This is a genomic window from Motiliproteus coralliicola (genome assembly GCF_003345655.1).
In the GTDB taxonomy this organism is placed as follows: domain Bacteria; phylum Pseudomonadota; class Gammaproteobacteria; order Pseudomonadales; family Balneatricaceae; genus Motiliproteus; species Motiliproteus coralliicola.
Map to the genome: position 1 here is coordinate 286,521 of NZ_QQOH01000003.1, position 113,911 is coordinate 400,431.

120 protein-coding genes and 1 tRNA gene (2 of these 121 only partly in view) are annotated in these 113,911 nt (G+C 56.8%); 54 read left to right on the top strand and 67 right to left on the bottom strand.

Features of this window, described 5'->3' with window-relative positions:
• From iscU to trmJ, 5 genes are all read right to left on the bottom strand, one after another.
• Nucleotides 1–61, bottom strand: partial view of a Fe-S cluster assembly scaffold IscU gene (gene iscU, locus DV711_RS12085; protein WP_114695962.1) — the beginning only. It extends 320 nt beyond the left edge of the window; 61 of the gene's 381 nt are visible here — the first part of the coding sequence; it begins with the start codon at nt 59–61; its stop codon lies beyond the left edge, outside the window.
• Between the two features lie 32 nt (nt 62–93).
• The gene (locus DV711_RS12090) at nt 94–1,308 is read right to left on the bottom strand and encodes an IscS subfamily cysteine desulfurase (protein ID WP_114695963.1); all 1,215 of its coding nucleotides are present in this window, start codon (nt 1,306–1,308) and stop codon (nt 94–96) included.
• Nucleotides 1,309–1,336: 28 nt separating this feature from the next.
• A complete protein-coding gene (iscR, locus tag DV711_RS12095) occupies nt 1,337–1,816 on the bottom strand; it encodes a Fe-S cluster assembly transcriptional regulator IscR (RefSeq protein WP_114695964.1) in 480 nt (159 codons plus the stop codon).
• 275 nt (nt 1,817–2,091) lie between these two features.
• Nucleotides 2,092–2,904, bottom strand: a complete 813-nt coding sequence (gene cysE / locus DV711_RS12100) for a serine O-acetyltransferase (protein ID WP_114695965.1) — start codon at nt 2,902–2,904, stop codon at nt 2,092–2,094.
• Complete coding sequence (gene trmJ / locus DV711_RS12105) at nt 2,897–3,670, bottom strand: tRNA (cytosine(32)/uridine(32)-2'-O)-methyltransferase TrmJ (RefSeq protein WP_114695966.1); 774 nt, start codon at nt 3,668–3,670, stop codon at nt 2,897–2,899. The genes cysE and trmJ overlap by 8 nt, the downstream gene beginning before the upstream one ends.
• Before the next feature lie 170 nt (nt 3,671–3,840).
• Here trmJ and DV711_RS12110 point away from each other — a divergent pair, with 170 nt between their 5' ends.
• Entirely contained in the window at nt 3,841–4,620 is a 780-nt protein-coding gene (locus tag DV711_RS12110) for an inositol monophosphatase family protein (protein WP_114695967.1), read from the top strand.
• Between the two features lie 142 nt (nt 4,621–4,762).
• Here DV711_RS12110 and DV711_RS12115 read toward each other — a convergent pair whose 3' ends face one another.
• The 13 genes from DV711_RS12115 to DV711_RS12175 all read right to left on the bottom strand — a co-directional run bounded on the left by DV711_RS12115 (nt 4,763) and on the right by DV711_RS12175 (nt 20,470).
• Complete coding sequence (locus tag DV711_RS12115) at nt 4,763–6,721, bottom strand: putative bifunctional diguanylate cyclase/phosphodiesterase (protein ID WP_165840103.1); 1,959 nt, start codon at nt 6,719–6,721, stop codon at nt 4,763–4,765.
• A 165-nt stretch (nt 6,722–6,886) separates the two neighbouring features.
• Nucleotides 6,887–8,182: an adenylosuccinate synthase gene (locus tag DV711_RS12120; RefSeq protein ID WP_114695969.1), complete on the bottom strand. Its 1,296-nt coding sequence runs from the start codon at nt 8,180–8,182 to the stop codon at nt 6,887–6,889.
• Between the two features lie 29 nt (nt 8,183–8,211).
• Nucleotides 8,212–9,399, bottom strand: coding sequence for an ATP phosphoribosyltransferase regulatory subunit (locus DV711_RS12125; RefSeq protein WP_114695970.1), 1,188 nt, complete (start codon nt 9,397–9,399; stop codon nt 8,212–8,214).
• A gap of 45 nt (nt 9,400–9,444) precedes the next feature.
• Nucleotides 9,445–9,636 carry a DUF2065 domain-containing protein gene (locus tag DV711_RS12130; protein WP_114695971.1) on the bottom strand — a complete coding sequence of 64 codons (192 nt, stop codon included), beginning with the start codon at nt 9,634–9,636 and terminating at the stop codon, nt 9,445–9,447.
• A 196-nt stretch (nt 9,637–9,832) separates the two neighbouring features.
• Nucleotides 9,833–10,720: a protease modulator HflC gene (gene hflC, locus DV711_RS12135; protein WP_114695972.1), complete on the bottom strand. Its 888-nt coding sequence runs from the start codon at nt 10,718–10,720 to the stop codon at nt 9,833–9,835.
• A gap of 1 nt (nt 10,721) precedes the next feature.
• Nucleotides 10,722–11,915 carry an FtsH protease activity modulator HflK gene (hflK, locus tag DV711_RS12140; protein WP_114695973.1) on the bottom strand — a complete coding sequence of 398 codons (1,194 nt, stop codon included), beginning with the start codon at nt 11,913–11,915 and terminating at the stop codon, nt 10,722–10,724.
• A 112-nt stretch (nt 11,916–12,027) separates the two neighbouring features.
• The gene (hflX, locus tag DV711_RS12145; protein ID WP_114695974.1) at nt 12,028–13,335 is read right to left on the bottom strand and encodes a ribosome rescue GTPase HflX; all 1,308 of its coding nucleotides are present in this window, start codon (nt 13,333–13,335) and stop codon (nt 12,028–12,030) included.
• A 40-nt stretch (nt 13,336–13,375) separates the two neighbouring features.
• Nucleotides 13,376–13,618, bottom strand: coding sequence for an RNA chaperone Hfq (hfq, locus tag DV711_RS12150; protein WP_114695975.1), 243 nt, complete (start codon nt 13,616–13,618; stop codon nt 13,376–13,378).
• A gap of 129 nt (nt 13,619–13,747) precedes the next feature.
• A complete protein-coding gene (gene miaA / locus DV711_RS12155) occupies nt 13,748–14,704 on the bottom strand; it encodes a tRNA (adenosine(37)-N6)-dimethylallyltransferase MiaA (protein WP_114695976.1) in 957 nt (318 codons plus the stop codon).
• A 1-nt stretch (nt 14,705) separates the two neighbouring features.
• Nucleotides 14,706–16,595, bottom strand: a complete 1,890-nt coding sequence (gene mutL / locus DV711_RS12160; protein WP_114695977.1) for a DNA mismatch repair endonuclease MutL — start codon at nt 16,593–16,595, stop codon at nt 14,706–14,708.
• 409 nt (nt 16,596–17,004) lie between these two features.
• Complete coding sequence (locus tag DV711_RS12165; RefSeq protein WP_424398990.1) at nt 17,005–18,348, bottom strand: N-acetylmuramoyl-L-alanine amidase; 1,344 nt, start codon at nt 18,346–18,348, stop codon at nt 17,005–17,007.
• An 81-nt stretch (nt 18,349–18,429) separates the two neighbouring features.
• Nucleotides 18,430–18,906: a tRNA (adenosine(37)-N6)-threonylcarbamoyltransferase complex ATPase subunit type 1 TsaE gene (tsaE, locus tag DV711_RS12170; protein WP_114695978.1), complete on the bottom strand. Its 477-nt coding sequence runs from the start codon at nt 18,904–18,906 to the stop codon at nt 18,430–18,432.
• Nucleotides 18,899–20,470, bottom strand: a complete 1,572-nt coding sequence (locus DV711_RS12175; protein ID WP_114695979.1) for an NAD(P)H-hydrate dehydratase — start codon at nt 20,468–20,470, stop codon at nt 18,899–18,901. Before DV711_RS12175 ends, tsaE begins: the two co-directional genes overlap by 8 nt.
• Before the next feature lie 119 nt (nt 20,471–20,589).
• On the opposite strand from DV711_RS12175, the gene queG reads away from it, so the two are divergent.
• A complete protein-coding gene (gene queG, locus DV711_RS12180; protein WP_114695980.1) occupies nt 20,590–21,744 on the top strand; it encodes a tRNA epoxyqueuosine(34) reductase QueG in 1,155 nt (384 codons plus the stop codon).
• Between the two features lie 33 nt (nt 21,745–21,777).
• Here the strand turns inward: queG and DV711_RS12185 are convergent, their stop codons facing one another.
• Complete coding sequence (locus DV711_RS12185; protein WP_114695981.1) at nt 21,778–22,143, bottom strand: glutathione S-transferase N-terminal domain-containing protein; 366 nt, start codon at nt 22,141–22,143, stop codon at nt 21,778–21,780.
• A gap of 186 nt (nt 22,144–22,329) precedes the next feature.
• On the bottom strand, nt 22,330–22,890 hold the full coding sequence (orn, locus tag DV711_RS12190) for an oligoribonuclease (RefSeq protein ID WP_424398991.1): 561 nt from the start codon (nt 22,888–22,890) through the stop codon (nt 22,330–22,332).
• Between the two features lie 178 nt (nt 22,891–23,068).
• Here orn and rsgA point away from each other — a divergent pair, with 178 nt between their 5' ends.
• From rsgA to ygfZ, 5 genes are all read left to right on the top strand, one after another.
• A complete protein-coding gene (rsgA, locus tag DV711_RS12195; RefSeq protein ID WP_114695983.1) occupies nt 23,069–24,106 on the top strand; it encodes a small ribosomal subunit biogenesis GTPase RsgA in 1,038 nt (345 codons plus the stop codon).
• A 133-nt stretch (nt 24,107–24,239) separates the two neighbouring features.
• Complete coding sequence (locus DV711_RS12200; RefSeq protein WP_165840104.1) at nt 24,240–25,883, top strand: HDOD domain-containing protein; 1,644 nt, start codon at nt 24,240–24,242, stop codon at nt 25,881–25,883.
• A gap of 67 nt (nt 25,884–25,950) precedes the next feature.
• The gene (locus DV711_RS12205) at nt 25,951–26,841 is read left to right on the top strand and encodes a sulfurtransferase (RefSeq protein ID WP_243633809.1); all 891 of its coding nucleotides are present in this window, start codon (nt 25,951–25,953) and stop codon (nt 26,839–26,841) included.
• Nucleotides 26,842–26,894: 53 nt separating this feature from the next.
• A complete protein-coding gene (gene asd, locus DV711_RS12210) occupies nt 26,895–27,788 on the top strand; it encodes an archaetidylserine decarboxylase (RefSeq protein ID WP_114695986.1) in 894 nt (297 codons plus the stop codon).
• A 22-nt stretch (nt 27,789–27,810) separates the two neighbouring features.
• Nucleotides 27,811–28,818: a CAF17-like 4Fe-4S cluster assembly/insertion protein YgfZ gene (gene ygfZ, locus DV711_RS12215; protein ID WP_114695987.1), complete on the top strand. Its 1,008-nt coding sequence runs from the start codon at nt 27,811–27,813 to the stop codon at nt 28,816–28,818.
• Nucleotides 28,819–28,827: 9 nt separating this feature from the next.
• On the opposite strand, the gene DV711_RS12220 is transcribed toward ygfZ, so the two are convergent.
• The 3 genes from DV711_RS12220 to DV711_RS12230 form a co-directional block, all read right to left on the bottom strand.
• The gene (locus tag DV711_RS12220; protein WP_114695988.1) at nt 28,828–29,718 is read right to left on the bottom strand and encodes a DMT family transporter; all 891 of its coding nucleotides are present in this window, start codon (nt 29,716–29,718) and stop codon (nt 28,828–28,830) included.
• A gap of 198 nt (nt 29,719–29,916) precedes the next feature.
• On the bottom strand, nt 29,917–30,411 hold the full coding sequence (locus DV711_RS12225; RefSeq protein WP_114695989.1) for a DUF411 domain-containing protein: 495 nt from the start codon (nt 30,409–30,411) through the stop codon (nt 29,917–29,919).
• Between the two features lie 29 nt (nt 30,412–30,440).
• Complete coding sequence (locus tag DV711_RS12230) at nt 30,441–30,848, bottom strand: c-type cytochrome (RefSeq protein WP_243633810.1); 408 nt, start codon at nt 30,846–30,848, stop codon at nt 30,441–30,443.
• Between the two features lie 777 nt (nt 30,849–31,625).
• Between DV711_RS12230 and DV711_RS12240 the strand changes: the two genes are divergently transcribed.
• On the top strand, nt 31,626–32,024 hold the full coding sequence (locus DV711_RS12240; RefSeq protein ID WP_114695992.1) for a hypothetical protein: 399 nt from the start codon (nt 31,626–31,628) through the stop codon (nt 32,022–32,024).
• Nucleotides 32,025–32,158: 134 nt separating this feature from the next.
• Here DV711_RS12240 and DV711_RS12245 read toward each other — a convergent pair whose 3' ends face one another.
• Nucleotides 32,159–32,959, bottom strand: a complete 801-nt coding sequence (locus DV711_RS12245; protein ID WP_114695993.1) for an enoyl-CoA hydratase-related protein — start codon at nt 32,957–32,959, stop codon at nt 32,159–32,161.
• 80 nt (nt 32,960–33,039) lie between these two features.
• On the bottom strand, nt 33,040–33,819 hold the full coding sequence (locus DV711_RS12250; protein WP_114695994.1) for a DUF2189 domain-containing protein: 780 nt from the start codon (nt 33,817–33,819) through the stop codon (nt 33,040–33,042).
• Between the two features lie 331 nt (nt 33,820–34,150).
• On the opposite strand from DV711_RS12250, the gene DV711_RS12255 reads away from it, so the two are divergent.
• Complete coding sequence (locus DV711_RS12255) at nt 34,151–35,680, top strand: SulP family inorganic anion transporter (protein ID WP_114695995.1); 1,530 nt, start codon at nt 34,151–34,153, stop codon at nt 35,678–35,680.
• A gap of 61 nt (nt 35,681–35,741) precedes the next feature.
• Here the strand turns inward: DV711_RS12255 and rimI are convergent, their stop codons facing one another.
• Genes rimI through DV711_RS12270 form a run of 3 tightly spaced genes read right to left on the bottom strand, consistent with a single transcriptional unit; the run spans nt 35,742 to nt 38,769 of the window.
• On the bottom strand, nt 35,742–36,239 hold the full coding sequence (gene rimI, locus DV711_RS12260; protein WP_133297455.1) for a ribosomal protein S18-alanine N-acetyltransferase: 498 nt from the start codon (nt 36,237–36,239) through the stop codon (nt 35,742–35,744).
• A gap of 4 nt (nt 36,240–36,243) precedes the next feature.
• Nucleotides 36,244–37,209: a hypothetical protein gene (locus DV711_RS19370; protein ID WP_133297456.1), complete on the bottom strand. Its 966-nt coding sequence runs from the start codon at nt 37,207–37,209 to the stop codon at nt 36,244–36,246.
• Between the two features lie 21 nt (nt 37,210–37,230).
• Entirely contained in the window at nt 37,231–38,769 is a 1,539-nt protein-coding gene (locus DV711_RS12270; protein WP_114695998.1) for a 2-isopropylmalate synthase, read from the bottom strand.
• A 367-nt stretch (nt 38,770–39,136) separates the two neighbouring features.
• Here DV711_RS12270 and DV711_RS12275 point away from each other — a divergent pair, with 367 nt between their 5' ends.
• Together DV711_RS12275 and DV711_RS12280 are read left to right on the top strand one after the other, a co-directional pair.
• On the top strand, nt 39,137–40,321 hold the full coding sequence (locus DV711_RS12275) for a MalY/PatB family protein (RefSeq protein ID WP_114695999.1): 1,185 nt from the start codon (nt 39,137–39,139) through the stop codon (nt 40,319–40,321).
• A 140-nt stretch (nt 40,322–40,461) separates the two neighbouring features.
• Nucleotides 40,462–40,824, top strand: a complete 363-nt coding sequence (locus tag DV711_RS12280; protein WP_114696000.1) for a hypothetical protein — start codon at nt 40,462–40,464, stop codon at nt 40,822–40,824.
• Between the two features lie 15 nt (nt 40,825–40,839).
• On the opposite strand, the gene epmA is transcribed toward DV711_RS12280, so the two are convergent.
• The 3 genes from epmA to efp form a co-directional block, all read right to left on the bottom strand.
• Nucleotides 40,840–41,799 carry an EF-P lysine aminoacylase EpmA gene (epmA, locus tag DV711_RS12285; protein ID WP_114696001.1) on the bottom strand — a complete coding sequence of 320 codons (960 nt, stop codon included), beginning with the start codon at nt 41,797–41,799 and terminating at the stop codon, nt 40,840–40,842.
• Between the two features lie 45 nt (nt 41,800–41,844).
• Nucleotides 41,845–42,069 carry a hypothetical protein gene (locus DV711_RS12290; RefSeq protein ID WP_114696002.1) on the bottom strand — a complete coding sequence of 75 codons (225 nt, stop codon included), beginning with the start codon at nt 42,067–42,069 and terminating at the stop codon, nt 41,845–41,847.
• A 433-nt stretch (nt 42,070–42,502) separates the two neighbouring features.
• Nucleotides 42,503–43,072 (bottom strand): elongation factor P, encoded by a 570-nt coding sequence (efp, locus tag DV711_RS12295; RefSeq protein WP_114696003.1) that lies wholly within the window; start codon nt 43,070–43,072, stop codon nt 42,503–42,505.
• A gap of 91 nt (nt 43,073–43,163) precedes the next feature.
• Here efp and epmB point away from each other — a divergent pair, with 91 nt between their 5' ends.
• The 5 genes from epmB to DV711_RS12320 all read left to right on the top strand — a co-directional run bounded on the left by epmB (nt 43,164) and on the right by DV711_RS12320 (nt 46,393).
• A complete protein-coding gene (epmB, locus tag DV711_RS12300) occupies nt 43,164–44,198 on the top strand; it encodes an EF-P beta-lysylation protein EpmB (protein WP_243633811.1) in 1,035 nt (344 codons plus the stop codon).
• A 73-nt stretch (nt 44,199–44,271) separates the two neighbouring features.
• The gene (locus DV711_RS12305; RefSeq protein ID WP_114696005.1) at nt 44,272–44,907 is read left to right on the top strand and encodes a glutathione S-transferase family protein; all 636 of its coding nucleotides are present in this window, start codon (nt 44,272–44,274) and stop codon (nt 44,905–44,907) included.
• An 83-nt stretch (nt 44,908–44,990) separates the two neighbouring features.
• Nucleotides 44,991–45,329 carry a lipoprotein gene (locus DV711_RS12310; protein ID WP_114696006.1) on the top strand — a complete coding sequence of 113 codons (339 nt, stop codon included), beginning with the start codon at nt 44,991–44,993 and terminating at the stop codon, nt 45,327–45,329.
• Nucleotides 45,326–45,763, top strand: coding sequence for a DMT family transporter (locus DV711_RS12315; protein WP_114696007.1), 438 nt, complete (start codon nt 45,326–45,328; stop codon nt 45,761–45,763). The genes DV711_RS12310 and DV711_RS12315 overlap by 4 nt, the downstream gene beginning before the upstream one ends.
• A 36-nt stretch (nt 45,764–45,799) precedes the next feature.
• The gene (locus tag DV711_RS12320) at nt 45,800–46,393 is read left to right on the top strand and encodes a lysophospholipid acyltransferase family protein (RefSeq protein ID WP_114696008.1); all 594 of its coding nucleotides are present in this window, start codon (nt 45,800–45,802) and stop codon (nt 46,391–46,393) included.
• 7 nt (nt 46,394–46,400) lie between these two features.
• Here DV711_RS12320 and pepQ read toward each other — a convergent pair whose 3' ends face one another.
• The 7 genes from pepQ to DV711_RS12355 all read right to left on the bottom strand — a co-directional run bounded on the left by pepQ (nt 46,401) and on the right by DV711_RS12355 (nt 54,572).
• Complete coding sequence (gene pepQ / locus DV711_RS12325) at nt 46,401–47,774, bottom strand: Xaa-Pro dipeptidase (RefSeq protein ID WP_114696009.1); 1,374 nt, start codon at nt 47,772–47,774, stop codon at nt 46,401–46,403.
• A gap of 59 nt (nt 47,775–47,833) precedes the next feature.
• Nucleotides 47,834–48,769: a LysR family transcriptional regulator gene (locus DV711_RS12330; RefSeq protein ID WP_114696010.1), complete on the bottom strand. Its 936-nt coding sequence runs from the start codon at nt 48,767–48,769 to the stop codon at nt 47,834–47,836.
• Nucleotides 48,770–48,851: 82 nt separating this feature from the next.
• Entirely contained in the window at nt 48,852–49,868 is a 1,017-nt protein-coding gene (locus DV711_RS12335) for an ABC transporter ATP-binding protein (RefSeq protein ID WP_114696011.1), read from the bottom strand.
• On the bottom strand, nt 49,865–50,878 hold the full coding sequence (locus DV711_RS12340) for an ABC transporter ATP-binding protein (protein WP_114696012.1): 1,014 nt from the start codon (nt 50,876–50,878) through the stop codon (nt 49,865–49,867). Before DV711_RS12340 ends, DV711_RS12335 begins: the two co-directional genes overlap by 4 nt.
• A 6-nt stretch (nt 50,879–50,884) precedes the next feature.
• On the bottom strand, nt 50,885–51,835 hold the full coding sequence (locus DV711_RS12345; protein ID WP_114696013.1) for an ABC transporter permease: 951 nt from the start codon (nt 51,833–51,835) through the stop codon (nt 50,885–50,887).
• Nucleotides 51,832–52,812 carry an ABC transporter permease gene (locus DV711_RS12350; protein WP_114696014.1) on the bottom strand — a complete coding sequence of 327 codons (981 nt, stop codon included), beginning with the start codon at nt 52,810–52,812 and terminating at the stop codon, nt 51,832–51,834. Before DV711_RS12350 ends, DV711_RS12345 begins: the two co-directional genes overlap by 4 nt.
• Before the next feature lie 206 nt (nt 52,813–53,018).
• The gene (locus DV711_RS12355) at nt 53,019–54,572 is read right to left on the bottom strand and encodes an ABC transporter substrate-binding protein (RefSeq protein ID WP_114696015.1); all 1,554 of its coding nucleotides are present in this window, start codon (nt 54,570–54,572) and stop codon (nt 53,019–53,021) included.
• A 345-nt stretch (nt 54,573–54,917) separates the two neighbouring features.
• Here DV711_RS12355 and DV711_RS12360 point away from each other — a divergent pair, with 345 nt between their 5' ends.
• The 13 genes from DV711_RS12360 to DV711_RS12420 all read left to right on the top strand — a co-directional run bounded on the left by DV711_RS12360 (nt 54,918) and on the right by DV711_RS12420 (nt 63,373).
• Nucleotides 54,918–55,322 (top strand): hypothetical protein, encoded by a 405-nt coding sequence (locus DV711_RS12360; protein ID WP_114696016.1) that lies wholly within the window; start codon nt 54,918–54,920, stop codon nt 55,320–55,322.
• Nucleotides 55,323–55,549: 227 nt separating this feature from the next.
• Nucleotides 55,550–56,692: a hypothetical protein gene (locus DV711_RS12365; protein ID WP_114696017.1), complete on the top strand. Its 1,143-nt coding sequence runs from the start codon at nt 55,550–55,552 to the stop codon at nt 56,690–56,692.
• A gap of 829 nt (nt 56,693–57,521) precedes the next feature.
• Nucleotides 57,522–57,965, top strand: coding sequence for a hypothetical protein (locus DV711_RS12375; RefSeq protein ID WP_114696019.1), 444 nt, complete (start codon nt 57,522–57,524; stop codon nt 57,963–57,965).
• Between the two features lie 96 nt (nt 57,966–58,061).
• The gene (locus DV711_RS19505; protein WP_165840105.1) at nt 58,062–58,280 is read left to right on the top strand and encodes a hypothetical protein; all 219 of its coding nucleotides are present in this window, start codon (nt 58,062–58,064) and stop codon (nt 58,278–58,280) included.
• A 148-nt stretch (nt 58,281–58,428) separates the two neighbouring features.
• Nucleotides 58,429–58,905, top strand: coding sequence for a YybH family protein (locus tag DV711_RS12380; protein WP_114696020.1), 477 nt, complete (start codon nt 58,429–58,431; stop codon nt 58,903–58,905).
• A 104-nt stretch (nt 58,906–59,009) separates the two neighbouring features.
• On the top strand, nt 59,010–59,540 hold the full coding sequence (locus tag DV711_RS12385) for a GNAT family N-acetyltransferase (RefSeq protein ID WP_114696021.1): 531 nt from the start codon (nt 59,010–59,012) through the stop codon (nt 59,538–59,540).
• On the top strand, nt 59,533–59,994 hold the full coding sequence (locus tag DV711_RS12390) for a methyltransferase family protein (RefSeq protein ID WP_114696022.1): 462 nt from the start codon (nt 59,533–59,535) through the stop codon (nt 59,992–59,994). The genes DV711_RS12385 and DV711_RS12390 overlap by 8 nt, the downstream gene beginning before the upstream one ends.
• Nucleotides 59,995–60,091: 97 nt before the next feature.
• Complete coding sequence (locus tag DV711_RS12395; RefSeq protein ID WP_114696023.1) at nt 60,092–60,400, top strand: hypothetical protein; 309 nt, start codon at nt 60,092–60,094, stop codon at nt 60,398–60,400.
• Nucleotides 60,401–60,424: 24 nt separating this feature from the next.
• The gene (locus DV711_RS12400; protein ID WP_114696024.1) at nt 60,425–60,766 is read left to right on the top strand and encodes a hypothetical protein; all 342 of its coding nucleotides are present in this window, start codon (nt 60,425–60,427) and stop codon (nt 60,764–60,766) included.
• A 5-nt stretch (nt 60,767–60,771) separates the two neighbouring features.
• On the top strand, nt 60,772–61,254 hold the full coding sequence (locus DV711_RS12405; protein ID WP_114696025.1) for a GNAT family N-acetyltransferase: 483 nt from the start codon (nt 60,772–60,774) through the stop codon (nt 61,252–61,254).
• Between the two features lie 270 nt (nt 61,255–61,524).
• Complete coding sequence (locus tag DV711_RS12410; protein WP_114696026.1) at nt 61,525–61,746, top strand: hypothetical protein; 222 nt, start codon at nt 61,525–61,527, stop codon at nt 61,744–61,746.
• 153 nt (nt 61,747–61,899) lie between these two features.
• Entirely contained in the window at nt 61,900–63,078 is a 1,179-nt protein-coding gene (msrB, locus tag DV711_RS19725; RefSeq protein WP_114696027.1) for a peptide-methionine (R)-S-oxide reductase MsrB, read from the top strand.
• 67 nt (nt 63,079–63,145) lie between these two features.
• Complete coding sequence (locus DV711_RS12420) at nt 63,146–63,373, top strand: GDCCVxC domain-containing (seleno)protein (protein ID WP_114696028.1); 228 nt, start codon at nt 63,146–63,148, stop codon at nt 63,371–63,373.
• A 3-nt stretch (nt 63,374–63,376) separates the two neighbouring features.
• Here the strand turns inward: DV711_RS12420 and DV711_RS12425 are convergent, their stop codons facing one another.
• The 3 genes from DV711_RS12425 to DV711_RS12435 are packed head-to-tail and all read right to left on the bottom strand — an operon-like array spanning nt 63,377 to nt 65,298.
• Complete coding sequence (locus DV711_RS12425) at nt 63,377–63,925, bottom strand: thioredoxin family protein (RefSeq protein WP_114696029.1); 549 nt, start codon at nt 63,923–63,925, stop codon at nt 63,377–63,379.
• A 29-nt stretch (nt 63,926–63,954) separates the two neighbouring features.
• Entirely contained in the window at nt 63,955–64,245 is a 291-nt protein-coding gene (locus DV711_RS12430; protein WP_114696030.1) for a putative quinol monooxygenase, read from the bottom strand.
• A 48-nt stretch (nt 64,246–64,293) separates the two neighbouring features.
• Nucleotides 64,294–65,298, bottom strand: a complete 1,005-nt coding sequence (locus DV711_RS12435; RefSeq protein WP_114696031.1) for a zinc-binding alcohol dehydrogenase family protein — start codon at nt 65,296–65,298, stop codon at nt 64,294–64,296.
• 99 nt (nt 65,299–65,397) lie between these two features.
• On the opposite strand from DV711_RS12435, the gene DV711_RS12440 reads away from it, so the two are divergent.
• The 3 genes from DV711_RS12440 (at nt 65,398) to DV711_RS12450 (ending at nt 69,192) form a co-directional block, all read left to right on the top strand.
• Nucleotides 65,398–66,306 carry a LysR family transcriptional regulator gene (locus DV711_RS12440; protein WP_114696032.1) on the top strand — a complete coding sequence of 303 codons (909 nt, stop codon included), beginning with the start codon at nt 65,398–65,400 and terminating at the stop codon, nt 66,304–66,306.
• A 380-nt stretch (nt 66,307–66,686) separates the two neighbouring features.
• Nucleotides 66,687–68,579 carry a bifunctional diguanylate cyclase/phosphodiesterase gene (locus tag DV711_RS12445; protein ID WP_114696033.1) on the top strand — a complete coding sequence of 631 codons (1,893 nt, stop codon included), beginning with the start codon at nt 66,687–66,689 and terminating at the stop codon, nt 68,577–68,579.
• Nucleotides 68,580–68,619: 40 nt separating this feature from the next.
• Entirely contained in the window at nt 68,620–69,192 is a 573-nt protein-coding gene (locus DV711_RS12450; protein ID WP_207802628.1) for a GNAT family N-acetyltransferase, read from the top strand.
• Here the strand turns inward: DV711_RS12450 and DV711_RS12455 are convergent.
• The 3 genes from DV711_RS12455 to DV711_RS12465 are packed head-to-tail and all read right to left on the bottom strand — an operon-like array spanning nt 69,164 to nt 70,312.
• Complete coding sequence (locus DV711_RS12455; protein WP_243633812.1) at nt 69,164–69,553, bottom strand: MAPEG family protein; 390 nt, start codon at nt 69,551–69,553, stop codon at nt 69,164–69,166. The genes DV711_RS12450 and DV711_RS12455 overlap by 29 nt on opposite strands.
• Nucleotides 69,554–69,609: 56 nt before the next feature.
• On the bottom strand, nt 69,610–70,065 hold the full coding sequence (locus DV711_RS12460; protein WP_114696034.1) for a DUF4442 domain-containing protein: 456 nt from the start codon (nt 70,063–70,065) through the stop codon (nt 69,610–69,612).
• Between the two features lies 1 nt (nt 70,066).
• On the bottom strand, nt 70,067–70,312 hold the full coding sequence (locus tag DV711_RS12465; protein WP_114696035.1) for a VF530 family protein: 246 nt from the start codon (nt 70,310–70,312) through the stop codon (nt 70,067–70,069).
• A gap of 225 nt (nt 70,313–70,537) precedes the next feature.
• Between DV711_RS12465 and DV711_RS12470 the strand changes: the two genes are divergently transcribed.
• Nucleotides 70,538–71,260, top strand: coding sequence for a sulfite exporter TauE/SafE family protein (locus DV711_RS12470; RefSeq protein ID WP_114696036.1), 723 nt, complete (start codon nt 70,538–70,540; stop codon nt 71,258–71,260).
• A gap of 24 nt (nt 71,261–71,284) precedes the next feature.
• On the opposite strand, the gene DV711_RS12475 is transcribed toward DV711_RS12470, so the two are convergent.
• From DV711_RS12475 to DV711_RS12490, 5 genes are all read right to left on the bottom strand, one after another.
• Nucleotides 71,285–72,466: a vWA domain-containing protein gene (locus DV711_RS12475; RefSeq protein ID WP_114696037.1), complete on the bottom strand. Its 1,182-nt coding sequence runs from the start codon at nt 72,464–72,466 to the stop codon at nt 71,285–71,287.
• 18 nt (nt 72,467–72,484) lie between these two features.
• Nucleotides 72,485–73,330, bottom strand: a complete 846-nt coding sequence (locus DV711_RS12480) for an AAA family ATPase (protein WP_114696038.1) — start codon at nt 73,328–73,330, stop codon at nt 72,485–72,487.
• Nucleotides 73,331–73,351: 21 nt separating this feature from the next.
• Entirely contained in the window at nt 73,352–73,543 is a 192-nt protein-coding gene (locus tag DV711_RS19375) for a hypothetical protein (protein ID WP_133297457.1), read from the bottom strand.
• Between the two features lie 477 nt (nt 73,544–74,020).
• Complete coding sequence (locus tag DV711_RS12485; RefSeq protein ID WP_207802629.1) at nt 74,021–74,956, bottom strand: SPFH domain-containing protein; 936 nt, start codon at nt 74,954–74,956, stop codon at nt 74,021–74,023.
• A gap of 2 nt (nt 74,957–74,958) precedes the next feature.
• Nucleotides 74,959–75,435, bottom strand: coding sequence for an NfeD family protein (locus DV711_RS12490; RefSeq protein ID WP_114696039.1), 477 nt, complete (start codon nt 75,433–75,435; stop codon nt 74,959–74,961).
• 140 nt (nt 75,436–75,575) lie between these two features.
• Here DV711_RS12490 and DV711_RS12495 point away from each other — a divergent pair, with 140 nt between their 5' ends.
• A complete protein-coding gene (locus DV711_RS12495) occupies nt 75,576–76,157 on the top strand; it encodes a gamma-glutamylcyclotransferase (protein WP_114696040.1) in 582 nt (193 codons plus the stop codon).
• 256 nt (nt 76,158–76,413) lie between these two features.
• Here the strand turns inward: DV711_RS12495 and DV711_RS12500 are convergent, their stop codons facing one another.
• Together DV711_RS12500 and DV711_RS12505 are read right to left on the bottom strand one after the other, a co-directional pair.
• On the bottom strand, nt 76,414–77,196 hold the full coding sequence (locus DV711_RS12500; protein ID WP_165840106.1) for a substrate-binding periplasmic protein: 783 nt from the start codon (nt 77,194–77,196) through the stop codon (nt 76,414–76,416).
• 101 nt (nt 77,197–77,297) lie between these two features.
• Entirely contained in the window at nt 77,298–78,254 is a 957-nt protein-coding gene (locus DV711_RS12505) for a LysR family transcriptional regulator (protein WP_114696042.1), read from the bottom strand.
• 218 nt (nt 78,255–78,472) lie between these two features.
• Here DV711_RS12505 and DV711_RS12510 point away from each other — a divergent pair, with 218 nt between their 5' ends.
• From DV711_RS12510 to DV711_RS12530, 5 genes are all read left to right on the top strand, one after another.
• Nucleotides 78,473–79,930 (top strand): NAD-dependent succinate-semialdehyde dehydrogenase, encoded by a 1,458-nt coding sequence (locus DV711_RS12510; RefSeq protein ID WP_114696043.1) that lies wholly within the window; start codon nt 78,473–78,475, stop codon nt 79,928–79,930.
• A gap of 94 nt (nt 79,931–80,024) precedes the next feature.
• Nucleotides 80,025–81,308: a 4-aminobutyrate--2-oxoglutarate transaminase gene (gene gabT, locus DV711_RS12515; protein ID WP_114696044.1), complete on the top strand. Its 1,284-nt coding sequence runs from the start codon at nt 80,025–80,027 to the stop codon at nt 81,306–81,308.
• Nucleotides 81,309–81,553: 245 nt separating this feature from the next.
• Complete coding sequence (locus DV711_RS12520; RefSeq protein WP_114696045.1) at nt 81,554–82,069, top strand: YgjV family protein; 516 nt, start codon at nt 81,554–81,556, stop codon at nt 82,067–82,069.
• A 221-nt stretch (nt 82,070–82,290) separates the two neighbouring features.
• Nucleotides 82,291–83,505: an L-2-hydroxyglutarate oxidase gene (gene lhgO, locus DV711_RS12525; RefSeq protein WP_114696046.1), complete on the top strand. Its 1,215-nt coding sequence runs from the start codon at nt 82,291–82,293 to the stop codon at nt 83,503–83,505.
• A complete protein-coding gene (locus DV711_RS12530) occupies nt 83,502–83,696 on the top strand; it encodes a hypothetical protein (protein WP_114696047.1) in 195 nt (64 codons plus the stop codon). Before lhgO ends, DV711_RS12530 begins: the two co-directional genes overlap by 4 nt.
• 60 nt (nt 83,697–83,756) lie before the next feature.
• Here DV711_RS12530 and DV711_RS12535 read toward each other — a convergent pair whose 3' ends face one another.
• The 3 genes from DV711_RS12535 to DV711_RS12545 form a co-directional block, all read right to left on the bottom strand.
• Complete coding sequence (locus DV711_RS12535; RefSeq protein ID WP_114696314.1) at nt 83,757–84,188, bottom strand: DsrE family protein; 432 nt, start codon at nt 84,186–84,188, stop codon at nt 83,757–83,759.
• A gap of 14 nt (nt 84,189–84,202) precedes the next feature.
• Nucleotides 84,203–84,799, bottom strand: coding sequence for a rhodanese-like domain-containing protein (locus tag DV711_RS12540; protein ID WP_243633813.1), 597 nt, complete (start codon nt 84,797–84,799; stop codon nt 84,203–84,205).
• A gap of 291 nt (nt 84,800–85,090) precedes the next feature.
• On the bottom strand, nt 85,091–85,531 hold the full coding sequence (locus DV711_RS12545; RefSeq protein ID WP_114696049.1) for a CBS domain-containing protein: 441 nt from the start codon (nt 85,529–85,531) through the stop codon (nt 85,091–85,093).
• Between the two features lie 199 nt (nt 85,532–85,730).
• Between DV711_RS12545 and DV711_RS12550 the strand changes: the two genes are divergently transcribed.
• A complete protein-coding gene (locus DV711_RS12550) occupies nt 85,731–87,068 on the top strand; it encodes a multiheme c-type cytochrome (RefSeq protein WP_114696050.1) in 1,338 nt (445 codons plus the stop codon).
• 56 nt (nt 87,069–87,124) lie between these two features.
• On the opposite strand, the gene DV711_RS12555 is transcribed toward DV711_RS12550, so the two are convergent.
• A complete protein-coding gene (locus DV711_RS12555) occupies nt 87,125–88,078 on the bottom strand; it encodes a helix-turn-helix domain-containing protein (protein ID WP_114696051.1) in 954 nt (317 codons plus the stop codon).
• Nucleotides 88,079–88,215: 137 nt separating this feature from the next.
• Between DV711_RS12555 and DV711_RS12560 the strand changes: the two genes are divergently transcribed.
• Entirely contained in the window at nt 88,216–88,620 is a 405-nt protein-coding gene (locus DV711_RS12560; RefSeq protein ID WP_114696052.1) for a rhodanese-like domain-containing protein, read from the top strand.
• A gap of 53 nt (nt 88,621–88,673) precedes the next feature.
• The gene (locus DV711_RS12565; protein ID WP_114696053.1) at nt 88,674–88,913 is read left to right on the top strand and encodes a DUF1272 domain-containing protein; all 240 of its coding nucleotides are present in this window, start codon (nt 88,674–88,676) and stop codon (nt 88,911–88,913) included.
• On the opposite strand, the gene DV711_RS12570 is transcribed toward DV711_RS12565, so the two are convergent.
• A complete protein-coding gene (locus DV711_RS12570) occupies nt 88,910–89,836 on the bottom strand; it encodes a helix-turn-helix domain-containing protein (protein ID WP_114696054.1) in 927 nt (308 codons plus the stop codon). The genes DV711_RS12565 and DV711_RS12570 overlap by 4 nt on opposite strands.
• A gap of 284 nt (nt 89,837–90,120) precedes the next feature.
• Between DV711_RS12570 and DV711_RS12575 the strand changes: the two genes are divergently transcribed.
• Entirely contained in the window at nt 90,121–91,074 is a 954-nt protein-coding gene (locus DV711_RS12575; protein ID WP_114696055.1) for a DMT family transporter, read from the top strand.
• Nucleotides 91,075–91,143: 69 nt separating this feature from the next.
• On the opposite strand, the gene DV711_RS12580 is transcribed toward DV711_RS12575, so the two are convergent.
• The 9 genes from DV711_RS12580 to DV711_RS12620 all read right to left on the bottom strand — a co-directional run bounded on the left by DV711_RS12580 (nt 91,144) and on the right by DV711_RS12620 (nt 100,386).
• On the bottom strand, nt 91,144–92,226 hold the full coding sequence (locus DV711_RS12580) for a GGDEF domain-containing protein (protein WP_114696056.1): 1,083 nt from the start codon (nt 92,224–92,226) through the stop codon (nt 91,144–91,146).
• Nucleotides 92,227–92,530: 304 nt separating this feature from the next.
• Nucleotides 92,531–93,022, bottom strand: coding sequence for a paraquat-inducible protein A (locus DV711_RS12585; protein ID WP_114696057.1), 492 nt, complete (start codon nt 93,020–93,022; stop codon nt 92,531–92,533).
• A 71-nt stretch (nt 93,023–93,093) separates the two neighbouring features.
• A complete protein-coding gene (locus DV711_RS12590; protein WP_114696058.1) occupies nt 93,094–93,936 on the bottom strand; it encodes a hypothetical protein in 843 nt (280 codons plus the stop codon).
• 58 nt (nt 93,937–93,994) lie between these two features.
• Nucleotides 93,995–95,287: a HEPN domain-containing protein gene (locus tag DV711_RS12595; RefSeq protein ID WP_114696059.1), complete on the bottom strand. Its 1,293-nt coding sequence runs from the start codon at nt 95,285–95,287 to the stop codon at nt 93,995–93,997.
• Nucleotides 95,288–95,410: 123 nt separating this feature from the next.
• Complete coding sequence (locus DV711_RS12600; protein WP_114696060.1) at nt 95,411–95,923, bottom strand: hypothetical protein; 513 nt, start codon at nt 95,921–95,923, stop codon at nt 95,411–95,413.
• Between the two features lie 352 nt (nt 95,924–96,275).
• Nucleotides 96,276–97,319 (bottom strand): class I SAM-dependent methyltransferase, encoded by a 1,044-nt coding sequence (locus DV711_RS12605; RefSeq protein ID WP_114696061.1) that lies wholly within the window; start codon nt 97,317–97,319, stop codon nt 96,276–96,278.
• A gap of 32 nt (nt 97,320–97,351) precedes the next feature.
• A complete protein-coding gene (locus DV711_RS12610) occupies nt 97,352–98,110 on the bottom strand; it encodes a pseudouridine synthase (protein WP_341537590.1) in 759 nt (252 codons plus the stop codon).
• Between the two features lie 21 nt (nt 98,111–98,131).
• Entirely contained in the window at nt 98,132–98,980 is an 849-nt protein-coding gene (locus tag DV711_RS12615) for a hypothetical protein (RefSeq protein ID WP_114696063.1), read from the bottom strand.
• Nucleotides 98,981–99,099: 119 nt separating this feature from the next.
• Nucleotides 99,100–100,386 (bottom strand): Glu/Leu/Phe/Val family dehydrogenase, encoded by a 1,287-nt coding sequence (locus DV711_RS12620; protein WP_114696064.1) that lies wholly within the window; start codon nt 100,384–100,386, stop codon nt 99,100–99,102.
• 236 nt (nt 100,387–100,622) lie between these two features.
• Between DV711_RS12620 and DV711_RS12625 the strand changes: the two genes are divergently transcribed.
• The 5 genes from DV711_RS12625 to DV711_RS12645 all read left to right on the top strand — a co-directional run bounded on the left by DV711_RS12625 (nt 100,623) and on the right by DV711_RS12645 (nt 105,418).
• A complete protein-coding gene (locus DV711_RS12625; protein ID WP_114696065.1) occupies nt 100,623–101,705 on the top strand; it encodes a PLP-dependent cysteine synthase family protein in 1,083 nt (360 codons plus the stop codon).
• Nucleotides 101,706–101,793: 88 nt separating this feature from the next.
• Nucleotides 101,794–102,504, top strand: coding sequence for an AraC family transcriptional regulator (locus DV711_RS12630; protein WP_114696066.1), 711 nt, complete (start codon nt 101,794–101,796; stop codon nt 102,502–102,504).
• Between the two features lie 155 nt (nt 102,505–102,659).
• Nucleotides 102,660–103,286: a LysE family translocator gene (locus tag DV711_RS12635; protein WP_114696067.1), complete on the top strand. Its 627-nt coding sequence runs from the start codon at nt 102,660–102,662 to the stop codon at nt 103,284–103,286.
• Nucleotides 103,287–103,436: 150 nt separating this feature from the next.
• On the top strand, nt 103,437–104,540 hold the full coding sequence (locus DV711_RS12640; protein WP_114696068.1) for a threonine aldolase family protein: 1,104 nt from the start codon (nt 103,437–103,439) through the stop codon (nt 104,538–104,540).
• Between the two features lie 68 nt (nt 104,541–104,608).
• Complete coding sequence (locus tag DV711_RS12645; RefSeq protein WP_114696069.1) at nt 104,609–105,418, top strand: AraC family transcriptional regulator; 810 nt, start codon at nt 104,609–104,611, stop codon at nt 105,416–105,418.
• On the opposite strand, the gene DV711_RS12650 is transcribed toward DV711_RS12645, so the two are convergent.
• Both DV711_RS12650 and DV711_RS12655 read right to left on the bottom strand, forming a co-directional pair.
• Entirely contained in the window at nt 105,412–105,789 is a 378-nt protein-coding gene (locus tag DV711_RS12650) for a VOC family protein (RefSeq protein ID WP_114696070.1), read from the bottom strand. The two genes, DV711_RS12645 and DV711_RS12650, sit on opposite strands and share 7 nt — an antisense overlap.
• Nucleotides 105,790–105,863: 74 nt before the next feature.
• A complete protein-coding gene (locus tag DV711_RS12655; protein WP_114696071.1) occupies nt 105,864–107,510 on the bottom strand; it encodes a methyl-accepting chemotaxis protein in 1,647 nt (548 codons plus the stop codon).
• Between the two features lie 286 nt (nt 107,511–107,796).
• Between DV711_RS12655 and DV711_RS12660 the strand changes: the two genes are divergently transcribed.
• The 6 genes from DV711_RS12660 to DV711_RS12685 form a co-directional block, all read left to right on the top strand.
• Nucleotides 107,797–107,870: transfer RNA gene (locus DV711_RS12660), tRNA-Gly, on the top strand.
• 259 nt (nt 107,871–108,129) lie between these two features.
• Nucleotides 108,130–109,101: a cytochrome-c peroxidase gene (locus tag DV711_RS12665; RefSeq protein WP_165840108.1), complete on the top strand. Its 972-nt coding sequence runs from the start codon at nt 108,130–108,132 to the stop codon at nt 109,099–109,101.
• Nucleotides 109,102–109,120: 19 nt separating this feature from the next.
• The gene (locus tag DV711_RS12670; protein WP_114696073.1) at nt 109,121–110,722 is read left to right on the top strand and encodes a methyl-accepting chemotaxis protein; all 1,602 of its coding nucleotides are present in this window, start codon (nt 109,121–109,123) and stop codon (nt 110,720–110,722) included.
• 78 nt (nt 110,723–110,800) lie between these two features.
• A complete protein-coding gene (locus DV711_RS12675; protein WP_133297458.1) occupies nt 110,801–111,517 on the top strand; it encodes a carboxypeptidase regulatory-like domain-containing protein in 717 nt (238 codons plus the stop codon).
• Nucleotides 111,517–113,850 carry a putative bifunctional diguanylate cyclase/phosphodiesterase gene (locus tag DV711_RS12680; RefSeq protein WP_114696075.1) on the top strand — a complete coding sequence of 778 codons (2,334 nt, stop codon included), beginning with the start codon at nt 111,517–111,519 and terminating at the stop codon, nt 113,848–113,850. The genes DV711_RS12675 and DV711_RS12680 overlap by 1 nt, the downstream gene beginning before the upstream one ends.
• A protein-coding gene (locus tag DV711_RS12685) for a hypothetical protein (RefSeq protein ID WP_114696076.1) crosses the window boundary here: on the top strand, nt 113,837–113,911 show its start. The gene runs 1,185 nt beyond the window's last position; the window shows 75 of its 1,260 coding nt (coding positions 1–75); the start codon lies at nt 113,837–113,839; its stop codon lies off the right edge, out of view. Before DV711_RS12680 ends, DV711_RS12685 begins: the two co-directional genes overlap by 14 nt.

Here is a 113,911-nt window from a genome sequence, read left to right on the forward strand (position 1 = left end):
CCATCTTGCCGACATTACGCGGGTTTTCGTAGTGGTCCAGTACTTCTTCGCTATATGCCATCTCTCTCTACCTCTTGTTGATCGGTGGGGGCCTTAGTGGCTGACCCACTCGACCTTGTCCAGATCAACGCCGTCTTTGTACATATCCCACAGCGGCGACAATTCACGCAGCTTGGAGACCGCAGTCCGGATCTTATCAATTGCAAAGTCCACATCTTCTTCGGTGGTGAAGCGACCGAAGCTGAAACGGATCGAGCTGTGTGCCAGCTCGTCGTTCATGCCCAGCGCACGCAGCACATAAGAAGGCTCGAGGCTGGCCGATGTGCAGGCCGAACCGGAGGAAACCGCCAGGTCCTTCAGCGCCATCAGCAGCGACTCGCCTTCGACGAAGTTGAAGCTGACATTGATGTTGCTGGCCACACGCTGGTCAAAATCGCCGTTGCAGAATACCTGCTCCAGGTCCTGAACGCCGTCCCACAGACGCTGACGCAACTTCAACAGACGCTTGTTCTCTTCATGCATCTCGGCTTTGGCGATCGCAAAGGCCTCGCCCATGCCGACAATCTGGTGAGTCGCCAGGGTGCCGGAACGCATGCCACGCTCGTGACCACCGCCGTGCATCTGCGCTTCGAGACGAACCCGCGGCTTACGGCGGACATACAAGGCACCGATACCCTTGGGTCCGTACACTTTATGGGCGGAGAAGGACATCAGATCGACCTTCAGACGCTCCAGATCGATATTGATCTTACCGGCGCTCTGAGCCGCATCGACATGGAACAGCACCTTGTTGGCACGGGTCAACTCGCCGATCGCTTCAATATCGTTGATCACGCCGATCTCGTTGTTGACGTGCATGATCGACACCAGAATCGTATCTTCACGCAGGGCCTCGGCCACCGACTCCGGGGTCACGATGCCATTGGGCTGCGGATCCAGGTAGGTCACCTCGAAGCCTTCACGCTCCAGTTGACGACAGGTATCCAGCACCGCCTTGTGTTCGATCTTGGAGGTAATGATGTGCTTGCCCTTCTTGCTGTAGAAGTGGGCCACACCTTTGATCGCCAGGTTGTCGGACTCGGTCGCACCAGAGGTCCAGACAATCTCGCGGGGATCACAATTGACCAGATCGGCCACTTGGCGACGGGCGGTCTCCACCGCTTCCTCCGCCTTCCAGCCGAACAGGTGGGAACGTGAAGCCGGATTACCAAAGTTACCTTCCAGAGTCAGACACTCGGTCATCTTTTCGGCAACCCGCGGATCCATCGGTGTGGTCGCAGAGTAATCCAGATAAATCGGCAGCTTCATTCTAATCTCCGTTCTGCGAAGCCCAGGGTTAACCGGTAGCTTCGATACGTTCAAATTCGATCGATTGCAGGCGGACGCGATCCTGTCGCTGAGAGACCTCCTGCACATCACGTCGGGCAACCAGATCCGCCAGTGAGATTCCGCTCAGGAACGCATGGATCTGATCACTCAGGTCACACCACAGATGATGGGTCAGACAGGCTTCGCCCTCGTGACAGTCTCCCTTACCACCACAGCCTGTAGCGTCGACGGACTCGTTAACCGCATCAATCACCTGCACGATATAAATGTCGGCCTTGTCCCGGCTCAGCTGGTAACCACCACCAGGGCCTCGAACACTTTTGACCAGATCATTGCGGCGCAGCTTGGCAAACAACTGCTCCAGATAAGAGAGGGAAATCAGCTGTCGTGATGAGATATCAGCAAGACTGATCGGACCACGCCCTTCATGCAGTGCCAGATCCAGCATCGCTGTAACAGCGTAACGTCCCTTGGTTGTTAATCGCATGGTTGCCCCCCGGTTATCATTATTTCTGGCGAGGATTATCTATTAGCCGACTATTTTAGTCAATTATTTATCCGACTATTTTGATCAGTTATAGATAATTCGACCGGCCCGTTTCCGAGGGAGGAGGGGCGTCCACTCTACCACAGTGCTTGCAAGGCTAAAACCACTGCCAAAATCCAAAGCCCGAGATGATAGCCAGCCCCCGGAAACAGGCCTTGATAAAACTCAAGTCACGGGCAGACGAACCACCCGCGCAACCCACTTAAAGCCCGGCTTTACTTGCTATCCAGCTTATCAACCGTTTCGGATACGGGGCGATCCTCTTCGACCGCCGCGAAGTCCTCCGCCTTCAACTCGGGGAGTTTTTGGTCCGGGCACTTCACTCCGACCTGATTCATCGCCTTGGTCATGACCTCGAGCCGGTTATCGACCGCCTGCATATGATCCAGCAGCGACTGAATCGCATGCGCCACCGGGTCAGGCAGCTCACTGGTCACCCCGTAGGCATCAAAGCCGATCTTATCGGCCATCTGCTGCCGCTTCTGATCCGCTTCGTCCATCGATTCCGGATCGATCCGACTGCGAACAATACGACCCGGTATACCCACCACGGTAGCACCCGCCGGAACAGCCTTGGTGACCACGGCATTGGAACCGATCCGCGCGCCTTCACCAACCTCAAACGGACCCAGAATCTTGGCGCCGGCACCAACAACGACACCATCACACAGGGTCGGGTGGCGCTTGCCTTTATTCCAGGTGGTACCACCCAGCGTCACGCCATGATAGAGGGTCACGTCATCGCCGATCTCGGCGGTTTCGCCGATCACCACACCCATGCCGTGATCGATAAAGAAGCGACGCCCGATCCGAGCACCAGGATGGATCTCAATACCGGTCAACCAGCGCGACAAGGTCGAGATCATCCGCGCCAGCCATTTGAAGCCCCGCTTCCATAGCGCATGGCACAAACGGTGGTACAGCAGCGCGTGCAAGCCCGGGTAGTTGGTCAAAACCTCAAAGGCATTTCGTGCGGCCGGATCCCGCTCAAAGACCGACCCGATATCCTCACGCAGCTGATTAAACATGGTCTCCACCCTGTTTCTGTACTTTCTGTGTCGCGGTCAAAATTCCACGCAAAATACCGATCTCCACCTTGTCTGGATGGGATCGCATGTAAAGCCGGCGTAACCGGGTCATCAGTTGACGCGGGTTATCCGGATCGAGAAAGTCGATCTCGATCAGCGCCTGCTCCAGGTGCTCGAAGAACCGCTCCAGCTCATCGGACGTGGCCGATTCGATATCCCAAGCAGTACCCCAGCGGGACACGTCATTCAATTCGGACGCCGGATCCTCGGCCAATGCGGCCATCCGCAACTCGTAGCAGATCACCTGCACCGCCGCCGCCAAATTCAGCGAACTGAAATCCGGGTTGGAGGGAATATGGACATGGCGGTGACAGCGATGCAGCTCTTCGTTGGTCAAACCACGGTCTTCGCGACCGAATACCAAGGCCACCTCGACCGCTGCGTCAGATTCTTTCTGGACCGCGGCTACCTGCTGGGCCATTTCGCGAGGATTGACCACCGGCCAGGGAATATGACGACTGCGAGCACTGGCACCTACGACCAGCTGACAACCTTCCAACGCCTGCTCCAGGGTCGAAACCACCTCTGCAGACTCGAGAATATCGGTAGCCCCCGAAGCCCGAGCCGTGGCCTTTTCGCTGGGAAACTCTTTGGGATCCACCAGTACCAGCTTACTGATCGCCATGTTTTTCATCGCTCGGGCGACACCACCGATATTGCCGGGATGGCTGGTGTTCACCAAAACGATCCGCACCGACGCAAGCATCAATCCGCTCCATCAATTTCGAAGGCCGCAAATTCTAGCAGATAACTGAGCGATCCTATAAGACAATCCACACCTGTTAATCAAAGTAGATTGCATCGATGGATGGTTATCCAGCCCGGTTCTTTGTATAATTCGCGGTCGCTTATTCTCACTAGACGTAGCTCTTTATCATGCAACCTACTTTGAACATCGCCTTGCGCGCTGCGCGTATCGCCGGCGAGCAGGTCGCCCGTGCCATTGAACGCCTGGACATCATCAAGTCCGAGCAACAAAGCGTGGCCGATTTCATCACAGAAACCGCCGCCGGCGCCGAAAAGTCCGTGGCTTATCACTTGCTCAAGGCCAACCCGGGTCACCGTATCCAGGGCCAGCACAGCGGCAACATCGGTGCCGAAGAAGCCAGTGATTTTGAATGGTTCGTCAACCCGATCGACGGTCTGACCAATTTCGCCAACGCACTGCCCTCCTTTGCCCTGACCATCGTCTGCAAACTGCGTGGAAAAATCGAACACGCCGTGATCCTGAATCCGATCACCGGCGAAGAGTTCACCGCCAGCCGTGGTCGCGGCGCCCAGGTCAACGGCAAACGGATCCGCGTCAGCGATCTGAAAAGACTGCCGAACTCGCTGATCGGCTGCCACTTCTCCGGCCAGAGCGACGAAGCCCGACTCGAGCAACAGCTCAACGGCAGCCGCCAGCTCTACCTACAGGGTGCCCAGCTGCATGTCGGAGGCTCCAGCGCCCTGGCAATGGCTTACCAAGCCGCTGGTCGTACCGACGGTTGCTGGATTCTCGGCGCCTACGAATGGGAACTGGAACCGGGCTTACTGCTGCTGCAGGAAGCCGGCGCCCTGGTTGGTGATCTCAACGGCGGCAACAAGTTTACCGACAGCCTGGTCGCGGCCAACCCCAAACTGTTCAAGCAGATGCTACAGACGCTGGCCAAGTAAGCCGACCCAGCAAAAGAAAAAGGCGACCTTAGGTCGCCTTTTTTGTGACTTTGATAGCAGCAGTCAACAACCAGACTGTTAACCACAGCGCTCGCCTTGTGCCAGTTCACCGCAGGTACTTACAATACCCGCGCAAAACCCTCTAGAGATTAAGCCCGGGAAGCCCCTCTCTATTTGCCTGATCCAGATAAAACGCCAATGGCTTGGGCAGACCCAACCCAAACCCCTGCTGCAGCTTAATTCCCATCTGCGCAAGCAGCTTAGACTGCGACAAAGATTCAACCCCTTCCACAACCGCCTCAAATTTCAATGACTCGATCAGATGCTGAATACTGGAAACCATCGTCGCATCGTCTTCTACTCGCTCGGTAAATGACCGATCAATCTTTACGTGAGTTGCCGGAATTCTATACAGATAAGCCAAGGATGAATAACCCGTGCCAAAATCATCGATACTGATCGACATCCCCTGCTCTACGATCTTTGATGCTGCGTTATCGTTCCTGTTCAAATCAAATAAAAGCGCGCCTTCAGTCAGCTCTATATTAATCGCAGAGCTATCAAACCCATTCTCATTTAAAGCCTGACTAACGAATCCAACAAAATCCGGATTAGCGAAATATTTTGTAGAAACATTTATCGCAATGGTCACGTCTGAATCGAAGAGGCACCTAAACTCCTTCAGATCTCGGATCGCCGTTGAAATCACCCACTTTTCGATTTCGATGATAACGCCGATCTCTTCTGCCACCCGAATACACTCGTCGGTAGGCACCCAACCTAAAACTGGACTCTTCCACCTCAGTAACGCTTCCAGCGAGCACACCTGCCGGCTTTCTACATTAAAGATTGGCTGATAGTGGAGCGAAAACTCATCTTGATTGAGCGCTTGGAACAGGTGCTGCGCCAGCTTACTCTGTCGCTGCAGCGTATCTTCCATGCCGTCTAAGTAATTGACCCAGCGATGCTTACCCTGCTTCTTGGCTAGATACATAGCGGCATCAGCCTTTAATATCAGGTTCTCAAAGTCAGCGCCGTCCTTAGGATAATGAGCAATACCGATACTCACCGAAACAGTGATTGGCCGCCCTTCAGCATCATAGAAAGGCCGATTCATCATCTCGATCAGCTGATTGGCCGCCTGTTCAATACTACTATCCAACAGCGCCTCATCTATCACCCAAATAAACTCATCGCCACCGAATCGACAGGCATGACCTTTGCTCAGCTCCGCCGCGGCCAGGCGCTCTGCCATTGATTGAAGCACCCTGTCCCCGACCCCATGGCCCAATGAGTCATTGATCAGCTTAAACCCGTCAAGATCGATATAAAAAACCACAAAGTCCTTCTGACTCTGCTCAGCCCTTTTAAGGACTCGCTTTAAACCTCTTCGATTTAACAATCCCGTTAATGAATCGGTAACCACCTCTTTCTCTAACGCGAGCTCTTCTCTCTTTCTATCATCAATATTAAATTGCTGGACCAGCATCTTCTGATCGGATTTAGCATTCCCTCTGATGCTGATAATAAGCCGATGCCATAAAATCCTATCATTAATAGTTATCTGAACATCGCCCTCATAGCTGCGCTCTTCATCGACGACTTTCATTATTTCAACGTAGTCATCTTGATTAGCAAAAAGCGATTTTATATGTACAAACCCCTCATCCTGAGTGTTTAAAAATGGCGGATTACCGCTAACGAACTTCCCATCCAAGGTGTAGGTAGAGAGCGATACGATAGAGCCAGCCGCGTAGTCTTTTTTCACATGGTCAGCGTCTATCGCCTCAACCATAAGTGCCATACGGCCATCTTCAAGCGTATAACCAGACAACTGGCAGTAGGCTTCCTTTAATATCCCTTTCGGTGAATACTGCCAAAATCTAGATAGCGTCTGGCCCGACTTAAAGACCTGTTGATAGTCCCGCAACGTTTGCTGAACAGCATCTGAGCTACCCGGCTTGAAATCCCTGCTGCTCAGCTCTTCTAGGGAATTACTCTCCCATAAGTGAAGCGCCGCATTATTGGCCCAAACAATACGGTAATTATCAATATCGTATATCCAAACAGAGGTAACGAGACTGTTTAAATAACTATCCATAGATTTCTGGCAAGAACGCTTCTTCACACTATCAACAGGACTAAGATTGGTTGAGGTTTGGCAATTAAGCCTAGCCGCCAACCAATTTTGCTGCATAACGAAAACAAAAAAAGCGGCCAGTTGGCCGCTTTATCATCTGGTGCGAGTATTTAACTACAGGCTAACTCAGGCGTCGAACGCACTGCGTAGGACGATAGTCTCGTTGCGATCCGGACCAGTCGAGACGATGTCGACCGGCGCACCGACCAGCTCTTCCAGGCGCTTGATGTAATTTAGCGCCGCCTGCGGCAGCTGATCCATCGACTTGGCACCAAAGGTGGTTTCGCTCCAGCCCGGCATCTCTTCGTAGACCGGCACAACCGCATCGAAGGCCTCACTGTCGACCGGCATCGGTACCGGATTGCCGTCGGCATCCTGGTAGGCAACGCAGATCTTGATCGTCTCCAGGCCGTCCAGCACGTCCAGCTTGGTCAAGCAGATGCCGGAGACACTATTGATCTGGATGGAGTGACGCAGTGCCACTGAATCGAACCAACCACAGCGACGGTCACGACCGGTGGTCGCACCTACTTCGTGCCCTTTGACTGCCAGGTGTTCGCCGATATCGTCGAACAGCTCGGTCGGGAACGGACCGGAACCTACACGGGTGGTGTAAGCCTTGGTGATACCCAAGATGTAATCCAGGTACAGCGGACCGAAACCGCTACCGGTAGCCACGCCGCCAGCGGTGGTGTTGGAGGAGGTCACGAACGGGTAGGTGCCGTGATCGATATCCAACAGCGAACCCTGAGCCCCTTCAAACAGAATGTTGTCACCGTTGTTACGGTACTGGTGCAGCTTTTCGGTGACGTCGATCACCATCGGGCGCAGCTCTTCGGCCATCTGCATCGCCTGATCCAGGGTCTGCTGATAGTCGATCGCCTCAACCTTGTAGTAGTTGGTCAGCACGAAGTTGTGGTATTCCAGCACTTCTTTGAGCTTGGTAGCGAAACGCTCCGGGTTCATCATGTCACCCAGACGCAGACCACGACGAGCAACCTTGTCTTCGTAAGCCGGACCGATACCCCGACCGGTGGTGCCGATCTTGGCATTACCGCGGGCCAGTTCACGGGCCTGATCCAGAGCAATGTGATACGGCAGGATCAACGGACAAGCCGGGCTCAGACGCAGACGCTCGCGAACCGGCACACCGCGCTGCTCCAGCTCGGCCATCTCTTTGAGAAGCGCTTCAGGGGAGAGCACCACCCCGTTGCCGATCATGCAAAGCACGTCTTCGCGCAGGATGCCAGACGGAATCAGGTGCAGAACAGTTTTCTCACCGTCGATAACCAGTGTATGACCAGCATTGTGACCGCCTTGAAAGCGAGCCACCGCTGCCGCCTGCTCAGTTAGCAGATCGACAATCTTGCCCTTACCCTCGTCGCCCCATTGGGTACCTAATACAACGACGTTCTTGCCCATAGATCGAATATCTCAGTTAGCTAGAAAATTTACTCGGCAGCAGCGACGTCCCAGACGCCGTCACGCAGAATCAGTTGTCGGTCACAGCCCTGCTCCTGAGCGGAACAGTCAACGCCGGGCAACGCCCGCATGACTCGCTCACCCTGCAGGCGCAGTGCATTTATCTTGTCGGCCAGCGTCGAATCACCATCGGCCGGCGCCAAAATCGCGCCACGTCGATCGGCATGATCCACTGCCAACTCGGCGATGACTTTCAGATCGCCACTAAAACCGGTTGCCGGTCGAGCCCGACCGAAATCCTTGCCGATCTCATCGTAGCGACCACCCTTGGCCAGCGGCTGGCCAAAAGTCGGTACATAGACCGCAAAAACTGCACCGGTATGGTAGTTGTAACCACGCAGCTCACCCAGGTCGAAATAGAGTGAAACCTGCGGGAAACGGGTCAGGACCGCCTCGGCAATCGCTTCCAGGTCATCCAGTGCGGTCGCAATACTCGGGTATTCCTGCTGTAGCGCCTGGCGGGCGCGCTCGATGGTATCGCGACCACCATTGAGCTGAGCCAGCAGGCGGAAAGCATTGCGCTGCGATTCACTCAGCTGCAGCGTCTCCAGCAAGGCATCCAGTTCGGTCAGAGACTTTTTCTGCAACAGACTAAACAGCTCGGCCTGATCATCATCCTGCAGCTCAGCCTGCTCAACCAGCGCACGGTAGATCCCCACATGACCCAGATCCAGAGTCAGCGGCTGTCCCAGCTCAACCTGGGTCAGCGCCTCGAGCATCAGGCTGATCACTTCGATATCGCTATCGACGCCAGCATGGCCGTACAGCTCGGCACCGATCTGCATCGGCGAGCGACTGGTCAGCATATTGGCCGGCACGGTATGCAGCACCGAATTGACGTAACAGAGTCGGGTCGGCCCCTGACGATTAAGGCTATGGGCATCGATGCGCGCCACCTGCGGCGTGGTGTCAGCCCGCAATCCCATCATCCGACCGGTCAACTGGTCGGTCACTTTGAAGGTATTCAGCGCCAGATCGTTGCCGGTACCGGTCAGCAGAGACTCCAGGTACTCGATCATCGGCGGCATAACCAGGTCGTAACCCCAGCAATCGAACAGGTCGACCAGTTTACGCCGCAGCGCTTCTACCTGGCGCGCCTGCTGCGGCAGGATCTCATTGACCCCATCCGGTAATAGCCAGCGATCAGCAATAGACATCAGTATTCAGGCTCCCTTAAGAGCGATAGCAGTTAATTCGGGCTGTCAGTGAACCAGATACAACAGCCCGGTTCCGGCCAGCATACAAACCAGTCCGGTAATCCGTAAGGTGCGGTCATCCACGTTGGCCAGCTGCTGTACCATCGAGCGCCAGCGCTGCGGGTAGAGGAACGGAATAATACCCTCCAGCACCAACACCAGGCATAACGCAATCAGCAACTCACGCCACAGTTCCATAAGGTTCTCGACAGTTCCATTGAGCCCTCGACAGCTCCCTGGCCTCCCGACAGCCTCTCAACGATCCCGGCGCGGGCAAAAACACGGCATCCACACACAAAAAAACCGGGACAGGGTCCCGGTTGCGGAATAATACACGAAGCGCTCGTCGATGGCAGCCCCAAAGGACCGCAATCGACCGGCTTCGAATAAGGCTTTAGTTGGCCAAGCCAGCCCCGCCTGCTGCGTTCAGGTACTTGAAGAAGTCACTACCCGGCTCCAGCACCATCACGTCATCCTTGCTGTTGAAGGTGTCCTTGTAGGCATTGAGGCTGCGGTAGAAGGAGTAGAACTCCGGATCCTTCTGGTACGCCTGGGCGTAGGTGGAAGCAGCCACTGCATCACCATCACCTCGGACCTGCTCCGCTTCACGGAAGGCTTCAGCCAGAATTACGGTCTTCTGACGGTCAGCATCGGCGCGGATACCTTCGGCCAGCTCGTTACCCTTGGAGCGCAGCTCCCGGGCTTCCCGTTCCCGCTCGGTCCGCATCCGATCGTAAACCGACTGACTTACCTCGGTCGGCAGATCGATCCGCTTGACCCGAACATCAACCACCTCGATACCCAGCTCCTGCTGAGTGATCTCGGTCAGCTCTTTGGTCAGCTGCACCATCATCTCTTCACGATCACCGGAGACTACCTCGGTCAGGGTACGACGACCAAACTTGTTCCGCAGTCGGGTATCCATCCGCGAAGCCAACAGGTCAGCAGCACGGAATTCGTCACCGGAAGTTGCGGTGTAGTAGGTCTTAACGTCGGCGATCCGCCACTTGACGAAGGAGTCAACGATCAGACGCTTTTTCTCCAGGGTCAGGTAATCCTGCGGACGCGAATCCAGCGTCTGCACCCGACCATCGAACTTGGTGATCGAGTTCACGATCGGCATCTTGATATGCAGCCCGGGCTTGAGGTCCGGATTGACCACCTCACCGAACTGCAGCTTCACCGCACGCTCGGTCTCTTTGATGATAAAGAGCGAGTTATTGGCAACCACAACCAGCAGCAGCAACGCTGCCATTACGGCAAAAGTACGTCCACTGTTCATGTTAACGCTCCTCCCGTCTGATGGTGGATTGACGACGTCGTAGACGCTCGATGACCTCATCGGCAACCGCGTCGACACTGCGGCTATCGAGACTCGAGCTGCCGCCCAAGTTGATCTCACCACCGCCGCCACGGCGATTGACGATCTGATCCAGCGGCAGATACATGATGTTGTTGCCGCCCTCGACGTCCATCAACACCTTGGACGAATTGGCCAGAACCGAAGAAACCGCATCCAGGTACATCCGTTCACGGGTAACCACCGGTGCCTTGGCATACTCGGTTTGCAGCTTGCTGAAACGATCCGCCTCACCCTGGGCCTTGGCCACTACCTCTTCGCGGTAAGCGTTGGCTTCTTCCAGCATCCGCTGAGCCTTACCACGCGCTTCCGGAACGATACCGTTGGCGTAGGATTCCGCTTCGTTCTTAACCCGCTGCTCATCCTCTCGGGCCTTGATCACGTCATCGAAGGCCGATTGCACCTGGGTCGGCGCACTGGTGCTCTCGATGTTGACCTTGGAGATCCGTAGACCAGTGCCGTAGCTGTCCATATAGGCTTGCAGACGATTCTGCACGTCGGTTGCCAACAGCTCACGACCTTCGGTCAGAATGAAGTGCATCTCGGAGGTACCTACCACATGACGCAACGCACTCTCGGTAGCGTGACCCAGACTGATTTCGGGATCACGTACTTTCAGCACGTAGGACTGCGGATCGGTAACCCGGTACTGCACCTTCAGCCCGACTTCGACGATATTCTCGTCTTCGGTCAGCATCAGCGCCCGGTGATCCTTAGAACGCACCTGAGTCACATTGACGGGGAAACGCTGGTCGATCAACGGCGGATTCCAACGCAGGCCCGGCAGCTGAGTATCGTGGAATTTACCCAGACGCAGGATAACCACCCGCTCCTGTTCGTTGACGGTGTAGAAGCCCATTGCGGCCCAGACCACCAACAGTCCAGCGATCAACAGCAAGATGCCGCCGGTACCGAGCGAACTGCCCTTGCCAGAGCTTGAGCCAGAACCACTGCCGCCGCCACCGAAGATACCGTTCAGTTTCTCCTGCAGTTTGCGCAGCGCCTCATCCAGATCTGGCGGCCCTTCACCCCCACGGTTCCCACCGCCGCCGCGATTGCCACCGCCGCTCCAGGGATCCTGGTTGTTACCGTTGCCACCCGGCTCATTCCAAGCCATAAGCGTCTCCGTTTTATTAGTAATCAGTTAATAATCGTTAAGTCGTTGTTTATACCGACACATTCTAGGTAGCCGCCGGTGGCCATGCAACACAGCCAACGTCTACCATCCCCTACCAGGGGTCGTCTTCAACTGGCGGTAAAAACCGTTCCGGATCGATACCGACCCGGGTCAAAATCTGTAACAGGTCGCGCTTTTGTATTCTGACCTCCAGCGCCAACTGTCCTGCCTCGTCCACCTGTTCGTCCAACACCGCATTCTGGGCATAAAGTTGAGCCCGGAAAGCCCCTTCATGCGGTGCAAGGTGTAGCGTTTGGTGGACAACTTCGTCACCCAGAAGTTCGGCAATCGCCTGTGGCAACAGCTCGGTTCCGGCTCCCGTCGCAGCGGATAACCAGACCCGCTGTGGCCTGCCTTGATCGTCCCGTTCGATCCGAGGCTGAGCCTGATCGATCAAGTCAATCTTATTGTAGACCTCAAGCACCGGTACCGTATCAGCGCCGATCTCATGCAGCACCGAGCTGACCTCTTCGATGTTGGCATCACGCTCTTCGCTTGCCGCATCAATAACATGCAGCAACAGGGTCGCCTCGATGGTCTCCTGCAGCGTGGCCCGGAACGCCTCCACCAATTTGTGCGGCAGATGACGGATAAACCCGACCGTATCGGCCAGTACCACCGGCCCCACATCGGCCACTTCAATCCGGCGCAGGGTCGGATCGAGGGTGGCGAACAACTGATCGGCGGCATAGACCTCCGATTCGGTGATGCGATTGAACAGGGTCGATTTGCCTGCATTGGTGTAACCGACCAACGAGACCGTCGCGATCTCGGCACGCTGGCGCTGGCGACGCCCCTGGTCCCGCTGTTTGCGGACCTTGGTCAAGCGACTCAGGATCGATTTGATCCGAGCCCGCAGCAAACGTCGGTCGGTTTCAAGCTGGGTTTCACCCGGCCCACGTAAACCGATCCCCCCCTTCTGCCGCTCCAGGTGGGTCCAACCACGGATCAGGCGGGTCGACATATGCTCCAGCTGAGCCAGCTCAACCTGTAGCTTACCTTCGTAGGTGCGGGCACGTTGGGCAAAGATATCCAGGATCAAGCCGGTACGGTCCAGCACGCGACACTGCAGCAGCTGCTCCAGGTTACGCTCCTGACCCGGCGACAAGGCATGATTGAAGAGCACCAGCTTGGCGTCATGCTGACGCGCAACCTCGGCGATCTCTTCGGCCTTGCCCTGGCCGACAAAATACTGGGGACTGGGACGGTTGCGGGATCCGGTGATCAGCGCCACAGGATCCGCACCGGCGGACAACGCGAGCTCTTCGAACTCCTTCGGGTCTTCCCGTTCGGATTCTTCAGCCAGATCGAGATGAACCAATACCGCTATTTCGCCCGATTCAGGCCGTTCAAAAAACAAAGCTGTCCCTAATGGTAATAAATTGAGAAGAAGCTACGCCTTAAGCGTCTTCACCCTCGGTTGCCTGTACCGGCGTCTTAACCGGACGGGAAGGCACGACGGTCGAGATGGCGTGCTTGTAGACCATCTGGCTGACGGTGTTCTTCAGCAGAATGACAAACTGATCGAAGGATTCGATCTGGCCCTGCAGCTTGATGCCGTTGACCAGAAAGATGGATACGGGTACCCGCTCCTTGCGCAAAACGTTGAGGTAAGGGTCTTGTAAGGTTTGCCCTTTTGACATTGTGTACTCCTTTCAAGTACTGAAAATACGATTAATAAATACAGCAATAAGCGGTCAATAACGAAAACCGACGGCTAAAGCTTAGATAAGCCGTCGTAATCAAGCACGCGCTAATGGCCCGTAGTCCACCTATATAAGGTAGTCATCTATCAATTTCAAGGTATTACCCAGGATATCGTCGTCGCGTGCGTCGATTCGATGATGGTCGGGCCAGCCCCGCAGCCAGGTTAGTTGGCGCTTGGCTAGCTGGCGGGTCGCGATAATACCACGCTCAACCATGCTGTCGAATCCAATCTCCCCATCCAGGTAGGCCCACATCTGGCGATACCCGACACAGCGGATCGATGGCATTGAAGGATCGAGGTCTCCGCGTTGGTACAGCGCACGTACCTCTTGCTCAAACCCCTCATCGATCATGATCCGAAAACGCTGCTCGATACGCTGGTGAAGCCAAGCTCGGTCAGCCACGTCGATACTCAACTGTAAGGGCTGAAACGGCAACTGCACCTGCTGCTGTTGCTGCCACAGTTCGGTCAGACTCTGGCCGGTCAGCTCATAGACCTCCAACGCCCGCTGCAGACGCTGGGGATCGTTGGGGTGAATTCGTTGCGCCGAGACCGGATCGACCTCACCCAGGCGTTGATGCAACGACTCCCAGCCATGGAGCTGCGCCTGATCCAGCAATCGCTGACGAACCTCGGGATCCGCCTTGGGCAGGGTCGCCAGCCCCTCCAGCAGGGTCTTGAAATAGAGCATGGTCCCGCCGACCAATAGCGGAATACGCCCCTGGGCATGGATCGCTTCGATCTCGGCCAGCGCATCGGCTCGAAACTCCGCCGCCGAATAGCTTTCGGCCGGATCTCGAATATCGATCAGCCGGTGCGGGGCTCGGGCCAGCAATTCGGCATCGGGCTTGGCGGTGCCGATATCCATCTCGCGGTAGATCAGTGCCGAATCGACACTGATCAGATCGCAGGGTAGCTGTTCGGCCAGTCTGACCGCAAGGTCGGTCTTGCCGGTAGCGGTGGCGCCCATCAGACAGATGACCGGGCACTGTTCAACCTGGGAGTGGGTAGAGGAATTCATACTACTGCCCCCTCAGGAACAATTTATCCAGCGCATCCATATCCAGCTGGGTCCAGGTCGGCCGGCCGTGGTTACACTGGCCACTGCGTTCGGTACGCTCCATATCCCGCAGCAGCGCATTCATCTCCGGCAGAGTCAACTGGCGGTTAGCCCGGACCGAGCCGTGGCAGGCCATGGTCGCAAGAATCTGGTTCATCTCGGCCTGAACCCGGTCGCTATCGCCCAGCACCCGTAGATCAGCCAGCACATCGCGCACCAACTGCTCCACATCGGTCTGCTTCAACAGCGCCGGTACCTGACGGATCACCAGCGACTCTTCGCTCATTCGGGCCAACTCAAAGCCCAGCTGCCTGAACAGCTCGGCAAACTCTTCGGCGCAATCGGCTTCCTGACTACTCAGCGCCATCGATTGGGGCACCAACAACGGCTGCGAGGTAATCCCCTCCTCGGCAAAAGAGACCTTCATCCGCTCGTAGACCACCCGCTCATGGGCCGCATGCATGTCGACCACCACCAGCCCCTGCTCGTTCTGAGACAGGATGTAGATTCCGTGTAACTGCGCCACCGCATACCCCAGCGGCGGTGTTTCGGTTGCCGACTCTGACGAGCTCGCGGTCGGGTCCGGCATCCCATACCCCATCGACGGGGGCGGCACCGCAACCGTTGCCGGCTCGATATTTGGCGCAACCCCTGGCGGATGCAACGCGCCGTAGGCGGCAATCTGCTCCTGCACCCGTCCGGGGGTCGGTTGCGGAGCAGCAGGGCGAGAAAACCCCAACGGCATCGCTTGTTGTTGCAACGACGAACCTTGATCAGCAGCAGCCGGCCCCGAATCGAGCTGGGTCAATCCCGGCGGCGAGATTCCTCCCGCTTCAACTTGGTCGGCCGGACTGACCTCGGCCAAGCCGCGATGCAGGGTACGGAATAGAAAATCGTGGACCAACCGGCCATCGCGGAAACGCACTTCATGCTTGGTGGGATGGACATTGACATCCACATCGGCCGGATTGAGCTCCAGAAACAGCACAAAGGTCGGGTGACGCCCGTTGTAAAGTACATCCCGATACGCCTGACGCACCGCATGGGCCACCAGCTTGTCGCGGATCGAACGGCCATTAACAAAGAAATATTGCAGATCGGCCTGAGAACGGGAGAAAGTGGGCAGGCCAACCCAACCCCACAACCGCAAGCCGGCAGCTTCGACATCCAGCGCGACGGCATTCTCCATAAACTTGGGGCCACAGAGCGATGCCACTCGGCGCTCCAACTCGGCCTGGCTACTGGCTGGGCGCAGCTGATGAATCACCCGTCCGTTATGGCGCAAGCTGATCGCAACATCGAAACGACTCAATGCCAGCCGTTTAACCACCTCTTCCAGATGACCAAATTCGGTTTTCTCGGTCCGCAGGAATTTGCGTCGCGCCGGCGTATTAAAAAACAGATCACGCATTTCGATGGTCGTGCCCGGCGGATGGGCGGCGGGTTGTAATTCCGGCACCATCTCACGCCCCTCGGCCCGCACCTGCCAGGATTCGGATTCTCCGGCGGCGCAGGAGGTCATCGCCAACCTCGACACCGAACTGATACTGGCCAGCGCCTCACCCCGGAAGCCCAGGGTCGCCACTGCCTCAAGATCATCCAGATCTTTGATTTTGCTGGTGGCATGACGACTCAGCGCCAGCGCCAGGTCCTCTTTGAGAACTCCCGCGCCGTTATCCCGTATCCGGATCAATTTGACCCCGCCCTGCTCGACATCGACCTCGATTCGATCCGCCCCGGCATCCAGGCTGTTTTCCAGTAGCTCCTTGACCACCGAGGCCGGACGCTCAACCACCTCGCCGGCGGCAATCTGGTTAGCAAGACGGGGGGATAACAGTGAGATTCGGTTCATGCGTAGGTGGCTCAGGGTAACTCGGTGGCACGATTCTGTTGGGTTATTTCAGACAGGCCGAGACTACTCGGGTACCCGTCAGAAAGAGACACGGCGAACACCTGGGGAACCTGCGAATAAGTCCTTGCTAGCTTCTGGCTTTCAGCTTGGTTCGCAATCCATGCGCAGTTTTGAAGCAATGTCTAGACCTTGCAAAAAGCTGCAACGCAGAGTGCGGATCAAGCTGAAAGCCCCGCAGGGCAAGGCTTGAAGTACACAATTTCGTCGTTGCAACCTTTGCTAAGGGCGACGGCCATTAGCTGCAGCTTGCGCCTAGAACTTGCGCACTTCAGGCGCTTGCAGAAGCCGCAAAGACTTGTTCGAAGATTCCCTAGGTTCGCCGTTGTCAGCTCGATTTTTTAGAGAGGGGTTAGGATGCGGGAATCCGCAACACCTGTCCAACCCGAATCACGTCGGATTTGAGTCCGTTAACTTCCCGCAACCGCTTCAACGCCACTCCGTTGCGGCTAGCGATCACCGACAGGGTATCGCCGCGGGATACTTTATAACGGGTAGTATTGCTATCACCGCCGTTCTGCTTCCAGGCCAACAGGGTCCCTGGAGGCGGTTTTTTGCTGAAATGCACCTTAATGCCGTTGAAGATCGACTGCGCCAGTTTGCGCTGGTGACTGCGCTGCTGCAGCAGACGGGCTTCGCCGGGATTCGAAATAAATCCGGTTTCGACCAAGATCGACGGAATATCCGGTGACTTCAGCACCATAAAGCCGGCGTGTTGAACCTGCTTCTTATGCATATGGGCCACCTTGCCCATATATCGCTGCACATGGCTGCCTACTTCTCGAGAGTGACTGATACTGGAGTGCATCGACATGTCCAGCAGCACCCCTTCGAGCACATCGTTGTCGTTATCTTTGCTCAGGGTTCCGACGCCACCGATCAGGTCGGTGCTGTTCTCACGTCCCGCCAACCAGCGCCCCATCTCACTACTGGCGCCCCGCTCCGACAGGGTCCAGACCGATGCCCCACGAGCGCTGCTGCGTTTAAAGGCATCCGCATGGATCGAGACAAACAGGTCAGCTCCAGCATTACGAGCCTTGCGGGTCCGGTTACGCAGCCCGACATAATAGTCGCTGTCACGGATCAGCACCGGCTTGAATCCCGCTTCGGCCTTGAACAGCGCTGCCAGTTCGCGGGCGATCCGCAGCACCACATCCTTCTCTTTAACTCTGCCCGGGCCGATGGCACCCGGGTCTTCACCCCCATGGCCGGCATCGATCGCAATCACGATATCCCGCTTGCTGTTGCCTTTGGTGGCGAGCTGTTTGACCGTCTTGACCTCGGCCTTTTTCTTGTTGACCAGATCAACTACCAGACGGTGACCGTACTTGGCATTGGGTTTAAGGCTGAAACTGCGCGGCTGGGTCTGACTTTTCAGGTCGAGTACGATTCGCAGCCCACTGGCACCACGTTTACCGCTGCGAATGTTCTGAATCGGGGTTTTGGCCAGCTCTAGATTACTGAGCTTGGCCGCCATCTTGCTGTTTGCCAGATCGATAACGATCCGGGAGGGATTGGCCAGCGTGAACAGCTTATGTTCGGCCTGACCGGACAGATCAAATACCAGGCGCGTATGATCAGGCGCCGGCCAGACCCGCACCTGTTTAACGGTTGCAGCCGACAACAGCGTACTGCTCAGCAGCACCAATAGGCCAAGCAAACCGACCGTTACCCGATGAATTCCCCTTCTCAACACCTGCTCACCTGTTGATCCGACTTTTATTCAGTTTCTTATTCAACCCGAAACGTACAAACAGGGCTACCCGCCCAACCGTACTCAGCCAGCCGAGCTCTCAACCAGCCGAGTCAGTACCTGCTCTCCGAGGGTGTTATTGGCTTTGACCGTCACCTGGCGTCCAGTTCCCTGCTTTTCGATCAGCAGTTCCAGATCCGCCCCCGGCAAAATACCATCCCCTTTCTCCGGCCACTCGATCAGACGAACCGCTTCGATCGAGAAATAGTCGCGAATCCCCAGAAACTCGAGCTCTTCGGGATCGGCAAGACGGTACAGATCAAAATGATAAACCCGTCCCTGTTCCAGTTCGTAGGGCTCCACCAGCGTATAGGTGGGACTCTTAACTACGGCTGTATGCCCAAACGATTGCACCACACCACGACTGAGGGTGGTTTTACCCATCCCTAGGTTGCCATGTAGATAGATGGTCGCCTGGGGTCTGGCGGCTTGCCCGAGTTGTCCGCCAAATTCTACCATCCGGGCCTCATCGGCCAGATCCCAACGCTGTACTTCAGCCATTGATGCCCTCAAAGTCTGCTCGCTCACTACTTTCCAACTGCTTCACCGCTAACGATGGGTTGAGCAACCATCGAATGGGTGCGATCAGGTCCGTCGCCGCCAATCCTCGCTCGCCAGCCTTAGCCGCCAACAGATCCGCCGCACGACCATGAACCTCGACCGCCACCGAGGCGGCATCGAAAGCGTCCAGCCCTTGAGCTAACAAGGCAGCCACGACGCCGCTGAGCACATCACCCATGCCGCCACTGGCCATCCCGGGATTACCGCGACTGCAGAGTCGGATACGAGCTCCATCGCACACCAGCGTTCCGGCACCCTTGAGCACCACCACGCCACCATAGCGTTGCTGTATCTGTTTAACGGCGCTAAACCGGTCGGCTTGAATTTCCGCCACCGTACAACCCAACAACCGGGCAGCTTCACCGGGATGAGGCGTCAGCACCCAGTTATCCCGACGTACGGGTTCGATCAGCTGACCTTCCGCCAGCAGGTTCAAACCATCAGCATCGACCACCAGCGAAACCTGTTGCGCCTGCACCACCCGCAACAGCTGTCCCGACCAGGCATTCTTCCCTAACCCGGGCCCTATCGCAATCACGCTGGCCCTTTCGATCAAAGGCTCCAGGTCCTGCCCTGAGTCCACCCCATGGGTCATCACTTCGGGACGATGACCGGTACAGAGCGCCACATGCTCGGGTCGGGTCACCACCGACACCAGACCACTGCCGCTTCGAAGCGCCGCCTCAGAGCTCATCAGTACAGCCCCGGCCATCCCATGATCGCCGCCGACCACCATCACATGACCGAAGCTGCCCTTGTGGGCGGTTCGATCCCGTGGCCCCAGGCACCGACTCAACAACGAGGGGCCGATCACTCGGATCCCGGTGGGTATCGCCTGGTAAACCTCGTCGGGCACCGACAGCGAGTCAAACAGCACCTTTCCACAACAGGCGGGCCCCTGATGGGTCAGCAGTCCGGTATTGATGCCGATAAAGCTGATCGTCAACTGCGCTCGGATGGCAGCCCCCAGCTCGGCTCCGGTATCGGCACAGAGACCCGAAGGGATATCCAGCGCCAATACCGGCAGCCCGCTGGCATTGATCCGCTCAATCAGCGATCGATAGTCGCCACGCACCTCGCCGCTGAGACCGGTACCCAGCAAGCCATCGACGATCAGCTCGCCACTGAAGTCCTCTTCTGGGTCATAGGCCCGCACCTCGACACCTCGCCGCTCGGCCCACTCCAGCGCCTGTCGCGCTTCACCGCGCAACTTCTGCCGGGTCTGCTCACCCCCGAGCAGCAGCATCTGCACCTGAAACTGCTGTTCCAGCGCCATCGCTGCCACCACCAAGGCATCGCCACCATTATTACCGCTGCCGCTGATCAGGGTTAGACGGCGCACATCAGGCCAATGCTGGCGCAAGGCTCGGTAAGCAGCTCTGCCGGCTCGCTTCATCAGCTCAAAACCGTCGATACCCTGATCCTGGATCGCGCTGCGGTCCAGCTGTCGAGTCTGCTCGGCGCTATAGAGCCCAAGGCCGTTTTCCGGGGGCGAGAATGGCATCGCAACTCCTGTTGTCGGTATCATTAGGATTCTTGGTGAATAGTTGACGAAACAACGCCGGATCCACCGCGTATTTTCGCAAATTCTCTATAAAGTATAGTTTTTTGACCCCGTTTCCCATGCCCAGCAAACCCGAGCCGCAAGCCCCGACCCAGCCCTCGATATCGGCCAGCCCCGAACAGTTGACCGCCCAGGTCAAAGACTGGGCCAAAGAGCTGGGCTTCAGCGCCGTCGGCATTACCGGTATCGACACCGCCGATGCGGTTCAGCGCCTTGAAGCCTGGTTGAACAAGGGCTTCCATGGCTCGATGGGCTATCTGGCCAACCACCGGGAACTGCGACGCCACCCCGAGCAGCTGCACCCAGGCACCCTGAAAGTGATCAGCGTGCGCATGGATTATCTGCCACCGGAGGTGGAGACGGTGCGGGTGCTGCAAAATCCCAACCAGGCTTACATCTCGCGCTATGCATTGGGCCGTGATTACCACAAGACTCTACGCAAGCGGCTGGTCCGACTGGCCAAACAGATCGAACAACACTGCGGCAGTTTTAACTACCGCCCCTTCGTCGATAGTGCACCGGTGATGGAGAAGCCGATGGCCCAACGGGCCGGACTCGGCTGGCAGGGCAAGCACAGCTTGCTGATCGACCGCAAAGCCGGCAGCTATTTCGTGCTGGGGGAGTTGTTTACCGATCTACCGCTCGTGGACGATGCCCCCTACACCGAAGATCACTGCAGTCGCTGCAGCGCCTGTATCGATGTCTGCCCCACCGATGCGATCCCCGAACCCTACGTGCTGGATGCCCGCCGATGCATCTCCTACCTGACGATCGAATCGAAGGAGCCGATCCCGCTGGAATTGCGCCCCCTGATCGGCAACCGGGTGTTCGGCTGCGATGACTGCCAGCTGGTTTGCCCGTGGAACCGCTATTGCCACTTCACTGGCGAGAGTGATTTCAACCCCCGCCACCAGCTCGACACTATCGAGCTGGCCGAACTGTTTCAGTGGGATGAAGCGACCTTTTTGAAGAAAACCGAAGGCTCACCGATCCGGCGTAGTGGTTATCAAGGCTGGCTAAGAAATTTGGCGGTGGGGTTGGGTAACAGTGGCGACAAGGCCATGATCGAGGTGTTGAAGCAGCAGCAGGACAACCCGTCAGAGCTGGTCCGTGAACATGTCGCCTGGGCGATCGAGCAGCTTAGCAGCGAGCAAGGGCCTTCACCGCTGCCGTTGACCGACAGGCAGCCACGCAAGGTACGCCACCTGCTCTAACGCCTGCTCTAACTAATCAGCCCTTGCGGGAATTTAAACCGGAAAACGCTCGCTCAGGTGGGCAATGATATCGTCGGATTCGTACATCCAGCGGACTTGGCCATCCGCTTCTTCAATCCGCAGACAAGGCACTTTGACCCGACCACCCTGCTCCAGCAGCTCCTGGCGCTGTTGGGCATTTTTCTTGGCATCACGCAGCTCGATCGGCAGATTCAGGCGCTGCATCGCACGGCGAACCTTGACGCAAAACGGGCACGCTTCGAACTGGTAGAGCGAGTAGGCGGCCAGTTGCTGTTCAACCTGTTGCTGTGACTCAGACGGACGTTTGGCCGACTTGGGCCAGGTCAGCCAATTGATCAACAGCACAATGCGTCCCACAAACCAGCGAACGAAGCTCATTTCAGTACCTCAAAATAGTGAAGCTAAATAGGAAAAATCTCGGGCGCGCGATTATTTCATAATCAACCGCCCGAGATAAAGAACCGATCAATTCTTCAAGCAAGGTAGCCGGCTAAGGAACCTGCAAATGAGTCCTTGCGAACTTCTGGCTCTTGCAGAAGCCGCAGAGACTTGTTCGCAGGTTCGCTAAGGCATCTGAAAGAAAGTCTCGCGGTAGTGGACCAGTTCGTTGATCGAATCGCGGATATCATCCAAGGCCAGGTGGGAGCCCTTCTTCTTCACCCCGTCGAGAACCTCCGGGCGCCAGCGTCGAGCCAGCTCCTTGATGGTGCTGACATCCAGGTTACGGTAGTGGAAAAACGTTTCCAGTTCGGGCATGTAGGCCACCAGGAAACGACGGTCCTGGCCGATGCTGTTGCCGCAGATCGGTGAAGCGCCTTCGTCGACATGCTCTCGGATAAACGCTAGCGTCGCCAGCTCGGCATCACGCTCGCTGACCTTGCTATCGCGTACTCGCTGGGTCAGACCGGACTGACCATGCTGTCGAGTGCACCACTCGTCCATCGCGTCGAGCAGGCTGTCGGGCTGATTGATCACAAGGTTCGGCCCCTCGGCGATGATATTGAGGTCCGCATCGGTGACGATGGTGGCGATCTCGATGATGCGCTCTTTTTTGGGGTCCAACCCAGTCATCTCCAGATCGATCCAGATCAGATTGGTTTGCTTACTGCTTGACTGTGACATCATCATTTCCTGTCGTATTCGGGTGTCCAGGCACGCCCTTGCGGCCAGTCCATTGCCTCTGAGAAAGCCAACAGCTGCCCACGAGTAATTGCCCGAGAGTGGTTGATAGTGTGCTATGTTTAGCCCTTTCACGAACCCACTTCAAGCACTCCGGGCATCATCGCAGGTTTTCGATCACTCAATGAGCAAACGCAAACTCAATCGTCGCCAATCCTGGCGCATCAATAAAATTCAACAAGAGCGGATCGAGCGCGCCAGCAAAAAAGATCAACAGATCGATGCCAGCCTGCAGTCGGGTGAACTGGGACCGGAGCAACAAGGCCTGATCGTGTCCCATTTCGGCTCCCAGGTGGATGTCGAAGTTCTCGAAGGCGAGCATCGCGGCGAGATCCAGCGCTGCCATATGCGCGCCAATCTCGGAGCCCTGGTCACCGGCGATAAGGTGGTCTGGCGTAAGGGCCACCCCTACGGCGTGATCGTGGCAACTCTGCCCCGTCACTCGTTGTTGTCACGCCCCAACAGCCGCGGCGAGCTGCGCCCGGTCGCCGCCAATATCGACTACATCGTCATCACCATCGCGCCGGAACCGACCCCGTTTGCCAACCTGATCGACCGCTATCTGGTGGCCGCCGAAGTCAGCGGCATAGAGCCGGTCATCCTGCTCAACAAAACCGACCTGTTGACCGAGCCCGAGCGTCGGGCCGAGCTGGACAAGATGCTCGCCAGCTATGAGCAGATCGGCTACAAGGTGCTGCACGCCTCGACCCTGTCCGAGGAAGGTCTGCGCGAACTGAAAGCCGAACTCGACCAGCGCACCAGCGTGTTCGTCGGCCAGTCAGGGGTGGGCAAATCCTCGCTGATCAACACCCTGTTGCCCGGCGTCGATATTAAAGTCGGCGCCCTGTCCGAAGCCAAACTCAAAGGTACCCACACCACCACCACGGCGCGGATCTACCACTTCCCTGACGGTGGCGACCTGATCGACTCCCCCGGTATCCGCGAGTTTGGTCTCTGGCATATCGAACCCGAGCAGCTGCTGGAAGGGTTCGTCGAATTCCGCCCCTTCCTGGGCCACTGCAGATTCCGTGACTGTAAACACCAGCAGGAACCCAGCTGTGCTCTGCTCGAGGCTCTGGAGCAGGGCAAGATCGAACCGCGTCGCATGGAGAGCTACCGCCTAATCCGACAGAGTCTGGAGGACGGCATCGGCCCCCATTGAATTAATGGCCCTGTCGTTGACATAGCGCAACCAAGGCGCGGTTTGAGCCCTGGGTCGACACTGGGAAGCGGCTCGGCGGGGTGCTATATTCCTTTCAAAAATCGGTAGTTAGGGAAGCATAAGGATTTCAATGGTGTCGACTCCTATCCCATCCGGTGCTGACCAATGGCTGGAGCTGTTGGCCGACAAGCTGTTGCCGGTTCCAGCCCGTACCGTACTGATACTGCGCAAACAGCTGCAGAATCCGGCTGTCTCGCTACAACAGCTCACTCCATTGATTGAATCCGATCCGGTGCTGTCGCTCCATTGCGTCAGCCTCGCCAACCAACTGAACCGCAACCCCGATACCAACGTCACCAGCATCGAACTGGCTGTCGCCACCCTGGGGTTGGAACGAATTACCGAGCTAGCCACCAAACTCCCGGCCATCAAGCTCAATAACGCCAGCGTCCCCCATAAACAGTATTACCATGCCCTGGGTAACAGCTTTCACGCCGCCGCCCAGGCTCGGATGCTCTGTCGATATCGCGATGCCTCGATCATCAACGCCACCCGTACCGCCGCGCTGTTTTATGGTTTGGGGCACTGGGCGCTGTGGCGCTACGCCCCTCATCAGGCCAGCGAAATCAAAATCCGGATCTACGAACAGCAGCAGGACAGTGCCGAGGCCGAACAGGTGGTACTCGGCTGTACCGTTCAACAACTCTCAGAACGGCTGGTGGAGCACTGGCAGCTATCACCGCTGGCGATCGAAGCCCTCAAACACGAGAACTCTCCAGACGCCCAGCAACTGGACCTGATCCACCAGCGCGCGGCCCAACTGGGTGAGCTGGATGAAGATGACAAACGCACCATCAAACAGCTGCTGAATGCCCAACATTACCCGGTCAAACTGGCCAACTGGCTCTGCCTGACCGCACCGATGGGTTGGAACTACCCCAAGACCGTCCGAATCTGCCAACTGATCAGCGATCTGTTGCAAAAACCGCTGGACGACACCAACGCCCTGCTCCACCAACAGTGTGTCCAGGCATCCCGTGCCCATCCGATGCCCGATCTGCTCAACCCGGCTGCCATGATGTTGCTGCTGCCGTCCGAGCAGGTTCTCAGCTACCGCCTGGACAGCGAGAGCGCGGCCACCAAAGTCGAGACCACATTACTGAAGCGGAAATCGATCCAGCCGAAAGTTGATGACGATGACGCCACCCCGTCAAGCGCTCCAAGGCCGGAGCCCGAACAGTTGGAGATCAGCGACTTTGTCGATAAGGAGCTGTTCCAGAGAATTCTCCACCGGCTGGTCAAGGCGGTAGACAAGATTAAAGATCACAGTCAGGCGATCGAGCTGGTGCAGAAGGCATTAACCGAGGCTCTGGGTGCTGAGCGCGCGCTGACCTTCCATATCGACGGCGAGATGCGCCTGAAGACCCTGTCGTTCAGGGGCTGCAGTCACGATGATCGAATCACCAGACTGACCATGAACCTCAAGCATCCGGGCTTGCTGCAGCGACTGGCGCAAAAGCCCACCGCGGTCTGGGTCAGCGAGCACAACAACCGCCAGATCCGCGCCGAGATGTCCGAGCGCTTCCGGGCGGTCTGTCATCCAGACAGTTTTATGTTGGTATCTTTGTTCCTCAACCAACGGCCCTCACTGATTGTCTACGCGGATATGCGCGACAGGGGGGCACGCCTGAGCCAGTTCCAGTTTGAAAAGTTCAAGCAGCTGATGGCTGCCGCCAACCGTTGCATGCACCAGATCAATCAGCGCGACGACGGCTGACATCGGCCCCTGCAACTAGCGCCTAACCGCGTCAACCCAACACAGCCTGTCTCCGTCGGCAAAAGCGATGACAACAGCACTGCGCAGTCCGGCGCCGATAGGCTACAATGGTCGGCCGTTTAGTTTGCTGTTGAGATGTTCTATGGCCGACCTGCCGTTGTTACTCGAACCCCAAGCACTGTCCGAGCAGCTGGATAATCCGAATCTGCTGATTATCGATCTGTGCAGCTCCGACAGCTATGCTCGCGGTCATGTCCCCGGAGCTATCTGGATGGATCCGGCCCGATTACAGCGCGGCAGCGGCCCGGTACCCAATAAACTGCCGAACGCTGATCAACTCAGCCAGCTGTTTTCTGAACTTGGACTGACCGCCACAAGCCACGTAATCGCCTACGACGACCAGCTCGGTGCGCTGGCCGGACGACTGATCTGGACTCTGGATATCGTCGGCCATCGCCACAGCTCGGTCATCCACGGCCAACTTCCCGCCTGGATCGGAGCTGGATTGGCACTGGAGCAACAACCCAATTCAGCGACGCCGAGTACCTTTGTCGCCGAGATCAATGAGTCTCTGGTTGCGGATATCCCCTATATCCTGGAGCACCTGGACGATGAGCAGGTGGCGATCTGGGACGCCCGCTCGGCGGAAGAGTACCGTGGAGATAAAGTGGTAAACGCCGCCAAGGGAGGACATATCCCCGGCGCGATCCACTTCGAATGGACCTCGAGCCTTCGTGGTCTGCAAGACTGGCGCCTACAGGATCTGGAAGCGATCCGCCGCCACTTGGACAGCCTTGGGCTGGGCAGCGACAAAACCGTCGTCACCCACTGCCAGACCCATCGCCGCTCCGGTCTGACCTACCTGATCGCCAAAGCCCTCGGATATCCGGATATCCGCTGCTACGACGGTTCCTGGTTTGAATGGGGTAATCACCCCGACACCCCCGTCGAGCGCTGATAACGCCCGATAACCTGATTAACCTTTCACCTGAACGAGATTAACGACCCAAGATGGCCCGTCTGTTCGCACTGCTGCAATACCTGATTCCACAACACCTGTTGTCTCGCCTGGTCGGCCGCTTGGCCGACAGCCGCATCGGTTGGATTAAAAACAGCTTTATCCGTCTCTTCCACCGTATCTACGGCCTCAATATGGCCGAAGCACTGGAACCCGAACCAACCGCCTATCCGAGCTTCAATGCCTTCTTTACCCGCGCCCTGAAACCCGGCGCACGCCCGATCGATCCGGACCCGACCCGCCTGGTCTGCCCCGCCGATGGTGCAGTCAGCCAGCTGGGGCCGATCGATTACGGCCGAATCTTCCAGGCAAAGGGTCACAGCTACAGCCTCACCACCCTGATCGGCGGCGATGTTGAGCTAGCCAAAGAGTTTCAAAACGGTCAGTTCGCCACCATCTACCTGTCACCCAAGGATTACCACCGCGTCCATATGCCGGTCGATGGCCGCCTACGGCAGATGATCTACGTTCCCGGCGATCTGTTTTCGGTCAACAACGCCACCGTGTCCGAGGTCCCTAACCTGTTCGCCCGCAACGAGCGGCTGGTGGCCATCTTCGATACCGCTCAGGGCCCGATGGCGATGATCCTGGTCGGTGCCATGATCGTGGCCGGTATCGAAACGGTCTGGGCCGGCCAGGTAGCTCCGAAGCCGCGTTCGGTCGAACGGGTCGACTACACTGGCAACACCAGCGCCGATCCGATCGTCCTCGCCAAAGGCGACGAGATGGGACGCTTCAAGCTGGGCTCCACCGTCATCCTGCTGTTCGGTGAAGATCAGATCGAATGGCTGCAACAATACGGCAGCGGCACCGCGACCCGCCTCGGCGAGCCGCTGGCGCAATCTCGCGCACCCAAGCCTGATTCTGACCAGACCGAAACCGAATAAGCGACAAACGGATAGCATCACCATGGCCAACCAACGCTGGATCGAATTCATCAACCAACAACCGCTGACGGCAACCGCCGACGAGTCCCAAACCCTGCTGACACCCTTGCTGTCACAACGCCTGATCGGCCTGGAGGGTCCGGATTCGATCAGCTATCTGCAAGGTCAGCTGACGGCCGATCTGGCCAAGCTCAGTAGCGAGCAGAGCCTGTTGGCCGCCAACTGCACCCCCAAAGGGATGGTGATCAGCGTATTGCGTTTGATCCAGCTGGAGCCGCAGTCACTGTTGCTACGGCTATCGAGCGCAATCGAGGAGCCCGCACTGGCCAACCTGAAGAAGTTCAGCGTGTTCTCCAAGCTAAGCTGGAACGATGTGGCCGACGACTGGTGCGGCCTGGGCCTTTGCGGCGATGCAGCCGAATCCTTGTTGCAACAGGCCGGCTTCAACGCGCCCCAAGCGCTGAATCACCAAAGCCGCAATGACGGGATCGTACTGATCAAGGTCGGCCCTCAACGCTTTGAACTCTGGTGTCCGGCCGATCAAGCCGAGGCACTTTGGCTGCAGCTGGCCGAAGGCAGCCAGGCGGCACCAGAAAGTTGCTGGCAGGCCGCCGAAATCGAAGCCGGACTGGTGCAGCTCGATGCCGACAGCATCGACAGCTACATCCCGCAGATGCTAAACCTGCAGGCGGTCGATGCGGTCAGCTTCGACAAGGGCTGCTATACCGGCCAGGAGGTTGTGGCCCGACTGCAATTTCGTGGCAAACTGAAAAAACTGCTGTTTGGCGCCCGAACCGATGCCAGCAGAGTTGAAACCGGCACTGCACTGTTCAACAGTCAGGGAAGAAACGTGGGCAAAGTGCTCCATTGCGCAGAACTGGAACGCGGTACCCTGCTTCAGGCCGTGATCAGCAAGAAAGGTGCCGATGAAGGGGATCTGCGTCTGGGTAGCGTCGATGGCGAAGCCGTGAAGTTACTCAGCCTGCCCTACGAGATCGAGCCGGAGTTGTTTGAACGCCCGGAGCGCTAATGGTTAAGCTTAGGAGGCTCGCTTCATCACGAGCCCCCTGACCCAACGCCAGCGACTGATCAGCATGGCGCCGAAAATCAATCCACAGCCCAGCAGTTGCTGCGCGCTCATCTGCTCTGCAAACCACAACGCCGCCAGCAGCGCCGTCCAAACCGGCTCCAAAATCATGATCAACGCGGCATGGCTGGCAGGCGCCAACCCCTGACCGTAGGTCTGCAAAGTAAAGCGAAGACTGGTGGCAATCAGGGCACTGGCCAGCAGCCAGCCCCAGATACCGGCCTCGACCACCTCAGGCCAGGGTTCGATGAACACCGAAACCAGGCCATTGATCATCCCTACCATCAACAGCTGAACCGCAGCCAGAATCACCGCCGGCATCTCGCTGGCAAGATGGGCCATCAGGGTAAAATGCAGCGAAAACAGCAAGGCCGCCGCCAGGAAGTAGAACTGGCCGGGATCGGTATTAAATCCACCGTTAAGCGATAATAGCGCCAACCCGGCCACCGCCACCGGCAGCGCCAGCAGGGTATTACCGCTCGCCCTTTCACCGTAGATCAACCAGGCGGTAACAGGAACCAGCACCACCCCCAGGCTGGTGATAAACGCCCCTTCCCCCAGGTGCTGGCCCTTATCCAGCCCCTGAATCCAGGTCAGGATCGCCATCGCCATCACCACCCCCAGCAACAGGGCCCGAGGCAGCAGGTCGGCGCGCTTGAGCCAGTGCCACTTGGCGCGGCTGATCAGCAGCAGCACCAGTCCAGCCAGCACAAACCGAATACCGATAAACAGCAACGGTGGCAGGCCCTGCAGCGCCTCTTTGGAGAAGATCCACCCGGCAGCAGCCAACAGGGTTACCAGTACCAACACCAGGTCGGCACGGGCGGAGGTTGAAAGGGGCAAGGGATACCTCGGCAAGCGGAGAATTAGCGGCGCTCGATTTCGATCTGCGCCTGACAAACAGGGACGCAGCTTAAGCGATATCAGAGACAGAAAGAAGCCAAGCCCTGAAACGGGCAAATAGCTGAAGAAATAGAGGGGCGAGAAAACCGCAGAGAAGCAGCGGCCAACCTGGCCGCTGCTGGATGGGAATCCGCTGGATCAGTAGTCGCGATACTCGTTGACTACACTGACCTCTCCCGACTCGGATAAACCATAGACTTTGAAGTCATCTCGGCGGGCACCGGGGTCATCCATTCCGGGACCGCCCGACGGCATTCCCGGCACCGTCAACAAACGGATATCTCCCGGATCGGCCAGCAGGCGTTTGATATCCTGCGCCGGCACATGCCCCTCGATCACCTTACCGTCGATAACCGCGGTATGGCAGGACGCCCCCTGAGGCGGCACGCCATGCTGCTGTTTAATCGCGTTCAGGTTATCGACGGTACGATCATCAACGATAAAGCTGTGCTCTCGCAGGTGGTCGATCCAGCCTTTACAGCAACCACAAGAGGCGGAGCGATAGACCGTAATCTGATGGCTCTCGGCGGTACGCCCCTCTAGCCAGACCGGGTCACCGGCCTGAACCGTGTAGGAAGGGAGCCAAAGGCTTGCGGCCAGCGACAGAGTAAGAACAATGGGTTTGATGGACATAATTAATATTCTCCACGCACTTCGATAGTTTAACTTTTATGCCGCTTTAACCAGAGCTGATAGCCCTGATCCGGCCAATAACTTTGGAAATAGGCGATCAAGCTACTGATCTGCTCAGGGCTTAACTTGTCCCCCCAAGCAGGCATAGTTCCCTGACTTCCCTCGCTGATGGTCTTCATTAATTGTGGGTATGGGTGATGCCAGGCATGGGCACTGCCATCCAGCGGAGGCGGTGGGTAAAGTCCCCGCGAATCCGGCTGCATCCAGTTGCTAGCCCCCTGGGCTCGCCGGCCATGACAGACCGCACAGTTTTGATCGAACAGCAGTTTGCCCTGCTCGACCTGCGACGAGCTATACCAGCGCCCGGTCTGTGGATCCTTCTTCCAGGGAATATCATCCTGGGCACAGCCCCCCAGCAACGCGACAAGCAGAGCCAATATCAGCGCTCGACCTGCCATAGGTCTAACCGGCCGTCGAACCGGAGAATTGATTGATTTCATCGATGTTGCCTACTTCATCGTTGCAGACCATGCCGCAACGCTTAAATCCATGGCCTGGTTTGATCAGGCCATCCTCGATTCGCTTGAGAGCAACTTATAGACGCAGAACGCAGTGTAATACGCGGTGACTGGGTGGAATAAACCCAGCCTGATAGATCGGCTTTGCAGTGTGATATGGCCCGGCTCGGATCCGGTCACTTAGACTCAATGACTCGGTAGCGACGTCAAAAACCTGATCCAGATCCAGTACAACCGCGGCGTCCGTGTCCAGAGCCATGGACAGACTGCTATTCAGGGTCGCACTGCCCCAGCAGGGTAGGTCAGCGAGTGTTAAGGGATTGGAGTCGTCCTGCGGTTGGCAATGCGTATGCATTGAAGGATAGGTCGCTGACTTCTCGGTTGAGATCTCAAATCGGTCTTCGAACTCAACCTCATCGCCCACGGCTATCATCGGAACCGATGATGCCATCGCCAGGCCACAGAACAGCGTACTGACAGCCAACAAGATGGCGATCAGAGAACGATTTCTGAATGCGAGATGGTTGATCCAAGACAAGAGACGATTTATCCAAGCCTGCTAGTTACTGACATTATGATTATCAAAGGGTAAAAGAGTTTCCATGATCGTGCTCAAGATCGCCAAAATGACAAAAAACTGCAGCTAGGGCTGAAGCAGTGTATATTCAGATCAATATCTTAAGGAGAAGAGGCGTCATGACCAGAACCTTCGTGTTGAGCCTGCTGGTAGGCGGAATGCTGCCGTCCCTGGCTCAGGCCGAATCGATGAACCTGCGTTGCAGCTATACCGAAGCCAGCTACAGCGCGGCCTACATGAAACAGCCTGAGAGCCGTAAGTGTCCGCAGACGCGCTGCTACTATGACCTGCGTTTCAACACCGAGCAGACTCAGGCCAGCGTCAATCAGGCCGAAGGCTACCAATTCAGCCAGACCGAAGAGCAATATAAGCTCTACCGTGAGATGGAAAATCCGATCGTTGAAGGCATCGACAAGTCGGCCTTCCTGATCAACAAGAGCGATCTGAGCTACCGTTCACGCAAGTCCACACCGCCGGATGTCGTGATCGAAACCAGCGGTCAGTGCGAAGCGTTCTAAGGGCACGGGCTCTGGCAGTGTGTTAACAGAGCCCAACATCGTCCCAGCAATCACCCCAACTAGCGGCCAATGCAAACTCCAGGCGTTAAGCTCCCGGCGAACCGTTCCGGTTGCAGCTACTGCGGAGAACTTACTTAACCCTGCCCCATCTGTTTCAACAGCCGATTCACCGCCTGCAGATGTTCCGGATCATGATGGCACTGCCCCTGGACCTCAGCACAGATCGCCAGGAACTGATCCAGCGCGGTGGTTTCACTTAATTTCAGTAAGCGCTTGGTCTGACGCAGGGCATAACTCGGTTTGGAGGCGATCTGCTGCGCCAGCTGCATCGCCCGCGGCAGCAACTGCGACTGCGGCAGCAACTCCAGCACCAATCCCAGCGATACCGCCTCGGCACCTTCCACAATCCGTCCGGTCAGAGCCAGCTCCGCCGCCCGTTGCGGACCTATCTTACGGGGCAGGAACCAGGCACCACCATCACCGGGTATGATCCCCAGATTGACAAAGGTCTCGCCGAACTTGGCCTTCTCGCCGGCCAGCGCCAGATCGCACATATTGACCAGATCAAAACCGGCGCCGATGGCAGCACCGTTTACCGCGGCGATCACCGGAATCTCCAGTTCGCTCAACGCCAGCGGCAGACGCTGAATCCCCTGTTGATATCGCTGCGCCAGCTCGTCAGGCGAGCCGGCAAAGTCGTTACTGCGCTCGGCCATATCCTTAACATTACCGCCGGAGCAGAATGCCCGTCCGCCCCCGGTCAACACCAGGCACTGCACCTCCGACTGCTGATTCAACCACTCAACAAGCAACAGGATATCGTTAACGATCCGGGTCCCGGTCAGGGCATTACGGACATCATCACGATTAAGGGTCAGTAGCGCGACGCGGCCATCGATCTGGAGTAGGCAGTCGGTAAGTCGGGGAGCGGTCATGGCGAGTCCTCTATTCAACAATACGCAAGCGTATCTTCACCGAACAGAGACTGCCGGGCAAGTGGCAGCAGAGCCGAGATCTATTCGATCAGGTCCTCGTAGCAGTGCCAACTGGCATAACCCAATACCGGAAACAGCACCGGCATCAATACCAGCCCGGTGATCACACCAATACCGAACAGCACCAGAATCATCAAGGCCCAGCACAACATCGTCAGCGGATTTTGCAGCACCGTCCGGATGCTGCTTCGTATCGCCCGCATCGCTTCGACATTGCGGTCGACAATCAGCGGAACCCCGGCTACACCACAGACAAACACCACCGTCAGCAACAGCAGCGCCAACCCCAGCATCAGTATCAGCGCGCTCTTGGCACCGGGAATATCCTGCATGGCAGCGCTAATCAGGGTCTGGTCGGTCGGCAATTGATGCGCCTGCAACGCCAGAATCAGGGCGGAGAGTTTGACCCAGATCGTCAACACGATCAGCAGGCAAAAGCCCAGCAGAGCCAGGTTGCCCAGCCGGGTCAAAATCAGCGACAGGCTTTCAGAGATCGAGACCGGGAAACCGTTCTCCAGCTGCCAGGCAGCGGTGTAGGTACCCAACGCCAATAGCGGGCCAACGATCAACAAGGTCGCCAGATAGACCAGCAGAAAGCCCGGATAGGTACCATTGAGCAGCATCAGAACACCGCAAAACAGGGTGAAACTGGCGCCATAGAGCAAGCTGTGGCCGGGTGAAGTGATAAAGTCCCGCCAGCCGGCAGCCAGCCACGCAAAGGGCTGGTCGCGATCCACCCGACGGACCTGAATCGGTTCGCTGGCTCGATGATGTTGATTGTGGGAATAATGCGCTGTCATCAGCTACCTCCAGACTCCCTTACTGATAGCCTAACCCTCCATGGAGCAGATTGCCTTCTTTTTTCGTCACTTAGGCGATCGCCACTGACCAGATACTACGTCTAACCGGCGTCAGAGAGAATGCGATAGCGCAATAAATGCTCAATTCGCGTTGTGCAGCGCAATGCAGCGGGTATAATGCGCAGCTCTTTACACACCCCCGACCACAAAACACGACCAGCCGTAATTCTGCGCTCTGCAGCACGACGATGCCTTTCATTTGCGCGTCGGTTCCGGTACCGGCTGTCGCTAGCATCCTTGGGTCGCGGGATCAGGATTATCGGGGAGAAGTATGTTTGATCTGGTCGCCAGTCGAACCCAAAACATCAAGAATGACGTCCTATCCGGCCTAACCGTGGCACTGGCGCTGGTGCCCGAAGCGGTCGCCTTCGCCTTCGTGGCCGGCGTCGAACCGCTGGTGGGCCTCTATGCCGCATTCATGGTTGGACTGATTACCGCCGCCATCGGTGGCCGCCCCGGGATGATCTCCGGTGCCACCGGTGCCCTGGCGGTAGTGATGGTCGACCTGGTCGCCGAACACGGAGTCCAGTACCTGTTTGCTACCGTGGTGTTGATGGGGATTCTGCAGATCGGCGCCGGTGTGCTACGACTGGGTAAATTTATCCGCATCGTGCCCCACCCGGTAATGCTTGGCTTCGTCAACGGACTGGCGATCGTGATCTTCCTGGCCCAGCTGAGCCAGTTCAAATTTATCGATGAAGCCGGCAAGGCGCAGTGGCTGCAAGGCGATGCGATGGCCATCATGGGAGGCCTGATCGCGCTGACCATGGGTATCATCTACTTCCTGCCGAAGCTGACCAAGGCGGTACCGGCGTCGCTGGCCGCGATCCTGACGGTCAGCCTGGTGGTGATCTTCGGCGGCCTGGATACCAAGACCGTCGGTGACGTGGCCTCGATCGCTGGTGGCCTGCCGACCTTCGCCGTTCCGATGGTACCGTTCAGCCTGGAAACTCTGATCATCATTCTGCCCTACGCGGTGATCCTGGCCGCCATCGGCCTGATCGAATCGCTGCTGACCCTGAGCCTGATCGATGAGATCACCAATACCCGAGGTCGCGGTAACAAAGAGTGTATCGGCCAGGGTACCGCCAATATCCTAACCGGCTTCTTCGGTGGTATGGGCGGCTGCGCGATGATCGGCCAGAGCATGATCAACATTAACTCCGGTGGTCGGGGTCGCTTGTCCGGTATTACCGGCGCCCTGTGTCTGCTGGCCTTTATCCTGTTCGCCTCCGACCTGATCGAACAGATCCCGGTCGCGGCGCTGGTCGGGGTGATGTTTATGGTGGTGTTGGGCACCTTCGAGTGGTCCAGCTTCCGGATCATGGGCAAGATTCCCAAGCACGACGCTTTCGTCCTGATTCTGGTTTCCGGTGTCACCGTCGCCACCGACCTGGCCGTGGCGGTTGTCGTGGGCGTAATCGTATCCGCGCTGGTGTTTGCCTGGGATCACGCCAAGCATATCCGTGTTGTTACCAGCATGGAGGGTGAGTCGAAGATCTACCGCCTGCACGGCCCGATCTTCTTCGGTTCGGTGAATAACTTCTTGGAGCTGTTCGACGATATCGCCAATGACCCCAACGACGTAGTGATCGAATTCCAGTACTCGCGCGTTGCCGACCACTCTGGTCTGGAAGCGATCGATACCCTGGCCGAGCGCTATATTGCCGCCGGTAAAAAGCTGCACCTGCGCCACCTGAGCCCAGAGTGTCGCCGTCTGCTGAGCAAAGCCGGCAGTATGGTTGAAGTCAATGTGATTGAAGACCCGAACTACCGGGTTGCGTCAGACCGACTGGCCTGATTTGGAAGTAGAGCCGGGTTGTACTGATCAGCCCGGCTCAGCGTATATAACCTGACACCGTTTAGCCCTGCGTCAGTTCCCGCTTAAACAGTAACCCATCTTCACGACCTTCGGCTTCGTCCGGCGTTGCTGGCCGACGATAGTAGTTGCGTCGAACCCCTACCTGTTCAAACCCATTAGCCCGGTAGAAACCGATCGCGGCTTCGTTGGAGACGCGCACTTCCAGAAATAACTCCTGCACCTGTTGAGACTGCAGTTGGGTCAACAGTTGAGCCAGCAGTTGAGCCGCGATGCCCGAGCGCTGACACTTCGGCGAGACGCCAATCGTCAACAGATCCGCCACACCGCCACCACTGCTGGCCACCAGATAGCCCACGGGAAATTCACTCGGTTCAGGAGAGTTGCTTAGCGCCACCCAGGCCGGTTGCTGCCGCTCCAAACTACGCTGGAAACGAAGCCGATCCCAGGGAGTCTCGAACAGCTGCTGCTCCAACTCCACCACGATCTCGATATCGTCGAGCTGCATCGGCCGTAATCGGATCGTTGAGGTTCGCTTCACCGGATTAGCCGTTACGCAGCAAGGTACGCAACGATTGCAGTTGCTGCCAAAGTTCGGCCTTTAAGCCCGGAAGTCGCAGTACTTCATTGAGGCCATGGCAAGCCAGCCAATGGCTGCCTTCTCGCTCGATCATCCGACCGAACTCGAGGCTATCCGATTCCGGATAGCTGTAGTTGATCGCAGCCTGACCCATCAGCAGGGTCACTTTCTGCTCCGATTGCCGAAGCGCCTTCAACTCCAGCGCCAATGCCCGTGCCGCAATGGGTGCCGACTGATCGAAACTAGCCATCGGATCCAACGGCCAATTAACCTCGCGCTGGCCTTGGACCCCCTCCTGCCCCAGTCCGATCGAGGCCAGAATGGCCTGTAGCAGTGACTGATGCTGTTCGGTCCAGAACAGTGTCGGGTTGGTCGGCAGCTCCGTCACCACCAGGCAGTCGGCAAAGCCCAACAGCATTAATCGGAAGCGCGGAAAGGTGGTCGGATTGAGCGGTTGCTGTAGGCCCTGCGGCTGAGTTTCGGGAGTGAGATCAGCTTTCGGCGATACCGATTCAGGGTCAGGTACGACAGCTGGCTTAGAGACTGTAGCGCTCGCTGACGGCTGTGTCGGGATCGGCTCTGGTGTCGAATCCGGGCTCAGTGGCGACGTTGGGCGCGCCACCGGCTGCGGCTCAGACTCGGTAGGAGCAGGCTCAGCTGGCACTTGCGCGGACAACAACTCTCGCAGCGGCGCCTTGCGGGTGCGAGCCTGACCGGCAGCGGCTGCAGCCACAGCCGTTGACGGTACAGACGACTCAGTAACCGGATGCGTTTGAAGCTCTGGCTCGTCGGTGCTCCATTGCCATTCGGGCGAGGCCGCCGCCCCCGGCAAAGCCGAGCGGGGCAGCCAACGGCTAACCCCCATCGCAGCCAGGTACTGCTGACGAAGTTGTTCCTGCTGTTGCTGCTGGCTCAGTGCTGTTTGCGGCATCCTGTTCGCCCTATCCGCCGGTTAAACCTGCGGGTGGGCTTTTTCCACGTCCGACAACAACAGGTTGGCGGCATTGAGGTAAGCCTTGGCCGAGGCGATCACGATATCAGTATCGGCGCCCAGACCGTTGACGATGCGTCCGCCCTTCTCCAGACGCACAGTCACCTCACCCTGGGAGTCGGTGCCGGAGGTGATCGCGTTGACCGAGTACAGCTCCAGGCTGGCTTCGGTCGCGACAATGCTTTCGATCGCCTGGTAGGCCGCATCCACCGGACCACTACCGGCCGAGGTCGCCTTGACCTCTTCGTTATCGACCATCACCACGATCTCAGCCACCGGCGTTTCACCGGTCTGCGAGGTCACCTTCAACGAACTGAGACGGAACTTCTCGTTGTAAGCCTCGGAGCGGGTATCGGAGACCAGCGCCTGCAGGTCTTCGTCGAAGATTTCGTGTTTCTTGTCGGCCAGGTCCTTGAAGCGGGCAAAGGCCGCGTTCAATTCCGCATCGGTGTTGAAAGTGGTGCCCAACTCTTCCAGACGGGAGCGGAACGCCGCCCGACCGGAGTGCTTGCCCAGCACCATCTTGTTGGTGTTCCAGCCCACATCCTGGGCGGTCATGATCTCGTAGGTTTCACGGTGCTTCAGGACGCCATCCTGATGGATACCGGACTCGTGGGCGAAGGCGTTGGCACCAACAATCGCCTTGTTGGGCTGAACAGGGAAGCCGGTCACACCGGAAACCAATCGAGAAGCCGGGACGATCTGGGTGGTATCGATTCCGGTCTCCAGGCCGAGGATATCTTTACGGGTACGGATCGCCATTACCACCTCTTCCAGCGAGGCGTTACCGGCCCGCTCACCCAGGCCGTTGATGGTACATTCGATCTGACGTGCACCGTTGGCTACGGCAGACAGGGAGTTGGCTACCGCCAAGCCCAGGTCGTTATGGCAGTGGACCGAGAAGATCGCCTTGTCGGCGTTTGGAATCCGCTCGATCAGCTGGCCGATGGTGTGGCCGAACTCTTCCGGCACCGCGTAACCGACGGTATCGGGGATATTGATGGTACGGGCACCGGCATCGATCACCTGTTCGATGATCCGGCACATGAAATCCAGCTCGGAGCGGCTGGCATCTTCCAGTGAGAATTCCACATCGTCGATCAAGTTACGGGCACGCTTGACCGCGTACACCGCCTGCTCCACCACCTTGTTCGGATCCATCTGCAACTTGTACTTCATATGGATCGGCGAAGTGGCGATAAAGGTGTGGATTCGACCGGAGTTAGCGTTTACCAACGCCTCACCGGCGCGATCGATATCCGCATCCAGCGCACGGGACAGGCTACAAACGGTGCTGTCCTTGATCGTATCGGCGATCGATTTGACCGACTCAAAGTCGCCGGGGCTGGCGATGGCGAAGCCAGCTTCGATCACGTCGACGCGCATTTTCTCCAGCGCTTTGGCGATCCGCAGCTTCTCGTCTTTGGTCATGGAAGCGCCTGGGCTCTGCTCGCCGTCGCGCAAGGTGGTATCAAAAATAATGACTCGATTGTCGCTCATGTTTGTGCTCCGTCGGGGCGATAGTTCGGGGCCCCGGTGTCGATAAATTGGGGTAACGTATGTATTAAAGGTGTAGGAAGCTGGACTGCCTTACGGCAGTCGTAGGAGCAGCGGACGAGCGACCTGATAGACAGCACCCAAGGCTGGCTGGGAGCCGGCAGAAGCGGTGGTCTTGTGGCCGAAAGTAAATTGCATCGTCGCTCAACAGATCAGAGTGGAATTTAGCTCATCTTACTGCGAAAACAGTCGATTGCAAGCCCGATCAGTGCATTGGATGACCACCTGCCCATATTGCGGCGAGTCGGTCGGCTGGGGTAGATTGCAGCGAGTTCGTTTTTATCGACACACCTCTGTAGAAGGCCGCAGCATGAGTTCAGAATCCCGCTCCGAATCCTCTATCGAATCGCCGTTTGACCGACCGATCGATCGACAGCTCACTTCCAGCCAGAAGTGGGACAAGTACCGCGACCAGGATATTCTGCCGATGTGGGTCGCCGATACCGACTTCCATGCCCCCGGCCCGGTGATCGAAGCGCTGCAGGAGCGGGTTGCCCATGGCGTGTTTGGCTACACCAATCCGCCGCAGGAGCTGGTCGATGTAGTGATCGAACGTCTGGCACGTCTGTACGACTGGAAGATTGAGCCCGAGTGGATCGTCTGGCTACCCGGACTGGTCTGCGGCCTGCATCTGGCCTGTCGCAGTGTCGGCGAACGAGGCAGCTCGGTGATCTCCCCGACCCCGGTCTACCCGCCCTTTACCAGTGCTCCGGGACTGTCCGAGCGTCGCCTGATCCAACTTCCGCTGATAGCGCAGGGGGATCGATCGGTGATCGACTTTGATCGACTGGAAGCCTCGATCGAGCCGGACACCCGCCTGATCCTGTTCTGCAACCCCCACAATCCGGGCGGTGCGGTTTACCGTCGCGATGAGCTGGAACGACTGAACGCCATCTGCCAGCGCCATGATCTGGTCCTCTGCTCCGACGAGATCCACTGCGACCTGATTCTGGAGCCCGGTATCGAACACATTCCGGCCGCCTCCCTCAGCGCTGACGCGGCTGCCCGCACCATCACGCTGATGGCACCGAGCAAGACCTTCAATATCGCCGGCCTGGGCTGCTCGTTGGCAATCATCCCCGATCCCAAGCTGCGCCAGGCGTTTCGCCGCACCCGCCGGGGAATCGTGCCGGACGTCAACCTACTCGGCTACACCGCCAGCCTGGCGGCCTTCCGAGACGGCGACGACTGGAACCGGCAGCAGTGCGACTACCTTCGCAGCCACCGCGACTACCTGCTCCGCGAGATCAATGCCATCGAAGGGATCAGTCTGGCGCCCTTCGAGGCCACCTATCTGGCCTGGATCGACGTGTCGGCACTGGGGTTGGAAAACCCACCCGCATTCTTTGAAGCCGCCGGGGTCGGACTCTCTCCCGGTGCCGACTTCGGTGATAAGAACTACATGCGGATGAACTTCGGTTGCACCCGTGAACTGCTTGAAGAAGCGGTGCGGCGCATCCGCAAGGCCGTGGAGCAGCATCAGCAAACCCAGTAGTTTTCGGCGGATCTTTTCCAAGCAGTGACTTAAATCAAAGGTGTGGCGCCGATAACTGGCTTGCAACGGGATGACTACATACACTGAAAGTCGTCCCGCCAGCCGGGCATTTCGTAACCAACTGAATCGGTGAACGTGTTATGCCAGCATCCAGCGCCACTCAAGCCAGCAATCCCAACCAGCGACGCGATCGCTGGATTCTGGCGTTACTGGTTCTAGCACTGGTGTTGATGGCCGCGTCCGGTTTGGCGTACAGCAAGCGAGATCTGCTCCAACAACACCTGTTTGGGGACAAACCCAGCGCCCAACCCCAGGTTCAGCTGACAAAGCTACAGCAGCAGTGTCAGGACAAACTGGTTCAATACCTCGCTCAGGGCGGTATCGACATCGAAGCCCAGATCAATTTCGGCGATATGCAGGGCTGTGACTTCAGCACAGAAAGAGAGCGCGCAGAGCAGCAACAACGCCGCGCCGGCAGCACCGCCAGCCTGAAAATTCAGTAACCGAGCTTCTCGGGATCACGCAATCGCTAGCGGGAACGCAATCACCTGCTCGATTCGCTCAACCCCCAACTTCAGCATCAACAGTCGATCCACCCCCAGCGCAACTCCGGCACACTCGGGAATTCCGGCCTGTAGCGCTGCCACCAGTCGCTGGTCGGTGGGGTGACAGGGATAACCCAGTTGCTGACGCCGCGCTAGATCCCGCTCAAAACGTCGAGCCTGCTCATCGGCCTCGGTCAGCTCGAAATAGCCGTTGGCCAACTCAACCCCGTTGACGAACAGTTCAAACCGCTTGGCCACCGACTGCCCCTGCTCATCTTGATCAACCCGTGCCAAAGCCGCCTGACTGGCGGGATAGTTGTACACGAACGTCGGTTTGATCAGGGTCGGTTCCAACTCATGGGAGATCAGCAAGTTGAGGAAATCGTCTCGATCATCGCTATCCAGGTCCAGATCCAAACGCTGCTTCACCTGCTGGCGCAGCACCGCCAGCTCGACCCGGTGGGGGTCAAATCCGAGTTGGCGTTCAAACAGCTCTCGGTAACTGAGTCGCTCAATCAAACCGCAGCCCAACACCTCGTCGACCAATTCCTCGATCTCGTCCATCAGCTGCCGGTCATCAAAGCCGGGGCGATACCACTCCAGCATACAGAACTCGGGATTGTGACGGGATCCGGTTTCGGTATCGCGAAAAGCTTTGGCCAGCTGATAGATCGGGCCGCTTCCCGCCGCCAACAACCGCTTCATCGCGTACTCCGGCGACGTCTGCAGAAACAACGGCTGTGCACTATCAACCCCGAGGTCGGAATAGCTGCTGATCATCGGCACCAGATAGGGGTCGGATACCGCCGCCTGCGACAGCACCGGGGTATCCACCTCCAGTACCGAACGCTCGGCGAAGAAGCTACGGATCTGGGCGTATAGCTCGGCGCGAGCTTGGATCGCCTCCAGTGAGGCGGTGGGTTGCCATTGCATAACTTTGTCTCTTTCATCGGTTCAGGTGGCAGGTATAGAACGCTCTTAAATAAATATCGAGAGTGTTTGGTGTTGCCATACCTGACCTAACAAGCTCGGCACTTTTCCTGAATTGAACAGCCAACCCTGCCCCTCTATTGCGCCCTGCCGGGCGCCGTCATTTTTGTCAATCGCGACAAAAACGAAGCAAAAAACGCTTTTCGGTGCCAGCCGCCTGCTGCCGCCCTGAAGGGTTCGCTGCGCGCGCAAGCGCAACTCGGGGCGCAGCAACGAGGCATCCTGCCCCGATGCTGCGGCTCGGCGTCCCTGCCTCGCCCCTCTTTAAAAAGAGGGCCTGATCCGAATTCCGTTTACGTGCTCACCGGCAGCAATGGCAGGTCTTCGACTCAACAACTGACGTGGCGGCTTGCACCCAATCCCCCTTCGAAACCGATAAACCTCGGACTGGAACAGGCCCTTTGGGGCCGCCTCAGGCCGGGGTTTATAGCGCCACAGGCGCGTACCCGTAGGGCGTTTTCGCAGGGGCCGCCTAGGATTCTTAAGGATATGGCGGCGCATATCCTTAAGTCGCCCACGGGGCGAAAAATACGCCAAGCAATCCAATAATTTCGAGCCAAGCACGCTTGAACGGCCCCTACCCAAGTGGGTACGAGCCACAAAAAAGGCCGACCCAAGGTCGACCTTTAATCGTCTTCGTCAACGCTTACTTGGCGCGGCTGACGTACTCACCGTTACGGGTATCGATCTTCAGCACTTCACCCTGGTTGATGAACAGCGGTACCTGAACCACTGCACCGGTGCTCAGGGTTGCCGGCTTGGAGCCACCCTGGGCGGTGTCACCCTTCAGACCCGGATCGGTCTCAACCACTTCCAGCTCCACAAAGTTGGGCACGGCTACCGCCAGCGGCGCACCGTTATACAGGGTCACAACGCAGACATCTTGCTCTTTCAGCCACTTGGTGCAGTCGCCCACAGCATTGGCATCGGCACCGAACTGCTCGAACGAACCGTCGGTCATCATGAAGTGCCAGAATTCACCGTCGGTGTAGAGGTACTCCATGTCACGCTCCATCACGTCGGCGCCTTCCAGGGATTCGCCAGACTTGAAGGTACGCTCCCAGATACGACCACTCTTAAGGTTACGCATCTTAACGCGGGTAAAGGCTTGACCCTTGCCCGGCTTAACGAAATCAACGTCGACCATGGAGCAGGGCTCACCATCGACCATCACTTTAAGACCTGACTTGAATTCGTTGGTAGAATAGTTCGCCATTTTTCCTCACCAAACCTAGCTGTACAGCTCCGCCGGTCTTTGCCGGACGGGGCCAAAAAAAGAGCCAATGATACAACGAACCGGCGCCACTGTGCAGACTGATTCTCCGATCGAGACAGTCCAACTCGACAAATCCTGGCAACAACTGCTGAGCGAAGCGGTCAGTGAGCCCGAACAACTGTTGCAACGACTGCAGTTACCGGGTTCGATGCAGGCCTCTATGCAGGCTGCCAGCGAGAATTTCGCCCTACGGGTGCCGGAGCCGTTTCTGAAATTGATCGAACCTGGCAACCCTCAGGATCCGCTATTGCTGCAGGTCCTGCCCCAGGCCCGTGAGCTAGACCAACTCCCCGGTTACGTGGCCGATCCGCTGGCGGAACAGAGCAGCAACCCCGACGCCGGCATCATCCACAAGTACCACGGCCGGCTGCTGTTGGTGATCAGTGGCGGCTGTGCGATCAACTGCCGCTACTGCTTCCGACGCCACTTTCCCTATCAGGACAATCAGCTCAGCGGCACCCAGTGGCAAGCCGTGCTGGATTACCTCAACGAGCACCCGGAGGTCGAAGAGGTTATTTTCAGTGGTGGCGATCCGCTAGCGACCCCCGATAGCCGCCTGATTCGACTGATCGACGATCTCGAACAGCTGCCGCAGCTCAAACGGGTTCGTATCCATACCCGGCTGCCGGTGGCCATTCCGCAGCGGTTGACCGACGCCCTACGCCAACGCTTGAGCCGATCGCGTTTACAGGCCGTGATGGTGCTGCACCTTAACCACCCCAACGAGATCGGTGACGAGCTCAAACATTGGCTGCAGCCCTGGCGCCAGAGCAATATCACCCTGTTGAACCAAAGCGTACTGCTCGAAGGTATCAACGACCGTGCCGAGGTGTTGATCGAACTGTCCGAGCGACTGTTCGCCGAGGGCATCTTGCCCTACTACGTGCACCTGCTTGACCCGGTGGCCGGCGCGGCCCACTTCGATATGGATGAACAGAAAGCGCGCCAACTGGTCGGCGCCATGGCCGCCAAGCTACCCGGTTATATGGTTCCCAAACTGACCCGCGAACAACCCGGGGTCAGCGCCAAAGTCCAACTGAGCCCGGATCTACCCGACAAAAGCTGAGGTTTGCGACTTGAAAAGCCTACGACTTTAGTCAAACTAAATCGGTAGAGCCGCACGCGCACGGAGGTGACCAATGAAGCTCTACGGATTCGCCATCAGCAATTTCTACAACATCGTCAAACTCGGGTTGTTGGAAAAGCAGTTTGAGTTTGAAGAGATTCCCACCCCGCCCTCCAACCAAGCCGAGCTGCTGGCCCATAGTCCAATGGGCAAGATCCCGTTCTTCCAGCACGGCAACTGTTTTCTATCCGAGTCCCAGGCGATTCTGTTCTATCTGGAACTGCTCAAGCCCAATCCCCGCCTCTACCCGGTCGAACCGGAGCGAGGCGCCCGAGCCCAGCAGATTCACCAGTTTATCGATCTCTATGTCGATCCGGAGGCTCGGGTGCTGCTCAACGCGATGCGTAATCCCGAACAGGTCGATAATGCGCAGATCAAAACCTGCTGCGAGAGGTTGGTTTACAACATTCAGGCCCTGAGCCAACTGGTCGAATTCGCCCCCTTTATCGCCGGCGAGAAGCTCAGTCATGCCGATCTGGCCGCCTTTATGACCCTCAACTTCGCCCAGTCGATGATGCAGCGCTTCAGCGATCAGGACCCGCTGGCCCGTCTCTCCGGAGTCGGTGCCTACATGGATATGATGGAACAGCGCGACAGTTGCCAGCGGGTTCTGGCCGACCAACAGCAGGCACTGGCCAACTGGCTATAGATGCCGTCCGGTCACCAAAAGCGCCTTGGTGAACCATCCGGCTTAGGCTACCATCGGGCTTCTTTTCATTGCAGGAAGCGACGATGCGCAAATCAATATTTTTATTGGCCACGGCGGCCCTGCTGCTGAGCGGCTGTACCCAGGAAACCCAGAACAAACTCGGCCGGGCGGTACAGAACTGGACCGGTACCGACGGGGTACTGGAGGTATACGCCGGTGACAAGTTGGTCAAACGTTTTTTGAAGATCGACAAGATCTCCACCGCCATGGGAACCAGCGACAGCAGTCCCCGCCCCTACCGCTTTGGCTATGGTGTTCTGGACGCCAATCTCAACGGTGTTAAAGATGCCGGTGAGAAGAAGGTTTACTTCGAATTCAGCGACTACTCCACCCCTTACGTATTCTACGAGCAGCCTAAGTGAGCACACCGCTTTCGCTACTGCTGGTAGCCGCGCTGGGCGGCATCGCCATCACCGTCCAGGGCCAGTTGATGGGAGTCATGGACAGGCAACTGGGAACCCTGGAGAGTGTGTTTCTAACCTACGTGATCGGGGCGGCTTGTATCGCCCTGGTGATGTTGGTCTACCGTGGCGGCAACCTCAGTCAATGGCAGCAGCTGCCTTGGTGGACACTGACCGCCGGCTTAGTGGGCTTGGTGATCGTCGGTTCGATCGGCTACAGCGTGTCCCGTCTGGGGGTTGTCAGTGCCTTCATCCTGATCACCGCCGCACAGTTTATCGCTGCCGCAGTGATTGATCAGTTCGGCTGGCTAGGTGCCGAAGTCCGACCAATCGATAGCAGTAAATTGATGGGCATCGGTGCCATGATGCTGGGTGTGTGGCTGACCATCAAATAGCTCGCCCCTGATAAACGCAGTAAGGAGTCAAACGCGATGCAGTCTTTCTGTCGCTGGCTAGCCAAGAAACTGGGATGGACCCTGGTCGACAATATCCCCAATGAAAAACGCTACGTGGTGATCGGCTACCCCCATACCAGCAACTGGGATTTTATGCTGGCGATGCTGTTCAAGTTTGCAGTTGGGTTTCAGTTCAACTGGATCGCCAAACACACCCTGTTCTTCTGGCCGCTGGGCATCCTGATGCGGGCGCTGGGTGGTATCGGAGTGGACCGTGCTCGCACCAAGGGTTTTATCGGCGAGCTGGCCCGTGCCTTTCAAGAGCACGAGCGCATGGTACTGGTGATCACCCCCGAAGGTACCCGGGGTCATACTGACTGCTGGCGTTCCGGCTTCTACCATCTGGCCCTCAGCGCCGAAGTACCGGTGGTGCTGGGTTTTGTCTGCTTTAAGACCAAGCGCATCGGGCTGGGCCCGATGATTCACCTGAGCGGTGATGAAGAGGCCGACCTGGCCAAAATCCGCGAGTTCTATGCCGACAAGATCGGACTCTACCCGGAGCTGGAGGGCGAGATCTGTTTCAGACCCCGCCCCGAGCCCAGCAACCAGACTGAGACTAAATCAGACTGATTCCAATTCAGGCGGATTCCAGGCCGGCAAAGGCGTCGCGGGTCAGATTCTCCGGCGCCTGAGCGGTGATTCGCAGATTATCCTCGATCCGAATTCCACCGTACGGGAGCAGTTTCTCCACTTCCGACCAGTTGACCAGCTTCGCGGCCGGGCTCTGCGCCATTTCCGCCAGCAGTGAATCGATAAAGTAGAGCCCCGGCTCGATCGTCAGCACCATATCCTGTTCCAGCTCGCGGGTCAGCCGCAAGAACGGATGCTCCGACGGGGGCGCCAGCGCGGTGCCCTTGGCATCACAGACCCGGCCAGCACTATCGTGCACCAGAGTACCAAGCAGGTGCCCAAGCCCATGGGGCATAAAGGTGCGGGTAATGCCCTGATCCAGCGCCGCCTCGGCGGAACAACGAACCAGCTTCGACTCAACCAGCACCCGTGCAAGCAGTTCGTGACAACGACGATGCAGCTCGACAAAGCTAACCCCGGCCAGCGACTGCTCGCATAGCTGTTGCTGGAGTTGCTCCATCTGTTTCAGTAGCGCGTTGAACGCCACGCTGCCGGCCGAACCGGCGGGATAGGCCCAGGTCCGGGTGATATCGCTGGCGTAGCCATTCACCTGAGCCCCGGCGTCGAGCAGGAAGCTGTGGATCTTTTCCGGTGCCATGCGCTGTTGGTGCTGGTAGTGCAACACCGCCGCGTTCTCATTCAACGCCACGATATTTCCGTAAGGCAGCTCGCACTCTCGCTGCCCGGTGGCGGCCAGATAGGCCAGATTGATACCGAATTCGCTGTAACCTTCAAGAAAGGCTTCGCGGGCGGCCAGATGACCACGGGCGGCAATCTGCGACGCTTGGCGCAGGCTGGCGAGCTCATAGTCGGTTTTGATCGAACTGGCCCAGTCCAGTGCGTGCAGCAACGGCTCAGGGTTGCAGTGGTTGATGCCCCAGTCGGTGGCCAAGGCGGTTTCCTCGCCGACGAAAGCGATCGAAGCCGGGTCGGTCAGGGCTTTGCCAATCTGCTCGGCGCGCTCGATCTCGACAATCTCAAACGAGTCGACCCAGAAGCCCTCCGGGCGACCGGCGCTCTGATGCCAGAAATCACTGGGGTTGGGGTAGAACAGTTTGGGCTTTGAGCCCGGCTCAATCAATACCGCACTATCGGCCAAAAACGGCAACGGCAATAGCCGGCGGAAATAGGGGTTGGCGTGGAACGGGTAATCATGGTCATCCCGGAACAGCGTCTTGGCGGCCCCACTGAAGATCAGCAAGCGCTCGCAGCCGGACAGCGGAAGCGCCGCTTCAATCTGGGCCAGTTGCTTGGCCAGATGATCAGGATAAAGCTCGCTCCAGACCGGTTGGCTGGGGTTAGCGGCGGCATCAGCGTGCATAGCATTCACTCCGACAATAGGGTCAACATAAGAAAAAGGATCGATTCACAAACCGCGGCCTAGCCGCGAACAACTTTGAGCGTGGGGGGTTCCTGGGACAGTGCCCGCTGCCAGAGTTTCTCCAGCTGTGGCGACAGGTTGCTGCGCGACCGATACAGGCGCAGTTCCAGATCGATCGCCCAACTCTCATCACCGGCGGCAACCAGCCCCTGCTCGCCCCCTTGCAGCAGCAATCGCTGGGGCAACCAGCCAACGCCATAGCCCTGACTGATCATCGCTTTGACGCTGATCGCTTGGGAGTTCTGGTTCACTTGCAGCAGATGGGGTAACTGTTCGATCTTACGCAGGTGATCGGCGATCACCGGGTAGAGGAAAGTGCTGTCGTTGTAGCCGATATACGGCAGCGGTGCGGCATCGGACCCGGGCAGTAGGAATCGAGGCTGGCCCTGCTCATCGACGGCGGTCACCGGCATCAACCGCTCATGGGCGATGGTCTGGTACTGGAACTCACGCCCTTCCAGCGGTCGCAGAAAATCGATCGATGGATGCCAGTAACAGAGCACCAGGTCGCATTCACCATGCTCCAGCGCCTGACAGAAATCGGCGCCGATCCAGGAGGTGGAGTTGAGGTTCAGGCTCAGATCGATCTCATCGCTGAACTGCGCCACCCAGTCCGGGTAGAAACTCAGATAGAGCGTCTGGTTGGTGGCAAAGCGCAGCTTCTCGGCTTCGGCCCGCTCCAGATCCAAACACTGCTCACGGGCTTCGCGCAGATCACGACTGATCCGCTCCGAAGCTTCCAGAAACAGCTTACCGGCCGGGGTCAGACTCAGCGGCAGGGTGTTGCGGTCGATCAGCATCACCCCGATCTCGTCCTCGAGCATCTTGATTCGCCGGCTGAAGGTCGGTTGGGTCACGTTCTGCTCTTCGGCAGCCCGGGAAAAATGCCGGGTCCGAGCCAGAACTCGAAAATCTTCCAACCACTTCAGATCCATGGGACGACAACTCTGCCACTAATCAACAGTATGACCATAGCACCACAGCGGATGCAGCAGCCAGCACCGGTTTAATTAGCAGTTAGAGCCTACCCTCTTCGATCCCGTGGCAGGCCACCTTGGAACCATCATCGCAGGCGATCAGTTCCGGAATCTCGACCTTGCAGCGCTCGTTCGCGTGGGGACAGCGTCCGTGGAACACGCAGCCGCTGGGCAGGTTCACCGGGGTTGGCACCTCACCCTGCAGGCGGATATGGCTCGGGGCATTGTCCTCCAACCGCGGAATCGCGCTCAGCAGCGCCTGGGTATAGGGGTGCTTGGGCGTGGCGAACAGCGTCTTGGTCGGCGCCAACTCGCACAGTGTGCCCAAGTACATCACCGCCACCCGGGTACCGAAGTGCTCCACCACCGACAGGTCGTGGGTGATAAACAGGTAGGTCAGGTTGTGCTCTTCCTGGGCCTTCATCATCAGGTTCAGCACCTGGGCCTGAATCGACACGTCCAGCGCCGAGATCGGCTCATCCGCCACCACGAATTCAGGATCCAGAGTCAGGGCCCGGGCAATGGAGATCCGTTGGCGCTGACCACCGGAGAATTCATGCGGAAAACGCACACCCCAGCTCGGGTCGATGCCGACGTCGAACATCACTTCCTTGACCTTGTCGGCCACCTCGGTGTTGCTCATCTGCGGGTTGTGGAAGCGAACCGGCTCTTCCAGGGTCTGGTTGATGGTTTTGCGCGGATTCAGCGACGCATAGGGGTTCTGGAAGATCATCTGCATCTTTTGCCGATAGGGCAGCAGCGCCCGGTCGGACAGCGAATCGATGCGATCGCCCTTGTAGTGGATCGAGCCACCGCTGGGCTTTAGCAGGCCCATCACGGTGCGGGCCACGGTCGACTTGCCGCAGCCGGACTCGCCGACCACGCAGAGCGCTTCACCCGGCATCACGTCGAAGCTGACGCCATTGATGGCGTGGACATGCTCCTGCTTGCGGACGATCTTGCCGCCTTCAAATTTCAGCTGGTCGAGAAAATCGCCGGAGATATTGAATCGTTTGTACAGATCCTTGATCTGCAAAATAGGTTGGGCGGCGTTCATTTCACTTCCTCGCTGCTGTCGACTGGCTGCACGGTTTCCGGATTCTGCTTCATCGCCCGCACCATATGGCAGGCCACCGAGCATCCGCCGGAACGGGTGAATTCGGGCAGACGGGTCTTACACTCGTCCATCACGAAATCGCAGCGGGGGTTGAACGCGCAGCCACTGGGAATCGCCTGCAGCGACGGCATCGAACCGGGGATCTGATTCAATCGCTGACCCGGTACGGTCTGCTGCGGCAGCGCGTTGATCAGTCCCTGGGTATAGGGATGCTGAGCATCGTTGATGATCTCTTTGGTCGGACCCTGTTCGATAATCCGACCGGCGTACATCACGATCGCCTTCTGGGTGATCTGCGATACCACCCCCAGATCGTGGGTGATCAGAATCAGACCGACGTTGTTGGAATCACACAGGTTCAGCAGCAACTCCATGATTTCGGCCTGGATGGTCACATCCAGCGCCGTGGTCGGTTCGTCGGCGATAATCAGCACCGGATCGAGCAGCAGCGCGATGGCGATGATGATCCGCTGACGCATCCCGCCGGACAGCTCATGGGGATACTGATCGATACGGGTTTCCGGTGACGGAATCTGCACCTGGCGCAGTTTCTCGATCGCAATCGCACGGGCATCGGCGGTGCTTATCTTGCGGTGCGCCTGCAGACACTCAACCATCTGCTGGCCCAGGGTCAGCACCGGGTTCAGCGTCATCATCGGATCCTGGAAGATCATCGCGATACGGTTACCGCGGATGCTGCGCATCTGCTTGTCGCTGAGTGTGGCCAGGTTCTGGCCTTCGAACAGGATCTCGCCGTCGGTGATCTCGCCGGGGCGGCTGATCAGGTTCAGGATCGAGAATGCCGCCACCGACTTACCGGCGCCGGATTCACCGACGATCCCGACCCGCTCACCGCGCTCGACGGTAAAGCTGACATTGCGCAGCGCCTTGACCGCACCCTGACGCAGTCCGAAGCTGACTTCGAGGTTGTTGACTTCGAGTAGTGCCATCGTCGTTTACCCCTTGTACAGTTTCGGATTCAATACATCACGCAACCAGTCGCCGAGCAGGTTCATCACCAGCACCAGCACCACCAGCACGATCCCCGGAATAACCGTGATCCACCAGGAGCCGCTGAAGATGTACTCGAAGCCACTGGAGATCAGCGAGCCAAGCGAGGGCTGCGACACCGGCATTCCCAGACCGAGGAAACTCAGCGAAGCTTCGGAGATGATCGCGTTGGCCACCTGCACGGTCGAGATAACCAGAATTGGCGACAGCGTGTTGGGCAGAATATGGCGCCACATGATCCGCGAGCTCTTGAAGCCCATCACGCGAGCAGCGTCGACATATTCCTTGTGTTTCTCGGCCAACACCGAGGCCCGTACGGTCCGAGCATACTGGGGCCACTCGGCGATCCCGATCACCAATATCAGCATAAAGATCGCCAGATCGGCGTATAGCTCAGCGCCGAAAGCGGCTTGGAATACCGCCAGCACCACGATCGCCACCATCATGGTGGAGAACGACAGCTGGATATCAGCCAGACGCATCAGGAAGCTGTCGATACGACCGCCGAAGTACCCGGCGGTCAGGCCGATCATCACACCGAGGAACATCTGCAGCATCACCGCACAGATACCGATCATCAGCGAGATCCGGGTGCCGTACAGCATGGTGCTGAGCATATCCCGGCCCTGGGCGTCGGTACCGAGAGCAAAGCGCTCATCGGCCTCTTCCTGCCATGCCGGCGGAATCTCCGAATCCATAATATCGATCGCTGAAGGATCGTAGGGGTTGTAGGGCGCAATCAGCGGCGCCAACAACGCCGCCAACAGATAGAGTACGAAGATGGTAAAACTGACCATCGCCAGCTTGTCACGGCTGAAGCTGTGAACCAGCTGACTGTCCTTGAAACGCTGCCAGCGGCTCGGCGCGGCCGCCGGGGCCAAAACGTCGCTGCTCATGACTTGCCTCCCGCCAGTTTGACGGTCGGGTTAACCAGACCGTAGATCAGATCCACCAGAGTGTTGGTGATCACAAAGATTGCGCCGACGACGATCAGGTACGCCACGATCAGCGGGGTATCGACTCGGTTTACCGCTTCCAGGAACAGGAAGCCCATGCCCGGCCATTGGAAAACCGTCTCGGTCAGGATGGTGTAAGCCACCATCGTGCCGATCTGCACCCCGCCGACGGTGATAACCGGCAGCATGGTGTTCTTCAGCGCGTGGAGAAAGTAGATCCGCTTCAGCGGCAGCCCCTTGGCCTTGGCGAACTTGATGTACTCGGATTCGAGCACCTCCATCATCTCGGCCCGAATCAGGCGGATAAACAGCGGCAGCATGATCGAGGCCAGCGAGACGCAGGGCAGCAACAGGTGCAGCAGGCCGTCAACGGTGAAGAAGCCGGTTTCCCAACTGCCGTACACCGGTACGGTCTCACCGCGTCCGTAGGAAGGCAGCCAAGCCAGCTCCACCGCGAACAGGTAGATCAGCATGATCGCGGTCAGGAACACCGGAATCGAGATCCCAACGATACTGAGCCCCATCACCGTCTTCGATAACAAACTGCGGGGATTGATCGCCGAGTAGACCCCCAGCGGCACCGACAGGCAGACGATGATCAGGGTGGCGCCGAACACCAGCTCCAGCGTCGCCGGCAGCTTTTTCAGGATCACATCCAGCGCCGGTTCCTTGAAGAAATAGGAGGTTCCCAGGTCACCCTGCAGCGCCTTGCCGGCAAAACGCAGGTATTGGGTCAGGAAGGGGTCGTTTAATCCCAGTTCGTCGCGTAGTTCCTGCCGCTCCTGTTCGGACACCGACTGACCCACCAGCTCACGCAGCGGGTCACCCAGGTTGTCCTGAATCGAGAAGCTGAGCAGGCTGATGACGAACATCACAATCATCGCCTGAATCAGGCGACGGATCACAAAGGCGATCATAGCGGTCAACTCTTACAGATGGTGCGCCTAGAGACAGCCCCGGGGCCGCCGAAACAACAGCCTTTCCGAGCGCAGCGCTACCGTTTTATAAAAATATTTAGGCGCTGGGAAAGGCTGCTGACGCCCCACCCCGTGAGTGTTGGGCAAGGCGACAGCAAGGCCGATGGACGGGAGACGAGCCACCCATCAGCCGGGTTTGATGGCGATTATTCGACCACCAGATCTCCCAGATAGGGGAATTCCATAACGTTCAGAACCGGAGCTGCCTTAACTTTTTTGGAAGCACCCCAGGCCAGGTTCTGCCAGTGCAGCGGCACGAACGCAGCTTCGTCGTGCAGGATCTGCTCGACTTCCTGCAGCATCGCGGCACGCTTGGCCGGATCGGTTTCGGTGCCGCTCATCTTGACCAGCTCGTCAACCTTCGGGTTGCAGTAGTTACCGCTGTTGTACTGGCCGGCACCGGTGTCGGTGTTCGGGCAAGCCGCCAGGAACTCAGTGAAGTTGGCCGAATCTTCGGTGTCCGCGTGCCAGCCGATCATCATCATGTCTGCGGCGCGGGCATCAAATTCGGGCCAGTACTGCGCCTTCGGCATGGTCTTCAGGTCAACCTTGATGTTGATCTTGGACAGCATCGAAGCCACCGCCTGAGCGATCTTGGCATCATTGGTGTAACGGTTGTTGGGCGCCATCATGGTGATGGAGAAACCCTTCTCGTAACCGGCGTCCTTCATCAGTTGCTTGGCCTTCTTCAGGTCGTAGCGCGGTTTCAGGTTGGCATTGTAGCCAGCATAACCTTTAGGGCTCTGTTGAGCAGCCGTGGTGGCGAAGCCCTTCATGATCTTCTTGACGATACCTTCGTTGTTGATCGCGTGAACGATCGCCTGACGAACACGAACGTCCTTGAACTCTTCACGACGGTCCTGGTTCATCTGGAAGGTGATGATACGAGTGCCCGGCATGGTGACCAGGTCAACCTTACCGTTGCCGTTGATACGCTTGTGATCGGTCGGCGGAACCGGCGCCATGAAGTCGATATCACCGGACAGCAGCGCGGCAACACGGGTCGGGGCTTCTTTGATGGGAGTCAGGACGATCTTGTCGACGTTACCCGGGGAGTTGGTGTCCCAGTAGTCGGCAAAACGCTCCATCTCAACCTTCACGCCCTGCTCGCGGCTGGTGACGATAAACGGACCGGTGCCGGAAACATTGGTGGAAGCGAAAGTGCCGGCAAATTTAACCAGCTTGTCTTTCGGCTCACCTTTCTCATCTTCACCGGTGTAGAACTTGGAATCCATCGGGAAGATGTAGGTGGCCGAGTGCAGCACCAGCGGGAACGGCTTCTTCGTGATCAGATCGAAAGTCAGATCATCAACAACCTTGATGCCTTCAAACGGCGCGAAGATCCCTTTGAAATCCGGGCTGCTCTTCAGACGCTCGAACGTCCAGCGAACATCTTCGGCACTCAGGGTGTTGCCGGAATGGAACTTAACCCCGGAGCGCAGCTTGAAGCGCACGGTTCTGTCGTCGATCCGCTCCCAGGACTCGGCCAGACGACCGTCAAAGCCCAGGTCGTTGTTCCAGCGAACCAGCGGGTCGAAGTTCAGGTGCGATTGCTGCAGGGTACCGCCGGAAAGCTGCTCGTGCGGATCCAGTGATACCGGGTCGGCATCGTAGGCCATCTTCAGCGTGGCAGCGTGGGCGCTCAGCGAAAGACCCAGCGTCAGGGCGGCGCCGGCCATCAGGTTGCTAATTTTCTTCATCGTTCCATCCGTTTATGGTTGTTGTTATCAACGCACCGCCAACAGCCGACCTGGCTTGCGGCGGTTTCGATAGAGCTATCGTGTTGAAAATACCGAATCAGAGCCTAGGTCAACGACTATGACCCCACAATCGAAATGTTAAAGGGCGGTGATACAGGAAACGCATAGCCCCCGCTGACAGGGCATTTGCGCGGAACAAACAAGTTAAATATTTTTTACATCGACGGAGCATAACAGCGATTTTAGCGACCGTTTGAGTCCGGTTCTCGTTGTCTGCCACTGCAGCAAACTGGCCTAAGCCGTAAGATCGTCTATAGTCGGCAGTGACAGCTTAGAGCATCCGTTATGGCCACCATTGAGACCTTTTTTGATCAAACCGATGCCACCTTGACCATCTTGGTTAAAGGGGTCGTGACTATCGAGGAGATCAACCAAACCATCAGCAAACAGTACCCCCTCACCCGCTGTCAGATGGTGATCTGGGATTTCTGTGAAGCCGACATGAGCCAACTGCCGACCCAGCAGATGGACTCGGTCATCAAGACCGCCCGTCAGTACAGTGACCATCGCCGCGATGCGCCCACGATCTACATCGGCAACCGCCCTTTTCTCTACGGCATGCTCAGAATGTACGCGCAGAAGTCAGGCATCACCCGTCAAGGGGCATTGCTGACGGTATTTCACGACTGGGATGAAGCTAACGAATGGCTGCAACAACGCGATCTGACACCACGGCAACGCCCGCAATAACTGCTCGAGTCCACCCCATTAGTAAAACTGGGGTCAATTAAATCAATGGCTTGAAAATCAGCAGCTGCCAACCCGCTCCCGCCCCTCAAGTCTGCTCGATTCCTGCCGCTAAAAAACCTTACCCCTTATGAAAAACCGGGCCTGTCGGAAACAGCAGGAACCGGGCCATGCGTTGCCCCCGCCAGCCGTCCTGAAGCCGTTTCCCCCAGTGCCCAAGCGAGTCACTGATGCGTATCGAATCCAGCCAGGTCAACCTCCAGGCCGAGCACCGCGCCGATCAACAACTGCATGAACGCGAATCCCTGCGTCTGTTTCAGGTCGACGAAGACGGCCAGGTCACCCGCTCGGTCGAACTGAGCAGTGAAAGCCGACGGCGGCTGTCACTGGAGATGAGCCAGCAGCAGGCGATGGCCAACAATCGCCCCGGCCAACAATTGCCGGCCGAACTGGGCACCCTGGCCCCGGATGAGCGCCAGATCAACGAGCCGGTCCCGCTGCTTTCGTCGCCAACAGCGACTATCGAGCCCGATCAGGACGAAGCCTACAAACCCGAACTGTCGCCGCGTCTGAAGCTGATCAAAGCGCTGCTGGAACAACTGACCGGCCGCGAAATCAACCTGAGCCAGCCGGAGCTGGATACCGACCCGAACCAAGCAGCCGCCGACGTCAGTGCTGGCGCCGAGACCGGTATCGCCCCGCTGCCCCAGGCCGGGATGCGCTACGAATACGAGCGCACCTACATCGAATCGGAACAGACCGAGTTTCAGGCCCAAGGCAAGGTTCGCACCAGCGATGGCCGCGAGATTGATTTCGCGCTGGATCTGAAAATGTCGCGCGAATATATCGAGCACGACCGAGTCCTGATCGAAGCCGGCGCCAAGCTGAAGGACCCGCTGGTGATCAACCTCGATGTTCGCGCCGCCGAGCTGCGTGCCGACAAGTTTGAGTTCGATATCGACGCCGACGGCCAGCTCGACGAGATCAACCAACTGGCCAGCCACAGCGGCATGCTGGCGCTGGACAAGAACGGTGACGGCACCATCAACGACGGCCGCGAACTGTTCGGCGCCCTCAGCGGTAACGGTTTCGCCGATCTGGCCGCCTATGATGACGACAACAACGGCTGGATCGACGAAGCCGACGACGTCTACGACCAACTCCGGGTCTGGATCAAGAAGGACAACGGCGATGACCAACTGCTCAGCCTCAACGAACTTCAGGTCGGCGCCCTTTACCTGGGTTCCACCGACACCCCGTTTGAGCTGAAAAACAGCAGCAACGAACTTCAGGGAAAAATCCGCGCCACCGGGGTTTATCTCTCCGAGAACGGCCAAGCTGGCACCCTACAGCAGATCGACCTAGTAACCTGATCCAGCATGGTTTTCTTTGGCCGTTGAGTATGAAACACTCAACGCTACCCAGAGCGATTGTCGGGCTATCTTAGCCCAGCCGCTTAGCAACGGAATGCATTCGGGAGATAAGGATATGCAAGGTAGTCTCAACGGCGCTCTTCTACCGCCTCCGCCCCAGTTAACAGCATTCACGCCGCTTATACGTCCACATTTCACGTGGCGACAACTTACTTTGGAAGACAAAGCTGTTACTAAACAGATGGTTACCAAGAGGCTAGTCAGTTTCTTGAGGGGATAGATGGACGTCCCGCTAATAATTGTTATGAGGACAGCGTCCTCATAACCAGACTGTTATACGAGTAGATCCAACTATGGTGCTTGAATTCACCGCAACTGAAGCCTCAACTACAGAAGAATTTGATACGGTCATATCAGGTGCCAGAGGTTCTGAGGATAGTTCTGGGCACTTTCAGTATGTGGTGTTTCAACGAGGTGTAACCCTCGGCGACGATGATGACTGGGGTGTCCACCTAGAGTACAGCGATCAAATCAACTCCGGGTACAACTGCATATCACAGTGTGAAGTTTCTCGAAGTCACCTTGAAATACATCTATCAAAGCCGTTTGATCGTTTACCAAACATTAGGTGCTTCAAAATTACTTTCGACATTGGAGACGAAGCCTATAGCTCCTTTGTGAAAGGGCTTAACCATATTTTCAGTGACCAAAATGAAATATATAGAGTCATCGTATAACAAAGCAATCAACTACGCGCCTGCGGCGCCGGACAGCTTACTCGCCGCTTCGCGTCGATCCAGCTGCCGGTTATTGCGGCGTTAAATTTCCTATGACTCAACTTCAGCGATCCAGCAGCAAAGCCAGAAACAAAGCCCTCCTTTTCGGGGTGCCTACTGCGCTCATCTTTGCTTTATTCATCTATGGCAAGGCCGCCTGGGTTGGCTGGTCTTTTTTTGCCGTTCTAGGCGTAGGGGTCGCATTATTTTTCAAATTAAAAACTGATATATCTGATATATACGAAGCAGAAAACGAGAAGTTTATTGAAGTCACCAACGATTTCATAAAGATGGTTGAGCCAAGCCAAAACTATGAGGGGTTCATTCGCTTCAAAGACGTGGCTTCTGCTGAAATATCAACGCTTCATGGAACTCCTCAAAAAATACGGTTCTTCATGCAAAATTCTCAAAAGATTGATATTTCTGGCTACGAAGGGCTCACAGCAGCAGCGCAAGCAGTAAAGGATTATCCAGGCCTTGCCGTTACGGAAATTTAACAAGGCGCTCAACTTAACGCCCAACTTAGTTGGGCTTGTAACTCAACCGCTACGCGGCTTCGTCCCGTTAGCGCGGCGTTATGTGTCTTCGTAGAAATGCCTAAAAATATTGTTTCATTAGCTTTAGGGGTATTTATGCTGGTATGTGCATTATCTGCCCTTGCCACAGGAGAGACTTTAGGGATTGGGGGTAAGCACTCTATATCAAGATATATTACAAGAGAGGAAAACCCTATCGAGTTTATTGTTGTGGTAATTATAAATTTCGCGATCAGCTATTGGTTGCTTAGAGACTTTATTCGTCAAGATCCTTAACGTTGTAAAATGGAGAAGAAATCAACCATACAAGGCAATCAACTTAAGCCAGCAAGCTGGCTCGGAACACCAAACCGCTTCGTGGTTTGGATATCGTTAATAAAGAATTATTTACCATGATGTATCAATCAAACTAAGGAGAGTTAAATTGAATTACATAAAAAACCTTTTGGTAGCAATTTCCATGCTTGTTTCATTCAGTGTTGTCGCTGATTCTGGAATGACGGAGAATGATGTCCGAAAAATGCTAAATCAGATGGAGCAGGCAGTTTTGTCTCATGATGCTGACAAGCTAATATCTTATTTAGCTGATGATGCCGAGATAATATTAGAGCTGCCTGCAAACATGGGCGGCAAGGTGACGCTCAACGTCGATAGTTATAAGGCGATGCTTAAGCAATCTTGGGCTATGCCTGCGAACTTCACATACGAAGTTAGAGACATTGAAATTAATATGGGTCCAAACGGGCATCGAGCAACCGCTAGTGATGTTACCCTCGAAACCGTGGAAATGAACGGTCAAATTATTGCTTCATCGGAAACCGTAGAGACCATCGAAATCATTTACAAAGAGGGAAAACCTTTGATCACCAGCATCCACGGCAAGGTAGATCTCAAGATGTAAATGGATAACAAGCGCAGTCAGCAGGTACGCCTATTCATCGCTTCGCGATGCGAAGGCGTACTCCGCTTCATACGCTAAGGTTGTTATCGATATTGGTGAGAAACATGGGTTTATCATTTGCAAGCTCAAGACTGAGCGTATCTGAGCTAACAGGTAGCTTAACCTCGTGTAAGCACACGTCTTTGCTTGAGCGGATACCCAAAATTTTGACTCCGCCCGTAGTTGAAAACCTTCCCCCTTACTTTCATGGTATTGACTCGAAAGAGCTAGCTGAAATCTGGCTTGATCGAATGTTGTCGGAGAGCCGATTGTTTCTCGTAACCTCGGTAGAGGGCACTCTGATTGGCTTTTTGTTCGCCTCTGTCGAAAACGACACTGATGCTCATATCGGTTACTTGCTTGCTGAAGACTACTGGGGAAAAGGGTTAGCCAGTGAATTACTTACAGGATTTATTGGAGAAATTTCGAACAACGAGTCTTGGGTAAAGTTAATCGCTGGCGTTGAGGAGTCCAATGTCGCATCAGCCAATTTACTTAAAAGACAAGGCTTTATAGAGCAGCCAAATAGTGGAGATGGTGTTGTTTTTTTTGAATATACGATCTCCACGCCACGCACAGAGAACACTGATGGTTAGCCTTGAGTTAAAGATCCCACCGGTGTTACTGGTCATTCTCTTTGCTACGCTGATGTGGGCGATCGCTTGGCTGCTGCCCAGTGTAGCGGTCCCTCTGGCAGCCAGAATCACTGCCTTGTTGTTCTTTGCCGCCATCGGTGTGTGTTTCTCTGTATCCGGCGTTTACAGCTTCAACAAGGCCAAGACAACGGTTAACCCAACGACACCGAATGCCGCTTCGGCACTTGTTACCAAAGGCATCTACCGACACACACGAAACCCCATGTACGTCGGTTTTTTATTCGCACTGATCGGTTGGGGGCTTTTTCTGGCCAATCTCTATGCTCTGGTCTTAACCCTCGGGTTCGTTTGGTATATGAACAGGTTTCAGATTCAGCCAGAAGAGCAAGCGCTGGATTTATTATTTGGATCAGACTTCTTGGCTTACAAGAAAAAAGCTCGAAGATGGCTGTAGACACACCAAGCCAACAATTTCTGCTAGCCAATCAACCCCATGATGAACGCTCTAGAGCTGCGGCCAGCACGGGAAAAGCCAGCATAGTGGCGCAGGGATGTTAACCCCAAAAGCCTGGATTCTTTTGCCGCTCGCGGCGGTGCTCACTGCGGTTCTTGCCATTATTATTGCAGGCGGCCCTGGGCTGGACGGCGCGGCCAGATCGACCGCCGTAGTGTTTTGGTTTCTTCCTATGATCTTTTGGCTGGGTTACCAAAGCCTTACTCACTTGAGGCAACTCACACTCAGTAAAATCGGCAAGGTATGTTTAGTATTGGCTTGGTTGATCCCCGCGATCCCGCTGAGCTTGATGTCGATTTATGGCATTTTGCTGCTTTCTGAGACCGGATTTGGTGTCTTACTGTAGAACCTGCACGACAAGGATAACGTCATGCTCGCACTCTCTCTGGTGGTTATTGTCCCGATCTTTTTGCTCCTGCTGGGGGTTATCTTTGTCAGCTACTGCGTTGTCGGACTGCTGGCTTATCTGCCGCTATTCGTCCTGAAAGAGGTCGAGACGAAGCGATCTTGCCGCTATGGCCGGGTAGTCCACACCTCTCTGGCAGCAGTTTGTCTCTGTATTGGCTTTTTGATGGCGGCGCTGGTGTTTCATTACAGTAAGCCCCTTTACGTAATTACCGCCGATCTCTGGTGTGATATTTCCGGCGCCTTTGATGCAACAGGTCGGTCGACCAGGCAGTGTGATTCACAGTTTCGATGGCTTGAGCAATAGACCCCATGAAGATCCGCAACTTCCAATCCGTCGACAGTGACGAGATCGCCGATCTGTTCCACCGTTCGGTCTATGCCATCGATGATGCGATCTATACGCCGGCGCAGAAACAGGCCTGGGCGCCGCCGACGGATTACGCCAAGTGGCAGGCGCGGCTGCAGACCAGCCAACCGTTCGTGGCAGTTTCCAATGGCCAGATCGTCGGCTTTATCGAACTGCGCGAACACGGCTATATCGATTGCTTGTATGTGCATCCGGATCACCAGCACCGGGGGATTGCCACCGCGTTGCTGACCCACCTGTGCCGGGCTGCTTATCAGCTTGGGCTGAATACGTTAAGCGTGGAGGCCAGCAAGGTTGCGCTGCCGTTTTTCGAGCGTCACGGATTTGAGATTGTGGAGGCTCAGGTAGTGCTTCGCTACGGCCAACGGCTGCAAAATTTCCGCATGCAGTTATCCCAGCAAGGCCTTCGAAAGCTTGTCGGCTAGGCGATCTTTACACTTTCTTTAACTTTCCCTTACCCCGCCTTTACCTCCATCCCGCTATAGTCCTTCACTCAAAAGAAGCTTTGCATAACCGACACAGCACCACATGGCGTCGTTGGAAACGGGTTCAAAATGCTCATTTACGATCAGTAAACTGCGCTTTCTTACCCGTTTCCGCCTAACCCTGCGGCACTGTTCCTGAATATGCAGAAAACTACATGGCGCTAACCGGCCGTTTGTCCATCCATTGCCAGTAAACAGTAAGGAGATCTCATGTCGCTGCGTGCCCCCCTTTCCGCTTTCGCACTCTGCCTGCTGGTGACCGGTGCTGCGGCTACGGTCGGCGGTAAAGATCACTGGTTGTCGACGCTCAAGCCAGCCGCGCTGGAGGCCGGTCAGCAGCTGTCAGAGCAGCAACTACTGGATGCTGCCTCGGCACTGAAGAACGCGGAACAGCTGATTATCCAGTCGATCTCAACCCCGATGGTGTTCTAACCGCACACTAGCTAGCCACGACCCGATCAGCAGCGCCGTCCGGTGCGGCAACAAAAAACCTGGCGCCGGAATGAAATATTTCCCGCTTTTCTGCATCTAAACCCCCAGTTACTGCGTATAGCTAATAACAACGATCGATACAGGGGTTAAACAATGAAGTTGCTTTCCATTTTTTCCGGCCGACTTCCCGGGGTATTGGCGACCGTGATTCTAGGCGCCGGCCTTGTCTACACCAGCACCATGCGTGCGGCCAACAACTACGAGATTCCCGAGCTACCCGAAGGTACCGCCTCCGCCGTGTTTGCCGGTGGTTGCTTCTGGTGTACCGAATCCGATTTTGAAAAGGTCAATGGCGTGATCGAGGCCGTGTCGGGATACACCGGCGGTGAAGAGGATCGCCCCACCTATCGTCAGGTGTCCGCCGGTCAGACCGGTCACATCGAGGCGGTGATCGTCTACTACGATCCGACCAAGGTCAGCTACGACTACCTGCTGCAGGTGTACTGGCGTCATGTGAATCCGACCGATAGCGGTGGTCAGTTTGTTGACCGGGGTCCGCAATACCGTCCGGCGATCTTCTACTCCGATGCCGAGATGAAGGCCCAGGCCGAAGCCTCGAAGCAGGCGCTGGAAGCCACCGGTCGCTACGACAAGCCGCTGACCGTCGAGCTGCTGCCGCTGGAAACCTTCTGGCCGGCCGAAGGCTATCATCAGAACTACTACAGTCGTAACCCGATCCGTTATAAGTTCTACCGTCACGGTTCCGGTCGCGACCAGTATCTGGAGAAAACCTGGGGCAAAGACCTGAAGTTGGCACCGCCTGAGCCGCCGATGATGGTTAAAACCGCTCAACCTGAACAAGCCGGGAAGATGACGATGAATGATTCCAGCCCAAGCTACAGCAAGCCTAGCGACAGTGAAATCAAGCAGAAGCTGACCTCGCTGCAGTACAAGGTCACCCAGCACGAAGGCACCGAACAGCCGTTCAATAACGAGTACTGGGATAACAAGCAGCCGGGCATCTACGTCGATATCGTCAGTGGCGAGCCGCTGTTCTCCTCGACCCACAAGTACAAGTCCGGCACCGGCTGGCCGAGCTTCTACCAGCCGCTGGAATCCGCCTATATCGTCGAGAAGCGTGATTTCAAACTGTTGCTGCCGCGCACCGAAGTCCGCAGCAAGCACGGCGACTCACACCTGGGCCACGTGTTCAAGGATGGTCCGGAGCCGACCGGACTGCGCTACTGCATCAACTCCGCCGCACTGCGCTTTGTGCCGGTAGAGAAGCTGGAAGAGGAGGGCTACGGCCAGTACGCCGCCCTGTTCCAGTAATCGATGACAACCCTGCGCCTGCGCGATCCCTGGTCCCAGGCGCTTCGATCATCCAAGGAGGTGTCCGGTGACCACACTGATCTTGGAGTCGACCCTGACGTGCCCGCACTGCGGGCACTGCCAGCGGCTAACCATGCCGACCAATGCCTGCCTCTACTATCACTGCTGCGCCAACTGCCAACGGCTGATGAAGCCGCACCCCGGTGACTGCTGTGTATTCTGCTCCTACGGCGATGTGCCCTGCCCGCCGATTCAACACCAACAACAACCCTGCTGTGGGAACACAATCGGCTAAGCGCTAATCCCGCCACTTGATCGAGCAGCCCATACTGGGATGCTGAATCTGCGGCCCCTGTCCGGTGCTGGCGATCTGGCCCATCGCCTTGAGCAGTTCGGCTTCCCGATCGGCACTGTCGGCCATCTTGGCGTCATCCAACCGGCCCCGGTACTGCAGCTCGCCCTTGCCGTTGAAGCCGAAGAAATCCGGCGTGCAGATTGCACCATACTCGCGCCCCACCGATTGGTCCTCATCGACCAGATAGGGAAAGGCAAAGCCATACTCGGCGGCAAAACGCTTCATGTTGTCCGGCGCATCCAGCGGATGGCGCTGGTAGTCGTTCGACATCACCGCCAGTACACCGATGCCTTGGTCCATCAGTTGCCGGGTATCGGCCGCCAGTCGCTCAGCGATCCGCTGAACATAGGGGCAATGGTTGCAGATGAACATGACCAGCAGCCCCTTATCGGTCAGGTGGTCGCTCATCCGATGGAGTTTGCCGTCCGCATCCTTGAGGCTGAATTCCGGCGCTTTCCAACCAAAATCGCAAACCGGGGTATCTAATAACATGGGCGTCTCCTTCTTGTCCGTTGTCGTGATTAGCCGACCCGGCTCATCTCGTTGAGGGTGAACTCCGCCACGGCTCCCTCGGTGGCGGCCAGGTAATCCTGCAGATGCTGGTTCGCCATATGAGCCTGCCACAGCTCGCGAGATTCCCAGTTCTCGTAGAACAGGAAGTGGGCCGGGTTGTCGTTATCCTGATGAAGATCGTAGTTGATGCAACCCGCCTCGGCACGGGTAATCTCGATCAGTTTTTCCAGCTCGGTCTTAACCAACTCGATCTTGTCGGCTTCGGCTTTGATATTGGCAACGATGGTTAGTTGGCTCATGGTGGACCCTTTTGTGTTGCGCTTAAGTGATTAGGATAGAAAGCTAGGTTAGAAACCTTCCAGCACCTGCTTGCCGATCGCCCGACCGCTCTCCTGGTGAGTATGGGCCTGCTTCAGGGTATCAACGCTCAGTTTGCCCAGGTTGTTAGTCACGGTAGAGACCAGCTTGGCCTTGTCGATCAGGCTTGAAACCCGACTCAACAGCTGGTGCTGTTTATCGATATCCTCGGTCTGGAACATCGAGCGGGTGAACATAAACTCCCAGCTGAAGCTCAGCGCTTTCATCTTGCCCGGCTTGATATCCAGCACCTGCGGATCATCGATCACCGCCACGTGCCCGCGAGGCTTGATCAGCTCCAGAATCGCACCAAAGTGATCGTCGGTGTTGGTCAGCGCGGCAACGTAGCGCGGTTCGAGCTCCAGCGCCTTAACCTGATCGACCAGCGATTCGCGGTGGTTGATGACATGGTCGGCGCCCATCTTCTTGACCCAGTCGATCGTCTCCGGGCGAGAAGCGGTGGCGATCACGCTCAGGCCGGTAAGCTGCTTGGCCAGTTGGATCAGAATCGATCCCACTCCACCGGCACCACCGATTACCAACAGCGTCTCGCCCTCGCCTTCGCCCTCTTTCAAACCGAACGCATCGAACAGCATCTCCCAGGCGGTGACGGAGGTCAGCGGGAGTCCGGCCGCCTCGGCGAACCCCAGTGATTGCGGTTTCTTTGCCACGATCCGCTCATCCACGGCGTGGAGTTCCGAATTGGTGCCCGGACGGGTGATATCGCCGGCGTAGAACACCTCTTCGCCGACCTGAAAGTTGATCACCTCACTGCCGATTTGGCGGACGACACCGGCGGCATCATAGCCAATAATTTTGTGGCCCTGCTCCGGCGAGACGTTGGCGCGAACCTTCACATCGACCGGGTTAACCGAAATCCCCCGCACCTCGACCAGCAGATCCCTGGGTCCCAGCGTCGGCTGTTCGGTCTCGAATTCGATCAGGGACTCTGCAGCGTCGATGGGGCCGGCCTGTGTATAACCAATGGCTTTCATGGTTGTTGTCTCCTCGGTGATTGATGGCGACATTCTGGCTCAGCCTTTCCATACTAAAAACCATGCTATGATTTAATTATTTTCAAATTATTTTTGATAATGAATCTGACCGATCTGAATCTGTTTGTCCGCACCGCCGACAGCGGCAGCATCACTGCTTCGGCCCAGCAACTGGATATCACCCCGGCTGCCGCCAGTGCAGCGCTGAAGCGGCTTGAGAAGCAACTCGATACCCAGCTGTTTATCCGTTCAACCCGACAACTGCGGATTACCGACGAGGGAGAAAGGTTCCTGCTTCACTGCCGACAGGCCCTGGCCTCAATCGATGAAGGCAAAGCCTCTATTCAACAGAGCCAGGGTAAAATCGCCGGACAGCTCCGTTTCTCGGTCTCATCCGACCTGGGCCGTAACCTAGTCCAACCTTGGCTGGATGAGGCGATGGACGAGCACCCCGACCTGTCGCTGAACCTAATCGTGGGTGATTCGGTATCGGACTTTTACCTGGATCGGGTTGATGTCGCGATGCGTTACGGAGAGTTGGAGGATTCTTCAATGGTGGCGTTCGAACTCGCCACGGTTGATCGCATCGTCTGTGCCTCTCCCGGCTACCTCGCCAAACAGGGTGAGCCCCAGCACCCCAACGAACTTCGGAATCACAACTGCCTGCTCTACCGGCTCGACAAAGGGCTCTATGACACCTGGGAGTTTCGTGACGATCAGGGGCGTTATCGGGTCAAGGTGGCAGGCAATCGTGAGAGCAACGATGCAGAAATTGTGCGGCGTTGGGCGGTGGCCGATAAAGGCGTGCTATTCAAGTCGAGACTGGATGTGGCGATGGATCTTCAACACGGTCGACTGGTGCAGCTGTTCAAAGGTTTTCAAACACCGCCGTTGAAGGTCTGGTTGATCTGCCCCAGCCGTCGTCAGGTTACCCCGGCTGTGCTGATGCTTCGTGATCTGCTGCGCCAACGATGCATCGAACTGCTGTCCAATAGCCGTGACAATTAAACCGCTGAAAGTAGTTGATAACTCAGCCTATTCATGCCGCGTATCGACCCGAACATTTTTCGCTCAGTCCGCTGCAGGCACCATGAAACTTGGCCTTCCAGCTACTACCCCGAGCCGATCCCCAATTTTATCCACAGATATTGGGGATAGCCTCAAGACCTCCAACCGCTCAAATCCTACATTTATCCCCAACTCCACCGACGGATTTCAAGCCGGTGATTCGACATCGCTGTATTTTTAGCAGGGCAGATGCTAAGAATTACTTGTTCCTTCTAATATAAGAAAGTCTGCAACTGATAAACCCAACGGGATTAAGGAGGATCAGTATCGACTGAGGTTTCAAGCCGATAATCCATTCCCGCCTGGCAGAGTAAATCGGCATGATTGATACACGACAACTCGCAGTACCCGAGCAGATGCTCCAGCACTGGCAGAAAACCGTCGACCTGATCGCCGAGATCGCCGAAATCCCTGCGTCCCTGGTGATGCGCGTACATGAGCAACAGATTGAGGTTTTTGCCACCAGTCATAGCGACGGCAACCCCTATCCGGTCAATGAGATGGCTAATCTGAATACCGGGCTGTACTGCGAAACCGTGATTCAAACCCGCCAGGAACTGCTGATTCCCAATGCGCTGACCGACGAGGATTGGAATCAGAACCCGGATATCGAACTGGGGATGATCTCCTACTACGGCCTGCCGTTGAATTGGCCAGACGGGCAACCGTTCGGCACCCTCTGTATGCTCGACGGCAAGGAAAATCACTACAACCGACGCAGCAAGGAGCTGCTGGCCCGGTTCCGGGAAACCCTCGAGGCGGATCTTAAAATCCTCTACCAACAGCACCAGTTGATTATCAACAATCAACAGCTGGAACAACGGGTTCAACAGCGCACCATTGAACTCCAAAAGCTAAATAATCGCTTGGCCAGTGAGATCGATCGACGCAATGCGGCTGAAAGCGTGCTCGAGCACAACCGTCGCTTCGACCCACTGACCGGCCTGCCTAACCGAGCTTCGCTGACCGAGACTTTGGGAAACATGATCCAGCATTATGCCAACTCCCAACAACAACTGGCGGTGATCTGCCTGGGGCCGCGTAATTTCAAGTCGGTCAATCACAGCTACGGCCACACGATAGGCGACGAGCTGCTGAAAGCCCTGGGACAACGCTTGCGAAGCGGCCTGACCATCGAGCATAGCGTGGCCCGAGGTAACGGCGATGAGTTCCTGATCCTGCTACCCTGCGCAGCTTCCACCGATGCGGCGATGCAGTCGCTGCAACAACTGACTCAACGGCTGAGCCAAGCGTTCGAGATCGACCATCACCAAATCTCACTAAGCTTCAACGCCGGTATCGCCGTCGCCCCCAGCGACAGTACTGAACCTCTCGCCCTGCTGCAGAAAGCCAGCGCCGCGTTGGCGGTGGCCAAAGAGCAGGATCAGCCGTTCTGTTTCTTTAGCCAACAAACCCAGGCCGAGCTGGATAAGCGCTATCAGCTTGAGTCCTATGTGGTCGATGCACTGCGCAACGAAGAGCTTTCAGTCCATTACCAACCGGTCGTATCGGTCCAGAATCAGCAGGTGATCGGTGCCGAGGCGCTGCTGCGCTGGAACAATGCCCAGTTGGGTGAAGTCGATCCGGAGCAGTTTATCGGCATTGCCGAGAAGACCGGACAGATCAACGAGATCGGAAACTTCGTGCTGCGCTCTGCGATTCAGCAGGCCAAGCAATGGCAGGACCGTCTCGGTCGTCCATTTCGCATCGCCATCAATATTTCACCGATTCAGATCAGTGATCCGAGACTGGTTCAGCAGATCGACCAGTTACTGCGCTGCTACGATCTCGATCCCCGTAGCCTGGAATTGGAAGTGACCGAAGGGGTACTGCTACAGGACAGTTATCAGGCCGAGATCGTGCTGCGACAGTTGCGCGATCTGCATGTCCGTGTGTCGCTGGACGACTTCGGTACCGGCTACTCATCACTGAGCTACCTGCAGAAATACGCCTTCGACACCCTCAAGATTGACCGTAGTTTCATCACCGACTCCCACAGCAACGCCCAGGACCGGGAGCTGGCCCGAGCCATCATTGCACTGGCTCGCAAACTTAATCTCAAAGTGATCGCCGAAGGGGTTGAGACCGAGCAACATCACCGCTTCATGCAGCAAGAGAACTGCGACTACGGCCAGGGATACTGGTACGGTGTACCGGTGCCGGCGGATACTTTCGACGCCGACTATATCGGCCTGAGCCGGACTGCACACTGAGCGTTATCCGTCCACCCGATGGACCCGAGCCTGAAGATCCATGGAGGGTCAGATTATCCCTATTGAGACCCAGCGGCTGACTATCCGCCCGCTAACGCTTACCGATCTGGAACCCCTGTGCCGAATTCTGAGTGATCCGCAGGTGATGAAACACTCCATCCGCGGTGTCTGTGACGAGCCGGCAACCCACCGGTTTATTCTCTGGTGTCAGACCAGTTATGCCGAACAGGGATTCGGCCCGTCAGCGCTGATCGACAAAGCCAGTGGCGAGCTGGTGGGGTTTTGCGGTGTCGGTATGGAGAGAATCGCGGAACGGGACGAGATCAACCTCGGCTATCGACTGGCGCAATGCTATTGGAACCGGGGATTGGCGACCGAAGCGGCCAGGGCGGTGATCGACGATGCGTTCCGACACTTCCCGGTAGAGTCGATCGTGGCCATCATCGAGCCGGACCATCAGGCCTCCTTACGGGTGGCCCAGAAGGCCGGTTTGCACCTCGACGCAAAGACCGACTTTCACCAGCGAACGGTGCATCTTTACCGACTAACCCGTCAACGCTGGCTGCAGCAAAACACAGCCTCGATTAGGCCAACAACGCCTGCAACAGATTGATAAAGGCGGCACTGACCAACGCGGCAAAAGTCAGTGCCATGCCGAAGACCCGAAAACGGAAGTCTTCTTTGAGCTGACTGACACCGTAGGCATGGCTCAGCCGTCCCAGCAGCAGGCAGAGACCCAGAGCATGAACGACAACTGTGCTGATCTGACTCAGCTCCAGCATCGCAATCAGTACCAGGCTGATCGGCACATACTCAACAAAGTTGGCATGAACCCGCATCGCTCTCAACAGCGCCTTATCGCCGCCGTCTCCAACCGCCACCCGTAACTTACGTCGCAACAACAGTGTGCGAACACTCAGGCCGACAAACAGTAGTGCCAGCAGTCCGGCATACAGCGGGGTGATCATCAACATGATCCGTTATCTCCTGACGAAGCCTGAGCGCGAAGTTCGTTGTTAACAACGTAAATTCAGGCTGCCGCCTTGCGTTTGACGTAGAGGATCTTCTTCACCTTGGCGACCAGCTCACCGTGTTCGTCGAGGATCTCCAGCCAAAACTCCGGGTAATGCTTGTCGCCGCCGTCGGTGTGGGATTTGATCTGAGCCAGCTGTTGTTCGGTCACCCGAATCACCGAACTGACCCTGCCCTTCACCGCCTTGATGTACTCGATCTCGGCGGCTTTGTCCCACACCAGATAGTCCCGGCCCAGCTGCTGCATCAGCAGCAACATCAGATGCGGATCGATCATCGAGTAGAGGCTACCGCCGAAGTGAGTCCCCACGGCGTTGCGGTTGTACCAACGCATCGCCATCGACACGTGCAGTTCGCTCCAGTCCTCGCTGATGTAATTCACTTTGACCCCGGCCCCCAGATAAGGCGGGTAGAAGTTGAGCAGTTTTCTGAGGCGGTTGGGCGACAAATTCATCTTATCTTGGTGTTTTCCAGGGCGATTGCTTGGCAAAGGTGGAGATATAGAGATCCTCGACCTTGGTTCTGGCCCACTGGGTCTTGCGTAAAAACTTCAGCGACGACTTGATCGATGGATCCTTCTTAAAGCAGTTGATATCGATCCGCTGGGACAGTTTTACCCAGCCGTAATGATCGACCAGCTTGGTGACGATCTGTTCGAGCGTGATGCCATGCAAGGGATTGTTGGGTTGTTCGGTACTCATCGTCTTATTGTTTCGCCTCGTTTGGTTTGAGTGACTGATAGTCAACGGCCACGATGCGCTACGCTAAAGCCCGGTTTACAGAAGTCGCAGAGCTGTAATGACGATCTTGCGACTTTTCCCACACTCGCTCCAGTACAAAAAACGCCGCATTGCATCCGTTTTCGAGCCAAATTGTCACTCCGGGGTGGGTATACTCTAGCTTTGTTTACAATAACGAAAGCCACCATGGAATGGACCCTCAGCCACTTCGCCATCGCCACAATCAGCGTCGCCAGCGGCGCCCTGCTGCAGGCGGCAACCGGCTTGGGCGCCGGTTTGATCGTGGTGCCGCTATTGGCGATGCTGAGTTTGAGCCTGGTGCCCGGACCGATGATATTCGCCAGTCTGGCATTGTCGACCACCATGGCGATCGCCGGTCGGCAGCAGATCGATTTCGAAGGATTCAAGCCGCTGCTGGGTGGATTGTTGCTGGGGACGGTAGTCGCCGCTGCTACGGTGGCCAAGCTGCCGTTGGAGAAACTGGGGCTGCTGTTCGGGGTGATGATCCTGCTGGCGGTAGGGCTGAGCTTGCGCCAACCCCGCTTTAACTTCAGCGTCGGCGGTTGTTTCGGTGCGGGACTGCTGTCCGGGGTGATGGGGACCGCCGCCGGTATCGGCGCGCCGGTGCTGGCGTTGCTGTATCAGCACCATAGCGGTCCGACCCTAAGAGCCACGCTGGCGCTACTGTACTGCCTGTCGTCGCTGATGATGCTGGCGCTGCTTCACTGGGCCGGACGCTTCGGCCAGGCCGAGTTGATCTCGGGCCTGACTCTGGTGCCGGGCTTTGTGATCGGCTATCTGATCTCACCGCGGCTGGCCGGTTTTATCGATCAGGGTTACGCCCGCCCGGCGGTACTGATCCTATCCAGCGTCAGCGCGCTGCTGCTGATCGGTCGCAGCCTGTTTTAGGCGTCTCGTTTAAGCCCTCAAGCACTATCGAGACAGTGTCTTGATACCCTGCTCCATCCCTTCCAGCGTCAGCGGATACATCCGCCCTTCGAACTGCTTGCGGATCATGCCGATCGACTGGGTGTAGTTCCAGTACTGCTCGGCCATCGGATTCAGCCAGATGCACTTATCCCAGGTATCGAGTACCCGCTGCAGCCAGACCTGGCCCGGCTCTTCGTTCCAATGCTCGACACTACCGTGGGCGTAGGCGATCTCGTAGGGTGACATCGACGCATCGCCGATAAAGATCACCCGGTAATCGGGGCCGTAGGTGTGCAGCAGATCGTAGGTCGGAATCGACTCACTCTGACGGCGGACGTTGTTCTTCCATACTTTCTCGTAGAGGCAGTTGTGGAAGTAGAAATACTCCAGATGCTTGAATTCGGTTCGGGCCGCCGAGAACAACTGCTCGCATTGACGGATGTACGGATCCATCGAGCCGCCCACATCAAAGAACAGCAGTACCTTCACCGCGTTGTGACGCTCGGGCACCATCTTCAGGTCGAGGTAGCCGGCGTTGTTGGCGGTGGAACGGATGGTATCGTCCAGATCCAGCTCTTCGGCCGCACCGGTGCGGGCGAACTTGCGCAGTTTGCGCAGCGCCACCTTGATGTTGCGGGTCCCCAGTTCGACGCTATCGTCCAGATCCCGGAACTGGCGCTTCTCCCACACCTTGACCGCACGTTTGTTGCGACTCTCACCCCCGATGCGAATACCTTCGGGGTTGTAGCCGCTGTGACCGAACGGTGAGGTGCCACCGGTACCGATCCACTTGTTACCACCGGCATGACGCTTCTGTTGCTCTTCGAGGCGCTGCTTGAGGGTTTCCATCAGCTTGTCGAAACCACCCAACGACTCGATCTTGGCCTTCTCCTCGTCCGACAACTGCTTCAGAAAGTCAGCCCGCAACCAGTCTTCCGGAATCAGCGCCTCCACCAAACCTTCGCCTTCCAGCTCGGTCAGGTTGCTGAAATAGGCCCCGAAGGCGCGGTCAAAACGGTCGAAGTATTTCTCATCCTTGACCAGGCAGGTACGGGACAACAGGTAGAACTCTTCCAGGTCGGCAAAGGCGAAGCCGGCTTCGATCGCTTCGAGCAGCGACAGCAGTTCTTTCAGGGTGGCCGGCACCCGCGCCTTGCGCAGCTCGCCGAAAAAGTCGATCAGCATAAGACTGTTCCAGACTATTTAGCGGGATTCACGGCGAGCCATAAACGCCAGCCGTTCCAGCATATGCACATCCTGCTCGTTCTTCAGCAGAGCGCCGTACAGCGGCGGAATCGCCTTGGTGGGATCGCGGTCGGCCAGCACTTCCGGCGGAATATTGTCGGCCATCAGCAACTTGAGCCAGTCGATCAGCTCCGACGTGGACGGTTTCTTCTTCAGGCCGTTGACCTCGCGAACCTGAAAGAACACCTCCAGCGCCTGCTGCACCAGTCGGGCTTCGATCTGCGGGAAGTGGACCTCGACAATCTGCTCCATGGTCTGCTTATCGGGGAACTGGATGTAGTGGAAGAAGCAGCGGCGCAGGAAGGCGTCCGGCAGCTCCTTCTCGTTGTTGGAGGTGATGATGATGATAGGGCGCTGCTTGGCCTGGATCCGCTCGCCGGTCTCGTAAACGAAGAACTCCATCTTATCGAGTTCAACCAGCAGGTCGTTGGGGAATTCGATATCGGCTTTATCGATCTCATCGATCAGCAGCACCACCTGCTCATCAGATCCGAACGCCTCCCACAGCATCCCCTTCTTGATGTAGTTGGCGATATCGTGAACCCGGTCGTCCCCCAGCTGCGAGTCTCTCAATCTCGACACCGCATCGTACTCATACAGGCCCTGCTGCGCCTTAGTGGTGGATTTGATATGCCAGCGCAACAACGGCTTACCCAGCGCTGCAGCAATCTCTTCGGCCAGCATCGTCTTACCGGTTCCCGGCTCACCTTTAACCAGCAGCGGACGCTGCAGGGTAATCGCGGCGTTAACCGCCATTCGCAGGTCATCGGTGGCGACGTATTGGTCGGTGCCTTCAAAGCGCATAACAGAGCTCCCCACTCGGGTTTAATACTGGAAAACCCGTAGTCTAACAGAAGTTTTTAACTGAGGCTGGTTTCTGATGCTGTTCTGAATTACTGCGAAGATTGATAGATCCCGTTGCGCCTTGCCGGGCGCCTTCATTTCTTTTGCCCGTGCAAAAGAAACAGAAGCAAAGAAAAAACGCCCCACTTGCTTGGTCGGCGTTGCCGACTTCATTGCGCGCTTCACCTGTCAATGGCCGCGATTTTAACTCGCTCGCTTCGCTCTCTCAGACATAAATCGCTCTTCTCCATTACCAGTCTGCAGTGCTCACCGGCGCAAAAGGGGGGAGTTGGAGTTTATTCTGAAACAAAAATGTGGAGCTGAAAGATCGATAGATCGGCTGGCACGGACTCAACCGCCCTTGACGCAGCCGAGCACTGGTTTGAAAAACGGGTCAGCGACGATGGCTGTCTGAGGCCGGAGGCCGAGTTTCCATCGGAGCCCGTTTTGTAATCCAGCGCGCAGGGTAGCCCGAAGGGCCAAGTCATCGGGCTAGGCGTTTTCTTGCTTCGTTCTTTGCCGCTATGAGCAAAGAATGAAGGCGCTCGGGAGAGCGCAATAAGAACTATCAGTAAACTGAGATATTGAGCAGGAAAAAAACGGCAGAGCACTCAAACCCGAGCAACTCTGCCGTCAACGAGCAAACCCCGATTAAGACTTGATCGAAGCCCCCGGTAACAAATCCTTAATCGACCCAATCGACCCCAGCAGCGAGCTGGCTTCATAGGGCAGGAACACCCGCTCACCGTCTTTGGCGATTTCGGGCAGGGTCTTCATGTATTCCAGCGCGATCAGGTAGCTGAGGATCTGCTCCTCTTTCACCGTGGTACCGGTCGCTTCCATGATTGTCCGGATCGCCTGGCGCTGACCTTCGGCGCGCAGGATCGCGGCCTGTTTTTCACCTTCGGCGACATTGATCTGAGCTTCCTTTTCCCCCTGGGCAGCGGTCACGGTAGCGCGGCGTTCACGTTCAGCGCTCATCTGCTTGCGCATCGCCTGCTCCACCTCTTCCGGAACGATGATGTTCTGGACTTCTACCCGATTGATCTTGGTGCCCCATTTATTACCGGCTTCGTCCAGCGTCACGGTCAGCGCATTGTTGATCTCGGCGCGGCTCTCCAGCAGCTTGTCGAGCTCCATCTCACCAACCTTGGAACGCAGCGAAGTCTGGGTCAGGGTCTCGATCGCCTGGATCAGGTTCTCGACCGCCAGCACCGCATCCTTGGGCGTGATGATCTGGAAGTACAACGCCGCATCAACCAGCACCGTGACGTTATCCTTGGTGATCACCGGAATCTTCGGGAAGTCGGCCACGATTTCACGACGATCGATCCGGGTGGACAGGGCCGTCACCGGAATCTGCACACCGTCCAGGGTCTGGTAGCGGCGCATCTGGATCGCTCGAGGCTGATCGATAAACGGAATCAGCAGGTGCAATCCCTGCTCCAGGGTACGCGAGTACTCACCCAGGCGTTCGATCACCATCGCCTCACTCTGTTGCACGATGACCAGGCCCTTGACCAGGAAGATGATGATCGCCAAGGCAAATACGGCGATCAGAATAGTAACCGGAGTTATTTCAATCATGATTATGGCTCCTTGCCGGCATCGTCGGACTCGGATGAGTCCGAATTGAGTGGACACACCATCGCGGTGATACCACTGAAATGTTGCAGTTCAACCCGTTGGCCCACCTTGAGTTCACGCCCGTCGGACGATTCGGCGGGGAAGAAATCCCCCTTGATCTTGACCCCGATCCGCCCCTGTTGCTCCAACAGCGTACAGAGTTGACCACCGCTACCGCTCTCTCCCACCAGGCTGATCTTGTCATCACCGCCCTTGCGGGACTGAAACCAGCGCACAAATAACGGCGTTAGCAGGATCGCCATCAGGGCAGTTGCCGCGATCTGTACCGTCAATGATGCTCCGACCAGATCCGCAACTGCACCGGCAATACAGGACACCCCCAAGGCCAAGGCCACAAACGCCAACCCCAGCATCTCCATCGCCGCCAGTACCATGCCGGCCAGCAACCACAGGTGCCAGGCTTCTATTTCCCAACCCATCCTTGTGTCACTCCTTCTTCAATACCGGAAGCGGCTCCGCTCCGGTCCATTTGGCAATTAACGCATTGAACTTTAAAGTAGTTGTACTTCAAGGTATATCCCCTGGGCCTGTTTACAGCCCCCTGCCAACGGAATTTTCGATGCACGCCGACACCCGCCTACAGGTCCATCCCGACGCCATCTGTCCTGAGCTACCCGAGGGTGATCTGTGGGTGTTCGCCTACGGCTCGCTGCTGTGGCGACCCGGGTTCGACTTTACCGACCGGCTGCCGGCCCGGCTTTACGGTTACCACCGTTCGCTGTGCGTCTGGTCCCACACCCATCGTGGTACCGTTGAGAATCCCGGCATGGTGTTGGGGCTGGATCGGGGCGGCTCCTGCCGCGGCTGCGCTTATCGGGTCGATCCACAACAGAAGCAAGAGATCGCCGATTACCTGTTTGCCCGTGAAATGCCGACGCCTCTGTATCACGCCCGCTTTCATCCGCTGCAGCTGGAGAGCCCCTATCAAGGCCAATCGACCGTCATGGGTCTGACCTTTGTGGTCGATCGCGACAGTCCCCAGTACGCCGGTCGCCAGAGTCCGACCGAATGCGCCCGCCATGTCCGCGATGCGGTCGGCATCAGCGGTTCCAGCCGCGATTACCTACTCAACACCATCGAGCACCTGGACCAGTTGGGGCTGCACGACCCGCACCTGAGCGAAATCGCCGACAAGCTGTAGTTCAACACCAACAAACTAGAATTACCCTATTCGGGGTATGGAGGCCGACCCTGAGCAGGGCCTATTCTGAATGGGTGGCTGTCACTCCGAGATAGCCACATTCGTTGTAGTAACGACGGCTCTTTGGTCGCCCCTGGGGGGGTGAGCACAAGAACATAACGGCTCCCGTACCGTTATGACTCTTTCTACCGCTGCCTTCGGGCAGCGGTTTTTTTTTGCTTCGAAGCCTTTCAGCCTCTCAATAGAGGGGCTTCGATCAATTAAGGGAATAACGATCGATAATCGCGCGGAGCGAGCCATCCTGCTTCATGCTTTTCAAGGCCGAATCGATTGCCGCCTTGTCACTGGGTTGAAGCGATTCAAAGCCCAGTAAGAAGTGGACCTCGCCGCTGTATAGGCTCAGCGGATGGATCGCAAACCGTGAAATCTTGCAGCAGCTTCTGGCCGAGTGAATCATGCTGATCGGATCGCCGAGCATCATATGGATACGCCTGCGCTCCAACATCTTCACCCGCTGTACATTGCTGTGGGTGATCAACAGCTGCTGTTGAAAGCGCTCATCTTTCACCAGCTCGGCGTATTCGGGACCATACCAGCCTTGTCCAGCACTGATGAGGATATCGGTACCGATAATGGACTTCAGTCTATCGAGCGGGTACTCCTGCGCCTCACCCTTGCGGATCATCAAGCGGATCTCTTCCTGCCGATAGGCTTCGGTGAACCAGCCCAGCAGCTTTCTCTCCTCGGTAACCGACGCGCCTCGGAGCATGTCCACCGCGCCATTCTTCAGTTCGATAAAGGCCCGTTTTGAAGATACCTGCCTGAATTGATAGTCACAGCCCGCCCGCTTCATCATCTCGGCGATGATTTCGGCATCAAGACCGACCACGGTTCCATCGGTCTGGGTGTAGGTGTAGGGAATCCAGTCGTCATAGGCCACCAGTATCGTCTTCGAGCAGGCGGCCCCGGCAAAGCGGGAAAGTCCGAATAGCAGCACGGTCAGTAGGATCAGGCGGATTCCGAACTGGGTTGATTTCAACTGATGAAATCCTGGTTGTTGGGTCACAGTCTGTCGTTCCAAGGCTTATAGAAGCCGTTGATAAGGTTCCGGTCGATAAGTCGGCCGACGGTTCAAGTCCATTACATGGGGTGAAGCACCGTCGCTTCCGGCGGACGGGCGTGTTTGAGCAATAGCTCCTTAAACAGCGATAGGATCCGGTTTTGCAGATTCTGCGGACGGATCATCAACTGGTAGGTATTGGTGTAGCCGAACTGACGGGTCAGCAGCGGGTGCAGATCCGCTTGCCAGGGTTGCTGTCTGGCCAGGTGTTCGGGCAGGTAGCCGATAAATTTCCCCGACAGGATCAACGCCAGGCGTGACTCCTGATGCACCGCTGAGGCCTGGGTGCGCCAGTGCTCCATCGCCGGATCAAACTGGTGCCCGGCCCGCATCCTAAAGGATTCGATGAAGCTGCAATCATTGAGTCGCTCCAAGGTCTGGCGGTTATCCGGGGCACCGAACAGCTCGTGGCCACGGGCGCAGTACAGCGCCATTCGCTCATCAAACAACCGCTCACAACGCAGCTGCGGTTGCGGGTACAGCAACATCGCAATCCCGGCATGCATACTGCCATCGGCAATCGCCGGTGGAATCGATTCGGCCGCCAAGGTATGCAGGTGCAGCTTGACGCCCGGTGCCACCTCGTTGAACTCACGCAGGGTGTCGACCAAACCGCTGTTCTGGATATAGATCACCTGCTCGGCCACGGCGATATGCAGATCCCCCAGCAGCTGATGGTGGGTCTGGTTGATCCGGTTGCGGAACTGTTCCAGCGCCTCGATCAACTCCTGGGTTGCCTCATACACCACCCGCCCCTGCTCGGTAACGCTGAAGCCCGCCCGCCCCCGGGTACAGAGGCGCATATCGAGGCGTTTCTCCAGATCGCTCATGTAATTGGAGATGGTCGAGGTAGCGACATTGAGCTCGGTTTCGGCGGCTGAGAAACCGCCTGCATCCACGACCGCTTTGAAAATCCGCAGCAGTTTCAGATCGATATCGGCCAGCTGACGTGACAGCGGGGTTTTTTGGCGTCCCATATAAATACCACCAAGACTTCTTAGTTTTGATTATGCAAAAGTAAAGATAGCAATAATTATATTTTTCCCAAAAGTGTTTCTGCTTTTAATGGCTCCATAGACACGTACAGCCCCGCGTGGGGGCGCTTTGCACTCAAAAAGCGGATCCCATCAGGGTACACCAACAAAAATCGAGTCTGGCGAACGCATTGCCGACCAATGACATGAGGACATCCACGATGACCATCCAACTCAACGATATGAGCCTGATCAAAACTCGCCCCTACGTTAACGGCGAGTGGATCAAGGGCGTAGGCACACTGGATGTGACCAACCCGGCTACCGGCAAGCTGATCACCAGCATCGAAGTGGCGGGTGCTGCCGAGACCGAGCAAGCGATCGAAGCTGCCGACAAAGCGATGCAGAGCTGGAAAGCACTGCCGGCCAAGGCTCGCGCCGATGTACTGCGCGCCTGGTACAACCTGATCATGGCCAACCTGGAAGACCTGGCGATCATCATGACCGCCGAGCAGGGCAAGGTACTGGCCGAGTCCCGTGGTGAAGTTGCCTACGCCGCTTCCTTTATCGAGTGGTTTGCCGAAGAAGGCCGTCGCCTCTACGGCGACGTTATCGCCCTGCCGCAGACCGACCGTCGCGGTATCGTGGTCAAGCAACCGGTTGGTGTGGTCGGTGCGATCACCCCGTGGAACTTCCCGAGCGCGATGATCACCCGTAAGGCGGGCCCGGCACTGGCCGTTGGCTGCTCCATCGTTATCAAGCCGGCTTCTGAAACCCCGCTGTCTGCCCTGGCACTGGCCGAACTGGCCGACCGTGCCGGTCTGCCTGCCGGTCTGCTGAACGTGGTTCCGGGTTCTTCCCGCGAAATCGGCGCCGTTATCACCGGCAGCCCGACCGTTCGCAAGTTCACTTTCACCGGCTCCACTCCGGTCGGCAAGCTGCTGATGAAGCAATGCGCCGAAACCGTGAAGAAGGTTTCCATGGAGCTGGGCGGCAACGCACCGGTCATCGTGTTTGACGATGCCGACCTGGATAAAGCCGTTGCCGGCGCTGCCGCTTCCAAGTACCGCAACTCCGGCCAGACCTGCATCTGCGTCAACCGGATGCTGGTTCAGGAAGGTATCTACGACAAGTTCGTCGCCAAGCTGGCCGAGACCGTCGGCAACTACAAGCTGGGTGATGGCCTGGAAGAGAGCAACACCCACGGCCCTCAGGTTACCGCCAAGGCCGCTCAGGACATCGACAGCATCGTTCAGGACACCGTCGCCCAAGGCGCCAACCTGCTGTGCGGTGGTAAGTTCAGCGAGCAAGGCCCGACCTTCTACGAGCCGACCATCCTGACCGATGTCGACAGCTCCATGCGCGCCTACCGTGAAGAGATCTTCGGCCCGGTCGCTCCGATCGTGAAATTCAAGACCGAAGAGGAAGCGATCGCGATGGCCAACGACACCGAGTTTGGTCTGGCTGCCTACATCTACACCCGCGACATCGGCCGCAGCTGGCGTGTGTCCGAAGGTGTTGACTACGGCATGGTCGGCGTTAACGAAGTGGCCATCACCTCCGACGTCATCCCGTTCGGCGGCATGAAGGAGTCCGGTGTGGGTCGTGAAGGTTCCAAGTACGGCATCGAAGACTACATCGAAACCAAGTACATCTGCATGGGCGCTCTGGATCAGTAAGCGACCCGTGACATCAGTGCGCGACGGCCCAGGTCGTCGCGCCGTGCATATAACAACTGTCCGTTGAGACAGAGGATCATAAAGAGGATTACTGATGACTACTAACGCAGAACTGCAGGCGCGCAAAGAGAACGCAATCGCCCGCGGCCAGGGCACCCTGGCTCCGGTTTACGTCGAGCGTGCCGAAAATGCTGAGCTCTGGGACGTCGAAGGCAAGCGCTACATCGACTTCGGTAGCGGCATTGCGGTCGGTAACACCGGTCACGTTCACCCGAAGGTGACCGCGGCTGTACAGGAGCAGATTCAGAAGTTCAGCCACACCTGTGTGATGGTGACTCCTTACGAAGTAGCCGTTGAGCTGGCCGAAAAGCTGAACGAGCTGGCCCCTGGCGACACCCCGAAGAAAACCACCTTTGTCACCACCGGTGCCGAAGCGGTTGAGAACTGTGTCAAGATCGCCCGCGCCCACACCGGTCGTCGCGGCGTGATCGCTTTCAACGGTGGCTTCCACGGCCGTACCAACCTGGCGATGGCGCTGACCGGCAAGATCACCCCGTACAAGAACCTGTTCGGTCCGTTCCCCGGTGATGTGTTCCACGCGCCCTTCCCGGCCGAAGCCCTGGGTGTTTCCGTTAAGGACTCCCTGAAAGGCCTAGAGACCCTGTTCAAAGTGGATATCGCACCGACCGACGTGGCTGCGATCATCGTTGAGCCGGTTCAGGGTGAAGGTGGTTTCTACCCGGCCCCGAACGAGTTCCTGCAGGCGCTGCGCAAGCTGTGTGACGAGCACGGCATCATGCTGATCATCGACGAAATCCAGTCCGGCTTCGCCCGTACCGGTAAGTTCTTCGCCGCCGAGCACGCTGGTGTTGAAGCAGACCTGATGACCTCCGCCAAGGGTATCGCCGGCGGTTTCCCGATCGCCGCCGTGATCGGTAAAGCCGAAGTCATGGACGCGCCGCTTCCCGGCGGTCTGGGTGGCACCTACGGTGGTTCCCCGATCGGTTGTGCCGCTGCACTGGCCGTTATCGATGTGATCAAGGAAGAGAACCTAGTCGAGCGTGCCAACCACATCGGCGCCCTGTTCAAGGAGCGTCTGGTGGCAATGCAGCGCGACCACGCCGATGTGATCGGTGAAATTCGTGCCGACCGTGGCGCCATGATCGCGATGGAGCTGGTCAAAGAGGGCGACAACGAGCAGCCCAACGCCGAGCTGCCCGGCAAGCTAGTTGCCAAGGCTCACGAAAAAGGCCTGGTCCTGCTGTCCTGCGGCTACCGCGGCAACGTAATCCGCTTCCTGCCGGCCCTGACCATCAGCGACGAGCTGATCAACGAAGGTCTGGATATCCTGGCCGAGTGTCTGGCTGAGCTGGCCTGATCAAGCTGGATAGTTTAGGCCGCGCTCTCTAACAGGCCTGAACAAATCCTTCTAAAGAAAGGGTGAGCCTCTGGCTCGCCCTTTTTTGTGCTGCTTTTCCTACTCTTTAGCCCACCCTCGGGCTGGCAGATTGGTCCGATCCGTGTAACATCAGCCCGTGTAAATCAGCGGCCTCTTAGCCATCCGCTCCCCAGCATCAGCCACCCGCGTTCAAGCCCGGCCCACAACGCGTTACCGAGTTCGTCATGTCTGCTTTTCTCCTTTCGCAAATTCTTGCCGGGTTGGTAATCCTGGTCGATGCCACCGCCTTGCAGATGCGAAAACGCAGTCACCTGCAGCTCTGTCTCTGTCTGGCCTCATCGCTGCTGGCGATCCATTTCTTTCTGCTCGATAAGCAGACCGCCGGCTGGATGATGGTCCTGGCCGCGGTGCGCTTCTTTATCACCATCCACTGGCAGTCGAAGTGGCTGGCCGCGCTGTTCGTCGTCGTATCGCTGACGACGACCGCCTACACCTTCGCCGGTTATCTGAGCCTGCTCAGCGGTGCCGGTAATCTGCTCTCAACCCTGGGCAGCTTCTGCAAGACCGACCGGGCCCTGCGGCTGATGCTGATCAGTGCGTCCTGCTGCTGGATCGTGCACAACACCCTGGCCTTCACCCCGCTGGGCATTTTGGTCGAGGGGATTTTCCTCAGCAGCGGCCTGATTGGCTTCTACCGCTACCACCTGCGTCCTAAACCCAAACCCTGTGATGCCCCTTAGCCCTAGCCGATAAAGATGTTCATTTGAGTTATAGCTATCTGGTCCGTTGGAGCTTTTGATAGCCGATAAGCCCCCTAACCTGCCCGGATAAACGGAATGAAATCCAGTCTCGCTCAATTGAAGACCACGAACAGCCTCAGCATCTCTGGCCAAGGGTAACCCGATGTCTCCCTTGCAACCCTTTACAACGCTCAGCCGCTGTCGCCTAGAAGGAGCTAACCATGACTGACACCTATGACTACCTGATCGTCGGGGGCGGCATCGTTGGACTTTCGACCGCCTGGCAACTGCAGCAGCGCTGCCCCGACAAGCGCATTGTACTGCTGGAAAAAGAGGACCAGTTCGCTCAGCACCAGACCGGCCATAACAGTGGAGTGATCCATGCCGGCGTCTATTATGCGCCGGGCAGCCTGAAGGCCGAGTTCTGCCGCGAAGGTGTGAATAAGACCATCCGCTTCTGCGAAGAGCACGGCATCAACTACGACCAGTGCGGCAAACTGCTGGTGGCCACCAACGCGGTCGAACACGAGCGCATGCTGGCGCTGTACGAGCGCTGCCATCAGAACCAGTTGGATGTCGAATTGCTGGAGGCGGATGAACTTAAGACCCGCGAGCCCAACATCCAGGGGGTCGGCGCCATTCTGGTGAAGACCACCGGGATCGTCGACTACCGTCAGGTCTGCAACAAGATGGCAGAGCGTTTCCGCGAGCTGGGTGGCAGCACTCAGCTCAATACCCGAGTCACCGGACTCAAAGAGACTCCGGATAGCATTCAGATCCAGACCAATCAGGGCACCCTGGCGTGCCGCTTTCTGATCTGCTGCTCCGGTCTGATGGCCGACCGCATGACCCGCATGCTGGGCATCCCCACGGACTTCCAGATCGTGCCGTTCCGCGGCGAGTACTACCGCCTGCCGCCCGAGAAGAACCAGATCGTCAAACACCTGATCTATCCGATCCCGGATCCGGAACTGCCCTTCCTGGGTGTTCACCTGACCCGGATGATCGATGGCTCCGTCACCGTCGGCCCGAACGCGGTACAGGGCTGGAAACGCGAAGGCTACGGCAAGATCAACATCAGCCTGCGGGATATCTGGGATATGGTTCGTTTCCCCGGCTTCTGGCGGGTGCTCAAGGAACACCTGGGCACCGGCCTGGTCGAGACCAAAAATTCCTGGTGGAAACCGGGCTACCTAAAGCTGGTGCAGAAATACTGCCCGTCGGTTCAACTCAGTGATCTGCAGCCCTACCCGGCAGGCATTCGGGCCCAGGCGGTACTGAACGATGGCACCCTGGTGCATGACTTCCTATTTGCCGAAAGCCCGCGCTCGCTGCATGTCTGCAACGCGCCGTCACCGGCGGCAACTTCAGCAATTCCGATCGGCAACCATATCGTCGAACGGATTCTGGCAGGGCAAGGAACCAACAAGTCATGATTCGCCCCCTGGTGACAGTCCCCCGACCGCTGTATCGGCTAGCGCTGATCCAGTTACTGTCGCACCCCCCTGGGCTGCGCGCAGAAGAAACCTCCAACCTACTGCAGCAGCTTTCTGCGCGCCTGCAACAGCGGGAGCTGTTGGTGATCTGCGCCAACGTCGATGGCGGCGCCTATCCCGGCACCTTCTAGGTCGGAGGCAAAAAAAAGGCGTACCGCCAACGCAGTACGCCCGATCGGGTGAGTATCCGATCAGAAATTGAAAACCCGGGTGCCCGGTTCGGTCAGCGCCTTGGCCATCACAGCCGGTTTGGCAGCCGTCACACCCTCAAGCAGACTGTCGGCCTTCACGCCTTTGTTGGGCAGATAGAGAGCACAGACCTGTACACCGGCCCCGCCCTTCATCAGCTTCTTCATCAGCTGCTCCGGGGTCACGTTCTTCGGCTTGAGCTGCGCACTCTGGTGATCTTTCAGTGCCATATCGCCGGCGCTGTCGCACAACAGCACATTCACCTTGGCGCCTTGGGCCTGCATGGTGTTGCCCAATACCATCGCCATCCCACGGGTCTGCTGCTCGGCGCTGGTCAGGGTAATCAGCACCTTGTCGACCGACTCGGCTTGGCCCACGGCGGGGACGGCCAGCAGCGCCGCCATCAACGATACCTTGATCGCTTGTTTGATCATCTTCATCTCTCCGGTTACGAATTGGGTTGCCAAGCCACCGCCTGGTCGATTTTGTAGCTCCAGGGCAGTCCGGAATTACGCCAACCGTTCTGAGCCCGAACACCCTTGGAGTCACCCTGCTTCAGCTTGCCGCCTTCAAAGCCGTCCACCACGGTCCAGACGTTGGTGTAACCCTGATCTGCCAGCAGATTGACCGCCGGTGCGCTGCGGGTCGAACCCGAGCGACACATCACAATAATCGGGGTACCCGGTTTGGCTTTCAGCGCCGCCAGGCGGTTACTGAGCTGGGCCTCAAAGTCCGGATTTTTCACCATCGCCCAGCTGCTGCGCTTGGCGCTCCAACCGTTACTGTCGGCAACCATCCAGGGCACGTGGATCTGGGTCGGGGTGGCAAAGCCGGTGAACTTGATCTCAACCGGATCACGAACATCCACCAGAATGGCGTCCTGCTGCTCCTGCATCATCTGCCAGGCTTCGGTGGCGGTCAGATACAGATCGAGCTTGGTCTGAGCCGTTGCTTTGGCCGGTTTCTCAGCGCCAATCACCGACGGCGATGCCAATGCACAGACCAACGCCATCGACAATGCTGTACGTGTTATCGGTTTTATCATCATTCACCTCTTTAATTAGATATACCTAATGTTAAGATCGCGAGATGATATTAGCTTTTGCTAATTAATGAAAGCTCATTTTCACTGCCCGGATAAATTCAGGCTCGATAAAGCCGTCGACGTAGACGCTGGGAATGGTGAAGTTCGTCAGCGACAACCTAACAAAAACGGTTGAGTGGAAAGGAATGAAAGAGAGGAAGGAAAAGCAGCAAGCGTCCCGTGGAGCTGAAGCCACGAGACGCATCAGGTAGGAAACTGATTGGAAGCTCGCTGGAAACGACTAAGCCTATATCAGCCCTTCTTGGCCTTCTTCTGCTCGTCGAGCATCAGATCCAATGCCTTGAGCAGATCCAACGCCGACAGCATGCCCACCAGATCCTGATCCTTGTTCAGCACCGGCAACGCGCCGAAGCGATGTTGGGTCAACACCTTGGTGGCCTTGGCGATAGTGTCATAGGTATGGGCCACCACCACGTTGGTGGTCATCAGATCGCCAACGCTGAGATTGTCGTCCAGGTTGTAGATATGGGACAGGTCAGGCGCTTCATCGACCCACTCCGGACGACGCAGATCGCGGTCGCTGATGATGCCGACCAGATTCCGATCCTCATCGACCACCGGCATATGCCGGACATCGTTCTCCCGCATCCGGAAAAATGTCTGGCGAATCCCGTCCTCGGGATTGGCGACCAGAACTTTAGAGGTCATAAAGGTGCTGACTTTCAATGGCATGGGTGACTCCTTGTATGCCTGATTTGGGTGTTCAGACCCCAGTACACCCAAAGCTACGGGTGCTTGCAACCAATAAGCTTATAGAAATCGAGGGAACTGATCCGGATCAGGGTATCTAACAGTCACGAATCTCAGACTTGAGCAAACGTCCCTCAAGGATTAAGTTGCGCTCTTAGACTGCACAAGGATATCCCGAGCTATGCCGCTGTTACGCCGCCTGATCTACGTTCCTCTGCTAATGCTGGCCCTGCCGCTGTCGACACAGGCAGGGGCCGAACCTCCCGCCCTGTTACAGCTGCTCTACAGTGGCAACCTCGATGGCGAACTCGAACCCTGCGGTTGCACCCTGGATACCGATTTCGGCGGTATCCAGCGCCAGACCACCATGATCGATAACCTGCGCGAGAAAAATCCCGAACTTCTGCTGCTCAACAGCGGTGGCCTGTTCGGCCCCGATATGGGCCACGACCAGATCAAGCACCGTTTTATCCTCAGCGGCATCACCGAACAGCAGTTCGATGCCTTTGGAGTCCAATGGGCCGACCTGCAACATGGCGAGCAGATGCTCAAAGAAAGCGGCCTGCCGTTCGTCGCCGGCAACTGGAAGGACGACCAGTTGGCCAAAGGCCAGACCCTGATGCGCGGCGATACCCGTATTTTCTTCAGCCACTGGCTGGAACCGGAGAACTCCCCGTTCGTGGGTATGCAGGCTCAATCCCCAATCACCGAAGATCCCAAGCCGGTTCAGCAAGCGCTGGATCAGGCCAAGCAGCGAGGCCTGCTGACCGTATTGAGCACCTCGCTGCCATTGGAGAAAGCCCAGCAACTGTTCCAGCTCGACAGCGTCGATATCCTGCTGATCAAATCCGCCTACGAGCAGTTCGCCGAGCCGCAACAACTGGGTAACACCCTGGTACTGCAGCCCGGATCACGGGGACAGCGCTTCGCGCTGCTGAACCTGGAGCTGGGTGCTGAGAAACGTATTCTGAACTGGAGCCAACAGGTGTTCGATCTGCCGGTCGACATTGCCAACGCCGAGCGGCTAAACCAGTGGTACGAGGACTACAACGAAACCCTGCGCCAGGACTATCTGGAACGGGTCAAGAAGCGCAAGGCGCTGAAGAGTGGCGACAGCCCCTACGGCGGTCAGCAGCTGTGCCAGGCCTGCCACCAGCCCCAGCATGAGATCTGGAGCCAGAGCCAGCACGCCCAGGCGTTTACCGATCTGGAGGAGGTCGGCAAGGCGTTCGACGGTCACTGCGTCGGCTGCCACGTGGTCGGTTACGAGCAAGAGGGTGGTTTCCTGGATCAGGAGCTGACCCCGAACCTGAGCGGTGTGCAGTGTGAAAACTGCCACGGTCCCGCCAAGGAGCATGCTCTAAGCGCCGGTAAAACCGCGACCCCCAACAAGGGGCTTCCCAAGGAGCAGATCTGCAGCGGCTGTCACGTTAAGGAGCATAGTCCCAGCTTTAAGCCTGAACTCTACTGGCCCAAGATCGCCCACCCGGGCCTGCCTCCGCTGCCGCCCACGCAGTGATTTAGACATTCATTCAGGCCAAAAGCCCAACCTCTCTGACCCCGGCCATGCCGGGGTCAATCCATCACCAGCTCGCTACGATGAAAACACACCCGATATTCCTTGGGTGAGATCCCCAGCTGCTTGTCGAAGTGGTAGCGCATGCTGGTGGCATTATCGAAGCCGGACTGTTCGGCCACCTTATCGATCGAGCAGCTTTCCGATTCCAGTAGGGTTTTGGCCCGGTTTAGGCGAATCTGTATCAGCCAGGCGTTGGCCGAACAATCATAAGCCGCACGGAATTTGCGGTCGAAACTACGCCGCGACATACAGGCCTTCTCGGCCATCTGATCGACGCTGATCGGTTGGGAGAGGTTGGCCAGCACCCAGTCGATCGCCCCGGCAAACTGGGACGGCGACTTGATCACCGGGGTTTCGACAAACTGCGCCTGCCCGCCTTTGCGCTGCGGCGACATCACCAATCGTCGGGCCACCTGATTGGCCCGCTGGTAGCCATAATCCTGCCGGATCACCTCGATCCCCAGATCAATCCCGGCGGCACTGCCGGCCGAACAGCCCAACCGCCCATCGAACACGTAGAGCACGTTATCGACGTAATCCACTTGGGGAAACTGCTGCCGAAAGCGCTCGGTGTAGAGCCAGTGGGTGGTCGCCTTGCGGCCATCGAGCAATCCCAGCCTCCCGAGTAGAAAGGCGCCGGAACAGAAGGTCAAAATCCGCTTGCCCTCGGCATCAAACTGACTGACTTCGTCTGTAACCCGGTCTACCACCGGCTCCTCAGTGACCGGCCAGCTGGGGATCACCAGGGTGTCGTAATCGCTCAGCGATTCGACCTGGCGGGTGCTGATCAAGATATCGGCGCTGGTCCGAAACGGACCGCTGGATAGCGATACCACGTCGCAGCGGTACCAGTCATCGTACTCCGGGCGCTCCAGCCCGAAGATCTCCACCGCACAGGCCAGCTCAAACAGGGTGACCTGCTCATGGGCGAGTATGGCAACCCGATTCATCCGAGCCTCCGTTATCGTCTTCACAACTATTGGCTTGATCTTAGCGAAGCATGACTTTCAGGCCAATAGTTGAATCAAATTGACTGCCGCAGAATAACGACCAAGCGCTTCAACCATGACACCGCAGGAGAACTTCCATGACCTCAGCCGTATCCCGAATCCAAGCCGCCGCCAGCCCCGACGCCCTGGCCCACTTCGAAGCCCTGCTCGCGTTCGAAACCGACTGTTGGGACGTACAGCATGCAATCAGCAACGACCGTCGCGACTTTGTTCTGCTCGATGTGCGTAGCCGTGATCACTACCGGCAAGGGCATATCGATCAGGCGCTCAGCTTGCCCTACCCCCAACTCAATCAACAAAACCTGGCCGACTATCCGATGGACACCCTGTTCGTGGTCTATTGCGCCGGCCCCCACTGCAACGCCACCGAAAAAGCCGCCATCCGGCTGGCCAAGTTGGGGCGTCCATTGAAGAAGATGATTGGCGGAGTGACCGGCTGGATCGATGAAGGCTTTGAGCTGATCAGCCAGACTCAAGGCTGAGCAGTTGTCATCCCGCCCGCGGCACACCCTGGATGAATCTAAGGAGAACAACGATGCTCGAACTTCGACCCAACTGCGAATGCTGCGATAAAGACCTGCCGCCCGAGTCCGATCAGGCGATGATCTGCAGCTTTGAGTGCACCTTCTGCAAAGACTGTGTCGATCATCGGCTAAACGGAGTCTGTCCCAACTGCGGCGGTAACTTCAGCCCCCGCCCGATCCGGCCTGAGTCAAAGCTGGAGAAAAACCCGCCCTCAACCCGGCGAGTGTTCAACCCCCAGAGCTGCGGTTAACCGCGTCGGCTGCGCAGATACTGCCCCGGGGTGGTGCCGATATGGCTTTTGAACTGCCGACCCAGGTGGCTCTGATTGGAGAAACCGCAGTCCAGCGCCAGCTGCGCTAGTGACGGCTTATGGCCGATGGCAGCAGCCTGTTCCAGTTGCTGCTTGGCCCGTTCGATCCGCACCCGGGTCAGGAACTGCTGCGGAGTCTGGGCCAGGCTGACCCGGAACATCCGGCAGAAGTGGTATTCGCTGAGCCCAGCAATCGCGGCCAGTTCGGCCAGTCGGATCGGGCGCTGATAATTGGCCTGAATATAGTCGATCACCCGTTCCCTGACCTGGGGTGCCAGGCCACCGGTCAGGCTGGCCGGTTCCGGCTTATCGAGCTGCAGGTGTTTGAGCAGATTGACCAGCAGCGTCTGAACCCCCTGCTCCACCGCCAGGCTGTTGTCGCCGCTCTGCCAATCCCAACCCAGTAATCCGTATCGCCCCAGCGCTTCGATGGCCGGGTCGGAATCGAAATTCAGCTCCGGCAGTTCGACCCGACGCGGGTCCAGATCGAAGGTCTTCAACGCCAACCGCTTCAGATAGTCATCGTCGAAATAGAGATGCATAAACTCCTGGGTCGGACCGATCTCCCAGGCCGAATAGGCCCCCTTGGGCATCAGGCAGAACAGCCCCGGCCCACCGCGACGGGACTGCTGGTCGGTGCGCTGGGTGCGATGACCGCCGTCGAGATAGAGGCTGAAGGTGTGGCTGCGCTCGTTCTGGTAATAGACCCGCTCGCAACCGTTGCGGTACTGCACCAACCGCAGCCCTTCGGGTAGCCCGAGGCAACGTCGAGGCGCCGCGTTGGAGTCAAAGAACCAGGTCGGTCGATTGACACCGGACGGGCCGACGGCGCGGCTATCGGTTGGGTTACGGGAGTCGGTCATTTGCGCTGCTGGTTAGAGCCAGTTCTGTTCAGTTCGATTCAGTTGGGATGAGCCAAGGCTAGGCCAAGGGCTGAGCTTCTATCTCGGAAACTCGATACTGACCCAAGACTAGCTAAGCCGCCCCGGCTCGCCAAGCACTCCACCCCAGTTAACCGCAAGATCGTGCCAAAAACGGCAGCACGGTGAAATCCGTCTGCACCGCCCCGCGGCACTATTGCTGGATCAAGGTTGCTGAATCACTCAAATCCGGCATCCCCCCGACCAGATATAAAAAGGTACCCGCCATGCTCAACGCTCTACTCTACGTCACCACCCTGCTGGTCTGGGGCGGTTCCTGGCTGGCGATCAAATGGCAGGCCGGTCCGGTGCCTACCAGCCTGTCGATCCTGTACCGGTTCGGGCTGGCCGCTGCGCTGCTGATCGCCCTGGTGCTGCTGTTCGGTCGCTTGCAGCGCACCACACGCCGGGATCAGTGGTTCTGCGCGCTGCAGGGGGGCTGCTTGTACTCCTGCAACTTTATCGCCTTCTACCTGGCCACCGACTATATCGCCAGCGGTCTGGTGGCGGTGGTGATGTCGACCACCACCCTGCTCAACGCCGCCCACAACCGGCTGTTCTGGCAGCAACCGGCCGGCCCTCGCTTCCGCTGGGCGGCACTGCTGGGCACCATCGGACTGATGCTGCTGTTCAGCAACGACCTGCTGTCGCAGCAGTGGTCCCAGCAGACCCTCTACGGCATCGGGTTCGCACTGCTGGGCAGCTGGCTGTTCTCGCTCGGTAATATGGTCGGCGTACGCCACGCCAAAAATGGTCTTCAACCGCTGACCTACAACAGCTGGGCGATGCTCTACGGCTGCCTGATTCTGCTGTCGGTGACGCTGGTCCAGCTCGGATTTAAACCTGACAGCTTCCAGCAGGTGGCCTGGTGGGACTCCAATCCCCGCTACTTCTGGGGCCTGCTCTATCTGGCCGTACTGGCCTCGGTGGTGGGCTTTAATGTCTACCTGCTGCTGGTGGCCCGGATCGGCGCCAACAGCGCCGCTTACACCCTGGTCGGTACCCCGGTGATCGCGCTGACCCTATCGAGCCTGTTTGAAGATTATCGCTGGACCGGCACAGGTATGATCGGCCTGCTGGTGGTAATTGCCGGGAACCTGTTGGTTTTGGGAAAACCGCCAGCGCTGGGCTCTTTGCGGCGCTGGAGTGGCAGAATAAGACAGCGGTTTCTAACTTTCTAAGGCCGGTTCAAACAGCTGAAACAGTTCCAGAAGCCGCAGAGACTTGTTCGCAGGCTCGCTAGCACAGTCTCATTGAGCGATTCGAACTTGATCTCTACCTGCATTTTTAGCCTGATACAAAGCGATGTCTGCTTCTCTTAAGCTTTGCTCAATTGAGGTGTCCTTGTGCAAATGGCTTATTCCAAAGCTCAGGGTACAGCTGATATCAGCCCGATTATAAATCACTCTGTGCCATCTCACTTTTTCAAGTAACTTATTAGCAAAATGCTGGGCTTGTTCGATATCGGTTTGAGGAAGTATAAATAAAAACTCTTCACCGCCCCAGCGTGCAACAATGTCTTGTGAGCGGCACTGGTTCTTGAAGAATCCGGCTAGCGACATTAATACGTAGTCACCAGCGTCGTGACCGTATTCATCATTAATTTCCTTAAAGTGATCAATATCAGCCAACATAATGCTTAACGGCTCATCATTGCGCTTCATACGATTATATTCGTGTTGAATTTTATCCATTGCATCACGACGGTTTGATAGCTTGGTGAGCGGATCATATTTGGCTAACCGCTCAAACTCCTTACTTATTTTAACAGCATCATCAAAAGACTTTTCACGTGAGTATTCGTAAAAAGAAGATAAAAAAGTCACGGTTAAAAATGATAGTATCAGTCGAACTTTAAAGTCGGAGTCATAACTCGCAGAAATCAGGGCGTCGCCTGGATAGAACATAATCACACTAGTGATTATCACAAATAAAGCGATATCCCACAGCCCTCGCTTTAAGCCATGTAAAAATAACGCGACAGGGGCTACCATAAATATCCATAACGGCCCTGTATTACTCACACCTCCTGAATAAACAAGGTAAACCATTAAAATAATGAGCGAATACAGGATCGTATTTGAAGAAAGATCGATATTGCCGGTATATTTTTGAATCAAATATCCGACCAAATAAACTGAGCTGGCAATTAATAACGTTAAACCTAACGGCCAATTGGTTTGGACAAAAGCGACGACCCCCATCGCAAAGGTGATGGACATCCCAACAAAAGAGAATATATTAACAACAAGCGCGCGACGGTAAGAGTCGTCATACTTGTTGTCACCTAATCCGGCTTTGAAATAGGCTAATAAAAGGCGTCTAACTATAATAACTGCCTCATATTTCTAGTAACGATTAGCTATCGATATTAGCATGAAATTGTGATTATTAAAGTTGTAACGCCATACCGTGAGGCGATGTACGCTGTTGAGCCTAGCAGTTTTAAAGGAGTATAGCCTCAGGCGACGAAGGCCGAGTCGATAGTCAAATGCCTTAAGTGTTGAGGTAGACCTAACCCAAGGCTGTTGCCGACGTTTGGCACAATCGCGGCTCAGTCGCGACTAAATCTTGTCGAGTTGATCGACCAACAAGGCGCTGGCTGTATCGAGCTTACTTCAGCCGAACAGTCCCGGTTTACTCTTTCCGCCGGAACTCATAACCGGACATCTGCCGTTGCACCAAAAGCATCGATAACAACACAGAAACGCCGAAAAATACGATGCCGATGTGAACCGAAATGCTGGCCAACATGCCGAGTTTGATTGTTGCCACAAGGATGGCAACGATAAACACATCGGCCATCGACCACTTGCCGACAATCGCCAGGCGCTTAAGTGACTGTAACTTCATCGCTTCATCGTTATGTTTTTCAACGATCAGATCGCGAATCAGCTTTAACTTATAAATGGGGCCAAGGATGCTGAAGGCGAAAATCACCAGAAACAGGAAGATCTCGCCTTCTTTTAGCAAATGTAATATTCCGCCTAATAGAGAAAAGGTGTCATTAAAGATAAGAAATTTGCTAAAGGTAAACATGGGAAGAAGAATACCGGCGATAAAACAGATACAGGATACGATCCAGATATTGTTATCAGATAGCAATTTTCTTAGCATAAAATTACACATTAAATATTTTCCAATTGACGTCAAAAGAACCGGCGCTAAAACCGTCCAGTTGCTGCCTTGTTAGCTGCTTTCTATGGTTCATTTTCCATTTCTAGCAACTTTCTATCAGGAAACCGTTTTTTCATTTCTTCCGCGGAAAGCATCTGCATTCTCGTTGGCTCTCTTTCTTTCCGAATTCTATTGAATTGTTCTTCAACCCCACCAACGCGCCTATCATTTCCTTTGGGTGGGTGGCGAACGTCTACAGCTGTAAGAATATTTACACAACCTCTAATAATCGATTCGTCCCCATCGTCTTCTAGCTCGTCGTAATCATGCGGGGACTGCTCCTTATAGGTAAGGTCTAGTACAGTTGCCGCGAGTTCGCGTAACTTTTCGATATCATTGTTAATAAGAAGCATAATTACATTGCCAAATGAGATTGCTTCTTCAGTCGTAGGGACATAGCCGTTATGGATTACTTTATTTCTAAATGGGACCTCTTTGTTTGTATTAAGTAGGGTGGGGGATTTTTTCGTAAGCAGGGTCGCAGCTGTGACATAAGCTCCAACTTGACGCTCGGACATCTTTGAGAGTGTTTTCCAGCTAGAATCAATAGCATCCTTACTAATGCCCTGATGATTCATAACGACTCGCCAGTAAAACTCATAGAATCTCTCTAAAGCAGATGCAAAGGACGAAACAGCTTCACGCGGATACCCGTCGACAATGGCGTTTAGACCCATTTCGAAAAGCAGTTCAAACTTTACGTTATCTAAAATTACGCTGCTCTCATGTCCCTTGCCGCATTTTACTTCGTATTCTCCACTATCAGATAAACGTGTTAGTGGTACAGGAACATCAAGGGATGCGTGGCCATCAAACCCCTTTGTTTTTTCATAAGCACATTTTGGGCAAAATAATTTAACAATCATGGTATGTACTCTGTACAGCTAACGCCTAAATCAGGTGTGCCATAGACCTCACCTGGATTTACTTGTTAGATTCGTGAAACAATGGTGGCGCATTGGATAAAGCATGCAAAGCCAACTTCTCAATATCTCTAGCTGGCTCTGCAGAAAAATGACGGTAATATCTCATGTACTTTGGCCATTCCTCAATGTACCTACTGCCACCGTGAACTAGCTCGTTCCTAAGATCAAAAAGCCAGGGTATTTTCTCATTCCACTGACTGCTATCAGGCAATAAGCTTACACCCTGCTCAATTGACTTTGATACCGATCCAATTTTCCCATAGAGTGCATCTAGAGCTACAAAATAATGAACATAACTTTCAATGTCTGAGCTATTCATTCCCTTGTTAATAAAGTGAGCACATTTTTCTATTCTATTTCTTTGCTCGCCTGCCAACCCTTGCTCTTCTCTATACCATTTCTTTATTTTTGAGATATGTTCAACTTTTATTTCAATATTATTCCCATAGTAAGGATATAACTCACCTATCTCATTTTGAGTAAAAGATTTATCTTGGCTTTTAGAATGAGGTATTTGCATACACATTGAATAAGGCTTTGCCATAACCTTAAACCTATACTCATATTCAATGAGTGCTAAAATGACTGAAAATAACTTTCTAAACTTTAGTGAAGCTGAAAACTTATTCCCTTGGTTTGTTCCTTCTGTTTCAGTCGCAAATACATAATTATAATCTTTCCCTGAAAAGGCAGATTTATGACCATCTATGAAATTTCCTGTATGCGGGTTCCATTCACCAAAACAATAGCCAAGTTCGATAAGTTCTTCCCATTTAGCAGTGTCTTTTTTATGAATAACATGAATTTTTTCAGAATCTATAGAAAACGACCCCCCCGTAATTCTTGGGGCGGTATATATTACGCAACCCAGGGATATGGATTTTCTAACATTTTCTAAAATTTCATCTAATATGTAAGCTCCATATTTGTTTGCATTAGTTTCAGTTCTGCACTCAAAAAGCGTATCCTTACCACTAAAACAAACCAAATCACCATTGAATATGTTACTATCTACACAAATTTCATGAAGTGTTTCTCTAATAACACGTTGTATAGTTTCATGATCGCAGCTAGAAAATTCATCTATTTCTCCAGTTATAAGAAATGATAAGTTTTCGACCGTTTTGAATGTAAGCTGGGTATACCACCAAGATGTGCCCATCCCACCTGAAAAACGGAAAGGATTACGCTTACCGACAAAAAACTGTTCCATGCCATTTTGTGTGCCATCAGGACTATTCAAAAATATATTTTTTGTTAAGGTGATTATCTGACCAATTATCTTGTTCATTAACTCTATGCCGATACTTGGGGAAGAATCTAACGCCGCGTTAACGGGCTGGCGCTGCGTAGCAGCGACAGTCCAAGACCAGCGAAGCTGGGCTGAAAGTTAAACGCCTTGTTAGCTGTAGGTTTATGCGCCACTGACCAAGTCTCCAAAAGCAGCAATGATTTGAAATAAAAAACCTAAAACTAGCAACATGCTTCCCAATATTTTAATTCTTTTTTTAGGTTCCAATGCTACTCCACCAACCGGCTCGAAAGCTGGGCTGCCGAATAAAAACACAGACGGAGCTCCTGAAATGGCTGAAAAAATAACTATAGCCATAATTATTTCGCTATTAAAGTTTTCAATAAATAAAGCGGCTAACACGGAGCCGCCTAAGGTGGAGGCAGGAAAAAACAGAGAAAGCATTATTATGAACATTGCCACTTTATGAGCGATCTGTTCTTGAATCTTTTCATTGGTTAATATCGCGTAAGACAAAAGTAATACCGCGACTATATCGTATAGCAATCCTATAAGATTTATTAATTTGAAATATTGAAAATCTTGAATAAACGAAAGCTTCCATCCTGTGAATAAGCCCAACGCGACAACAACATTACGCATGATGTTGACTGCATTAACATTGAACTTTTTCAATTGAACGTTTACTCCGTTTCTACAGCTAACATTTTAATATTCAGCCCTTGCAAGGTAGCTCTTCCTTGCAAGCTTGGCCTACCTTCCTTGGAAGGTGGAATCACTAAATATCGACGCGATAAGAAATAGCGGGAGCCAGTGGCTCGTTTAGCCAAGGGCTAGATTCTCTTCAGAACGAAGCGGTTGAAAAAGCTATCCCTGCTGATCGATTCGACCTCCCTGCTCCCCGACAGGGCATCGAACTCACCGATTACGACCTCGACTCGTCCATTACCCATCGCTTGGCAATATAACGCAGCGCTCAGGTTGAACAAAGTTACTGCCAGCCCGACAGTCGCGGGACTATTCGACCTCAACCCTTTTTAGGCTGGCTAAGCAGCAACACCTTAAAGCTACCGTTATCGACCAGCGTTTCGATCTTGCCAAAATGGTTGGCAGCCTTGCGTTCCAGCGGGATAAAGCGGTTGACCACAAAGGCCGCCAGCCCATCACGATTGCACAGTCGTGCGGCGGTGGCGATAAAGCGATCGGTCAGCTCGCCTTCGACGCTGAAGCCTTGGTGGAATGGAGGGTTGCACAGCACCAGATCATGCCGGTCGTTGATGCCGGCGGCGCAGTTATCGGCCAGCACCTCGCCGGGGATAGCCAGGCGCTCGAAGTTCTGCCGACAGGCCATCACCGCGGCGGCGTTATTGTCGGTCGCCAGGATCGATCCGACGCCCTGCCCGAACGCTTTGACGCTGAGGTAACCGTAACCGCAGCCCAGGTCCAGCACCTTCGGGGCGGGTTGGCTCAGTCGTGGCCAGATATTGTCGAACTGCTCCACCAGCAGGGCACTGCCGGCGTCGAGCTTGTCCCAGCCGAACAGGCCCGGCTTGCTGATAAAGTCTTCATCGATGCTGCGCAGACGGGGGTAATCGCGGTCGTCCAAGGCTTCTCCGATGAGCTGCTCTCCACGGGTCAGTTCGCCGAAGAAGCCGCCCTTGCCGAGTTTGTTGAGCTGACCGTCACCCAGAACTTTACGGGCCTTGTCGAAGTAGGTTTTGGTGCCTTCCTGCTTGGCGCCGAACAGCTGCAGTTGACCGCCGGGCGCCAATCGCAGCGCGGCCTGGTTGATCAGGTGATGGACCACCGCTTTCTCTTTCGAGACCCGGTAGTAGATCCGTTGCAGCGAGCCTTCCGACCAGGGGGACAGATCAAAGTCGCTGTACAGCACTTCCCAGCCCATCTCTTGGGCCGCCTGATAGACATCGAAACGGTTGGTCAGCAAGCTCAGCCCCGGCCGCGGCGCCAGCGACGCCAGTCCGATCAGGTTCTCGTCGGCGATCCAGAGCCCCGGCAGGTCGGCCGGATGTTGGTTGAGCTGGTCAAGCAGGGTCTGTTCTATTAGGTCCATAGCTCCGCGGTAAATCCATCAATCAGGCGCAGTCAGAATAGGTCGATTTCGTGGGTTTCAAGGGCGCGATACTGCCCGGGTTCCAGCTCCGGGTCCAGCGCCAGCGCTCCGATCGCTTCGCGGTGCAGCCCCACCACTCGGTTACCCAGCACGGCGAACATCCGCTTGACCTGATGGTAGCGCCCTTCCTGTATCTCGATCAGCACTTCGGTCGGGCTCAGCCGTTGCAGTTTGGCCGGCAGGGTCGGCTTGGTTTCGCCCCGCAGCATCAAGCCTTCGTCCAGTCGCTGCTCGGCTTTGTCACAGAGCGGTTCGGCCAGTTCGACCCGGTAGCGTTTGAACACACCCTTTTTGGCCGCGCCGCTTTTGGGTGCCCTGCCTTTAGGTGAAGTGACTCGGTGGGACCACTGGCCATCGTCGGTCAGCAGCACCAGACCGCTGGTGTCGATATCCAGCCGTCCGGCCGGATGTACCCCCTCCTGCAGGTCGTAGGGCAGCAGGTCCAGCACGGTCTCGTGGTCAAAGTCTTCGGTCGAACAGACCACCCCGAGCGGTTTGTTCAGCATCAGGTAGATCGGTCCGCGCAGTTGCAGCGGTTCGTCGTCGAGGCATACCGACTGCTGTGGCATCACCTTGGTGGCCCCGTCGCGACAGCACTCGCCATCGACGCTGACTTCGCCCTTGCGAATCAGCTTCTGCACCTGCTTGCGACTCAGGCCACTGGCCTGGGAGACAAACTTATCCAGCCGCATCGGCCCGCTGTCTATGGAGGAATTGTCGTCAGGACTCACCGTCTGCCCTCTTATTGGTATTCATTCCTTCTCGCCCCGGTATCGAAGCACCTGATACAGCAGCCACAGATAGAGCGTCGCCACCACGAAGCCGAACGCCGTGCCCCAGGGCACGCCCCAGTCCGGATAGGTAAGCGCCACCGTCAGGGTATAACAGAGCAACGCCCCCAGCCCCATCGGGTAGTTACGGATCACGGTGTAGACCACCGCCGGGCCGTAGCTGTAGTGCATGATCAGCATAAAGGGGAACAGGGTGATCGGAAACGCCGACAGCAGGCCGGACCAGGTCGGGCCGATCAGCTCCGCCAGTCCGGTGATCAGCAGCACCGTGGCGGCGGCCATCAGCGCGCGCAGCAGCATCACCCAGCGGCTCAGGCGTTGGGTCTTCAGCGGCGCCACATTATCGATATGAGCGAATAGACGGGCCGACAACAGGATCGTCGTCAACGTGATCAAGGCTCCACCGATCAGACCGAGCGTCAGCTGTTGCAGCAGCGCCGAGGCCAATAGGAAGGCCACTACCCCGGCAACGGCGGCTACCGGCAGGTCGAACCAGACACGACCATTAGAAGCCGGTTTAACAGAGAACCGCGGGGACGATACCAGCCGAGAAGAGGCTATCCGAGAAGACGCTAAATAGTAGCCCCCGGCCAACACCAGACTGGCGCTGAAACCGGCCAGGGTGCTGACCGCCGCTTCGGCGGCAAACGCCTGGCCCTGCTCGAGGCCGATAAAGAACAGTGCAATGGCACTACCCAGCGGATAGCCGGACAGCACCCCGGCGACCTTCGGGCTGACCCGTTCGGCCACCAGCGACAACCCCAGCACCGCCAGGATCGATACCAGCAATTTCCACAGCAACAGCTCCATCTCGCCCCAGCACCCAGATGCGATTAAAAAGGGGCGCTATGATAGCAGACCCGGGGTGTCCGGGTCCGTAATCACTAGCCTGCAACGACCTTACTTAGGACGCCTGCTAGGGAACCTGCTTAGTCCTCCCCTTTGAAATATTCTCGGGTACCGTGGGCGGTGGTGGCTTCGCTGATCCGTCGCAGTGCGGCGGTGTAGGCCGCGGCCCGCAGTGACAGCGTTTCGGCCTCGGCGATCTGCCAGACCTGTTCGAACGCCCGGCTCATGTACTGGGCCAGCTTGTCGCGCACCTCCGGCAGATCCCACGGGAAGCCGCTGCGGTTCTGGACCCACTCGAAGTAACTGACGCTGACACCGCCGGCGTTGGCCAGCACGTCCGGAACGATGGTTACGCCTCGCGCATCCAACACCGCTTCGGCCTCGGTGGCGATCGGGCCGTTGGCGACCTCGACGATAGTTTTGGCCTTCACGTTGTCGACGTTGTCGGCCCGGATCACCTCTTCCAACGCGGCCGGTATCAGCAGATCCACATCCAGCGCCAACAGCTCTTCGTTGCTGATCTCGCGATGCTCGATCAGCTGACAAACCGACTGTTCGCAGTAGACCGCCCGCATCTGCCGTGACGACTGCTTCTCTTTCCACAGGCTGTCGATATCGAAGCCCTGCTCGGAGTGAATCCCGCCCTTGGAGTCGCTGACCGCGACGATCCGATAGCCGTCGGCCTGCAGCAGCCGGGCCACATGGTAGGCCGCATTACCGAATCCCTGCACCGCTACCCGGGTCTGATCCGGCTGCCAGCCCCGCTTCTCGGCCAACTGACGGATACACAGATAAGCCCCTCGTCCGGTGGCCTCGTCGCGCCCCAGGCTACCACCCAGCGGGATCGGCTTACCGGTGATCACTCCCGGGGCCCGCACTCGTCGGATCGCTTCGTACTCGTCCATCATCCAGCCCATGATCCGGGCGTTGGTGTACACGTCCGGGGCCGGAATATCGACCTCCGGGCCGACGAAATCAGCCATCGCCCGCATATAGGAGCGAGACAGCCGTTCCAGCTCCATCGGCGACAGTTCTTTCGGGTTGACCACCACACCGCCCTTGCCGCCGCCAAACGGCAGCCCCAGCAACGCGCACTTGATCGTCATCCACAAGGCCAGTGCCTGCACTTCGGCCTGACTGACCTGCGGGTGGTAGCGAATCCCGCCCTTGGTCGGCCCCAACACATCGTTGAAGCGGCAGCGATATCCGTTGAAATAGCGGGTCGAACCGTCATCCATCCGCACCGGCAGCGCGGCCTTCATCATCGCTTTGGGTTTCATCAGCGATTCCACCACCTCCGGGTCGATACCGGCGCTATCACTGAGTTGTCGAACCCGCTTGAGGGCATCATCGAACAGATCGGTCATTGGTCATTTCTCCCTGCAGTGTCTGAGTGATAGAGCGGCAAAGTGCGGCCATGTTACGACCCGGCCCGCAGATGATCTTCGCTATCTCAGGATTCTAGTAAACCTGCATCAACATAACCCAGAACCTAACCAACAAATCATTATTAGATTTTTTAATCTGTTTATTAGAATTTTTCAGAAATTTAATTCTATTTTTTGTTATAACCATAGACAACATATACCAACGAGACGCCCTTATGTGCAATAGCCGCTGGATCGCTCAGGCGATCAGAAAAATCGACGCCGACTTCAATCGTTCCGCCGACACCCACCTGATCAAGCAGGAGCTGGAAGCACTGGACGGAATCGACCTCTACCTGAAGGACGAATCCACCCACCCCACCGGCAGTCTCAAGCATCGGCTGGCCCGCTCGCTGTTTCTGTACGCGCTCTGTAACGGCTGGATCGACGAGGGTACGCCGATCATCGAATCCAGCTCCGGCAGTACCGCCATCTCGGAGGCCTACTTCGCTCGCCTGCTGGGCTTGCCGTTTATCGCCGTAGTCCCAGAGGGGACGGCCCAGGAAAAGCTGGCCCAGATCGAGTTCTACGGTGGCCGCTGCCATAAGGTCGCACCGGCCGATATCTATTCCGAAGCGCAACGGCTGGCCGAAGAGCTGAACGGCCACTACATGGATCAGTTCACCTATGCCGAGCGGGCCACCGACTGGCGTGGCAACAACAACATTGCCGATGCGATCTTCCAGCAGATGGCGCTAGAGCGCTTTCCCGAGCCACGCTGGGTCGTGATGAGCGCCGGCACCGGCGGCACCTCAGCCACCATCGGTCGTTACCTGCGCTACAGCAGCCATTGGGGTGGTGGCAGCCGGCTCTGTGTGGTCGACCCGGAAAACTCGGTGTTCTACGACTACTACCAACACGGCGGCAGCCCTACCCTGAATGCCAGCTCGCGGATCGAGGGGATCGGCCGCCCGCGGGTGGAGCCCTCGTTTATCCCCACCGTGATCGACGAGATGATGCAGATTCCCGACGCGGCCAGTCTGGCGGCGATGGAGTTTTTGAGTCGCAAGCTGGGACGCAAGATCGGCGCCTCCACCGGCACCAACTTTATCGGTATGGTGCGCCTGTCCCAGCGGATGAAGCAGGACGGCGAACAGGGCAGCCTGGTCACCCTGATCTGCGACAGCGGCGAGCGCTATCTGGACACCTACCACAACCCGGCCTGGCTGGAGCAACAGGGGCTGAGCAAACAAGTCCAACGCTGGGCCGAGAGCCTAAAGCAGTTGGAAGCCGAGGGGAGCTGGGTGGAACCGGTCTGACTGGTAAACCTTGTCGGCTAGCGCTGTTCTCTGGAACTGATCCGCCCATCCCTGCTATAACGGGCGGATCACCGATCCGGAGAGCAGCATGGCCGCCAGGCTTTCGATTCGATCCTACAGTTTCGTCTCCCACACCCACAGCCATCCGTACCATCAGTTGGTGCTGCCGCTGGTAGGCTCGGTCGATATCGACACCGGTCGCCATCGCGGTCGCGCCAGTCCCGGCCAGTGCATTATCACCCTGGCTGGCGACGAGCATTTTTTTGCCCCGGAAAAAGGCTCACGCTTTCTGGTTGCCGACCTGGATCAACTGCCTCCCAACCTGCAATCGCTGGCGCAATCCTTCATCCGCGTGTCTGAACCAATGCAGGCGTTCTGCTACTTCGCTCGCCAGCAACTCGAGCACCGGGTCAACCCTGAACTGGAGCAGCAGATGGGATCCTGGTTTACCCGCCTGCTGGCCGAAGAGGACTTCCAAACCGCCATCGACCCGCGTATCGAACGGGTACTCGACTATCTGCAACAGAACCTGCAGCACGACAACAGCCTAGCCGAACAGGCCAACCTGGCCTGCCTGAGCCTTAGCCAGTTCAAAGCCCTGTTTAAAAAAGATCTGGGGCAGACACCGGGGCAGTACCTGTTGGGACTACGAATGGAGAAAGCCCGCGCGTTGTTGGTTCATACCGACTACGCCATCGGCCTGATCGCCGAGCAGGTCGGCTATCAAGATCTGTCCGCGTTCAGCCATCGCTTCACCCGACACTTCGGCCACCCCCCCACCAAGTTGCGCAGTCGGTAATCGATGCCAAGCGGCAAGATCAGCCTACTTGACCAACCGGCTCGACACATCTTGCAAGTTCAGCTTCTCAACACAGCAAATCGGCTTTTTGACCAAATCGATAATCGCAATACCGGTTAGGCTAAATCCTGTTAATCACCAACAGGAGCCCAACCATGCTGGATTCATCACTACTGGTCTTTATCCTGACCTCACTACTGATCATCCTTTCACCCGGTCAGGACATGGTGCTGGTGTTGTCGCGTTCGATCGCGCGCAGCTCGACCGCAGGGCTGGTTACCGCCGCCGGAATCAGCTCCGGATTACTCGGACATACCCTACTGGTCGCCGCCGGGCTGGGCGCTCTATTGCAAGCCTCGGAACTGGCCTTCAGCCTGATGAAATACCTGGGCGCCGCCTATCTGATCTACCTGGGCTTCAAAGCCTTTCGGGCTCCGCCGCTGTCGTTGGACAGCCCGGTCGGCCAGAGTGACAAGCTGATGTCGCTGTTCTGGCAGGGAGCGCTGTCGAATCTGGCCAACCCCAAGATTGCGATCTTCTACTTTGCCTACCTGCCCCAGTTCGTCAGCCCAACCAGTGACAATGCCGCCTTCACCCTGCTGGCGCTGGGCACCCTGTTCGCCGTGCTGACCTTTGTGGTCAAAATGCCGATTGGGTTGCTGGCGGGCAAGCTGTCGGGTTGGATTCGGTCTCGTCCGTCGGTGCAGATCTGGCTGAACCGCAGCAGCGGTGGCCTGCTGATGGCACTGGGACTGCGACTGGCAACCGACAATCCAGCCTGATACTGGCGTCGACCACGCAGACTGCAATTTTTTACAATTCCGCCACTCTACCGCTGACTAGAATGGCCCTCAGACTGCCACCCATCCTGAGTCTGACTCTGGTTCGATCCCATTTATCCACTGTAGTCGGCAGCACTCGAGGTTAACGCAATGAACACCCAGGCCGTTTCCATCCCGGAATCCACCCCGACTTCCACCCCGATCCTGCAACAGCGGGGCTTTACCAGCGACAATATCGCTCCGGCATCGGAGCAGGTCATCGAAGCGATCAGCCGGGCCAACAGTGGTCAGGCCAAGCCTTACGGGGTTGATCCGATCAGCCAGCAGGTCGAGCAGCAGCTAAGGGAGATATTCGAGTGCGAGCTTGAGGTGATGCTGGTACCCACCGGCTCCGCCGCCAATGCCATCGGCCTGAGCGTGCTGACTCCGCCCTGGGGACAGGTGTTCTGTCACCCCGACAGCCATATCAACAACGACGAGTGCGGTGCACCGGAGTTCTACACCAACGGTGCCAAGCTGGTACCGGTGGACGGCGACGATGCACGGATCGACCCGGCGCAGCTCGCTCCCTTGCTGCAGCGGATGGTCGGCGATGTGCACTCGACCCAACCCGCCGTGGTCAGCATCACCCAGGCCACCGAAACCGGCAGCCTCTATTCGCTCGAGCAGATCCAGCAGATCGGCCAGCTGTGCAGCGATGCCGGTGTCAGGCTGCATATGGATGGCGCGCGTTTCGCCAATGCGCTGGCCGCGCTCGACTGCAGCCCGGCCGAGATGACCTGGAAAGCCGGTGTCGATGTACTCTCCTTCGGCGCCACCAAGAACGGTACCCTGGCCGCCGAAGCGATCATCCTGTTTGATCCTTCCCTGGCGACCGAGCTTGGCTACCGGCGCAAGCGTGGCGGCCATCTGTGCTCGAAGATGCGTTTTATGTCGGCCCAGATGCAGGCCTACCTGGCCGAGGACCTGTGGCTCGACAACGCCCGTAATGCCAACGCGATGGCGGCCCGTTTGGCCGAGGGGTTACGCGGCATCGATGGCGTCGAACTACAGGGTCAGCCCGAGGCCAATATCATTTTCTGCCGTCTGCCGCAGACGACCATCGAGGCGTTGCTGGATCAGGGGTTCGGTTTCTACCATGACCGCTGGGCACCGGGAATCGTGCGCCTGGTCACCAATTTCGCCACCCGGGCCGACGAGGTGGATGCGTTGATCAATGCGGTTCAAACGCTCCAACAGCGCCAGATCGGTTAAACTCAAACCGTCACCGCAGCCAAACAAGCTGGCAACGTTCAGCATTAACCAACCACTCAGGAGGACCGATGGCCGATAGCATTCAGTATCACCGTGTGTCGGATACTCCTGAGCTGGTGATCAGCGACGCGCTCTACTCCGATTACCAGTTCGAGCCCCACTATCACCTCGACTACCATATCGGGCTGGTGATCGACGGGGTTCAGCGGCAGCAGTTTCAGGGCCAGAGCGTGTTGCTGGGGCCGGGGCGGATCTCGGTGATGCCTCCCGGTGAGATCCACGACGGCAGCGGCTACGACAATAGCGCCTATCGGATGAAGACCTTCCGTTTGTCGCCTGCGCTACTGGACGATTACGCCGAGGATATCTTCGAGTCGAACCGAGACCACGACTTCGGCGGCGCGATGGTCGAGAACGACCTGATCGCCCAGCGGCTGCTGAGCCTGCATCGGCAAATTCAACAGACCCGGACCCTGTCCTCGGTCGAAGTGGAAGAGCTGTGGCTCAGCCTGATGGCACCGCTGCTGTCGCAGCTGTGCGCCATCAAGCCAAAGTCGGTCAACGGCGGCCTGTCGACGCTGCACTGGCAGCAGGTGAAGGACTACTGCCACGCCAACCTCGGCAGCAAAATCACCCTCGAACAACTGGCCGCCCTCTGCGGCTTGAGCCGGTACCAGTTTCTGCGCCGGTTCGAGAAAACCTGCGGACTCACCCCCCGCTCCTGGCTGATCCGGCTACGACTCGAACACGCCTGCCTGCTGCTACGGCGTTCCGATCAAAGCATCGCCGATATTGCCGCCACGGTAGGCTTTTACGACCAGAGTCACTTCAACCGGGCTTTTCGGCTCGCCTACGGTGTTGCGCCCTCGGCTTACTGATCGGCGGATTCATCCATGCCCTGATCGGACCAGACCGCCAGCTCGTTACCACTGGGCTCAAAAAACTGGAATCGCCGACCACCGGGAAAGCTGAAGATCGCCTTGCTGATCCGGCCACCGGCCGCCTCCACCTGGGCCTGGGTCTGGTCCAGGTCTCGACTGTACAGCACCACCAGCGCCGCGCCCCGATCGGTTCGGCTGGCCTGGGAGTCGCGGAAGAACCCGCCCATCAAACCGGCGTCCTCGAAAGCGGTGTAATCGGGGCCGAAATCGGTAAAGCCCCAGCCGAATACATCACGGAAAAACTGCTTGGTGTTATCCAGATCGCGAGCAGGCAGCTCGACGTAATCAATGCGGTGATGGGTCGACATGGAAACCTCCGGAATTTGGTCAAGAGTTCCAGTATAGATCGGCTCCACTAATCCACACGGACAACGCCCTCGGGTCAGGTTTTCAATCCCTGCAGCATCTGGGTTTGGCCCTGGACCACCTGACGAAGATTATCCGCCGCCGATTCGGCCCGCTCGGCATCCTGCAAAGAGCCACGGGAAAACTCACGAATCTTTTCCAAAATACCGCTGATCTCGTCCACCACCGAGGTCTGCTCTTCGGTCGCGGTGGCGATCTGGTTGTTCATATCCTGAATCACATTCACCGATGCGAAGATCGCCTCCAGCGCAGCACCGGCCGAATCGGCCTTGACCACCACGTCGCCGACGACATGATTACTTTCCTCCATCAGCGACACCGCCCGATGGGTACCGGAGATCAGCTGCTCGATCGTGGTCTTGATCTCTTCGGTTGAGGAGTGAGTACGCTGGGCCAGGGTCCGCACCTCATCGGCCACCACCGCAAACCCCCGCCCCTGCTCGCCGGCTCTGGCCGCTTCGATCGCCGCATTCAGTGCCAGCAGGTTGGTTTGTTCGGCAATACCTTGAATCACATTGACCACGTTGGCGACCCGCTCGGTGTGGGTTTCCAGCTGCTGAATACTGTCGCTGGAGTCGTTCAAACGCGTCGACAGCTGGTTGATGGTATGAATCGTTTCCTCCACCACTCGCTGCCCGTCACTGGTGGTCGAGGCCGTGTCCCGGGCCGCCGCTGCCGCATCGGCGCAATTGGTCGCCACCTCCTGGGTGGTGTGGCTCATCTGGGTGGCGGCGGTGGCCACCTGCTCCACATCCAGCTGCTGCTGATCGGCCTGCAACTTGGCCCCGGCCACCATCCTGGTTAATTCATCGGAAACCTGGTTGATCCGGCTACCACTGTCGCCGATGTTGGCGATCAGCAAATTGATCTTCTGCAGCATCGCGTTCATCGACAGGCCAAAGCGCCCCATCTCGTTGCTGCCCTTGAGATCCGAACGCACCCGGAAGTCACCCTCGGCAACCTGCTCGGTCAAATCGACCACCTCGCCGATCGGGCGTATCACTTTGAATTGGAGATAGAAAAATGCGGCCAACAGCAGCAGCAGACTCAGCAGAACAAACCCGACAATGGCCGTCACATAGGATTGGCTGTCTTCGAACAGCCCCTCCATGTTCTGCTTGTTGGTGCTGAAGATATGCTGTCCCAACTCTTCCAGGGGTTCGGACTGAAGCCGGGCATACTTGATGTAATCGGCACTGTGCAACAACTGCATCGCCTGTTGGCGTCGGGCTGGATCGTCTCCCGCCTGCTCCATCAGCGCCAGCGCTTGCTCCTCCGCATCCCAGACCGGCGCGGCGATGGTTTCGATCTTCGCCAGCACCCGATCGCCGATCTCGCCAAACCCCAGCTGCCGGATATAGTCGGCTTCCGCCAGCGTCTTGCCGGTCGGCCAGGGCGCCTCACCAGTGAACATCGCCGCCCGTTGGTTGTACTCGTCGAGCGCCTGTGGGTTCGCGGTGTAGGCGTACTCGCGCAGCGAGCGAATCAGCAGGTCATTGGAGGCCATGTTGTGCAGGATAAAGCTGGTGCTCTCCTGCTGGCGCTCGGAGGCGTCATACAGAGCCACCTGATTGTTCAGCAGTTGCATCACCAGCAACGCCGTGATGATGAGTGAAACCGCAATACTGAGTATTGTCAGCTGCAAAATCCGCTTGATCGTCATCGTTTTCCTCCGGCCCGAACTACCGCCGTGCGTATCTCTTATTGTTGGAAGCCGTACCCAGATAAGACAGCGTATGCCGAGCGGCACGCCAACCAGTGCGACTTGATCAGGCCAATATGAGCCAGCTTTACCACCGGCACCATACCTCCAAGAGGTAGGTCAGAGAGGGCTAAAAGACTGTAAGGTCCGAGCTTTCATTCACTGGGACGGCTCGGTAATATTGGGACTCTTCAACGTCGTCAGTCAGCGCCACGGGCGCAGCTCTTCGAGCTAGACGGCAGATAGTGCGGGTGTAGTTCAATGGTAGAACGGCAGCTTCCCAAGCTGCATACGGGAGTTCGATTCTCCTCACCCGCTCCAGCTTTATCCCCTCTCATCGACTTAAAAAACCGCTCGGCCCTACTCCCGAACTCGCCAAGATCACGGTTTGCCAAAGACAATCGCGACAAAGAATCCGCTTCGTTGTGATTAAAAGATTTCAATTATTTTCTGATCACGCGTAACAACAGAGGATTTGCTTCGTCGGATATCAGCATCTGCACTAAAAACGTTTTTCTAACATGCAGTAACGAGATTGATGATGTCCGTAGAAATGTTAAGAAATATGCTGGTGGCAACGATGGTGATAGTAGTAACCCCATCGTTTGCGCAGGACAAAGCGCCCGCCACTCTGGCCGCTGACTATCAGCGCCCCCAGGTCATTCCTTTCCCCGCTTCCAATCCCTACTCGGCTGAGAAAGCCCAGCTGGGCAAGATGCTGTTTTTTGATCAGCGCCTGAGTCGCAACTTCAACATGAGCTGCGCCACCTGCCACAACCCGTCGCTGGGTTGGGAAGACGGTGTTCCCGGCGCTTTTGGCGGCCAGGGTAAAACCCTGGATCGACACTCGCCAACCATCCTCAACCTGGCCTGGGGTGAGGAGTTCTTCTGGGATGGGCGAGCGCCGTCGCTGGAGGAACAGATCAAAGGCCCGATCCAGTCACCAAACGAGATGAATATCCCCATCGCCCAGGTGGTGGATCGGCTTCAAGCCGTGCAGGGCTATCGCAACCTGTTTAGCCGCGTCTTTCCCAACGAAGGCATCTCTGAGCAAAGCATTCTGAAGTCCATTGCCACCTACGAGCGGACCATCGTCTCGGGAACCGCCCCGTTCGATCGCTGGATTGACGGTGACTCCGCGGCCATTTCAGACGCGGCCAAGCGAGGCTTTGCACTATTCAACGACGAGGCGGGCTGCAATCGCTGCCATACCGGCTGGAATTTCACCGACAACCGTTTCCACGACATCGGTCTGGCTACTCCTGACAATGGCCGGATGACCATCACTCAACAGCCCTCCGATCAGCACGCTTTCAAGACACCAGGTCTGCGCAACATCAGTCAGCGAGCGCCCTACATGCACAACGGCAGCCTGAAGACCCTGTCGCAGGTGATCGACCACTACATCAGCGGTGGGATTCAGCGCGACAGCCTGTCGCCCAAAATGACCCCAATCCCGTTAACGCCACAGCAAAAGAATGACCTGCTGGCGTTTTTGGGCAGCCTGACGGGTGAAGCCCAGGCGGTCAGCTTACCTATATTGCCGTACTAATTATTGATTGGGGTTGGATATGACTATCAGAGTAAAGATGTGGCTGGGGTTTGGCCTGCTAGTCAGCCTGTTCAGCGGCTTGGGTGTTTATCAGAACATGCAGCTCAGCGCCCTGGGTGCGAGCGCCATTGCGGCGTTTGAGTACCCGCTGGTCGCGGTGAATAACAGTCGTGCGGCCTGGGATACCTTCAGAGACAGTCGAGACCTAGTAGCGGAAAAGCTGGCCAGGATCGATTTCAGCGACGCTGCCGAAGCCGAACAACGGCTCAAAGACCAACGCCAGCAGTTTCTGCAACAGCTGGAACGGGTCCATCAGGCCACCGATGCGCTGATGGTGGATAGCGATTTCGACGCCCTCAAACAGCTGGCCGAAAACTGGTACCAGTTGAATCTGCAACGGGTCGGTTCGTCGATTCAGCAGCAGCTGCCCGATCAGCGGGTCCTCACCGAGCTGGACCATCGTCTGGGGAGCGCTCTGGAGCAGTTGGTACAAGACAGCCTTTCGTCCGCCGCGATGAACCAGGCCCAGACCATCGCCGATGTGGAGCAGACCCGCCAGGTAGCCACGGTCAGTTTGATCGTCGTGGTACTGCTGGGGCTTAGCTTGGCGGTCGTGCTGGCCCGTAGTCTAACGACGCCGATAACCGAACTGCTATCGGCAATGCGAGACCTGGCCAGGGGCGATGGCGATCTGACCCGGCGCCTTAACCAGCGTCGCAAGGATGAGATCGGGCAATTGGCGGACGAAGTGGATCTGTTTATCGAAAAGATTCACCAATTAGTCAGCGAAACCTACCGATCACTGAATCAGGCCGGCGATGTGCTGGTACAGGTGGGAGAGCTCAGCAACCAGACCCATGCCGGTGTCGAACAGCAACAACAACGACTCCAGCAAACGGCTTCCGCCGTTGACCTGATCACCGGTGCGGTGGAATCGATCTCCGAGAGCTCCACCAGTGCCAAGCAGCAGGCGGCCCAGATCGATCGCGAAGCCAAGCACAGCCTACAGCTGGTTCAGGCTTCGACCCGCAGCATCGATCAACTGGCCGACGAAGTCTCCAATGCCAGCCACAATATCCAGCAGCTGGTGGAAGCCAGCGATTCGATCACCGAGCTGGTGACGGTGATTAAAGATATCGCCGATCAGACCAACCTGCTGGCGCTCAATGCCGCCATCGAAGCAGCCCGAGCGGGCGAAGCCGGCAGAGGCTTTGCGGTGGTGGCGGGTGAGGTCCGTATGCTGGCCTCTAAGACCCGCGAATCCACCGAGGGAATCCAGGCCACCATCGAAGCCCTGCAGGGCCAGGTCAGCGACACTCGCGAGGTGATGGAACAGGGTAGAACCCTCGCGGTCGAGTGTGTTGGTCAAAGCCGGGAAGTGTCTGAAGCCCTGATGGGGATGAGCCAGAGCGTCGAATCGATCAACCATATGAATCTGGGTATTGCCGCCGAGACCGGGCATCAGCACTCGGGGATGAAAGAGATCAACCACCATATGGATGAGGTAAACAGCATCGCGGACCAGGCCTCCATGACCGCCAATCAACTGCAGCAGCGCCGACAAACCCTGGTCGATGCGCTACAGCGGGTTGAGTCCAAGCTGCAGCAGTTCCAACTCTAGCCGGCGAGTTCAGGCCCGTATTCGAACTGCCGACGGCTGAACGATTAATTCAACGAGCACGGAAAAAGGGATATCGAATTGAGAAAACTAGTGCAACGAATCTGCTCAGCCCATCGAAGCGGGCCTCTACAAAACGGCGGCCTGAAACGATGGTTGGTCGAGCTGCTATGCCTCACGACCCTGCTAAGCGCTTCGTTTGCCCACAGCGGATCGCAGCTGCAGGTTCGCGTGCTCGATGACGGCCAGTCCCCACTGGAAAATGCCGTTATCAGCCTAGTTCCTCTGTTCGAGCATCAACCAGCTAGCGTTCCCGGCGAAGCGCTGGTGAAACAACAGGGCGCACAATTTCGCCCCTTCGTGCAGCCGGTCCAGGTCGGAACCAAGGTCAGCTTCCCGAACTTCGATGATTTCCGCCACCACGTCTACTCCTTCTCCAAGGCCAAGCGGTTTCAACTGCAGCTCTACGGGCAGGATGAGAGCAAGTCGATCGTCTTCGACAAGCCCGGTGTGATCGCGCTGGGGTGCAACATCCACGACAACATGCTGGCCTTTGTCTACGTCACCGACCACCCGTTCTACAGCCTCAGTGGCGACGACGGCACCGTTTCCTTCGATGACCTGCCGGCGGGAACCTATAAGGTGTACGCCTGGCATCCGGATATCAAAGGACGCACTGAAGTCGAGATCAGCAGCATCGAGCTGGTGGATGGAGAGCCCCAATCCTTAGACGCCGAGCTTATTCTGAAGTCGGCTCGCAGTGTCCAGTATCCGCCGGATGAAAACGGAAACTACTGATGAATCTCAAATTCAGGTATCAGGCTAAGCTGACGCTGGTTTATCTGGCGCTGTTCGTGGTGGTACAGAGCCTGATCTCGCTGGTGTTCGTCCAAACCATGACCGACAACGTCAGATCGCAAGCCCTGCAGCAGCTCGATACCTCGGCACTGATCTTTCAACGGATCGTGCAACAACGCGTCGATGTTCTGGGCGCCAGCGCCCAACTGTTATCCAAGGACTACGGCTTCCGGGAGGCGATAGCCACCGAGGATGACAACACCATCCGCTCCGCACTTCAGAATCAGAAAGCCCGCTTCGGTGCCGATCTGGCCTACCTGCTGGATCTGGATGAGCGGGTTACGGCGGTCACCGATGCCAACCAGCCGATGCGGGTTCCCAATATCTCCGACGCGCTCAAAGATATGGCCGAGGTCGAAGGGATCGGGGCCAAGCTAGTGGAGCTGGATGGCCACCTCCATCAACTGGTCGTGGTTCCGGTCCAGGCTCCGATCACGATCGCCTGGGTCGCCTTTGGCTTTGAACTGGATGAGGAGTACGCCGAAGAGATCAAACGCCTGTCCGCCATCGACCTGGAAGTGGCCTTTGTTCATCGCCCCGGAAGCGATGACCTGTTCCAGTTGGCAACCGCGTTTGCCAACGCCCCGGTGTTCGATCAGAGCAGCGCCAGTAATAAAGATCGCAGCTACACCAGCACCGGATCCTTTGACGAAGCTGGTATCTTCTACAAGTACTTACCGCTGTCCAGCACGATCGACGGCCAACAGATCGCCGCGATCCTGTCGTTCTCGGAAAAAAGCGCGTACCAGCCTTACCGCTTGTTGTTCATCACGACGGTGGTGATTTTAGGGGTAGGTTTTCTGCTGTTGGTTGTCGGCAGCCTGGCGGTCGCCAGCGGTATCACCCGGCCGCTACGACAGCTGACCAACGCCGTCCAGAAGGTTGCCGGTGGCGACTACCATGAGGTCCAATGCACCAGCCAGGGTGATGAAATTGCGGATTTGACCGACAGCTTCAATGCGATGGTCAACACGGTCAGGGAGCGTGAGCAGCGGATTCTGTTTCAAGCCTATCACGACACCGAGACCGGCTTGCCCAATCGACTCCAGTTCGAGAAGAGCCTTAACGGGCGATGTTGTGAGCGGAACCCGTATACCATCGCGGTCTTCGAAGTTCAGCAGCTCAGAGAGCTACGCACCTTTTTGGATCACACCAATATCAGCGAACTGATGCAGGGGGTTGGTGCCCGTCTGAAACAGATACTCGCCACCGACGTTGCGCGGCTTTCGACCGAAACCTTCGCAGCAGTTATCCATCACCCCAGCGACACCAATCCGAAAATTGCCGAGGTGCTGAAAAGCTTTCTTGAGCCCTGCCAGGTGGCCGGCATTGTAGTGGATATTCAGCTGCGAATTGGTCTGGTGAACTTCCCCAGCGACGGCGAAGATGCCGAACTGCTGTTGAGACAGGCCCATGCCGCCCTGGATCGGTGCCGGACCAGCGGCAAGTCCTACGCCTGGTTCGATCAAGACAGCACGGTACTGCAGAAACGACGTTTGTCGATCATGAGCGAGCTACGCCAGGGGCTGAAAAACGGTGAGGTCAATTTTGCCTACCAGCCGAAGGTCAACTTGCTCAGTGGTCAGGTCGAAGTGGTCGAAGCCCTGGTCCGATGGAACAGCACCACCCACGGGTTTATCCCGCCCGACGAGTTTATTCCGATCGCCGAGCGTACCGGTGATATTCGCCACCTGACCGACTGGGGCCTGGAAACCGCTATTCGTCAGGCCAGCGACTGGCACAACCAGGGACTAGAGATCGCCGTTGCTCTGAATCTTTCGGCAAACGACCTGACCAACCATCGGCTGCCGGACCAGGTGATGGGACTGCTGAACCGCTATCAGCTTCCGATTCGTCTACTGAAACTGGAAGTCACCGAAAGCGCGGTGATGCACGATATGGATCGCGCCCTGGCCGTATTGAACCGCTTGCACGATCTCGGACTGTTCCTCTCGATCGATGATTACGGCACCGGCTATTCATCCCTGAGCTATCTGAAACAGCTGCCCATGGATGAGCTCAAGATTGACAAGGCCTTTGTACTGAAACTGGCCTCGAATATGGAAGATCAGATTCTGGTCCGTTCAACCATCGAACTGGCCCACAATCTGGGCCTGACGGTCACCGCCGAAGGGGTCGAAGATGCGCAATCGGTGGAGTTGTTGCGCCAGTACGGCTGCGATATGGTGCAGGGCTATCATATCTGCCGCCCGGTCAGTGCCGCAGATCTAGAGACCTTTGTTCGGAACCAGAAAGAAAATGCGCCGGCATAAAAGCACGATCAGCAGCCATGTATTCGCGATTGTTGCCTTGCTCTATTCGGTCTGTGGGACT

Coding starts and splice junctions, on each gene's coding strand:
- DV711_RS12530 (WP_114696047.1), top strand. CDS start 83,502: ATGATTCGCCCCCTGGTGACAGTCCCCCGACCGCTGTATCGGCTAGCG.
- DV711_RS12670 (WP_114696073.1), top strand. CDS start 109,121: ATGACTATCAGAGTAAAGATGTGGCTGGGGTTTGGCCTGCTAGTCAGC.
- DV711_RS12520 (WP_114696045.1), top strand. CDS start 81,554: ATGTCTGCTTTTCTCCTTTCGCAAATTCTTGCCGGGTTGGTAATCCTG.
- DV711_RS19370 (WP_133297456.1), bottom strand. CDS start 37,209: ATGCCGCAAACAGCACTGAGCCAGCAGCAACAGCAGGAACAACTTCGT.
- DV711_RS12590 (WP_114696058.1), bottom strand. CDS start 93,936: ATGATTGTTAAATTATTTTGCCCAAAATGTGCTTATGAAAAAACAAAG.
- orn (WP_424398991.1), bottom strand. CDS start 22,890: ATGATGTCACAGTCAAGCAGTAAGCAAACCAATCTGATCTGGATCGAT.
- DV711_RS12565 (WP_114696053.1), top strand. CDS start 88,674: ATGCTCGAACTTCGACCCAACTGCGAATGCTGCGATAAAGACCTGCCG.
- DV711_RS12350 (WP_114696014.1), bottom strand. CDS start 52,812: ATGATCGCCTTTGTGATCCGTCGCCTGATTCAGGCGATGATTGTGATG.
- hflC (WP_114695972.1), bottom strand. CDS start 10,720: ATGAACAGTGGACGTACTTTTGCCGTAATGGCAGCGTTGCTGCTGCTG.
- DV711_RS12335 (WP_114696011.1), bottom strand. CDS start 49,868: ATGAACGCCGCCCAACCTATTTTGCAGATCAAGGATCTGTACAAACGA.
- hflK (WP_114695973.1), bottom strand. CDS start 11,915: ATGGCTTGGAATGAGCCGGGTGGCAACGGTAACAACCAGGATCCCTGG.
- DV711_RS12605 (WP_114696061.1), bottom strand. CDS start 97,319: ATGGACCTAATAGAACAGACCCTGCTTGACCAGCTCAACCAACATCCG.
- DV711_RS12510 (WP_114696043.1), top strand. CDS start 78,473: ATGACCATCCAACTCAACGATATGAGCCTGATCAAAACTCGCCCCTAC.
- DV711_RS12635 (WP_114696067.1), top strand. CDS start 102,660: ATGCTGGATTCATCACTACTGGTCTTTATCCTGACCTCACTACTGATC.
- DV711_RS12555 (WP_114696051.1), bottom strand. CDS start 88,078: ATGAATCGGGTTGCCATACTCGCCCATGAGCAGGTCACCCTGTTTGAG.
- DV711_RS12560 (WP_114696052.1), top strand. CDS start 88,216: ATGACCTCAGCCGTATCCCGAATCCAAGCCGCCGCCAGCCCCGACGCC.
- DV711_RS12340 (WP_114696012.1), bottom strand. CDS start 50,878: ATGGCACTACTCGAAGTCAACAACCTCGAAGTCAGCTTCGGACTGCGT.
- DV711_RS19505 (WP_165840105.1), top strand. CDS start 58,062: ATGCCTAAAAATATTGTTTCATTAGCTTTAGGGGTATTTATGCTGGTA.
- DV711_RS12535 (WP_114696314.1), bottom strand. CDS start 84,188: ATGATCAAACAAGCGATCAAGGTATCGTTGATGGCGGCGCTGCTGGCC.
- DV711_RS12630 (WP_114696066.1), top strand. CDS start 101,794: ATGGCCGCCAGGCTTTCGATTCGATCCTACAGTTTCGTCTCCCACACC.
- DV711_RS12410 (WP_114696026.1), top strand. CDS start 61,525: ATGTCGCTGCGTGCCCCCCTTTCCGCTTTCGCACTCTGCCTGCTGGTG.
- DV711_RS12185 (WP_114695981.1), bottom strand. CDS start 22,143: ATGAGCTTCGTTCGCTGGTTTGTGGGACGCATTGTGCTGTTGATCAAT.
- DV711_RS12460 (WP_114696034.1), bottom strand. CDS start 70,065: ATGAATTTGTCGCCCAACCGCCTCAGAAAACTGCTCAACTTCTACCCG.
- DV711_RS12275 (WP_114695999.1), top strand. CDS start 39,137: ATGAGTTCAGAATCCCGCTCCGAATCCTCTATCGAATCGCCGTTTGAC.
- DV711_RS12270 (WP_114695998.1), bottom strand. CDS start 38,769: ATGAGCGACAATCGAGTCATTATTTTTGATACCACCTTGCGCGACGGC.
- DV711_RS12495 (WP_114696040.1), top strand. CDS start 75,576: ATGCACGCCGACACCCGCCTACAGGTCCATCCCGACGCCATCTGTCCT.
- mutL (WP_114695977.1), bottom strand. CDS start 16,595: ATGAACCGAATCTCACTGTTATCCCCCCGTCTTGCTAACCAGATTGCC.
- DV711_RS12545 (WP_114696049.1), bottom strand. CDS start 85,531: ATGCCATTGAAAGTCAGCACCTTTATGACCTCTAAAGTTCTGGTCGCC.
- DV711_RS12575 (WP_114696055.1), top strand. CDS start 90,121: ATGCTCAACGCTCTACTCTACGTCACCACCCTGCTGGTCTGGGGCGGT.
- DV711_RS12390 (WP_114696022.1), top strand. CDS start 59,533: ATGGTTAGCCTTGAGTTAAAGATCCCACCGGTGTTACTGGTCATTCTC.
- DV711_RS12345 (WP_114696013.1), bottom strand. CDS start 51,835: ATGAGCAGCGACGTTTTGGCCCCGGCGGCCGCGCCGAGCCGCTGGCAG.
- DV711_RS12655 (WP_114696071.1), bottom strand. CDS start 107,510: ATGACGATCAAGCGGATTTTGCAGCTGACAATACTCAGTATTGCGGTT.
- hfq (WP_114695975.1), bottom strand. CDS start 13,618: ATGTCAAAAGGGCAAACCTTACAAGACCCTTACCTCAACGTTTTGCGC.
- DV711_RS12250 (WP_114695994.1), bottom strand. CDS start 33,819: ATGACAGCGCATTATTCCCACAATCAACATCATCGAGCCAGCGAACCG.
- DV711_RS12330 (WP_114696010.1), bottom strand. CDS start 48,769: ATGGATCTGAAGTGGTTGGAAGATTTTCGAGTTCTGGCTCGGACCCGG.
- epmA (WP_114696001.1), bottom strand. CDS start 41,799: ATGCAATGGCAACCCACCGCCTCACTGGAGGCGATCCAAGCTCGCGCC.
- DV711_RS12355 (WP_114696015.1), bottom strand. CDS start 54,572: ATGAAGAAAATTAGCAACCTGATGGCCGGCGCCGCCCTGACGCTGGGT.
- gabT (WP_114696044.1), top strand. CDS start 80,025: ATGACTACTAACGCAGAACTGCAGGCGCGCAAAGAGAACGCAATCGCC.
- DV711_RS12375 (WP_114696019.1), top strand. CDS start 57,522: ATGACTCAACTTCAGCGATCCAGCAGCAAAGCCAGAAACAAAGCCCTC.
- DV711_RS19375 (WP_133297457.1), bottom strand. CDS start 73,543: ATGAAGTCGGCAACGCCGACCAAGCAAGTGGGGCGTTTTTTCTTTGCT.
- DV711_RS12585 (WP_114696057.1), bottom strand. CDS start 93,022: ATGTGTAATTTTATGCTAAGAAAATTGCTATCTGATAACAATATCTGG.
- asd (WP_114695986.1), top strand. CDS start 26,895: ATGGCCCGTCTGTTCGCACTGCTGCAATACCTGATTCCACAACACCTG.
- DV711_RS12490 (WP_114696039.1), bottom strand. CDS start 75,435: ATGGGTTGGGAAATAGAAGCCTGGCACCTGTGGTTGCTGGCCGGCATG.
- DV711_RS12430 (WP_114696030.1), bottom strand. CDS start 64,245: ATGAGCCAACTAACCATCGTTGCCAATATCAAAGCCGAAGCCGACAAG.
- DV711_RS12450 (WP_207802628.1), top strand. CDS start 68,620: ATGGAGGGTCAGATTATCCCTATTGAGACCCAGCGGCTGACTATCCGC.
- DV711_RS12245 (WP_114695993.1), bottom strand. CDS start 32,959: ATGACCGCTCCCCGACTTACCGACTGCCTACTCCAGATCGATGGCCGC.
- DV711_RS12455 (WP_243633812.1), bottom strand. CDS start 69,553: ATGTTGATGATCACCCCGCTGTATGCCGGACTGCTGGCACTACTGTTT.
- DV711_RS12425 (WP_114696029.1), bottom strand. CDS start 63,925: ATGTTATTAGATACCCCGGTTTGCGATTTTGGTTGGAAAGCGCCGGAA.
- rsgA (WP_114695983.1), top strand. CDS start 23,069: ATGAGCAAACGCAAACTCAATCGTCGCCAATCCTGGCGCATCAATAAA.
- efp (WP_114696003.1), bottom strand. CDS start 43,072: ATGGCGAACTATTCTACCAACGAATTCAAGTCAGGTCTTAAAGTGATG.
- DV711_RS12310 (WP_114696006.1), top strand. CDS start 44,991: ATGCGCAAATCAATATTTTTATTGGCCACGGCGGCCCTGCTGCTGAGC.
- DV711_RS12090 (WP_114695963.1), bottom strand. CDS start 1,308: ATGAAGCTGCCGATTTATCTGGATTACTCTGCGACCACACCGATGGAT.
- DV711_RS12405 (WP_114696025.1), top strand. CDS start 60,772: ATGAAGATCCGCAACTTCCAATCCGTCGACAGTGACGAGATCGCCGAT.
- DV711_RS12505 (WP_114696042.1), bottom strand. CDS start 78,254: ATGGGACGCCAAAAAACCCCGCTGTCACGTCAGCTGGCCGATATCGAT.
- DV711_RS12130 (WP_114695971.1), bottom strand. CDS start 9,636: ATGGAACTGTGGCGTGAGTTGCTGATTGCGTTATGCCTGGTGTTGGTG.
- queG (WP_114695980.1), top strand. CDS start 20,590: ATGCCCAGCAAACCCGAGCCGCAAGCCCCGACCCAGCCCTCGATATCG.
- ygfZ (WP_114695987.1), top strand. CDS start 27,811: ATGGCCAACCAACGCTGGATCGAATTCATCAACCAACAACCGCTGACG.
- DV711_RS12615 (WP_114696063.1), bottom strand. CDS start 98,980: ATGGAGCTGTTGCTGTGGAAATTGCTGGTATCGATCCTGGCGGTGCTG.
- DV711_RS12625 (WP_114696065.1), top strand. CDS start 100,623: ATGTGCAATAGCCGCTGGATCGCTCAGGCGATCAGAAAAATCGACGCC.
- DV711_RS12645 (WP_114696069.1), top strand. CDS start 104,609: ATGGCCGATAGCATTCAGTATCACCGTGTGTCGGATACTCCTGAGCTG.
- DV711_RS12445 (WP_114696033.1), top strand. CDS start 66,687: ATGATTGATACACGACAACTCGCAGTACCCGAGCAGATGCTCCAGCAC.
- cysE (WP_114695965.1), bottom strand. CDS start 2,904: ATGTTTAATCAGCTGCGTGAGGATATCGGGTCGGTCTTTGAGCGGGAT.
- DV711_RS12120 (WP_114695969.1), bottom strand. CDS start 8,182: ATGGGCAAGAACGTCGTTGTATTAGGTACCCAATGGGGCGACGAGGGT.
- DV711_RS12110 (WP_114695967.1), top strand. CDS start 3,841: ATGCAACCTACTTTGAACATCGCCTTGCGCGCTGCGCGTATCGCCGGC.
- DV711_RS12485 (WP_207802629.1), bottom strand. CDS start 74,956: ATGATTGAAATAACTCCGGTTACTATTCTGATCGCCGTATTTGCCTTG.
- trmJ (WP_114695966.1), bottom strand. CDS start 3,670: ATGCTTGCGTCGGTGCGGATCGTTTTGGTGAACACCAGCCATCCCGGC.
- DV711_RS12125 (WP_114695970.1), bottom strand. CDS start 9,399: ATGTCTATTGCTGATCGCTGGCTATTACCGGATGGGGTCAATGAGATC.
- DV711_RS12305 (WP_114696005.1), top strand. CDS start 44,272: ATGAAGCTCTACGGATTCGCCATCAGCAATTTCTACAACATCGTCAAA.
- DV711_RS12115 (WP_165840103.1), bottom strand. CDS start 6,721: ATGGATAGTTATTTAAACAGTCTCGTTACCTCTGTTTGGATATACGAT.
- DV711_RS12650 (WP_114696070.1), bottom strand. CDS start 105,789: ATGTCGACCCATCACCGCATTGATTACGTCGAGCTGCCTGCTCGCGAT.
- DV711_RS12280 (WP_114696000.1), top strand. CDS start 40,462: ATGCCAGCATCCAGCGCCACTCAAGCCAGCAATCCCAACCAGCGACGC.
- DV711_RS12540 (WP_243633813.1), bottom strand. CDS start 84,799: ATGATAAAACCGATAACACGTACAGCATTGTCGATGGCGTTGGTCTGT.
- DV711_RS12255 (WP_114695995.1), top strand. CDS start 34,151: ATGTTTGATCTGGTCGCCAGTCGAACCCAAAACATCAAGAATGACGTC.
- DV711_RS12320 (WP_114696008.1), top strand. CDS start 45,800: ATGCAGTCTTTCTGTCGCTGGCTAGCCAAGAAACTGGGATGGACCCTG.
- pepQ (WP_114696009.1), bottom strand. CDS start 47,774: ATGCACGCTGATGCCGCCGCTAACCCCAGCCAACCGGTCTGGAGCGAG.
- DV711_RS12550 (WP_114696050.1), top strand. CDS start 85,731: ATGCCGCTGTTACGCCGCCTGATCTACGTTCCTCTGCTAATGCTGGCC.
- DV711_RS12465 (WP_114696035.1), bottom strand. CDS start 70,312: ATGAGTACCGAACAACCCAACAATCCCTTGCATGGCATCACGCTCGAA.
- DV711_RS12365 (WP_114696017.1), top strand. CDS start 55,550: ATGCGTATCGAATCCAGCCAGGTCAACCTCCAGGCCGAGCACCGCGCC.
- DV711_RS12205 (WP_243633809.1), top strand. CDS start 25,951: ATGACAACAGCACTGCGCAGTCCGGCGCCGATAGGCTACAATGGTCGG.
- DV711_RS12470 (WP_114696036.1), top strand. CDS start 70,538: ATGGAATGGACCCTCAGCCACTTCGCCATCGCCACAATCAGCGTCGCC.
- DV711_RS12385 (WP_114696021.1), top strand. CDS start 59,010: ATGGGTTTATCATTTGCAAGCTCAAGACTGAGCGTATCTGAGCTAACA.
- DV711_RS12400 (WP_114696024.1), top strand. CDS start 60,425: ATGCTCGCACTCTCTCTGGTGGTTATTGTCCCGATCTTTTTGCTCCTG.
- DV711_RS12240 (WP_114695992.1), top strand. CDS start 31,626: ATGACCAGAACCTTCGTGTTGAGCCTGCTGGTAGGCGGAATGCTGCCG.
- tsaE (WP_114695978.1), bottom strand. CDS start 18,906: ATGGCTGAAGTACAGCGTTGGGATCTGGCCGATGAGGCCCGGATGGTA.
- DV711_RS12570 (WP_114696054.1), bottom strand. CDS start 89,836: ATGACCGACTCCCGTAACCCAACCGATAGCCGCGCCGTCGGCCCGTCC.
- DV711_RS12225 (WP_114695989.1), bottom strand. CDS start 30,411: ATGTCCATCAAACCCATTGTTCTTACTCTGTCGCTGGCCGCAAGCCTT.
- DV711_RS12640 (WP_114696068.1), top strand. CDS start 103,437: ATGAACACCCAGGCCGTTTCCATCCCGGAATCCACCCCGACTTCCACC.
- DV711_RS12480 (WP_114696038.1), bottom strand. CDS start 73,330: ATGCGCTTTGAAGGCACCGACCAATACGTCGCCACCGATGACCTGCGA.
- DV711_RS12395 (WP_114696023.1), top strand. CDS start 60,092: ATGTTAACCCCAAAAGCCTGGATTCTTTTGCCGCTCGCGGCGGTGCTC.
- DV711_RS12475 (WP_114696037.1), bottom strand. CDS start 72,466: ATGCTGATCGACTTTTTCGGCGAGCTGCGCAAGGCGCGGGTGCCGGCC.
- DV711_RS12665 (WP_165840108.1), top strand. CDS start 108,130: ATGGTGATAGTAGTAACCCCATCGTTTGCGCAGGACAAAGCGCCCGCC.
- DV711_RS12620 (WP_114696064.1), bottom strand. CDS start 100,386: ATGACCGATCTGTTCGATGATGCCCTCAAGCGGGTTCGACAACTCAGT.
- lhgO (WP_114696046.1), top strand. CDS start 82,291: ATGACTGACACCTATGACTACCTGATCGTCGGGGGCGGCATCGTTGGA.
- miaA (WP_114695976.1), bottom strand. CDS start 14,704: ATGAATTCCTCTACCCACTCCCAGGTTGAACAGTGCCCGGTCATCTGT.
- DV711_RS12680 (WP_114696075.1), top strand. CDS start 111,517: ATGAATCTCAAATTCAGGTATCAGGCTAAGCTGACGCTGGTTTATCTG.
- DV711_RS12435 (WP_114696031.1), bottom strand. CDS start 65,298: ATGAAAGCCATTGGTTATACACAGGCCGGCCCCATCGACGCTGCAGAG.
- DV711_RS12440 (WP_114696032.1), top strand. CDS start 65,398: ATGAATCTGACCGATCTGAATCTGTTTGTCCGCACCGCCGACAGCGGC.
- DV711_RS12360 (WP_114696016.1), top strand. CDS start 54,918: ATGGCCACCATTGAGACCTTTTTTGATCAAACCGATGCCACCTTGACC.
- DV711_RS12175 (WP_114695979.1), bottom strand. CDS start 20,470: ATGCCATTCTCGCCCCCGGAAAACGGCCTTGGGCTCTATAGCGCCGAG.
- DV711_RS12595 (WP_114696059.1), bottom strand. CDS start 95,287: ATGAACAAGATAATTGGTCAGATAATCACCTTAACAAAAAATATATTT.
- iscR (WP_114695964.1), bottom strand. CDS start 1,816: ATGCGATTAACAACCAAGGGACGTTACGCTGTTACAGCGATGCTGGAT.
- msrB (WP_114696027.1), top strand. CDS start 61,900: ATGAAGTTGCTTTCCATTTTTTCCGGCCGACTTCCCGGGGTATTGGCG.